The sequence below is a fragment of the Aeromonas sp. 96A genome (assembly GCF_051919165.1).
GTDB classification, from domain to species: domain Bacteria; phylum Pseudomonadota; class Gammaproteobacteria; order Enterobacterales; family Aeromonadaceae; genus Aeromonas; species Aeromonas veronii.
This window is the reverse complement of record NZ_JBQBFE010000001.1, coordinates 2935001-3050343: the sequence shown is the minus strand read 5'-3', so window position 1 is coordinate 3050343 and position 115343 is coordinate 2935001. Positions and strand designations below refer to the sequence as shown.

At 59.1% G+C, this 115343-nt stretch carries 96 protein-coding genes, 1 tRNA gene, 2 rRNA genes and 3 pseudogenes (2 of these 102 running past the window's edge); 47 read left to right on the top strand and 55 right to left on the bottom strand.

Annotated elements, in window-relative coordinates:
* Both recG and ACTG2W_RS13990 read left to right on the top strand, forming a co-directional pair.
* Positions 1-236, top strand: the 3' end of a protein-coding gene (recG, locus tag ACTG2W_RS13995; RefSeq protein ID WP_257124146.1) for an ATP-dependent DNA helicase RecG. The gene continues 1834 nt to the left of window position 1, outside the view; only the last 236 of its 2070 coding nucleotides appear in the window; the start codon falls outside the window, past its left edge; it ends in the stop codon at positions 234-236.
* Positions 237-267: 31 nt separating this feature from the next.
* Complete coding sequence (locus ACTG2W_RS13990) at positions 268-2385, top strand: AsmA family protein (RefSeq protein WP_106844214.1); 2118 nt, start codon at positions 268-270, stop codon at positions 2383-2385.
* 54 nt (positions 2386-2439) lie between these two features.
* On the opposite strand, the gene ACTG2W_RS13985 is transcribed toward ACTG2W_RS13990, so the two are convergent.
* Complete coding sequence (locus tag ACTG2W_RS13985) at positions 2440-3348, bottom strand: bifunctional GNAT family N-acetyltransferase/hotdog fold thioesterase (RefSeq protein WP_440016293.1); 909 nt, start codon at positions 3346-3348, stop codon at positions 2440-2442.
* Positions 3349-3399: 51 nt separating this feature from the next.
* Between ACTG2W_RS13985 and ACTG2W_RS13980 the strand changes: the two genes are divergently transcribed.
* On the top strand, positions 3400-4080 hold the full coding sequence (locus ACTG2W_RS13980; RefSeq protein ID WP_201990896.1) for a spermidine synthase: 681 nt from the start codon (positions 3400-3402) through the stop codon (positions 4078-4080).
* Here ACTG2W_RS13980 and dtd read toward each other — a convergent pair.
* From dtd to ACTG2W_RS13955, 5 genes and pseudogenes are all read right to left on the bottom strand, one after another.
* A complete protein-coding gene (dtd, locus tag ACTG2W_RS13975; protein WP_005356887.1) occupies positions 4069-4506 on the bottom strand; it encodes a D-aminoacyl-tRNA deacylase in 438 nt (145 codons plus the stop codon). The genes ACTG2W_RS13980 and dtd overlap by 12 nt on opposite strands.
* Positions 4507-4598: 92 nt before the next feature.
* Positions 4599-5471 (bottom strand): virulence factor BrkB family protein, encoded by an 873-nt coding sequence (locus ACTG2W_RS13970; protein ID WP_041209731.1) that lies wholly within the window; start codon positions 5469-5471, stop codon positions 4599-4601.
* A gap of 176 nt (positions 5472-5647) precedes the next feature.
* Positions 5648-6889, bottom strand: coding sequence for a malic enzyme-like NAD(P)-binding protein (locus ACTG2W_RS13965; protein WP_440016292.1), 1242 nt, complete (start codon positions 6887-6889; stop codon positions 5648-5650).
* 254 nt (positions 6890-7143) lie between these two features.
* Positions 7144-8370 carry an aromatic amino acid transporter gene (locus ACTG2W_RS13960; RefSeq protein ID WP_440016291.1) on the bottom strand — a complete coding sequence of 409 codons (1227 nt, stop codon included), beginning with the start codon at positions 8368-8370 and terminating at the stop codon, positions 7144-7146.
* Positions 8371-8538: 168 nt separating this feature from the next.
* Positions 8539-9976: pseudogene (locus tag ACTG2W_RS13955) on the bottom strand (DUF2867 domain-containing protein).
* A gap of 286 nt (positions 9977-10262) precedes the next feature.
* Between ACTG2W_RS13955 and ACTG2W_RS13950 the strand changes: the two are divergent.
* On the top strand, positions 10263-11354 hold the full coding sequence (locus ACTG2W_RS13950) for a hypothetical protein (RefSeq protein ID WP_440016289.1): 1092 nt from the start codon (positions 10263-10265) through the stop codon (positions 11352-11354).
* Positions 11355-11421: 67 nt separating this feature from the next.
* On the opposite strand, the gene priA is transcribed toward ACTG2W_RS13950, so the two are convergent.
* Positions 11422-13629: a primosomal protein N' gene (gene priA, locus ACTG2W_RS13945; RefSeq protein WP_440016288.1), complete on the bottom strand. Its 2208-nt coding sequence runs from the start codon at positions 13627-13629 to the stop codon at positions 11422-11424.
* A gap of 147 nt (positions 13630-13776) precedes the next feature.
* Between priA and rpmE the strand changes: the two genes are divergently transcribed.
* Entirely contained in the window at positions 13777-13992 is a 216-nt protein-coding gene (gene rpmE / locus ACTG2W_RS13940) for a 50S ribosomal protein L31 (RefSeq protein ID WP_005340673.1), read from the top strand.
* A 100-nt stretch (positions 13993-14092) separates the two neighbouring features.
* Here rpmE and ACTG2W_RS13935 read toward each other — a convergent pair whose 3' ends face one another.
* Positions 14093-14743, bottom strand: coding sequence for a chromophore lyase CpcT/CpeT (locus ACTG2W_RS13935; protein ID WP_440016286.1), 651 nt, complete (start codon positions 14741-14743; stop codon positions 14093-14095).
* A 122-nt stretch (positions 14744-14865) separates the two neighbouring features.
* Positions 14866-16719 (bottom strand): methyl-accepting chemotaxis protein, encoded by a 1854-nt coding sequence (locus tag ACTG2W_RS13930; RefSeq protein WP_440016284.1) that lies wholly within the window; start codon positions 16717-16719, stop codon positions 14866-14868.
* A 146-nt stretch (positions 16720-16865) separates the two neighbouring features.
* Here ACTG2W_RS13930 and rraA point away from each other — a divergent pair, with 146 nt between their 5' ends.
* Positions 16866-17351 carry a ribonuclease E activity regulator RraA gene (gene rraA / locus ACTG2W_RS13925; protein WP_005340678.1) on the top strand — a complete coding sequence of 162 codons (486 nt, stop codon included), beginning with the start codon at positions 16866-16868 and terminating at the stop codon, positions 17349-17351.
* Positions 17352-17621: 270 nt separating this feature from the next.
* Here the strand turns inward: rraA and ACTG2W_RS13920 are convergent, their stop codons facing one another.
* The 3 genes from ACTG2W_RS13920 to ACTG2W_RS13910 form a co-directional block, all read right to left on the bottom strand.
* The gene (locus ACTG2W_RS13920; RefSeq protein ID WP_005340680.1) at positions 17622-18296 is read right to left on the bottom strand and encodes a 7-cyano-7-deazaguanine/7-aminomethyl-7-deazaguanine transporter; all 675 of its coding nucleotides are present in this window, start codon (positions 18294-18296) and stop codon (positions 17622-17624) included.
* Between the two features lie 159 nt (positions 18297-18455).
* Entirely contained in the window at positions 18456-18743 is a 288-nt protein-coding gene (locus ACTG2W_RS13915) for a DUF3630 family protein (protein ID WP_106844220.1), read from the bottom strand.
* A 10-nt stretch (positions 18744-18753) separates the two neighbouring features.
* Positions 18754-20181 carry a protein adenylyltransferase SelO gene (locus ACTG2W_RS13910; RefSeq protein WP_106844221.1) on the bottom strand — a complete coding sequence of 476 codons (1428 nt, stop codon included), beginning with the start codon at positions 20179-20181 and terminating at the stop codon, positions 18754-18756.
* Between the two features lie 105 nt (positions 20182-20286).
* Between ACTG2W_RS13910 and ACTG2W_RS13905 the strand changes: the two genes are divergently transcribed.
* The gene (locus tag ACTG2W_RS13905) at positions 20287-20589 is read left to right on the top strand and encodes a c-type cytochrome (protein ID WP_005340687.1); all 303 of its coding nucleotides are present in this window, start codon (positions 20287-20289) and stop codon (positions 20587-20589) included.
* A gap of 67 nt (positions 20590-20656) precedes the next feature.
* Here ACTG2W_RS13905 and recQ read toward each other — a convergent pair whose 3' ends face one another.
* A complete protein-coding gene (gene recQ, locus ACTG2W_RS13900) occupies positions 20657-22492 on the bottom strand; it encodes an ATP-dependent DNA helicase RecQ (protein ID WP_042081697.1) in 1836 nt (611 codons plus the stop codon).
* 133 nt (positions 22493-22625) lie between these two features.
* Between recQ and ACTG2W_RS13895 the strand changes: the two genes are divergently transcribed.
* Positions 22626-23090 carry a thioesterase family protein gene (locus ACTG2W_RS13895; protein WP_042054246.1) on the top strand — a complete coding sequence of 155 codons (465 nt, stop codon included), beginning with the start codon at positions 22626-22628 and terminating at the stop codon, positions 23088-23090.
* A 124-nt stretch (positions 23091-23214) separates the two neighbouring features.
* The gene (locus tag ACTG2W_RS13890) at positions 23215-23742 is read left to right on the top strand and encodes an AbiTii domain-containing protein (RefSeq protein WP_005356927.1); all 528 of its coding nucleotides are present in this window, start codon (positions 23215-23217) and stop codon (positions 23740-23742) included.
* A 260-nt stretch (positions 23743-24002) separates the two neighbouring features.
* Here the strand turns inward: ACTG2W_RS13890 and ACTG2W_RS13885 are convergent.
* The 9 genes from ACTG2W_RS13885 to ACTG2W_RS13845 all read right to left on the bottom strand — a co-directional run bounded on the left by ACTG2W_RS13885 (position 24003) and on the right by ACTG2W_RS13845 (position 33299).
* Positions 24003-24079, bottom strand: a tRNA-Pro gene (locus ACTG2W_RS13885).
* Between the two features lie 155 nt (positions 24080-24234).
* Complete coding sequence (locus ACTG2W_RS13880; protein WP_106844222.1) at positions 24235-24939, bottom strand: MOSC domain-containing protein; 705 nt, start codon at positions 24937-24939, stop codon at positions 24235-24237.
* A gap of 45 nt (positions 24940-24984) precedes the next feature.
* Positions 24985-25830, bottom strand: coding sequence for an ABC transporter permease subunit (locus ACTG2W_RS13875; protein ID WP_409013105.1), 846 nt, complete (start codon positions 25828-25830; stop codon positions 24985-24987).
* Positions 25827-26732 carry an ABC transporter permease subunit gene (locus ACTG2W_RS13870; protein WP_005340703.1) on the bottom strand — a complete coding sequence of 302 codons (906 nt, stop codon included), beginning with the start codon at positions 26730-26732 and terminating at the stop codon, positions 25827-25829. The genes ACTG2W_RS13875 and ACTG2W_RS13870 overlap by 4 nt, the downstream gene beginning before the upstream one ends.
* Complete coding sequence (potA, locus tag ACTG2W_RS13865) at positions 26729-27883, bottom strand: polyamine ABC transporter ATP-binding protein (RefSeq protein WP_005340704.1); 1155 nt, start codon at positions 27881-27883, stop codon at positions 26729-26731. Before potA ends, ACTG2W_RS13870 begins: the two co-directional genes overlap by 4 nt.
* 78 nt (positions 27884-27961) lie before the next feature.
* Positions 27962-29047, bottom strand: coding sequence for a polyamine ABC transporter substrate-binding protein (locus tag ACTG2W_RS13860; RefSeq protein WP_005355476.1), 1086 nt, complete (start codon positions 29045-29047; stop codon positions 27962-27964).
* A gap of 119 nt (positions 29048-29166) precedes the next feature.
* Positions 29167-30264: an extracellular solute-binding protein gene (locus ACTG2W_RS13855; protein WP_080771396.1), complete on the bottom strand. Its 1098-nt coding sequence runs from the start codon at positions 30262-30264 to the stop codon at positions 29167-29169.
* A gap of 53 nt (positions 30265-30317) precedes the next feature.
* Positions 30318-31679: an aspartate aminotransferase family protein gene (locus ACTG2W_RS13850; protein WP_144715679.1), complete on the bottom strand. Its 1362-nt coding sequence runs from the start codon at positions 31677-31679 to the stop codon at positions 30318-30320.
* Positions 31680-31967: 288 nt separating this feature from the next.
* Positions 31968-33299 carry a glutamine synthetase family protein gene (locus tag ACTG2W_RS13845; RefSeq protein ID WP_013723370.1) on the bottom strand — a complete coding sequence of 444 codons (1332 nt, stop codon included), beginning with the start codon at positions 33297-33299 and terminating at the stop codon, positions 31968-31970.
* Between the two features lie 480 nt (positions 33300-33779).
* On the opposite strand from ACTG2W_RS13845, the gene ACTG2W_RS13840 reads away from it, so the two are divergent.
* The 9 genes from ACTG2W_RS13840 to malZ all read left to right on the top strand — a co-directional run bounded on the left by ACTG2W_RS13840 (position 33780) and on the right by malZ (position 42056).
* The gene (locus tag ACTG2W_RS13840; RefSeq protein WP_005356952.1) at positions 33780-34166 is read left to right on the top strand and encodes a TraR/DksA family transcriptional regulator; all 387 of its coding nucleotides are present in this window, start codon (positions 33780-33782) and stop codon (positions 34164-34166) included.
* Positions 34167-34313: 147 nt separating this feature from the next.
* Positions 34314-35171, top strand: coding sequence for a hypothetical protein (locus ACTG2W_RS13835; RefSeq protein WP_106844224.1), 858 nt, complete (start codon positions 34314-34316; stop codon positions 35169-35171).
* Positions 35172-35233: 62 nt separating this feature from the next.
* Positions 35234-35680 carry an Mpo1 family 2-hydroxy fatty acid dioxygenase gene (locus tag ACTG2W_RS13830; protein WP_106844225.1) on the top strand — a complete coding sequence of 149 codons (447 nt, stop codon included), beginning with the start codon at positions 35234-35236 and terminating at the stop codon, positions 35678-35680.
* A gap of 27 nt (positions 35681-35707) precedes the next feature.
* Positions 35708-36202, top strand: a complete 495-nt coding sequence (locus tag ACTG2W_RS13825; protein ID WP_005355485.1) for a CreA family protein — start codon at positions 35708-35710, stop codon at positions 36200-36202.
* Positions 36203-36276: 74 nt separating this feature from the next.
* Positions 36277-37266 carry a 2-hydroxyacid dehydrogenase gene (locus ACTG2W_RS13820; RefSeq protein ID WP_005340720.1) on the top strand — a complete coding sequence of 330 codons (990 nt, stop codon included), beginning with the start codon at positions 36277-36279 and terminating at the stop codon, positions 37264-37266.
* Between the two features lie 92 nt (positions 37267-37358).
* Positions 37359-38720: a molecular chaperone gene (gene yegD / locus ACTG2W_RS13815; RefSeq protein ID WP_064339148.1), complete on the top strand. Its 1362-nt coding sequence runs from the start codon at positions 37359-37361 to the stop codon at positions 38718-38720.
* 165 nt (positions 38721-38885) lie between these two features.
* Positions 38886-39302, top strand: coding sequence for an META domain-containing protein (locus ACTG2W_RS13810; protein WP_064339147.1), 417 nt, complete (start codon positions 38886-38888; stop codon positions 39300-39302).
* Between the two features lie 88 nt (positions 39303-39390).
* Entirely contained in the window at positions 39391-40221 is an 831-nt protein-coding gene (locus tag ACTG2W_RS13805; protein ID WP_005355498.1) for an HDOD domain-containing protein, read from the top strand.
* Positions 40222-40226: 5 nt separating this feature from the next.
* Positions 40227-42056: a maltodextrin glucosidase gene (gene malZ, locus ACTG2W_RS13800; protein WP_106844226.1), complete on the top strand. Its 1830-nt coding sequence runs from the start codon at positions 40227-40229 to the stop codon at positions 42054-42056.
* Positions 42057-42155: 99 nt separating this feature from the next.
* Here the strand turns inward: malZ and ACTG2W_RS13795 are convergent, their stop codons facing one another.
* Complete coding sequence (locus tag ACTG2W_RS13795) at positions 42156-42677, bottom strand: ATP:cob(I)alamin adenosyltransferase (protein ID WP_106844227.1); 522 nt, start codon at positions 42675-42677, stop codon at positions 42156-42158.
* An 89-nt stretch (positions 42678-42766) separates the two neighbouring features.
* Entirely contained in the window at positions 42767-43909 is a 1143-nt protein-coding gene (locus tag ACTG2W_RS13790) for a DUF5610 domain-containing protein (RefSeq protein WP_106844228.1), read from the bottom strand.
* Positions 43910-44079: 170 nt separating this feature from the next.
* Between ACTG2W_RS13790 and trmA the strand changes: the two genes are divergently transcribed.
* Entirely contained in the window at positions 44080-45213 is a 1134-nt protein-coding gene (trmA, locus tag ACTG2W_RS13785) for a tRNA (uridine(54)-C5)-methyltransferase TrmA (RefSeq protein WP_106844229.1), read from the top strand.
* A gap of 67 nt (positions 45214-45280) precedes the next feature.
* On the opposite strand, the gene ACTG2W_RS13780 is transcribed toward trmA, so the two are convergent.
* The 6 genes and pseudogenes from ACTG2W_RS13780 to ACTG2W_RS13755 form a co-directional block, all read right to left on the bottom strand.
* The gene (locus ACTG2W_RS13780) at positions 45281-47014 is read right to left on the bottom strand and encodes a methyl-accepting chemotaxis protein (protein WP_106844230.1); all 1734 of its coding nucleotides are present in this window, start codon (positions 47012-47014) and stop codon (positions 45281-45283) included.
* A gap of 51 nt (positions 47015-47065) precedes the next feature.
* Positions 47066-48076 (bottom strand): galactose/methyl galactoside ABC transporter permease MglC, encoded by a 1011-nt coding sequence (gene mglC / locus ACTG2W_RS13775; RefSeq protein ID WP_005342585.1) that lies wholly within the window; start codon positions 48074-48076, stop codon positions 47066-47068.
* 16 nt (positions 48077-48092) lie between these two features.
* Positions 48093-49613, bottom strand: a complete 1521-nt coding sequence (gene mglA, locus ACTG2W_RS13770; RefSeq protein WP_033136359.1) for a galactose/methyl galactoside ABC transporter ATP-binding protein MglA — start codon at positions 49611-49613, stop codon at positions 48093-48095.
* Positions 49614-49666: 53 nt separating this feature from the next.
* The gene (mglB, locus tag ACTG2W_RS13765) at positions 49667-50653 is read right to left on the bottom strand and encodes a galactose/glucose ABC transporter substrate-binding protein MglB (RefSeq protein ID WP_005340747.1); all 987 of its coding nucleotides are present in this window, start codon (positions 50651-50653) and stop codon (positions 49667-49669) included.
* A 276-nt stretch (positions 50654-50929) separates the two neighbouring features.
* A complete protein-coding gene (locus ACTG2W_RS13760) occupies positions 50930-53989 on the bottom strand; it encodes a beta-galactosidase (protein ID WP_421309163.1) in 3060 nt (1019 codons plus the stop codon).
* A gap of 189 nt (positions 53990-54178) precedes the next feature.
* A pseudogene (locus ACTG2W_RS13755) lies at positions 54179-55122 on the bottom strand (substrate-binding domain-containing protein).
* 264 nt (positions 55123-55386) lie between these two features.
* Here ACTG2W_RS13755 and galE point away from each other — a divergent pair.
* From galE to bacA, 5 genes are all read left to right on the top strand, one after another.
* Complete coding sequence (gene galE, locus ACTG2W_RS13750) at positions 55387-56400, top strand: UDP-glucose 4-epimerase GalE (protein ID WP_128834489.1); 1014 nt, start codon at positions 55387-55389, stop codon at positions 56398-56400.
* 60 nt (positions 56401-56460) lie between these two features.
* A complete protein-coding gene (locus tag ACTG2W_RS13745; RefSeq protein ID WP_128836544.1) occupies positions 56461-57519 on the top strand; it encodes a UDP-glucose--hexose-1-phosphate uridylyltransferase in 1059 nt (352 codons plus the stop codon).
* The gene (gene galK, locus ACTG2W_RS13740; RefSeq protein ID WP_421309160.1) at positions 57516-58664 is read left to right on the top strand and encodes a galactokinase; all 1149 of its coding nucleotides are present in this window, start codon (positions 57516-57518) and stop codon (positions 58662-58664) included. Before ACTG2W_RS13745 ends, galK begins: the two co-directional genes overlap by 4 nt.
* Positions 58661-59650, top strand: a complete 990-nt coding sequence (galM, locus tag ACTG2W_RS13735; RefSeq protein ID WP_440016281.1) for a galactose-1-epimerase — start codon at positions 58661-58663, stop codon at positions 59648-59650. The genes galK and galM overlap by 4 nt, the downstream gene beginning before the upstream one ends.
* A 115-nt stretch (positions 59651-59765) precedes the next feature.
* Positions 59766-60581: an undecaprenyl-diphosphate phosphatase gene (bacA, locus tag ACTG2W_RS13730; protein ID WP_021230740.1), complete on the top strand. Its 816-nt coding sequence runs from the start codon at positions 59766-59768 to the stop codon at positions 60579-60581.
* Between the two features lie 62 nt (positions 60582-60643).
* Here bacA and ACTG2W_RS13725 read toward each other — a convergent pair whose 3' ends face one another.
* From ACTG2W_RS13725 to ACTG2W_RS13715, 3 genes are all read right to left on the bottom strand, one after another.
* Positions 60644-61345 (bottom strand): ChrR family anti-sigma-E factor, encoded by a 702-nt coding sequence (locus ACTG2W_RS13725; protein WP_274160895.1) that lies wholly within the window; start codon positions 61343-61345, stop codon positions 60644-60646.
* A complete protein-coding gene (locus ACTG2W_RS13720; RefSeq protein WP_274160930.1) occupies positions 61338-61907 on the bottom strand; it encodes a sigma-70 family RNA polymerase sigma factor in 570 nt (189 codons plus the stop codon). The genes ACTG2W_RS13725 and ACTG2W_RS13720 overlap by 8 nt, the downstream gene beginning before the upstream one ends.
* Positions 61908-62047: 140 nt before the next feature.
* Positions 62048-62614: an LON peptidase substrate-binding domain-containing protein gene (locus ACTG2W_RS13715; RefSeq protein WP_274160894.1), complete on the bottom strand. Its 567-nt coding sequence runs from the start codon at positions 62612-62614 to the stop codon at positions 62048-62050.
* Positions 62615-62924: 310 nt separating this feature from the next.
* Here ACTG2W_RS13715 and argS point away from each other — a divergent pair, with 310 nt between their 5' ends.
* The 9 genes from argS (at position 62925) to mgtE (ending at position 74616) form a co-directional block, all read left to right on the top strand.
* The gene (argS, locus tag ACTG2W_RS13710) at positions 62925-64670 is read left to right on the top strand and encodes an arginine--tRNA ligase (RefSeq protein ID WP_005355547.1); all 1746 of its coding nucleotides are present in this window, start codon (positions 62925-62927) and stop codon (positions 64668-64670) included.
* 3 nt (positions 64671-64673) lie between these two features.
* Positions 64674-65519, top strand: coding sequence for an SPOR domain-containing protein (locus ACTG2W_RS13705; protein WP_005340771.1), 846 nt, complete (start codon positions 64674-64676; stop codon positions 65517-65519).
* Between the two features lie 187 nt (positions 65520-65706).
* Positions 65707-66240: an ATP-dependent protease subunit HslV gene (gene hslV / locus ACTG2W_RS13700; protein WP_042018387.1), complete on the top strand. Its 534-nt coding sequence runs from the start codon at positions 65707-65709 to the stop codon at positions 66238-66240.
* A 66-nt stretch (positions 66241-66306) separates the two neighbouring features.
* Positions 66307-67635 (top strand): HslU--HslV peptidase ATPase subunit, encoded by a 1329-nt coding sequence (gene hslU, locus ACTG2W_RS13695; protein WP_005340773.1) that lies wholly within the window; start codon positions 66307-66309, stop codon positions 67633-67635.
* A 264-nt stretch (positions 67636-67899) separates the two neighbouring features.
* Complete coding sequence (gene nirB, locus ACTG2W_RS13690; RefSeq protein ID WP_440016280.1) at positions 67900-70446, top strand: nitrite reductase large subunit NirB; 2547 nt, start codon at positions 67900-67902, stop codon at positions 70444-70446.
* Complete coding sequence (gene nirD, locus ACTG2W_RS13685; protein ID WP_101530417.1) at positions 70446-70763, top strand: nitrite reductase small subunit NirD; 318 nt, start codon at positions 70446-70448, stop codon at positions 70761-70763. The genes nirB and nirD overlap by 1 nt, the downstream gene beginning before the upstream one ends.
* Positions 70764-70819: 56 nt before the next feature.
* Complete coding sequence (gene nirC, locus ACTG2W_RS13680; protein WP_101530416.1) at positions 70820-71632, top strand: nitrite transporter NirC; 813 nt, start codon at positions 70820-70822, stop codon at positions 71630-71632.
* Between the two features lie 12 nt (positions 71633-71644).
* Positions 71645-73045 (top strand): siroheme synthase CysG, encoded by a 1401-nt coding sequence (cysG, locus tag ACTG2W_RS13675; protein ID WP_101530415.1) that lies wholly within the window; start codon positions 71645-71647, stop codon positions 73043-73045.
* Positions 73046-73191: 146 nt separating this feature from the next.
* Positions 73192-74616 carry a magnesium transporter gene (mgtE, locus tag ACTG2W_RS13670; protein ID WP_101530414.1) on the top strand — a complete coding sequence of 475 codons (1425 nt, stop codon included), beginning with the start codon at positions 73192-73194 and terminating at the stop codon, positions 74614-74616.
* A gap of 84 nt (positions 74617-74700) precedes the next feature.
* Here the strand turns inward: mgtE and ACTG2W_RS13665 are convergent, their stop codons facing one another.
* The 4 genes from ACTG2W_RS13665 to ACTG2W_RS13650 all read right to left on the bottom strand — a co-directional run bounded on the left by ACTG2W_RS13665 (position 74701) and on the right by ACTG2W_RS13650 (position 79436).
* Complete coding sequence (locus ACTG2W_RS13665; protein WP_257687607.1) at positions 74701-75666, bottom strand: ABC transporter permease; 966 nt, start codon at positions 75664-75666, stop codon at positions 74701-74703.
* A 2-nt stretch (positions 75667-75668) separates the two neighbouring features.
* The gene (locus ACTG2W_RS13660) at positions 75669-76787 is read right to left on the bottom strand and encodes an ABC transporter permease (RefSeq protein ID WP_005340798.1); all 1119 of its coding nucleotides are present in this window, start codon (positions 76785-76787) and stop codon (positions 75669-75671) included.
* Positions 76787-78352 carry an ABC transporter ATP-binding protein gene (locus ACTG2W_RS13655; RefSeq protein ID WP_005342527.1) on the bottom strand — a complete coding sequence of 522 codons (1566 nt, stop codon included), beginning with the start codon at positions 78350-78352 and terminating at the stop codon, positions 76787-76789. The genes ACTG2W_RS13660 and ACTG2W_RS13655 overlap by 1 nt, the downstream gene beginning before the upstream one ends.
* Before the next feature lie 85 nt (positions 78353-78437).
* A complete protein-coding gene (locus ACTG2W_RS13650; protein ID WP_005340803.1) occupies positions 78438-79436 on the bottom strand; it encodes a BMP family lipoprotein in 999 nt (332 codons plus the stop codon).
* Positions 79437-79931: 495 nt separating this feature from the next.
* On the opposite strand from ACTG2W_RS13650, the gene ACTG2W_RS13645 reads away from it, so the two are divergent.
* The 5 genes from ACTG2W_RS13645 (at position 79932) to ACTG2W_RS13625 (ending at position 87612) form a co-directional block, all read left to right on the top strand.
* The gene (locus tag ACTG2W_RS13645; RefSeq protein ID WP_439997852.1) at positions 79932-81962 is read left to right on the top strand and encodes a hypothetical protein; all 2031 of its coding nucleotides are present in this window, start codon (positions 79932-79934) and stop codon (positions 81960-81962) included.
* Between the two features lie 64 nt (positions 81963-82026).
* On the top strand, positions 82027-82428 hold the full coding sequence (locus tag ACTG2W_RS13640; protein WP_439997853.1) for a hypothetical protein: 402 nt from the start codon (positions 82027-82029) through the stop codon (positions 82426-82428).
* Positions 82429-82496: 68 nt separating this feature from the next.
* Positions 82497-84668 carry a DNA helicase II gene (gene uvrD, locus ACTG2W_RS13635; RefSeq protein ID WP_440016278.1) on the top strand — a complete coding sequence of 724 codons (2172 nt, stop codon included), beginning with the start codon at positions 82497-82499 and terminating at the stop codon, positions 84666-84668.
* A 291-nt stretch (positions 84669-84959) separates the two neighbouring features.
* Complete coding sequence (locus tag ACTG2W_RS13630) at positions 84960-86720, top strand: hypothetical protein (RefSeq protein ID WP_421309148.1); 1761 nt, start codon at positions 84960-84962, stop codon at positions 86718-86720.
* A 379-nt stretch (positions 86721-87099) separates the two neighbouring features.
* The gene (locus ACTG2W_RS13625; protein WP_421309147.1) at positions 87100-87612 is read left to right on the top strand and encodes a hypothetical protein; all 513 of its coding nucleotides are present in this window, start codon (positions 87100-87102) and stop codon (positions 87610-87612) included.
* Positions 87613-87789: 177 nt separating this feature from the next.
* Here the strand turns inward: ACTG2W_RS13625 and ydfZ are convergent, their stop codons facing one another.
* Positions 87790-87987, bottom strand: a complete 198-nt coding sequence (gene ydfZ, locus ACTG2W_RS13620) for a putative selenium delivery protein YdfZ (protein ID WP_005342516.1) — start codon at positions 87985-87987, stop codon at positions 87790-87792.
* Between the two features lie 311 nt (positions 87988-88298).
* Here ydfZ and ACTG2W_RS13615 point away from each other — a divergent pair, with 311 nt between their 5' ends.
* Positions 88299-88799: a DUF1993 domain-containing protein gene (locus ACTG2W_RS13615; RefSeq protein WP_421309145.1), complete on the top strand. Its 501-nt coding sequence runs from the start codon at positions 88299-88301 to the stop codon at positions 88797-88799.
* A gap of 101 nt (positions 88800-88900) precedes the next feature.
* Here ACTG2W_RS13615 and ACTG2W_RS13610 read toward each other — a convergent pair whose 3' ends face one another.
* The 7 genes and pseudogenes from ACTG2W_RS13610 to ACTG2W_RS13580 all read right to left on the bottom strand — a co-directional run bounded on the left by ACTG2W_RS13610 (position 88901) and on the right by ACTG2W_RS13580 (position 94509).
* Positions 88901-89413 carry a cupin domain-containing protein gene (locus ACTG2W_RS13610; RefSeq protein WP_201992797.1) on the bottom strand — a complete coding sequence of 171 codons (513 nt, stop codon included), beginning with the start codon at positions 89411-89413 and terminating at the stop codon, positions 88901-88903.
* 125 nt (positions 89414-89538) lie between these two features.
* Complete coding sequence (locus ACTG2W_RS13605; RefSeq protein ID WP_026034886.1) at positions 89539-89901, bottom strand: cystatin domain-containing protein; 363 nt, start codon at positions 89899-89901, stop codon at positions 89539-89541.
* Between the two features lie 100 nt (positions 89902-90001).
* Positions 90002-90658, bottom strand: coding sequence for a DUF3313 domain-containing protein (locus ACTG2W_RS13600; RefSeq protein ID WP_421309143.1), 657 nt, complete (start codon positions 90656-90658; stop codon positions 90002-90004).
* Between the two features lie 389 nt (positions 90659-91047).
* Positions 91048-92177, bottom strand: a pseudogene (locus tag ACTG2W_RS13595) (ABC transporter substrate-binding protein).
* A 57-nt stretch (positions 92178-92234) separates the two neighbouring features.
* Positions 92235-92870 carry a LysE family translocator gene (locus ACTG2W_RS13590; protein WP_058059345.1) on the bottom strand — a complete coding sequence of 212 codons (636 nt, stop codon included), beginning with the start codon at positions 92868-92870 and terminating at the stop codon, positions 92235-92237.
* A 40-nt stretch (positions 92871-92910) separates the two neighbouring features.
* On the bottom strand, positions 92911-93732 hold the full coding sequence (locus ACTG2W_RS13585; protein WP_106844248.1) for a helix-turn-helix transcriptional regulator: 822 nt from the start codon (positions 93730-93732) through the stop codon (positions 92911-92913).
* 60 nt (positions 93733-93792) lie between these two features.
* Positions 93793-94509, bottom strand: a complete 717-nt coding sequence (locus ACTG2W_RS13580; RefSeq protein WP_106844249.1) for a substrate-binding periplasmic protein — start codon at positions 94507-94509, stop codon at positions 93793-93795.
* A gap of 298 nt (positions 94510-94807) precedes the next feature.
* Between ACTG2W_RS13580 and ACTG2W_RS13575 the strand changes: the two genes are divergently transcribed.
* A complete protein-coding gene (locus ACTG2W_RS13575; protein WP_106844250.1) occupies positions 94808-95347 on the top strand; it encodes a hypothetical protein in 540 nt (179 codons plus the stop codon).
* Positions 95348-95388: 41 nt separating this feature from the next.
* Here ACTG2W_RS13575 and ACTG2W_RS13570 read toward each other — a convergent pair whose 3' ends face one another.
* From ACTG2W_RS13570 to rfaD, 6 genes are all read right to left on the bottom strand, one after another.
* Entirely contained in the window at positions 95389-96609 is a 1221-nt protein-coding gene (locus ACTG2W_RS13570; protein ID WP_235657036.1) for a 3-deoxy-D-manno-octulosonic acid transferase, read from the bottom strand.
* An 85-nt stretch (positions 96610-96694) separates the two neighbouring features.
* A complete protein-coding gene (locus tag ACTG2W_RS13565) occupies positions 96695-97789 on the bottom strand; it encodes a glycosyltransferase family 4 protein (protein ID WP_106844251.1) in 1095 nt (364 codons plus the stop codon).
* An 18-nt stretch (positions 97790-97807) separates the two neighbouring features.
* Positions 97808-98554: a glycosyltransferase family 25 protein gene (locus ACTG2W_RS13560; RefSeq protein WP_106844252.1), complete on the bottom strand. Its 747-nt coding sequence runs from the start codon at positions 98552-98554 to the stop codon at positions 97808-97810.
* A gap of 2 nt (positions 98555-98556) precedes the next feature.
* A complete protein-coding gene (locus ACTG2W_RS13555) occupies positions 98557-99828 on the bottom strand; it encodes an O-antigen ligase family protein (RefSeq protein WP_235657037.1) in 1272 nt (423 codons plus the stop codon).
* Entirely contained in the window at positions 99812-101572 is a 1761-nt protein-coding gene (locus tag ACTG2W_RS13550; RefSeq protein ID WP_106844253.1) for a polysaccharide deacetylase family protein, read from the bottom strand. The genes ACTG2W_RS13555 and ACTG2W_RS13550 overlap by 17 nt, the downstream gene beginning before the upstream one ends.
* A 118-nt stretch (positions 101573-101690) precedes the next feature.
* Positions 101691-102647: an ADP-glyceromanno-heptose 6-epimerase gene (gene rfaD / locus ACTG2W_RS13545; RefSeq protein WP_005340846.1), complete on the bottom strand. Its 957-nt coding sequence runs from the start codon at positions 102645-102647 to the stop codon at positions 101691-101693.
* Positions 102648-102805: 158 nt separating this feature from the next.
* On the opposite strand from rfaD, the gene ACTG2W_RS13540 reads away from it, so the two are divergent.
* From ACTG2W_RS13540 to ACTG2W_RS13520, 5 genes are all read left to right on the top strand, one after another.
* The gene (locus tag ACTG2W_RS13540) at positions 102806-103450 is read left to right on the top strand and encodes a TetR/AcrR family transcriptional regulator (protein WP_005340848.1); all 645 of its coding nucleotides are present in this window, start codon (positions 102806-102808) and stop codon (positions 103448-103450) included.
* A 115-nt stretch (positions 103451-103565) separates the two neighbouring features.
* The gene (locus ACTG2W_RS13535) at positions 103566-104756 is read left to right on the top strand and encodes a glycine C-acetyltransferase (protein ID WP_106844254.1); all 1191 of its coding nucleotides are present in this window, start codon (positions 103566-103568) and stop codon (positions 104754-104756) included.
* Between the two features lie 55 nt (positions 104757-104811).
* Entirely contained in the window at positions 104812-105840 is a 1029-nt protein-coding gene (gene tdh / locus ACTG2W_RS13530) for an L-threonine 3-dehydrogenase (protein WP_005340852.1), read from the top strand.
* 197 nt (positions 105841-106037) lie between these two features.
* The gene (locus ACTG2W_RS13525; protein ID WP_041234042.1) at positions 106038-106493 is read left to right on the top strand and encodes a c-type cytochrome; all 456 of its coding nucleotides are present in this window, start codon (positions 106038-106040) and stop codon (positions 106491-106493) included.
* Between the two features lie 84 nt (positions 106494-106577).
* The gene (locus ACTG2W_RS13520) at positions 106578-108854 is read left to right on the top strand and encodes a putative bifunctional diguanylate cyclase/phosphodiesterase (RefSeq protein ID WP_440016276.1); all 2277 of its coding nucleotides are present in this window, start codon (positions 106578-106580) and stop codon (positions 108852-108854) included.
* A 129-nt stretch (positions 108855-108983) separates the two neighbouring features.
* On the opposite strand, the gene rep is transcribed toward ACTG2W_RS13520, so the two are convergent.
* Complete coding sequence (gene rep / locus ACTG2W_RS13515; protein ID WP_440016274.1) at positions 108984-111002, bottom strand: DNA helicase Rep; 2019 nt, start codon at positions 111000-111002, stop codon at positions 108984-108986.
* Positions 111003-111183: 181 nt separating this feature from the next.
* On the opposite strand from rep, the gene ACTG2W_RS13510 reads away from it, so the two are divergent.
* Positions 111184-112404, top strand: a complete 1221-nt coding sequence (locus tag ACTG2W_RS13510; protein WP_440016273.1) for an aminotransferase class V-fold PLP-dependent enzyme — start codon at positions 111184-111186, stop codon at positions 112402-112404.
* Positions 112405-112417: 13 nt separating this feature from the next.
* A complete protein-coding gene (locus ACTG2W_RS13505) occupies positions 112418-112852 on the top strand; it encodes a SufE family protein (protein WP_440016272.1) in 435 nt (144 codons plus the stop codon).
* A gap of 21 nt (positions 112853-112873) precedes the next feature.
* Here ACTG2W_RS13505 and tcdA read toward each other — a convergent pair whose 3' ends face one another.
* The 3 genes from tcdA to ACTG2W_RS13490 all read right to left on the bottom strand — a co-directional run.
* Positions 112874-113710: a tRNA cyclic N6-threonylcarbamoyladenosine(37) synthase TcdA gene (gene tcdA, locus ACTG2W_RS13500; protein ID WP_440016271.1), complete on the bottom strand. Its 837-nt coding sequence runs from the start codon at positions 113708-113710 to the stop codon at positions 112874-112876.
* Between the two features lie 194 nt (positions 113711-113904).
* A 5S ribosomal RNA gene (gene rrf / locus ACTG2W_RS13495) occupies positions 113905-114019 on the bottom strand.
* Between the two features lie 119 nt (positions 114020-114138).
* Positions 114139-115343 (bottom strand): 23S ribosomal RNA (locus ACTG2W_RS13490); it runs 1685 nt beyond the window's last position.

Genomic DNA, 115343 nt, shown 5'->3' with positions numbered 1-115343 from the left:
CCAACGACGGCTTCCTCATCGCCCAGCGCGATCTGGAACTGCGCGGCCCGGGGGAACTGCTCGGCACCCGCCAGACCGGTCTGGCCGATCTCAAGATCGCCGATCTGGTGCGGGATCAGCCGCTTATTCCACAGGTGCAAAAGATGGCACGCTTCCTTATGGATAGGCATCCGAGTCATGTCGAACCCTTGATACGGCGCTGGCTCGGTCTGCGAGACCACTACTCAAACGCCTGACAACACATCCCAAAACAGGAGGAAAGCAACCATGAATTCCTGGCTACGCGGCCTGCTCTACACCTTCGCCTTCCTGCTGCTGTTTGTCTGGGTTGCCCTCGGCCTGTTCGACGCCGAGCGCGCCAAAGGCCCCATCGCCAGCTGGATCAGCCAGCAGACTGGCGTACCGGTCACCATAGGGCGACTGGTGTTCAACCCGCTCCACCCCTACACCCTGCTGGCAGAGCAGGTACGCTACGGCGATGCGGTCTCCCTCGACAAGATCTATCTGGAGATCGAGAGCATCGACTGGCTGAGCCGCGACGTGCGCATCGCCCATCTCGATCTCATTCGCCCCGCCATCAAGCTGCCGCTGCCCAACCAGCTACCGAACCTGCCGGTGCACTCCCTCACCATCAGCGACAGCACTATCGATCGCCTCAGTCTGGAGAGCCCCGAGCTGACCCTGCGCGGTCTCAACGCCACCCTGAGTGACTGGGAGCTGATCGACCCGCAACGGCAGCCACAGGCCAACCTGAGCCTCAATATCGGCCAGCTGGAGACTCCGCAGTTCACCTTCGCCCGTCTCAACCTGCAAGGACGGCTGGAAGGAGAAGTGCTGCGCACCGACAAGCTGGTGACCAACCTGTTCGACGGTCTGCTGGAGACCGGCATGGTACTGGACTGGCCCGCCCGAACCCTGCAACTGCACGATCTCAAGGCACGCGGCATGCGGATAGAGCTGGGTGATCTGACACAGCAAGGCTTCCCGCAGCGCTTCCCGTTGCAAAGCGTGTCGCTGGATCGCGGTCAGCTGGACGGCATCAGCCTCAACGACATCAATCAGGAGCTCTCCTTCAACAACTTCAGCGGCCAGCTCACCGCCTTCAACTGGCAGGCGGGCAACCAGCCCACCGGCTATCTGAGCGGCACCCTGGGCGACATGGGTCGTGGTCTGTTCCAGCTGGAGGAGATCAAGGGCAAGCTCGCCTTCTCGCCCCAGCAGATCGACGGCGAACTGCAGGGCAAGGCCTATGAAGGGGAGTTCAATGTCGAGCTCTCCCTCGATAGCCAGCAGCAGAAGCTGACCCTGAAAGACGTGGCGCTGAGCGGCATGGATATCAGCCTGCCGCAAGGGTGGTGGCAGGATTGGCAGAGCTGGCGCCCGCAGCAGGTGGATATCCGCAAGCTGGCGTTCGACAAGCTCAAGGTGCTCTCCTTCGACGATACCCTGCCCCTGTCGCTGACCGGCTGGCAGCTCTATCTGAGCGATCTCGCCCTGCGCGATAACCAGCCCGGCCCGCTGCTCGGCCGTGCCCGCATCGAGAGCAAGTGGTTCGAGCTGGTGTGGGATGGCCTCAGCGCCCGTAACGGCGAGCTGGATGGGGAGCTGACCCCCAGCTCCTGGCAACTGGGCAAACTCACCAGCTCGCTGCCGGATGAGGGCACCTTCAGCCTGAGTGGCCAGTGGGGCCGCGAGCCGGGCCAGAGCAGCCGCCTGCAGTTGCAGGCAACCAAGCTGGATCTGCAGCAATGGGGCAAGATATTCCACTCCCCTGTCTCCTTCGCTGGCAAAGCGGACGTGAGCGCCGACCTGCAAGCCGAACAGGGCAAAACGGCGGGCGAGTGGCGCCAGACCCTGCAAGGCAGCTTTGCCCTCGATGCCGACGAGCCGTTCTGGGACAAGGTGAAGATAGATCCACTGCTGGATGAGTGGTTCAAGGGCGCGACCCCGCCCACCCTGACGCCGGATCAGCTGTGGCAGGCGATGCAGGAGGGCGACACCCCCTTCTACCGCATCAAGCTGCAGGGCAAGATCGACAAGGGGCAACTACAAGTCGAGCAGGCTGGCGCCTCCACCATCACTCATCTGCTGGCGCTGCAAGGGGGGATCGATCTGGTCAACGAACAGTGGCAGCTCGATCTGGGGATCCTCAATGGCAACCGCTGCGCCGAGCTGCTCGGCCAGTGGCGCGGGCCGCTGACGGAACCCACACTGGCCTGGAGCTTCCCGCAGAAGCAGGACGCCTGCGGCTGGGAAGTGGGAGTACGCTATCCGCCTCAAGGCAACAGCGCCCCGCTCTGGCGACCGGCTCCCGCACCGAAAGCCCAAAACCAGGCCCAAGTGCAGACCCAAGCCGGGCAGACAAGCGACAGCCAGCAAGGGTAAAAACAGACAAGGCCTCATGATGAGGCCTTGTTGTTTGATGGGGAAACGACGCGGTTACTGGCCCGGGCGGCGGGGCGGCTGCACCACGTAGTGACCGAGGAACTCCGCCGCCAGCTTGCTGCCGCTGAACAGCTGGATCTTGAGGCTGAAGGTGGCAGGCTCGCCCCGTTTGAGTGGCTGCAGCACGGCGGGCATCCCCTCGCGGGCCACTCGCGCCTCGGGCTCCTCATCGACCGGGCCATGATATTTGATGGAGCTCTCGGCCAGCACCGGCTCGCCCACCAGCCCCTCCTCTTTAAGCTGCAACCAGATCAGCCCCCAGCCCGCCAGCACGCACTGGCTGTAGACACTGCCGGCGAACATGCTGCCATGCACGTTGAAGTTGGCTGCCAGATTGGCCTTGAGATGGAAGGTCTGGCCGTCGTAGTGGCTGATGTGCATCCCCATCTTCTCGCTGATGGGCACCCCGCGTGACCAGCGGGTGGTGAGATCCTGACACCACTCCGGCCGGTACTGGATAGTCTGCAACGGGCTCAGGGATTTGATCATCTGGCGATGGGGAATCCGACCAAAGGAGACGGGGCCGCCCCCCACTTCGAGAAAGCCGCACTTGCGATAGAACTCCACCGCCTCCTGACGGGCGTTCATCACCAGCCGTTTCACCTTCTCGCTGCGGGCCAGCTCCTCGAGATCCTCCACCATTTTGGCGCCCAGCCCCTGGCCGCGATATTCGGGACGCAGCGCCATAAAGCGGATCTGCGCCTCATCACCGCCGATAAAGAGGCGGCCCACCGCGATGGGGGTGCCATCGGGTGCCAGCATCAGCCGGTGAATGGCGACGGTGTCGTACTCGTCCCGCTCGGAACCGACGGGCAGATTGAAGGGTTTACGCAGAAGTTCCCAGCGCAACTGGTAATAGGCATCCAGCTCGGCGGCTGTCTGAGGGGTGACTACCCGATACATAGTTTCATCCTTGAGTTACACTGGTCGGAAACCATCTTGCCGTGCAAATTCATGGACTTCAATCTGCAAGCGTACCAAGCCGATCACTTGTTGCACCTCAGCGTCAAACCCCAGCGCCGCCTCACCGTGCAGGAAAATGACCAGCACCGCTGGCTGGAGATAGATGGCGTGGTGCAATCCGCCATGTCGCTCGCCAACCCCGCCGCCCTCTGTCTACCCCATCAGCGGGTCATCGCCTGCCTGCTGCCAGAACAGGCCGGGCAGATCCTCGAACTCGGGCTGGGTGGCGGCGATCTCACCCGCCATCTGAGTCAGCGCTGGCCCGATGCTCGCCACGAGTGCGTTGACCTCGACGAAGAGGTACTGACCGTTTATCAGCAGTTTTTCCAGTATCAGGAGAGCGATGAACACGCCGCTCCCGCACTCCATCAGGCCGATGCCCTCGCCTTTCTCGAGCAGAGCGAGCAGCAGTACGACCTCATCCTGCTCGATCTCTTCAGTCAGGATGGCAACCCGCTGCTGCTGTTTCAGGAGCGGCTCTACCGGGCGCTGGCTCCCCGCCTCTGCGGCACCCTGGTGATCAACCTGCTGCCGCGCACCGCACTGGAGCTAACCCACGCCCTGACACTGATAGAACAGTGGATTGGCCCCGCCACCCCCTATCCGGTTGCGGGGCTCATCAACGTAATCGTCCACGTCACACCGCGGGACGAAACATCTTCAGACCTGTAGCCAGAACGTCGTTGGCCCCTCGTTGACCAGCGCCACCTTCATGTCGGCGGCAAAACGGCCGGTTTCGGTCGGGATGCCGCTGGCGGCGGCCTTGGCCACGAAGTAGTCATAGAGCCGCTCGGCCTCGCTCGGGTGAGCACCGCAGGAGAAGCTGGGACGCATCCCTCGCTTGGTATCCGCCGCCAGCGTGAATTGGGAAACCACCAGCAGACTGCCGCCGATCTGGCTGACATTCAGGTTCATCTTGCCCTCCTGATCCGGAAAGATGCGATAACCACTGACCCGATGCAGCAACTTGTCGGCCTTGGCCTCGTCATCCCCCTGCTCTACCCCGAGCAGTACCAGCAATCCCTGACCGATGGCGCCGGTCACCTCCCCCTCGACGGTCACGCTGGCCTCGGAGACCCGCTGAATCAGTGCAATCACATCCCTCTCCTCTCAAAACAGAACGACCGCCCCGGCTCGATTGCAGGGGCGGTCGTCGATGCTACCAATAAACCGGTGGCCAAGGCGATGGCTTAGCCAAGCTCCTCGCTCGCCGGCTTCTCGTACTCGCCGAGGCAGGCGGTAGTCTCCGCACCAAGCAGCACCACCAGCCAACTCAAATAGACCCAGACAAACAGGATCGGGATGGTGGCCAGCGCGCCGTAGATGGCCTGATAGGAGGGGAAGCTGGTGATGTAGATGGCAAAGCCGCGCTTGGCCAGCTCGAACAGGGTCGCCGCCACCAGCGCGCCGATAAAGGCGTGGGCCAGCCGCACCTTGCAGTTCGGTACCACGGTATAGACCAGCAGGAAGGTGAGCACCGAGAAGAGGAACGGCAAGCCGCGCAGCAGCAGATAGCCGATGCCGAACAGGCTCTCGGCGCCAAACAGCCGCAGCGAGAAGATGTAGGAAGAGATGGCGATGCTGGCCCCGATAAGCACGGGCCCCAGGGTCAGGATCATCCAGTACATGGCAAACGCCTGCGCCAGTGGGCGGCCCTGAGTCGAACGCCAGATGTAGTTGAGGTTCTTGTCGATGGCGGAGATCAGCATCAGCGCCACCACCACCAGCGCCCCGATCCCCACCGCCGTGGTGTTGGTGGCATTGGCTACGAAGCCATCGATGTACTCCTTGAGCACCTCCCCCGCCGTCGGCACGAAGTTGTGGTAGACGAACTGCTCCATCGCCTGCTTGAGGCTCTGGAACACCGGGAAGGCGGACATCATGCCAAAGACCACGGCGATCATCGGCACCAGCGAAAGCAGGGTGACATAGGCCAGATAGCCGGCAGTGACCGTCAATCTGTCCTGCTGGAAACGGCCCCAGACAAACTGGGCAAAGTGGCGACCATCATGGCGCAAGAAGGAGAGGGCGTGGGCCAAACGGCCGCTGACAGGCTGCTGCATCTTGATTCTCGTTAGCGTCATAGTGGCAATATTGTGTCAGAGGAGAGCGCTGTTTGACCACCTTTGAACCCGATTTGCCCCCATCTCCCCCAACCTGTCACCCGGCTGGCGTCTCTGGCTGTCGCCAGAAGCAGAGATAAAAACGGCCCCGCTATGGGGCCGTTTGCAACGCCGGATTACAGCATGTAGTCCGCAGGCAGCTCGATGCGGGCGACGCCGGAGGCCACCGCCGCCAGCGCCACGGCGCGGGCAACCCGCGGCAGCAGACGGGCATCCATCGGCTTGGGAATGACGTAATCCTTGCCGAAGGCGAGCTCGCTCACCCCGGCGGCGGTCAGCACTTCGGCCGGCACCGGCTCCTTGGCCAGCGCGCGGATCGCCTCAACCGCAGCAATCTTCATGGCATCGTTGATGCGGCTGGCACGGGCATCGAGGGCACCGCGGAATATGAAGGGGAAGCAGAGCACGTTGTTGATCTGGTTCGGGTAGTCGGAGCGACCGGTGCCCATGATGAGGTCGCTGCGCACCCCGTGGGCCAGCGCCGGCTTGATCTCCGGATCCGGGTTGGAGCAGGCGAAGATCACCGGATTGGGCGCCATCAGGGCGACCGCTTCGGCGGGCAGCACATCGGGGCCGGAAACACCGACAAACACATCCGCCCCTTCGATGACATCCATCAGGGTGCGCAGCGGGGTCTCGTTGGCGAAGCGCTGCTTGTACTTGTTGAGATCGCTGCGGCCGGTGTGGATAACACCCTGACGATCCAGCATGAAGATGTTGTGCGCCCTGGCACCACACTTGATCAGCAGGTCCATGCAGGCGGTGGCGGCAGCCCCAGCCCCCATGCAGACAATGCGGCTGTCGCTGATGAGCTTGCCCTGGATCTCCAGCGCGTTGAGCAGACCGGCGGCGGTGACGATGGCGGTACCGTGCTGGTCATCGTGGAACACCGGAATGTCGCAGCGCGCGATCAGCGCCTCTTCAATCTCGAAACACTCCGGCGCCTTGATATCTTCCAGATTGATGCCACCGAAGGTATCGGCGATAGCCGCCACCGTGTCGATGAACTGCTGGCTGGTCTCGTGCTTCACCTCGATGTCGATGGCGTCGATGCCGGCGAAGCGCTTGAACAGCAGGGCCTTGCCCTCCATCACCGGCTTGGAGGCTAGCGGCCCCAGATTGCCCAGACCCAGAATGGCGGTGCCGTTGGAGATGACGGCCACCAGATTGCCCTTGCCGGTATAGCGATAGGCATCGGCCGGGTTGGCGGCGATCTCGCGCACCGGCTCGGCAACACCCGGGCTGTAGGCCAACGCCAGATCGCGGGCGGTTTCGGCAGGCTTGGTCAGGGCGATGGCAATTTTGCCCGGTACGGGCAGGGCGTGGTAATCGAGTGCTTCTTGACGCAGATCGGACATGGGGGACCCCGATGTGGTTGGTGCAAATGAGGTGCCGACAGGGGGCACGCAGAAGGGCGGGGATCATAAAAGAAAGCGGCGGGCATGCCCAGCAGATCATGCTGCCACCAGCCAGATCAGACCAGTTATTTCAGCACCTTCCCCCGCCCACACCTACCACTTTAGTTATAGATCCTGCTATGTGGGGTAAAAATGGAGCAAAAAGGGCGGCAAGTTGGCCTTGCCGCCCTTTCTGTCAGAGCTGTAGACCTGACTCAGTTGCCCAGATAGACCGGCAACAGATTTGCCATCGACAGGAAGTGGAACAGCGCGGTCGCCAATCCGAAAAGGATCAGCAGCCAGGCCATCTGCTTGCCGCCGGGGGTGACGAAATGGGGGGTCACTTCGCCCCGCTCGGCCCGCGCCCGGGTGCGCAGCACCAGCAGTGCCGGGATGATGCAGGTCCAGATGGTGGCGGCGGCACCGGCATAGCCGATGGCCAGCAGGAAGCCAAACGGGAAGAGCAGGGAGAGCAGCAGCGGCGGCAAGAAGGTGACCGCCCAGGTCTTGCTGCGACCGGCGCGGCTGTTGTCGAACTTGAACAGATCAGCCAGATAGTCGAACACCCCGAGCCCCACCCCGATAAAGGAGGAGAGGATCGCCGCCATGGAGAAGCCGTTGATGGCGCTGGCCACCTTCTCCGATTCGATCACCCCTGAGAGCGCGGAGAGCAGCACACTCACGTCACCCCCCTTGGCAATCACGGGAGCAAAATCCTGACGGGGCAGGTTGCCAAAGATCCCCAGCAGCCAGAGCACGTAGAGCGCCAGCGCGATCAGGGTTCCCCCCAGAATGGCCCATCTGGCCTGCTGCTCGTTCTGGTAGTAGGCACGCAGGGAAGCAACAGAGTGGTGATAACCAAACGAGGTGAGCGCCACCGGCAGCATCGCCATGGCATAGGGAGCGTAGCGGCTCTCGCTGCCCGCCAGATCGAGCAGGGTCGGCAACTTGATACTGCCGAGCAGCCCGGCCACACCGAGGGCGAAACTGAGGATCATAAAGGCGATCAGCACCACAGAGATGCGGTCAACGGCGCGAGTCGAGTGCCACACCACCGCAGAGAAGAGCGCCACAAACAGCACGGATGCAAGCTTGCTGTCGATCCCCAGTATCCCCTGCAGGATGGCACCGGAGGAGGTGATATAGGCGTAGAGCAGAATGCCGCCAACAAAGTAGACCGAGAGGTTGTTGAGGAGATTGAGCTTCTCCCCCAGCAGCTCGCGAGTCACAGTATTGAAGGAGACCCGCATATCGTGGTGCTGGAAGGATTCCAGCAGCATCCAGCCGGAGAGGGTCATCATCACCATGGTGACGGTCAGCGCCAGCACCGACCAGAGGGTCCAGGCCCCTGCCCCCGAACTCGGCAGACCGAGCATGCCGGCTCCCACGCAGACGCTGGCAATGATGCAGGCGCCCCCCAAAATTGACGGTTTTTTCTTCATAATCCCTTCTTTTTCTGACTGATTATCTATCCGCGGTAAACAAGACCGCGGCATGATGCCAGCCTTTGCCATGAGACGCCTACCACTATCTGCCATAACCGGGCATGGCTGCCGCATAAAAAGTGCCCCGAACGGGGCACTCTATCAGCGGGAATGATGTGAAGAGGGTTAATCCATCACCGGGATACCTGCCCTCGCCTCGGCCTGACGGGCGATGGCCTCGGTCATCCCCTGAAAGATAAAGAGGTGGAACGGCAGCATGGCGAGCCAGTAGGCCAGCCCCCAGGCGCCCTGCGGGTGCCAGTGAGCGGTGACCCGGATGCGGGTCAGGCCCGACTCCTCCGGCAGGATGTTGAACTCCAACCGCCCGACGCCCGGGGCCTTCATGTTGAACAAGAGATCGAGCCTGCGCCCCTCATCCACCCCGAGGATCTGCCAGGAGTCGAGCATATCACCCTTCACGAAGCGATCGGGATTGGTGCGGCCACGGGTGCGGGCCGGGCCGCCGATCAGATGATCCATCCATCCATTCGCGCACCACCCACAGCTCGTTCATGTAGAAGTAGCGCTGCTCACCCCCCAGCTGCTGCAACACCTGCCACACCACCTCGGGAGAGGCGAGGCAGATGGCCTCGCCGCTGGCGGTGCGATCGTAGAAACCATATTCGGGATGGCGCCAGCGCAGGCCGAGCGGCGTCTCCTGCCCCTGCTGTTCGGCACCCAGCTTCTGCTCCAGCGCCAGACTCTCCGCCAGCGCCTCGTCGAAGCTGAGCAGGGTCTGCGGCAGCAAGGCGCGCAGCGGGCCGTCATCGGCTGGAATATCGTGCTTGAGACCGCCCACCAGCGCCTTGGCCACCGGCTGCGGCACCGAGGTGACAAACTGCAGCCACCAGGCAGAGAGGCGCGGACTCAGAAACGGGATGGGAATGATGGGGCAGCGCTTGCCGATATGGGCGGCGAACTTCTGCAACTGCTGCTGATAGCTGAGCAGCTCGGGGCCGACCGCATTGAAAATGCAGCCATCCACCTCGTCGGCTTCCACCAGCCCACCCAGATAGTGAAGCAGGTTGGACAGCGCAATCGGCGGCGTACGCGAGCGCACCCATTTGGGCGTCACCATCATCGGCAGGTTGAACACCAGATCCCGCATCACCTCGAACGCCGCCGACCCGGGCCCGATGATGATGCCGGCGCGCAGCTCCACCGTTGGCACGCCGGAGTCACGAAACAGCTCGCCACAGTGGCGGCGGGAGTTGAGATGACGGCTGTTGCACTGCTCCGGCTGGATCGCCCCGAGATAGATGATGCGGCGCACCCCGGCAGCACGAGCGGCGGCAGCGAAGTTCTTTACCCCCTGCTGCTCCAGCCGGTGAAAATCGGCCCCCGCCCCCATGGCATGCACCAGATAGAAGACGGTATCTATGCCCGCCAGCGCAGGCAGCAGGGTGATGGGTTTGAGGCTGTCGGCGAGGCGAAACTCGACCCCCTCAGGCAAGCGGCAGGGACGGCGCGCCCCGGCAATCACCTTGTAGCCGAGGGTTTGCAGGTGAGGCACCAGATAGGAACCGATATATCCTGCCGCTCCCATCACCAGACAGTTACGCATGAGTGCAGCCCTCAGCATCATTGATGCAAGGGGCGCCAGACAGGAATCCACCATAGCCCGCCACGTCCATCACCAGACCATTTCTCATGTAATTCTCCCTATCCTCACCGATGCCGCTTGTCAGCCAGAGTGCGCAGCGTTACCTGAAAATGTTCAACTACAGCGCCACCATCCAGTCTCTTGCCATCCTGCCACGCCACCACCTTGCAACCTAGTACTAACCACCTCTCTGATTAGTCCGATTTGGTGTTAAGCCCTGCTCATTGGCTGGTCGATAACTGACCAGATGTATAGCGCCGAGGGCGAATGTATGCGCATCGATCACTACGACCTCCAGGGGGAGGTGCAATACCGGCAACAACAGGCCCAGAGCCGCAAGGTGCGCAACCTCGGGCCAGTGCCACCCGCCGTCAATCCACCGGAGGGCAACAACACGGCCGCGGCCGGCGAACGCAGCAGCACCCTGACCCTCACCAGCGCCCTGACGCTGCAAACCGCGAGGCAATCGGCCGCCAGCCAGCAAGCGACAACACCTCCCGCCCCGCCCGCAGCGGACGTCGGCAAAGAGCAGGATGGCATTCCCGACGATGGACTGGATAACCGCCAGCGGCTGATCAAGCTGATGATCGAGGCGATGCTGGGCCACGAGATCGAGCTGCCCAAACCGATCAAGTCCACCGAAGAGGGGGGCGAAGGGGTGACCCAAGGAGAAGCCGCAGCTCAGGCCACCGAGCCGGATCAACTGGTGGAGGTGACAGACACCCTGCTGCAACAGGAGCAGCTCAACGTGGTGGCGTCAGCCAGCGTAGCGACTCGGGATGGTCAGACTATTCAGCTCGATCTCGGCTTTGTGCTCGACTGGCGTCAGCTGGAGGTGAGCCAGCGGCGCACCACCCTCAATGCCCTCAAAGATCCGCTGGTGCTCAGTCTGGATGGTAAGATTGCCGATCTGACCGAGGCACGGGTCACTTTCGATATTGATCAGGATGGCAAAGAGGATAGCCTGCCGGGCTTGAGTGAAGGGAGCGGCTTTGTGGCGCTGGATCGCAATGGCAACGGCACCATAGACGATGGGGGCGAGCTGTTTGGTGCTCGCTCCGGCAATGGCTTCGGCGAGTTGGCCACCCTGGATGAGGATGGCAACGGGGTGCTGGATGAGGGGGATAGCCAGTTTTCAGCCCTGCAGTTCTGGCAGCCGGAACAGTCCCCCATCGCCCTGGTGGAGCTGGGGATCGGCGCCATCCTGCTGCATCCTCTCGACACCCCCTTCAACCATCTGGGGGAAAGCGGCAATCAGGGGGTACTGCGTCAGTCCGGTCTCTATGTGACCGAGCAGGGCAAGGGCGGCTGGGTGCAGCAGGTCGACCTGCGGGTCTGAGCCTTTAAACGGAATCAGCAGCCCGGTCGCTGACGAGATCTGCCAGCGACCGGCTCCGGTGCCACCATCAACTCAGCTCGGTGGGGTCGATATCCAGACTCCAGCGCACCCGCTTGGTCTCGGGCCAGCCTTCCAGCTCCTTCACCGCCCAATCCAGCAGCTGGGCCAACGGTGCCCGATTCGGCCCCTGCACCAGCAACTGCATGCGAAACTTGCCCGCCTTGCGCTCCATAAAGCCGCTGATGGGCCCCAGCACCTGAACGTGGGGATAGCGGGCGCTGCGCAGGGTATCGGCGAGGCGGGCGAGGAACAGCTGCACCTCGTCACGGCCATTGGCCTCGGCGCGGAACAGCCCCTGATAGCTGAAGGGCGGCAGCCCCAGCAGGCGGCGCTCTTTCAACGCCGTATCGGCGAAGTGGCCGTAACCGTTCTGGGTCAGATCCTGCAGCAGGGCATGTTCCGGATGGTGGCTCTGCAGCACTACCAACCCGGGTTTGCTGGCGCGCCCGGCACGACCCGCCACTTGGGTGTAGAGCTGGGCCAGCTTCTCGGCGGCGCGAAAATCGGCGCTGAACAGGGCGCCATCCACATCCAGCAGACCCACTAGCGTCACGTCCGGAAAGTGGTGGCCCTTGGCCAGCATCTGGGTGCCGATCAGGATCTTGTACTTGCCCGCCTTGATGTCGCCGAGATGGGTCTCCAGCTCCCCCTTGCGGCGGGTGTTGTCCCGATCGATGCGTACTACCGGATATTGCGGGAAAACCGTGGTGAGCAGCTGCTCCAGCTGCTCGGTGCCCACTCCCGATCCAATCAGCTCGTTGCTGCCACACTCGGGGCAGTGGTGGGGCAGCGGGCGCACGCTGTCACAGTGGTGGCAGTGCAGCCGTCGTCCGGCCTGATGCCAGGTGTACCAGGCATCGCAACGCTCACAAGCGGCGCTCCAGCCACATTGGTGACAGATCAGAGCCGGGGCATAGCCACGGCGGTTGAGAAACAGCATCACCTGATTGCCCGCCGCCAGATGCTCTGCCATCAGCTGCTCCAGCTGGGGAGAGAGCCCGGCCTGCAGCCGCACGCTCTTGATATCCAGGATCACCTGACGGGCGGTCTGGGCGTTACCGGCACGCCGAGTCAGGGTAAGGTGGTGATACTTGCCGCTGCGGGCGTTGTGCAATGTCTCCAGCGACGGAGTAGCCGAGCCAAGCAAAATGGGAATACCGGCACGATGGGCCCGCATCACCGCCAGATCCCGCGCGTGGTAGCGAAAACCGTCCTGCTGCTTGAAGGAGCCGTCGTGCTCCTCGTCGATGATGATGATGCCGAGATTGTGAAACGGGGTGAACACCGCGGAGCGGGTACCGATCAGGATGGCGGCGCCGCCGTCGCGGCAGGCGAGCCAGGCGTCGAGCCGCTCCCTGTCGTTCATGGCGGAGTTCATCGCCACCACCGGCACGTTGAAGCGGCGGCGGAAGCGGTTGATGGTCTGCGGGGTGAGGCCGATCTCCGGCACCATCACCAGCGCCTGCTTGCCCGCCTTGAGCAAGGGTTCGAGGATGCTCAGGTAGACCTCGGTCTTGCCGGAGCCGGTAATGCCGTCCAGCAGAAAGGCGCCGAACTTGTCGCTCTGGCTGGTAACGGCAGAAACAGCCAGCGCCTGCTCGCCATTGAGGCGTAGCCCCTCCCCCGGCTCAAAGCGGGCAGCCCAATCGCCATCGTGGCTCGGCTCCAGCGAACGCTTCTCCAGCAAGCCTTTCTTCTCCAGCGCGGTGAGAGCGGCACTCTGGATCTCCTCCTGCTTGAGGGCAGAAGGTGTCTGCGGCCCCTTGCGCAGCAAGGCGAGCGCTTGCTGCTGCTTGGCCGCCCGCTTGAGCTCGTTGAGATCGATGGCCATGCCAGCCTCAGTAGCAAACCAGAACTCCAGCTCGCGATAGGCGGCTGGCTCCCCCTTGCGCACCAGCACTGGCAGGGCGTGAGGCAACACCTCACCCAGCGGATGCTGGTAGTAGCTGGCGCTCCAGTTCATCAGCGCCAAAATATCCGGCCCCAGCACCGGAGCCGTGTCCAATACCCGTTTGATGGGCTTGAGCTTGTTGCGGGGCACCTGGCTGTCAGCCGGATGATCCAACACCAGCCCGACCAGGGTCTGGGGACCGAAAGGGATCTCGACCCGGCAACCGGGGGCAGGTAACGGTAGGGGAGAGAGATAGTCGAAGTGACGGCGTAACGGTACCGGGACAGCGACACGAACCAGATCCAGCGTTTGGGAAGAATTCACCAGGGGTTGCCTATTTTTTCTGCGAAGCCACTTGCCTGATCTCAGGCATTTCCTATATTATTCGCAGCCTTTGAAACTGTGTTCAACAATCGTGTGGTGTCCGACAAGAGATCGGATGGCGACACGGCCTATTAATTGAGGTTGTCCATGAAAGCTGGTATCCATCCTGACTACGTAGCCATCACCGCCAAGTGCTCTTGCGGTAACGTCATCAACACTTTCTCTACCATCGGTAAAGATCTGAACCTGGACGTGTGCTCCGAGTGCCACCCGTTCTACACCGGCAAGCAGAAAGAAGTTTCTAGCGGCGGCCGCGTAGACAAGTTCAACAAGCGTTTCGGTGCGATGACCACCAAGAAGTAATTTTACTTCTGAAGAATTCTGAAAAAGGCGCCCAATGGGCGCCTTTTTTACGATCCCTGTTTTTCATCCTTCATGTTCCCGCAGCCAGACGCACTCTCCCCTACTGGCCAAACCCCTTGGAACGACGCAAATAGACATACCCCTCACCAGGGCTGCCCCAGCGCGGGCTCCCTGCGTTGTCATAGGCGCGATCCAGCAATCTGACGCTATCGGGGCCAATCCAGATATGCTGCACCAGCGTCGTGGCACCACCAAAATCGGTGGAGCAATGGCCCACCCGGGTATGACCGGCATATTCGCCGGAGGGGGTGCGGGTCAGCCAGATCTCGCAACCGTGACGCAAGGAGAGCTGCTGCGGGGTCAGGCTGTCGAGCAGGGCGGGATCATGCCAGGCACCGGCAAAATCGGTGGCACGGGGCATGGTCAGTTCGGCCATCAGGATCCGCCCGTCAGGGGCGGGTGAGAAGCGATAGATGCGCTGGCGGAAAGGACGGACGGAGCGCATGCTCAGATACTGCTCGGCATAGACCCAGCGATAGCCCTGATGGCCGGGCCAGATCTCCATCAAGCGCAGCTCGGCACTGGTAAAGCGGCTGTCGTAACTGGCCTGCTCCCGGCTCGTAAAGGCCCCGTTGAACCAGCTGAGTAGCGGCTCCATACTGGGCTTGAGTGGGGTAGCCTGAGGCGCCGATCCTGCCAACACCAGACAGGAACAGAGCAGCCCGAATACGGCCACCAGCAACTTTGCCATCGAATCCTTCCGAATCATCATAGTGGCGGCGATTATATGAGCGAATTTCCCCAATAACAGCCATTACGATCAAATCATTGCCACTCTGGTGCAAAAACCTCACAAGGATGCCAGTCCGCTCACTAAACCCGATATTTTGCCACCGCCTTGTTGAGCAGCTGGGCCTGCTCGTTGAGACCCTCGCTGGACCTCGCATTTTCCTCTGCCATGATGCTCGACTCCTGGGCGATGTCGCGGATGTTGTTGACGTTGCGGTTCACCTCGTTGGCCACCAGACTCTGCTGTTCGATGGCGGCGGCAATCTGGGTGCTCATGTCCATGATATGGGTAACATCCTGAGTGATCTGCCCCAACAACTCCCCTGCAGTACTGGCCTGATCCGAGCTGCGGTTGCCCTGCTCGCGGCAGGTTGCCATCACCTCGACGATGCTGCCGGTCTGTTTCTGCAGCGAGCTGATGATGCCGGCGATCTCCTGGGTCGATTTCTGGGTACGGATGGCCAGATTGCGCACCTCATCGGCCACCACCGCAAAACCGCGCCCCTGATCCCCTGCCCGGGCTGCTTCGATGGCCGCGTTGAGGGCCAGCAGGTTGGTCTGCTCGGCAATACCACGGATCACGTCAAGCACGGAGCCGATGGTCTCGCTCTCTTTTTGCAGCTGGCTCACCTCGCGGGATGAACTCTCCAGATTGCCCGCCAGCGAGCGGATCTGCTCGACAGTATTCTCGACCGCAGTCCTCCCCTCCATCGCCTTGTTGTTGGTCGCCTGCGCATTGTTGGCCGCCTGCTCGGTGTTGCGGGCGATCTCTTCGATGGTGGAGCCCATCTCGGTGGACGCGGTCGCCACCATGTCGGTCTCTTGCAGCTGGCGCGCTGCCCCTTCACTGGTGCGTTTGACGTTGGCCGAGAGGTGATCCGCTGCTTCGGTCAGGGTGTGCACGCTCTGCTTCACATCGCCAATCAGGTTGCGAAACCCGCCCAGCATCACGTCGAGATTGCCTGCCAGCTGGGCCATTTCATCGGCACCGCGCAGCTCTATCTTCAGGCGCAGGTCATTATCCTGACGAATGCGGTTGACGGTGTCATTCACCTGAGTAATGGGACGGTCGATGCTGCGCCCCAGCAACACGCTCATGATGCCGATCAGCACAACAATCACCCCGCCACAGACCAGCATCAGGCTGTTGAGGCGAGCGCTCTGCCGCTCCAGCTCAGCGACAATGTGCTGATCGACGGCGGCAAACCCCTGTTCGGTCTGATGCACCAGATCCCGCATCTGGTTGCGCAGCCCCTCATCCTCTTTCAGCCCCAGTACCTGCATCCCCTGCACCAGCGCCACAAAGTCCTGCCGGTACTGCTTGCTGGCCTGTTCCAGCTTGCCGCGATCCGCCTCCGGCAAAGTGGCAAGGCTATCCTGAAAACTCTTGTGCAAGGTCTCGAAACGCTCCAGATACTGGATATCGGAGCGAAGCATGAAGTCTTTCTCCGCCCGCCTCAGCTGCAGCATGGTGATGAGCAACCCCTGCTGATCCAGCTGCTTGAGCCCATTCTCCACCTCATGCACCGCCGCCCGCAGCTTGCCATAGAGCCCCTCCTCCGGCCCCAGACCAATCTTCTGCTGCTGGGCCACCAGATCGTTGAAGGCTTTGCCATAGCCGCTGATCTGCTGATCCAGTCTGGTCAGCTCCCCCTCGACGGCCGCCAGATTGTCATCGGTCACCAGCTCCCGGTTGTGCTGGTGAAAGTCAGACAGCCCCTGATTGAAGCGCTCGACGAAGGTCATATCCTTACGGATCAGAAAATCCTTCTCGGCCCGCCGCAAGTTGAGCATGGCGATCTCCAGCTGGTCGATATTACGCTGGGCTTCGGTCAGATGACGGTGCACCTGGCTGGAGTAGATAAACAGGCCGCTCAGTACCAGCATGGCAACGGCAACCAGCACGGTATTCAGGATCAACTTATGACGGATAAGCACGATAGACCTCTCGCAAACTGGCAGTGAACTGCATTGAGCTTATGCAGAAATGCGGCAACAGGTGATCTGTGCAAGGAATATTCATTGAAATGCCACACCCACTCCTTATACTGGTTGCACCTGTTTCCAGCCGTGGATTTGACACTATGGAATACAATACTTCTGAACTGTGCGACATCTATCAGGACATGGTGGATGTGCTTGAACCCATGCTCTGCTCCTTCGGCGGCCGCGCCTCTTTCGGCGGCGTCATCACCACCGTCAAATGCTTCGAATCGAATGGTCTTATCCGTGAACTCGTCAAAGAGAACGGACTGGGACGCGTCTTGCTGATCGATGGCGGTGGCTCCATGCGCCGTGCCCTGATCGACAGCGACATCGCCACAACAGCAGCAGAGAACGATTGGGAAGGGATTGTCTGCTACGGCTGCGTCCGCGAAGTCGATATTCTGGAAGATCTGGATATCGGCATTCAGGCACTGGCAGCCATTCCGGTCGGTGCCGACAGCAAGGATGTAGGGGAGACCGATCTGCCGGTCAACTTCGGTGGGGTGACCTTCCTGCCTGACGACCACCTCTACGCGGATACCACAGGGGTGATCCTCTCCCCCGAGGCACTCGATATCGAGTAAGCCACAAACAGCGTGACGACGGGAGCCTTGGCTCCCGTTTTTTATGTCTGCAACTTGCTGAAAAATGACCAAAAAAGAGGGCCAGATAAACTGGCCCTTAACTGGAAGCAATGTGAGCAATGTCGTGCCTTCACAAGAAGTCCATCACGTTGGAACGAATGAAGTCTTTCCCGGAAAACAAGTTAACAATAATCATTCTCATTTAACTAGGCAAGTGCTATTTGCAGAAAGTGCAAAAAAATTGACCACCGCGAAGGGTGGTCAATCTGGTCAGGCTTGCCGGGTGGCCGTTTGCAGGCTGGATAATCCGGCCTCGCCCACCAGCTTGCGGCTGAGGTAGCGCAACAAGACACCGTAGAGCGGCACGAACAAACCAAGGCTTATCAGCAACTTGAATACGTAATCGACGGTTGCGATCTCGACCCAGTGCTCTGCCATGAAAGGATCTGTGGTGCGCCAGAAGGCCACACTGAAGAAAGCGATGGTATCAACCAGATTACCAAACAGGGTGGAGGCCGCAGGTGCAATCCACCACTGCTTGAGCAGACGCAGGCGGTTGAACACCACCACATCCATGAACTGCCCTACCAGATAGGCCATAAAGCTGGCCAGTGCGATACGCGCCACGAACAGGTTGAATTCAGCCAGATGACCAACGCCCTGGAAGCTCCCTTCGAAGAAGAGCACGGAGAGCGCATAGGAGACCGCCAGCGCAGGCAGCATCACGGTCTGGATAATCTTGCGTGCCAGACCGGCACCAAAGATCCGCACCGTCAGGTCGGTCGCCAGGAAGATAAACGGGAAGCTGAACGCCCCCCAGGTGGTATGGAAGCCAAACACGGTGATCGGCAGCTGCACCAGATAGTTGCTGCTGGCAATGATCAGAATGTGGAACAACGACAGGCGAACGAGCGCCGTTTGGTACTGCGCAGGGGTCAGATTCATCTTGTGACCTTTTTGGTTAATGGGGTTAGGGAACCCATATCGCCACCATTGGCGATAATCGAGGGGCGAGATTATACGCCCCCAAACCGATAGTTCAATCTTTATGCGATTACGCTTGTCCAGGTTGGCCAGCGGCAGAACAGGCCTTGTGGGCGATAGTCACGCCTTGTGCTGTCTGGCGAGCCAGAGCAGCGCCTCCCGATCTACCGGGCGCACCGCCTCCAGCCAGCAGCCGCTGTAGTGTTCATATTCCAGCCGAAACTGGCTCCCTTCAAACTCCAGCAACCAGCTATGGCGGTCAGCCCCCGCATCCTGATCGAGCGGCTGCAGCTCCCACTCTCGCAGCAAGGCCTGCGCCAACAGCGGAAACGTGTCCCAGTCGAGCGCCGGACAATCCAGCGTCACCACGCCAGCTTCGTTATCTACCTGTTTGATTTGCCAACTCATGCCCTGTCTCTCAGCTGCTGCAGGAGAGCTCACCACCGCAATACCATGCCGGAGTCGGGGTGGCGAGATCCTCATATTCGGGTTGTTCATCATAGGGGCGCTGCAAGGCGGCGAACAGCCGCTCGAAAGGCCGCATATCCCCTGTGTCGGCGGCGTCGATCACCTGCTGGGCCAGCGCATTGCGCAGCACATATTTGGGGTTGATGGCATCCATCTGCGCCTTGCGCACGGCATCCTCGCTGCCTTCGCGCATTAGCCGCGCCCGATAGCGTTCCAGCCACGCCTGCCAAACACCAGGTTCAGACAACAGGGCCAGCAGAGACGCAGGCCACGCCCCCTCTTGCGTTACCTCACCGAGACGACGAAGGAACAGGTGGTAATCCACCTTGTGGGCCGCCAGCAACCGGAACAGCTCGCGGAACAGCGCCGGGTCATCCTCCTCCCACACTGCCAGTCCGAGCTTGGCCCGCATCAGCTCGGAGTAGTGCAGCATCAGCTGCTGCTCGTACTGGGCCAACGCAGCAGCCAGCGCATCACCGTCTACATGGCCAGCCAGCGCCTGCGCCAGCTTTTGCAGATTCCAGTAACCGACCGCGGGCTGCTGATCCAGCGCGTAACGGCCCGCCGGATCCGAGTGGTTGCAGACAAAGTCCGGCACATAGGCATCGATAAAGCCGTAGGGGCCGTAATCCAGCGTCAGGCCGAGCAGCGACATGTTGTCGGTGTTCATCACCCCGTGACAGAAGCCCGCCGCCTGCCATTTGGCAATCAACCGCGCGGTGCGGCGCACTACCTCGGCAAACAGTTCGGCACCACTCTCCAGTTCTGGGAAGTGGTGGCGCAGCAGATAGTCGATGAGCGGCGGGATCTTCTCCCCCTGCCCGCTCCAGGCGAAATACTCGATATGGCCGAAGCGCAGATGGCTGGGGGCGGTGCGCAGCACGGTCGCCCCGGTCTCAGCCTGTTCCCGATAAACAGGCTCCTGACTCCCCACCAATACCAGCGCCCGCGTGGTCGGGATGCCGAGGGCATGGAGCGCCTCGGAGGCGAGATACTCGCGGATGCTGGAGCGCAGCACTGCGCGGCCGTCACCAAAACGGGAGAACGGGGTTTTACCTGCTCCCTTCAGGTGGAGATCCCAACGCTGACCATCCGGCGCCAGCTGCTCACCCAGCAGCAGCGCGCGACCATCCCCAAGCCGGGGGCTATAACCCCCGAACTGATGGCCGGCATAGACCTGAGCTACCGGTTGCATACCGGGCAGCACTTTTCCCTCGCCACAACAGGCGATCCAGTCAGCCTCGCTGATGCCTCCCAGCCCCAACTCATCCAGCAAAGCCCGGTTGAGATGAAGCAACCGGGGTTGCTGCAGCGGCTGGGGGACCACGGGTTCACAGGCCCAGGGCAACTCGGTCGCAAAAGTGTTGATCAACTTCATGGTTGTGCCATTCGTCCCTGCGTATGCTCGTGTCACTCTTTATACTGCCGTCAGCCATGCTTGCGCTAACTGGCGACCATCATTTTTCAATTCAAGGAGAAGAAGATGCAAAAATGGGTATATGCCCTGCCCCTGCTGGCACTGGCGTGGGGTCATCAGGCCAAGGCTGCCGATATTGAAGCCGGCAAAGCCAAAGCGGCGGTTTGTGCCGCCTGTCACGGCGTGGAAGGCAAGGCGATGATCCCCAACTATCCCCATCTGGCGGGTCAGAATGCCGCCTATCTGGTGAAACAGTTGAAAGCGTTCAAGGATGGCACCCGCAAAGAGCCCTTGATGGACCCCTTCATGGCGCCGCTGACCGATGCGGATATCGACAATCTGGCGGCCTTCTACGCCAGCCTGAAATAACCTCGCGTCTAACCCTTGGTTCTTCCGAGCCGCGCTTACCGTGGTCGATTAGGCTGCCTAATCGACCCTACCGCCGGCAGTAGTCGATGATCAGATCCATAAAGGCTTCGCCAAAGCGTTCCAGCTTGCGGTGCCCGACACCGTTGATGGCCAGCATCTCGTCTTCTGTCATCGGCATCAGCTGAGCCATCTCCACCAGGGTCGCATCGTTGAATACCACGTAGGGCGGCACCTCTTCATCCTCGGCAATCTGCTTGCGCAGGCCGCGCAGCTCCTTGAACAGCCGTTTGTCGTAGTTGGCGTTGTCGAGCAGACCGTTGCGCTTCTCCTTGCGGCTGGAGATGGGCTGCAAGCGGGGTACCGCCAGCTCCAGCTTCACCTCGCCACGCAGCACGGGGCGGGCCGCTTCGGTCAGCTGCAGCACCAGATTGCGGGTGATGTTCTGGGTCAGCAGCCCCTTGTGGATCAGCTGGCGGATCACGCTCATCCAGTATTCGTGGCTCTGATCCTTGCCGATGCCGTAGGTCGACAGCTTGTCGTGGCCGTGATCCTTGATGCGCTGGTTCAGCGACCCGCGCAGCACCTCCACTACATAACCCACCCCGAAATTCTGCCCCACCCGCCAGACGCAGGAGAGCGCCTTCTGGGCATCTTCAGTGCCGTCATAGCTCTTGGGCGGATCGAGACAGATATCGCAGTTACCGCACGGCTTGTCGTTGTACTCGCCAAAGTAGTTGAGCAGCACTTGGCGGCGACAGGTCTGCGCCTCGGCAAAGGCGGCCATCACGTTGAGCTTGTACTGCTCCACCTGCAGCTGCTGCGGGTTCTCGATGTTGTCGAGCAGGCGGCGCACCCGACCGATATCAGCGGGATCGTAGAGCAGCAGCGCCTCGGCTGGAGTGCCATCACGCCCGGCGCGACCGGTCTCCTGATAATAGGATTCGATGTTCTTCGGGATGTCGTAGTGCACCACGAAGCGTACGTTGGGCTTGTCGATACCCATACCGAACGCCACCGTCGCCACCACTATCTCGATGTCATCCTTGAGGAAGGCATCCTGGGTCTGCTGGCGCTGCTCGAGCGGTAGCCCCGCATGATAGGGCGCCGCCTTGCAGCCGTGGCGGGATAGCCGCTCGGCCACCTCCTCCACCCGGTTGCGGCTGGAGCAGTAGACGATGCCGCAGTTGCCCTTCTGGCTCTGCACGTAGCGCAGCAGCTGTTCGGCTGCCTTGAATTTCTCCACCAGGCTGTAACGGATATTGGGGCGGTCGAAGCTTGCAGTGTGGATGAAGGGATCGTTCAGCTCTAGGCGGTGCAGCATGTCGCTGCGGGTCGCCTCGTCGGCGGTGGCGGTCAACGCCACCACCGGCACCTGCGGGAACCACTGTTTTAGCCGCCCCAGTGCCGCATACTCAGGCCGGAAATCGTGGCCCCACTGGGAGACACAGTGCGCCTCGTCGATGGCGAACAGCCCGAGCGGCAGCTCGGCCAGCCGATCCATAAACTCGTGCTGCAACAGTCGCTCGGGGGAGACATAGACCAGCTTGATCTCGCCGCGGCGCATGGCGGCGAAGTTCTGGATCATCTCCTCCCGACTGAGGGCCGAGTTGATGTAGACCGCCGCTACACCGTTGGCGCGCAGGCTGTCGACCTGATCCTTCATCAGCGAAATAAGGGGAGAGACAACCACACCGAGCCCAGGCCGCAGCAGTGCCGGGATCTGGTAGCAGAGCGACTTGCCGCCACCGGTGGGCTTGAGGACTAGCGCATCGCGCCCCGCGACGATCTGCTCGATGATCTCGAGCTGACCCGGCCGAAACTGCTGATAGCCGAAGACCGCCTGCAGCAGGGCAAGCGGACTCTCTGGCTGAGGATCTGGCAGGGTTTCGGCAATCGCGGTCATGGGCTCTCCTTTGGGGTCGCCATTCTAAAGCAGCCGCCGCCCACAATAAACCTGCCATTGCGAATGTTAATAAACTGTTGCAGACTGGCTGGAGTTTTTACTCGGCTTTGATGACAAGGATTGGGATCAGAGAATGAAACAGATGCTCAAGAAGATGGCGCTCAGTGGCATTGCCAACCTGTTTGCCGAGAAGATGCCCTTCAACAAGCTGATCGGCATGCAGGTGACCCACTACGACTTCGACAAGGTGGAACTGCGCATCAAGATGGACGACAAGCTGATCGGCAACCCTTTCCACAACATCCTGCACGGCGGCGTCACCGCCACACTGCTCGATGTGGCGGGCGGCATGATCGTCGCCGCCTCCTGCATCGACGAGCTGGAGGAGTTCTCCCCCAGCTATCTCAAGGAGCGCTTCGCCCGCCTAGGCACTATCGATCTGCGGGTGGATTACCTGCGCCCGGGACGCGGCAACGAGTTTATCGCCACCGCCCACATCATCCGGGCCGGCAGCAAGGTCGCCGTCGCCCGGATGGAGCTGCACAACGAAGAGGGCACCCACATCGCCTTCGGCACCGGCACCTATCTGGTGGGTTGAACCAAATTAGTGCATAAAAACCACGCGGCTAATCCACTTTTAATCATTAGATTCCTTACCCTCTCTGGCCAAACAAGGTCCATACTGATAGTCGGGATTGTGTGCAGAGGGAGGATTGCAGGCGATGAGTGCGAAACTGGCCATCAAACCATCCAGAGCCTTGTTGACACAGCTCGAGTCCATGCTCGACGAGGTGCAGACACCCGAGTGTCGCCACTGGTTGGAACAGGAGCTTGAGGGGTATTCTCTCTCCTCACCCCTGCCTTGGTATCGCATCGTTCCCTGTCGGCAACGCGGTCACTTTCTGGATCTGAAAACGGGAAAATATTTGACCTGTCATATCAACAGTCAAACGCTATGCCAACGCGATCTGGCCCAAATTCAGTTCATTTATGCCCGTGAACCCGCCGCCCACTATTTGCTGCAACGCAATTCCGGTATTGAACCCTGGCCAGAACAGCTGCTGGAAGATTATCAGGAGCAGTTGATCCCCGGCCATCTATGCCTGCAAGCCTGGCATGAGCCCGTTATTTCATTACGTGCACAACTGATGGAGGGAATAGAACATTTCATTAGTGAGTACCCCAAGCACGCGGCCTTGCTGCCTCAACACAGTTTCAAGGCTTTGCGGCATCAGCACTGGCATATCTGAGTAAGCGCCTAGCGCGCAAGGAGGGCACCATAGACAAGACCCATAGCGAGATTGCCACAATCTAGAGTGCCGGAGTCAGGATCAGACTCCACCGATGGGCCACCGAGCGGTGGCCCTTTTAATGTTTGTGGTCTTGCTTCGCCCCTGCATACTGCAAGTCAGATCACTTGGCCAGGTAACAGGTCAGCAGCTAAAGAAAATCGGGAAAACAGGAAGGATAAATGCAAAAAGGCCGCTCTATTGAGCGGCCTTTTCAAATTTGGTCGGTGTGAGAGGATTCGAACCTCCGACCCCTTCGTCCCGAACGAAGTGCGCTACCAAGCTGCGCTACACACCGATGTCTGCGGGACGGGAATTTACCGAAAGCCCAGACCCGACACAAGCCTTTTTTGCATTTGGCAGGAAAAAAAGTGCCGTTCGCTCAACTATTCAGCACTCTTTTCATCCGTTTACCGGGCTGCAGCCAGCTGGTGACATTCCGGTAACCGGCTGTCAGGCCAGGCGCAGGGATGCCGGTCCCAGCAGACGGCGCTGCCAGTCAGCCACAGTGCCATGCTCCAGCCAGTCGGCTGCATGCTGGCGCCAGTTGGGGGAAAGGGCCGGATTCTCCAGCAACATCAGCAGATCCGCTTCATTGCGCACCTGATTGAACAGGATATCCGCCGTGCGCTTCACCGTCAGTTCGGGATAGGGTCTGTCTACCAGCTCCATGGCCGACTCCGGCGACACCATCCCCTCCTCCAGCACCCGCAGCAGCCAGCCACAACGGCCATTCAGTTGTATTACCTGCGACATCTGGCCATAGCCAAAGCGCTGGTTGAGCTTGAAACAGGGGGATCTCGGCTGGCTGATCTGGATCAGCGCCTCGCCGAGTCGATAGACATCGCCAATGCAGGCTTGCACCTCGGTCAGCCCGATACCGGAGAGGTTCTCGCCAAAGGCGGCAGGTTGCCAAGGTGTACGTGGCGCAGGCAAGCCCAGTGCGATTTGCCAGGTCTGCCACCAGAGATAGTGATCGGCAGGATAGTAGTGGAGCGCCCGATCCGGGCCACCGTGGTGGCGCAGGTCACACTGTTCATCCCCTTCCAGACCGGCAAAGGTACAGCGAACTGGTGCAGAGATCGGTTGCTTGTGAATGGCGCTGGTGAGACCGGGCACCAGCTCGGTGCCACGACCGCTAAAAAGGGAGATCCGCATTCTCATCCTCCGGGTTGACGAGAGAGTACGGATCTTAACACGAGGTCAGGCAACCGCCTGCATCTGGGTGGTCATGGCGATCTCGGCACGGCGGCGCTTCTCCGCCCTGGCCATCAGATACCAGCTGCCGAAGGTAAAGAGCGATACCGACAACAGGATCAGGCTGGCCACCGCGTTGATCTCGGGTTTCACCCCGAGCCGTACCGCCGAGAAGACCTCCATCGGCAAGGTAGTGGAGCCCGGGCCGGAGACGAAGCTAGCCAGCACCAGATCATCCAGCGACAGGGCGAACGACATCATGCCGCCTGCCGCCAGCGAGGGGGCGATCATCGGGATAGTGATCAGGAAGAACACCTTCCACGGCTTGGCGCCGAGATCCATTGCCGCCTCCTCGATGGAGAGATCCAGCTCCCGCAACCGCGCCGACACCACGATCGCCACGTAGGCGGTACAGAAGGTGGTGTGGGCGATCCAGATGGTCAGCATGCCCCGCTCGGCGGGCCAGCCCACCAGCTGGGCCATCGCCACGAATAGCAGCAGCAGCGACAGACCGGTGATCACCTCGGGCATCACCAGCGGCGCCGTCACCATGCCACCGAACAGGGTGCGACCACGGAAGTGGGGAATACGGGTCAGCACGAAGGCAGCCACCGTCCCCAGCGCCACCGCGGCGATCGCGGTGTAGAAGGCGATCTCCAGCGAGCGGAACACAGACCCGATCAGCTGCTTGTTGTCGAGCAGGCCGAAGTACCACTTGAGCGACCAGCCACCCCACACCGTCACCAGCTTGGAGGCGTTGAAGGAGTAGATCACCATGATGATCATGGGCAGGTAGATAAACAGCAGCCCCAGCCAGAGCATCAGTTTGGCAAAACCGAAACGTCTCATCATGCCTTGCCCTCCAGCTCTTTGGCCTGGTTACGGTTGAAGAGGATGATCGGAATGATCAGCACCGCCAGCATCACCACCGCCAGTGCAGAAGCTACCGGCCAGTCGCGGTTGTTGAAGAACTCCTGCCACAACACCTTGCCGATCATCAGGGTCTCCGGGCCACCCAGCATTTCCGGAATAACGAACTCCCCCACCACCGGAATGAACACCAGCATGCAGCCGGCGATGATGCCGTTCTTGGAGAGCGGCACAGTGATCTGCCAGAACCGGGTCAGGTTGCGGGCCCCCAGGTCAGAAGCAGCCTCCAGCAGGCTCTGGTCATGCTTGACCAGATTGGCGTAGAGCGGCAGCACCATGAAGGGCAGATAGGAGTAAACGATGCCGATATAGACCGCCAGGTTGGTGTTGAGGATCTGCAGCGGCTCGTCGATCACCCCGATCCCCAGCAAGACGCTGTTGAGCAGGCCGTTGTTACTGAGGATCCCCATCCACGCATAGACCCGGATCAGGATGGCGGTCCAGGTCGGCATCATGATCAGCAGCAGCAGAACGGTCTGGGTCTCCTTGTTGGCCCGGGCGATGGAGTAGGCCATCGGATAGCCAATCAGCAGGCAGAGCAAAGTGCTGACGAAGGCCATCTTGAGTGAGCCCAGATAGGCAGCGATATAGAGCTCATCCTCCTGCAGCAGCAGGTAGTTACCCATGTTGAGCAGGATGGTGAGCTGATTGTCGGCCCAGCTCACCACATCGGTGTAGGGCGGGATCGCTACATCCGCTTCCGCAAAACTGATCTTCACCACGATGACGAAGGGCAGCAGGAAGAAGAGGAACAGCCAGAAGAAGGGGATGCCGATCACCAGTCGGCGCCCCCCGACCCGCTTCAGTCGTTGCAAGAACTTCATGATTGCAGCACCACGCCGCTGTCATCTTCCCAATAGAGGAACACCTGGTCATCCCAGGTTGGCCGCTTGCCGTGGCGTTCGGCATTGGCGATGAAAGCCTGAACGATTTTGCCCGAGGGCAGCTGGATGTGATAAACCGAGTGACCGCCCAGATAGGCGATGTCATAGACCTCACCCTTGGTCCAGTTGAAGTCCGGGTGCTCGATCTCCTCCGGCTTTTGCAGACTCATCAGCAGTTTTTCCGGCCGCAGGGCGTAGGTCACCTTCTTGTTTTCGGCGCGGGAGCTGATGCCGTGGCCCACATAGATGGGCTGTTCCAAGTCGGCGCAGGCGATGGTGGCGTGGTCCTGCTCATCCTCCACCAGCAGGCCGTCAAACAGGTTGACGTTGCCGATGAACTCGCACACCAGCCGACTGGCCGGAGTCTCGTAGATATCCATCGGGCTGCCGATCTGCTCGATGCAGCCGAGGTGCATGATGGCGATCCGCTCCGCCATGGTCATGGCCTCTTCCTGATCGTGGGTCACCATGACGCAGGTAACCCCGACCCGCTCGATGATCTCAACCAGCTCCAGCTGCATCTTGGAACGCAGCTTCTTGTCGAGCGCCCCCATGGGTTCATCCAGCAGCAACAGTTTGGGACGCTTGGCCAGGGAACGAGCCAACGCCACCCGCTGGCGCTGGCCACCGGAGAGCTGATGCGGTTTGCGGCGAGCATACTGGGTCATCTGCACCAGCTTGAGCATCTCCTCCACCCGGGCATCGATCTCGGCCTTGGGCAGGCCATCCTGCTTGAGGCCAAAGGCAATGTTCTGGGCCACCGTCATATGGGGGAACAGGGCGTAGGACTGGAACATCATGTTGATGGGGCGTTCATAGGGAGGCATGTCGGTGATGTCGACCCCGTCGAGGAACAGCCGCCCCTCGGTCGGGCGCTCGAAACCGGCCAGCATCCGCAGCAGGGTCGATTTGCCGGAACCGGAGCCGCCGAGCAGGGCGAAAATCTCCCCCTTGTGAATATTGAGAGATACGTTATCGACCGCCAGCGTTTCGTCGAACTGCTTGCTTACCCGATCAATTTTCACCAGCACTTCTTTGCGCTGCTGACTGCCCTCGAGGGCTTTCTTGTAGGCACTGGAGGCTATCGCCATTACCAAACTCCCCAACGTGATACCAGCCTTGCGGCCGATCCATAAAAGCGATTTGGCGCCCCCGAACGGGCACCAAGGTTAGGTACCGGACTTGATCTTGGTCCAACTCCGGGTGATTAGACGCTGTACCGAGCGGGGATGTGCTTCCTGCACATAGAGTCGCTCCAGCACGGCCTGAGGGGGATAAACCTCCTCATTGTTGCGCACCGCCTCATCCATAAACTCGCCCGCCCTTGAGTTGGGATTCGCGTAGCCCACATAGTCGCTGACCTTGGCGATCACTTCGGGCTGCAGGACGTAGTTGATGAGAGCGTGCGCCTCTTTGACATTGGTGGCATCGGACGGGATCGCCATCATGTCGAACCAGAGATTGCCCCCCTCTTTCGGAATGCTGTAGGCAATTTTCACCCCCTTGCCAGCTTCATCGGCGCGGGCAGCGGCTTGCAGGATGTCGCCGGAAAAACCGGCCGCCACGCAGATGTCGCCATTGGCGAGATCGCCGATGTATTTGGAGGAGTGGAAGTAGGCCACATAGGGCCGCACCTTGAGCAGCAGCGCCTCGGCCTGCTTGATATCCCCTGTCGCATGACTGTTGGGATCGAGCCCGAGGTAGTTGAGGGCAGCAGGGATCATCTCGTCGGCAGAGTCGAGGAAGGCGACGCCGCAGCGAGAGAGTTTCGCCATGTTTTCCGGTTCGAAGATGGTGGCCCAGGAGTCAATCTTGTCGACCCCCAGCACCGCCTTGATTTTGTCGACGTTGTAGCCGATGCCGTTGGTCCCCCACAGATAGGGCACCGCGTACTGATGACCCGGATCCACCTTGTCGAGCTGCTTGAGCAGCACGGGATCCAGGTTGGCCAGATTGGGCAGCAGGGATTTATCCAGTTTCTGGAAGGCTCCCGCCTTGATCTGCTTGGCCAGGAAATTATTGGAGGGCACCACCAAATCGTAACCGGTCCGCCCCGTCAGCAACTTGCCTTCCAGGGTCTCGTTGGAGTCAAACACGTCATAGACGGTCTTGATCCCGGTCGCCTGCTGGAAATCGCTGAGGGTGGTCTCGCCGATATAGTCAGACCAGTTGTAGAAGTGCAGCACAGGGGCAGCCTGGGCCACATTCGCCAATCCCATGGTCAGCGCTATGGTTAGCAATCTGGTTGTATTCACGGTGTCAGTTCTCCTGTTTCAGTGGTTGACCGTCTGCGCATCCATTCGCGCGGCCCATCCGGATGGATGGCATCACTACCCTCCCGGCCGAACTGCGGACCGGGAGGGGCATTCGTTACTTACTTGCCGGACTTGATCTTGGTCCAGCTGCGGGTCATCAGACGCTGCACCTTGGCCGGCAGATCCGGGAAGGTGTAGATCTTCTGCAGGGTCGCCGCATCAGGGTAGATACCCGGATCGGTACGGATCGCCTCATCCACCAGCGGGGTCGCCGCCTTGTTGCCGTTCGGGAACTGCACCACGTTGGTGATATTGGCGATCACCTCCGGCTTCATCAGGTAGTTGATGAAGGTGTGGGCCGCCTCGACGTTCTTGGCATCCGCCGGAATGGCGATCATGTCAAAGAAGCTGCCTGCCCCCTCTTTCGGAATGGTGTAGGTGAGCGCGATGCCATTCTTGGCCTCGGCTGCCCGCGCCTTGGACTGCTGCAAGTCACCGGAGTAACCGACCGCTACGCAGAGGTTGCCGTTGGCCAGATCCGAGATGTACTTGGAGGAGTGGAAATAGGCGGTATAGGGACGGATGGAGAGGAACAGCTCCTCAGCCTTCTTCAGCTCGGCCGGTTTCTGGCTATCCGGTTTGAAGCCCAGATATTGCAGGGCAGCCGGCAGCATTTCGGTCGGGGAATCGAGGAAGGAGACGCCACACTCTTTCAACTTGGCCATGTTCTCCGGCTTGAACACCAGATCCCAGGAGTTGACCGGGGCATCGGCCCCCAGCACGGCTTTCACCTTCTCGGCGTTGTAGGCATATCCGATGGTGCCCCACAGATAGGGGATGGAGTACTGGTTGCCCGGATCGCTCGGCTCGAGCGCCTTGAGCAGGTCGACATCCATGTTTTGCCAGTTGGAGAGCTTGGACTTGTCCAGTTTCTGGAACACGCCCGCCTTGATCTGTTTGGCCAGGAAGGGGTTGGATGGCACCACGATGTCGTAGCCCGAACTACCCGCCAGCAACTTGGCTTCCAGTACCTCGTTACTGTCGAACACGTCATAGACCACCTTGATCCCCGTCTCCTTCTGGAAGTTATCCAGGGTATCCGGCGCTATGTAGTCGCTCCAGTTGTAGACGTGCAGCACCTTCTCTTCAGCCATTGCTCCGGCACTTGCCATGACCAGAGCCACAGAGGCAGCGATCACTCCTGTTTTGAAAGACATCATCCTTGTCTCCTAAGCAAATTGTATGCGCATGCCAACCTGCCCGACCCACCTCAACCTTTCAGCTTTGCGGCTGTCAGATCCAGACTGCGCCTGGCCAGATCGACCAATTCATCAACCTGTTCCTCGGTGATGACCAAGGGGGGCGATATGATCATGGTATCGCCTACCGCCCTCATCACCAAGCCATTGTTAAAGCAGAACTCCCGGCAAGTCATCCCCGCATTTGCCTGAGCCGGGAAACGCCGGTTGGTCTGCTTGTCCTCAACGATTTCCAGCGCGGCGACCAATCCTTTGCCTCGGGTTTCTCCCACCAGCGGATGATCGGCCAGCTCCGCCCAGCGGCGCTGCAAATAGGGGCCGATAGTATCATGCACTCGCTTAACTATGCTCTCTTTCTGCATAAGCTGGATATTGGCCACCGCCACGGCGCAAGAGACCGGATGACCCGAGTAGGTGAAGCCGTGGTTGAACTCGCCCCCCTCCTCCACCAACCCCTTGGCAACCCGGTCACTGACCATCACTGCGCCGAGCGGCAGATAACCGGAGGTGATCCCCTTGGCCAGACACATCAGGTCCGGCTTGATGCCAAACCCTTCGCTGGCAAACCAGTGGCCGGTGCGGCCAAAGCCGCAGATCACCTCGTCGGCGATCAGCAGGATGCCGTAGTGATCGCAGATGCGCTGGATCTCCGGCCAGTAGCTGTCAGGCGGAATGATGACGCCGCCCGCCCCCTGGATCGGCTCGCCGATAAAGGCAGCCACCTTGTCCACCCCCAGCTCCAGAATCTTCTGCTCCAGCTGACGGGCCCGCTCCAGCCCGAACTCGTGGGCACTCATCCCCTGCCCCTCACCGAAGTGGTAGGGCTGATCGATGTGCACTATGCCGGGAATGGGCAGCCCGCCCTGGGCATGCATCCCCTTCATGCCACCCAGACTCGCCCCCGCCACGGTGGAGCCGTGATAGGCGTTATGGCGACTGATGATCACCTGTTTGTCAGGCTGACCCTTGCTGGCCCAGTAGTGGCGCACCATCCGCAGCACGGTATCGTTGCACTCGGAGCCGGAGCCGGTGAAGAAGACGTGGTTGAGATGGGCTGGCGTCACCTCGGCCAGCAGGGTCGCCAGCTCGATCACCGGCGGGTGAGCAGTCTGGAAGAAGAGGTTGTAGTAGGGCAACTGCTGCATCTGGCGGGTAGCGGCATCCACCAGCTCCTGGCGGCCATAGCCCATATTGACGCACCACAGGCCCGCCATGCCGTCGAGAATGCGTTTTCCCTCGGAGTCTTCCAGATAGACACCGCTGGCGTTGGTAATGATGCGCGAACCCTTCTTGTTCAGGGCCTGAAAATCGGTAAAGGGGTGCAGGTGGTGGCTGGCATCCAGTTGTTGCCACTCACGGGTTGTCTGCTGCATTTGTTGCTCCTCGGTTCCTTCGATTTAGCAAGATTCAGTCGTCAAATAGTCAGGTGAGTCGGCACGTTCGCAGCCACAGTCACTCACGGCGTGTCTGCTGCATTCGTTACTCCCCTGCGCCTTCGATTTGGCAAGATTCAGTCGTCAAACAGTCAGGTGGGTAGTCAGGTGGGCTTGCATGCTCGCAGCCACAACCACTCACAGGTGGCTGCCGCCACCTGACTCGCGTTCAGGTCTCTTCGATACAGGGACCGGGGAGGCCGACTCCGGCCTCCCCGTTACAGGGGCTCAAACGTTCAGCAGCAGGAACTCCCGCTCCCAGCGACTGATCACCCCGAAGTAGGTCTCGTATTCTTTGCGTTTGACCGCGACGAAAGCGCGGGTGAAGCGCTCACCCAGCATCTCCTTGATGGGCTCGCACTGTTCGAGATGGCTGAGTGCCTCCTCCAGCGAGCGGGGCAGGCTGTAGGGCAGGTCATAGGCGCTCGACTTCATCTCCGGCAGCGGCTCCAGCTTCTCCATCATGCCGAGATAGCCACAGGCAAGAGTGGCGGCCAGCGCCAGATAGGGGTTGGCATCGGCACCGGCGAAGCGGTTCTCCACCCGTCGTGCGCTCGGGTCGGAGAAGGGCACCCGCAGGCCGCAGGTGCGGTTCTCCACACCCCACTGGACGTTGCGCGGCGCGCTCTCGCCGAAAGTAAGGCGGCGGTAAGAGTTGACGTTGGGGGCCAGCAGGGCGGTCACCGCCGGGGTGTATTTCTGCAGACCGGCGATGAAGTGCATGAACTGTTCGCTGTTGCCGCCGTTCGGGGTGCCGAACAGGTTGTGGCCGTTCACATCTTCCAGACTCTGGTGGATGTGCATGGCCGACCCCGGTTCGTCGCTCATCGGCTTGGCCATGAAGGTGGCATAGATGCCGTGGCGGTGAGCGGCCTCACGCATGGTGCGCTTGAACAGGAACACCTGATCCGCCAGATCGATGGCATCACCATGCAGGAAGTTGATCTCCATCTGGGCGGCGCCCGACTCGTGGATCAGGGTATCCACCTCCAGCTCCTGCGCCTCACAGTAGTCATACATGTCTTCAAAGATGGGGTCGAACTCGTTGACCGCATCGATACTGAACGACTGGCGGGCGGTCTCAGGGCGGCCGTTGCGACCCACCGGCGGCACCAGCGGATAGTCGGGGTCTTCGTTGCGGGTGACCAGATAGAATTCCAGCTCGGGCGCCACCACAGGCTTCCAGCCCTGCTTCTCGTAAAATGACAGAACCCGACGCAGCACGGAGCGCGGCGCGATGTCGATCAGCTTGCCGTTGACGTCGAAACAGTCGTGGATCACCTGTGCAGTGGGCTCCAGCGCCCAAGGGACAAAACGGATGGTGTTGGGGTCAGGATAGAGCTGCATGTCCCGCTCCAGCGGGTCGATCATGCTGTCGTCATCCGGATATTCGCCGGTCACCGTCTGGGTGAAAATCACCTCGGGCAGACGCATGCCCCCTTCACGCAAAAACTTGTTGGCTGGGATGATCTTGCCCCGGGCGTTGCCGGTGAAATCCGGGAACAGGCACTCCACTTCCGTGATGCGATTGCTCTCCATCCAGCCTTTGATACTGTCCATGTTAAACCCCGACTTTACGGTTGCCATTGGCAAGGGTGTCTAATATATGGAACACCCTTGTTATAAAATTGTAATCAACATCACCATAAAAGCCCGCCATCAAGGGCAATGTCAAGCGGGCGTGTTTAAAAAACTATAAATAACGGCGCATATAATGACCAAGGCGGCACCAAATACTAAACACTTAAATCCGTACGAAACCCACCCTTCTCATCGTTGCAAAGGCGATGCCAACAGAGGGTGAAGCAGGCGCCAGATCCCGACCAATCCCCCGCAGGAACGGACCATTTTTTTGCAAGGGCGCACAATCCTTATCCTATTTGCTTTGCTTGGCTGCATTTTTTTGGTACAAGGCCCGCCCTGATTTGCACTCTCTTGCATGAAACAGGTGCAAATCGGGATACAAGGGCTTGGTCTGTAGGCAGACAGCCCCCATAAACAGGGATAATTGGGTTAGTAAACTGACTGGTAGTTAATCGTATGTGTGATTTCATGACTGAAGACCAACTGGCCTTTTACAAGGGGCAGATCGAGCGACAGATCGTCGAGCTCGAAGAGCGCCTGAACTCCCAGGCCAGCCAGGCCATCGCCACCGACACCAACGAGATGGCTGATGAAATTGACCGTGCCAGTATCGAGGAAGCCCGCCGTCTGGAGCTGAACCGCATCGAGCACGACAAGCTGCACCTGCGCAAGCTGCGGGGCGCATTGAAGCGCATCAGCGAAGGGGATTTTGGTTACTGCGAATCTTGCGGTGACGAGATCTCCCTCAAGCGGCTGCATGCCCGTCCGGAATCCCGTTTCTGCGTCGAATGCCAGAGCACCAAGGAATTTAACGATACCCACGTGTTCCGTCGCGTCGCCTGATTCTTCGAAGAACCGTCACCATTCTGGTGTAACAGACGCCAGCAAGGCAGGGCCCTGCGCTCAAACCTTGCACAACGCCTCGCAGCAAGATGGTGACAAGTTCTGTTAGACTCCGGACACCTTCCGGAATCTACAGGAGAACAGAGAGTGAAATGGCTCATCAAGCTGTGTTTGTGCCTGCCACTGCTGGCACAAGCACAGGTTCTGACGGTCAAGGTCCCCAGCCGTCCCGTCAACAATCTTGACCAGGAGTACCAGTACAAGCTGCTGGAACTGGCCCTGACCCGCTCCGGGCAACCCTTTCGCATCCAGCCTGTCGAACTCGACCTCAACCAGTTCACCCTCCAGCAGCAGCTGAGCAAGGGCAAGACCATCAACGTCTTCTGGATGGGTACCTCCAGCGCACTCGAATCCTCCCTGATTGCCGTCCCTATTCCGCTGTTTCGCGGGCTGGAAGGATTGCGGCTGTCGTTCATCCACGCGGATGCCCAAGAGAAGTTCAACCAGATCAATACTCTGGCCGACCTCAAACAGCTGAAGGTGGCGCAAGGGGTCGGTTGGGCCGATAACAAAATTCTGGAAAATGCGGGCATCCCGACCTTCTCCGGCCGCTACAGCAGCTTGTTTCGCCTTATCAACGACGGCGACAAGATCGACTTCTTCCCGCGCGCCCTGGTAGAGATCTTCGCCGAGCGCAGCGAGCTGGTGGCGCAGTATCCCAACCTCGCCATCGAGCAGCATCTGCTGATCCGCTACCCCTTCGCCCAGTTCTTCTTCGTCAGCCCCGAATACCCCAAGCTGGCCAAGGCGATTCAGACCGGGCTGGAGCGGGCCTATGCCGATGGCAGCTTTATGAAGTTCTTCCATGACAACCCCAAGATCCGCGAAGCGCTCGCCAGCGCCAACCTCGATCAGCGGGTCACCATCGCCCTGCCCAATCCGGATATGACCCCGTTGCTAAAATCCATTCCGGCCCAATATTGGGAGTATCCACCGCAGGGATAAGTATCCCGAGCCCCTGACCACGAAAGTCAGGCAGCGAGAACACAGTGCGCCAGGGAGGTGCCATGAAGGGAATCCAGGAGTGGTTTGCGCAGTACGGCCAGAGCCATCGCCATCCGGTCAACGTCGCCATCCACAAACTGGCGGTACCGGGCATCTATCTCTGCTCGCTGGCGCTGCTCTGGTGTCTGCCACACGGACCCTTGCCAGAACCCCTCAACTGGGCGGCAGTGGCGGCCATTCCGGTGCTGCTGTTCTATCTGCAGCTGTCGTTTGCCCTGTTCGTCGGGATGGCGGGGCTGACCGCGCTCGGGCTGGCCTGCTGCCACCAGTGGCAGGGGCCGCTGCTGTGGCCCGCGCTGTTTATCTTCGTGCTGCTCTGGATAGCCCAGTTTGTCGGCCACAGGATCGAGGGCAAGCGCCCCTCCTTCCTCGCCGACCTGCAATTTCTGCTGATAGGCCCCGCCTGGGTGCTTGCCAGCCTCTATCGTCGCCTGGACATTCCCTATTGAAGGGGGGTCGGGCCAACAGGAGAGACCATGACACATAACCACACGCGACATAATGCCCTGCGCCGCGCCCTGCCCCTGCTGCTGGGGGCCCTGTTTGCCGGCCCGGCACTGGCCGACAAGGCCGACCCGGTCGGTGAAGTGAGCACCGCCTTCAAGCTGTTTGGCCCCAACCACAAGATCCTGGTGGAGGCGTTCGACGATCCGCGCATCGACGGCGTCGCCTGCTATCTGGCGCGCCCCAAGACAGGTGGTGTAAAAGGCGGGCTGGGACTGGCGGAAGATCCCTCCCACGCCTCCCTGTCGTGCCACCAGATCGGCCCCATCACCCTGCCCGAAAAGCTGAAGGCGGGAGAAGAGGTGTTCGATGTCAGCACTTCACTGGTGTTCAAGGAGCAGAAAGTGGTGCGTTTTTACGACAAGAAACGCAATGCACTGGTTTACCTGACCTACAGCACCAAACTGGTGGATGGTTCGTACAAGAGTGCAGTCAGCGCCGTTCCCATTATGCCGTGGGGACAATAACCAGCCGGTTTGTCCGGTGATAGCTGACCCATTTTGTTGTAATTTGACGACACACACGCTGCGGAGCACATACCATGAAAGTCGCCGTATTCAGTACCAAGAGCTATGACAAAGAGCATTTCAACCAGGCCAACAGCCAGTACGGCTTCGACCTGGAGTTTTTCGATGTGCGGCTGGAGGCCAAAACGGCCCGACTGGCTCACGGCTTCCCGGTGGTGTGTCTGTTCGTCAATGACGATGCCGACCGCGAGGTATTGACCGAACTGGCTGCCAACGGCACCCAGGTGATTGCCCTGCGCTGCGCCGGTTACAACAACGTGGATCTGGCCGCTGCCAAAGAGCTGGGGCTGAAAGTAGTGCGAGTGCCCGCCTACTCCCCCGAGGCGACCGCAGAACACGCCGTCGGCATGATGATGTGCCTCAACCGCCGCATCCATAAGGCTTATCAGCGCACCCGCGACGCCAACTTCTCGCTGGAAGGGCTGGTCGGCTTCAACATGCATGGCAAGACCGTTGGCGTCATCGGTACCGGCAAGATCGGTCTGGCCGCCCTGCGCATCCTCAAGGGCTTCGGGGTTCGCCTGCTGGTGAACGATCCTTACCAGAATCCGGCAGCCATCGAGCTGGGGGCCGAGTACGTGGATCTCGATACCCTGTTCCGCCAATCCGATATCATCAGCCTGCACTGCCCGCTGTTCAAAGAGAACTACCACCTGTTGAACAAGGAGGCATTTGCCAAGATGAAGGACGGGGTGATGATCATCAACACCAGCCGTGGCGGCCTGCTCGACTCCAACGCCGCCATCGAGGCACTCAAGACCTCCCGTATCGGCGCTCTGGGGCTTGATGTCTACGAAGAGGAAGAGGATCTCTTCTTCTCCGACAAGTCCAACGAGGTGATCACCGATGACGTGTTCCGCCGTCTGTCCGCCTGCCACAACGTGCTGTTCACCGGCCATCAGGCGTTCCTGACCCGCGAGGCACTGCACGCCATCGCCGATACCACCCTCGGCAATATCCGCGCCATCGAGAGCCAGGGCCGCTGCGACAACGAAGTGGAATAAGGGCTCGCCCTCTCTTCGTCACGCGCCGGGTTGTGAGACCCGGCGCCTTCGGGTAGGCTAGCCCCCCTTTTTTATTCAGGAGTCTGGCGCCCATGTTTATCGGATTTGATTACGGCACCTCCAACTGTGCCGTGGCCGTGATGGAACAAGGTAGCCCCAGGCTGCTGAATCTTGGTGCATCCCGCTATCTCCCCTCCACCCTGCATGCCCCCCACCGGGATGCTATCGCCGGTCTGCTGGCCGAAGGGCTGGCCCCCGCCCAGCAGGCGGAGTACCTCAAGCTGCGTGGCCCCGTGGTCACCCGCGCCCAGATGGTTCGCCGCCAAATGCGCGAAGAGGGGCTGATCGACGAGCTGAGCTTTGGCGGTGCCGCGCTGGAGCGCTATCTGGAAGAGCCGGACGACGGCTACTACATCAAATCGCCGAAATCCTTCCTCGGGGCTTATGGTCTCAAGGCCCCCCAGATCGCCCTGTTTGAAGACATCGTCTGCGCCATGATGCTCCACGTCCGCCAGCAGGCGGAACAGCAGCTCGGAGCCCCGATCCGCCAAGCGGTGATCGGTCGCCCGGTCAACTTCCAGGGCTTGGCGGGGGAAGAGAGCAACCAGCAAGCTATCGCCATCCTGACCGAGGCGGCTCGTCTGGCCGGTTTCGAGCAGGTGGAGTTCCTCTATGAGCCGGTGGCCGCCGGGTTTGAATTCGAGGCGCGCCTCACCGAAGACGCCGTGGTGCTGGTGGTGGATATCGGTGGCGGTACCACAGACTGCTCCATGCTGCGGATGGGCCCGAGCTACCGCGATCAGCTGGATCGCAGCGGCGATCTGCTCGGCCACAGCGGCCAGCGGATCGGCGGCAACGACTTCGACATCCGCCTGACGGTGGAGGGGATGATGCCGCTGCTCGGCATGCACGAGACCCTCAAGACCGGCAAGCCGCTGCCCCACCCACTGTTCTGGGATGCGGCCGCCATCAACGACGTCAGCGCCCAGAGCCGCTTCTACAGCCTCGACACCGCCCGCCAGCTGCAGGATCTGCAGCTCGACAGCCAGCCCGGCAGCAAGCTGGGGCGTCTGGCCAGCCTGCGGGCCCACAAGCTGAGCCACCAGCTGGTGTGGCGTGCCGAGCAGGGCAAGATCGCCCTCTCGGAGCAGGAACTCAATCGCCAGTCGCTGGCCGAGCTGGAAAAAGGGCTGGAAGCGGAACTGACCCGCGAACAGCTGGCCAACGCTTCGGCCCTGCTGCTAGAGAAGATTGGCGAGCTGATGGACGAAGCGATTGCCGCCGCCGGTGTGCAGCCGGATCGCATCTTCGTCACCGGTGGTAGCGCCCGCTCACCGCTGATCGCCAGCTTTATCCGCCAGAAGCTCCCCTCCATCCCGCTTGAGGGTGGCGATGACTTCGGCTCGGTGGCCGCGGGTCTTGCCCGTTATGCCGAGCGGCTGTTCGCCAACTGAGCCCTGAGATAGCGTAAATCGATGGCGACATCACCCGTGTGTTGCCATTAAGCGACAGTCGTGCGAGACAAGGGGCGACAGAAGCGGTCGGTCGTCCCCTCTCCCGCCCTGCTCCCGACTGCCCAAAAAGGGTATTCTTGACGCTCCCCCAACCGGAGCCCCCTCATGCCCAGATTGCCCTTTTTGCTGATCCCCCTGTTACTGCTCGCTGGCTGCAGCTCGACCGCCTTTGTTCAGCAAGATCTGCAACACCACCACTGGGTACTGAGCAAACTGGATGGCCAACCGATCGAGGCCCCCCGCGACAATCCCCCCGATTTCGAGATCGGCGAGCACTTCACCGTCAACGGCATCGCCGGTTGCAACCGCTACTTCGGTCAGGGCCATCTGGAAGATGACAAGCTGTGGGTCACCAGTCTGGGCAGCACCGAAATGGCCTGCATGCCGCCGCTCGACACTATCGAACAGGCTGTACTGACCACCCTGACCGAGGGTGCCACCCTGAGCGGCACCAGTCAGAACCTGATCCTGCAGGGCAAACAGCACCGTTTGGAATACACCTTGCGCGACTGGGTGTTCTAGCGCTCACAAAGCCGCATCACAAACAGGAACATGTTGTCCGGCTGTGGCACAATATGAGGCAGAGTTCGCAACGGAGGCTGCCTCAGCCATGTCGATGGATCGCCTGTTTGACAAGATCAAACAACTCCCCACTATTCCCAAGCTGCTGCACGAGTTGATGCAGAGCTTCAACGACGAGAATGCCCGCATCGACGAGATTGCGGCCAAGATCGCCATGGATCAGGTGATCAGCGTCAAGGTGCTGCGGATGGCCAACTCGGCCGCCCTGCGCCGGGGCAACGAAGTGACCTCCATCGAACAGGCAGTGATCCGGCTCGGCTTCAACCGACTTCGCTCCGTGGTGGTCGCCTCCGGCATCATCGGCACCTTCAAGGCCCCGCCCAGCTTCGACAAGAACAAGTTCTGGACCGAGACCTTCCAGGTCGCCACCATAGCCAAAACCCTGGCCCAAGAGGCCAAGGTGATGGATCCCGAGACCGCCTTCACCTGCGCCCTGATCCACAACATCGGCGAACTGCTTATCCAGAGCACCTTGCCGGAAGAGGCCGAGCTCATCAACATGGCGATCCAGAACGGCAGCAGCCGGGTCGAGGCCCAGCGGGAGATGCTGGGCTACGACTATGCCCAGCTTGGTGCCGAGCTGGCGCGGCGCTGGAACCTCTCCGAGGCCTTCGTCGATGCCATCTCCCAGCAGCTTGACCCGCTCTCCCACGATCCGGTCAGCAAGGAGGCGGTGCTGATCCGCCTCGCCGTGTTTATCTCCTTCGCCTGGAACGCGGGCGTGCCTGCCCAGGCCATCATCGCCCGCTTCCCCAAACCGCTCGCCGATCAGCTGGGACTGGATCCCAAGTCGCTGGCAGGTCAGCTCGAAACACTGCATGAACAGGGTAATGCCCTCGCCGATCTTCTGACTCAATAAGCATCATGACCCATCCGTTTCTGTTTCATCCCCAGGTGGCGCCCTGGTTCAAAGAGAGCGCCGACGCACTGCAATTGACCCTCTTTAGCGAGCTGGATGCGCCGTTCCGCGAGGTGTGGCTACGCCACGAGCCGGATAACGAGGAATACCTGATCCCGATGACGGCGGTCTCCACCCGCGATCGGCTGCAGGTGTGGCAGGCGACCCTGCCGCTCATCAAGGGACAGGATATCCACCTCTACAGCTTCAAGTGCCTCACCGACGAGGAGCAGTGGTGGCTGCACGGGGCGGGCGTCAGCGCGTCCATGCCGCCACGGGAACAGCATTTTCGCTTCAACAGCCTGCACCAGCCACCGGCCTGGGTGCAGGATCAGGTGTTCTACCAGATCTTCCCCGACCGCTTCTGCAACGGCGATCCGTCGCTGAGCGTCAAGCATCACGAGTACGAGTACCGTGGCAAAGCGGTGATCAGCAAGGCGTGGGGCGAGCCGGTCAGCCGTCATGAAGAGGGCCACGGCGCCTGCGAATTTTACGGCGGCGATCTGGCGGGCATCGATGCCAAGCTGCACTATCTGCAATCTCTCGGAGTGACGGCGCTCTACCTCAACCCCATCTTCGATTCACCGAGCAACCACAAGTACGACACCCAGGACTACTTCAAGGTGGATGCCCACCTCGGCAGCAACGAGCAGTTCGCCGAGCTGACCCGCAACCTGCACCAGCGCGGCATGAAGATCATCCTCGATGCGGTGGTAAACCACACCTCTACCGAGCACCCCTGGTTCTGCCCGCCACTGGGAGCCCAGAGCAACCCGGACTCCCCGTGGCGCAGCTTCTACACCTTTGACCAAGAAGGGGATTACGTCAGCTGGAAGGGCATTCGCAGCCTGCCCAAGCTCGACTTCTCCTGCGAGAAGGTGCAGGACGCCGTCTATCGCGCCGATGACGCCATCCTGCGCTACTGGATGCGTGCCCCCTACCAGATCGACGGCTGGCGCTTCGACGTCATCCACATGCTGGGCGAGCGCGGCACCGCCGAGGGCAATCGCAGTCACGTGCGCGCCATTCGCGGGGCAGTGAAGCAGGAGAACCCGGACGCCTATGTGCTCGGCGAACACTTCTTCGAGGCGAGCCAGTGGCTGCAAGGGGATCAGGAGGACGGCGCCATGAACTACTACGGCTTCGCCCACCCGATCCGCGCCTTCCTGGCGAGGCAGGATATCGCCTACCACCCCATCAAGATCAGCGCCAAAGAGCTGGATCGCTGGCTCAAGCTGGCGCGGGCCCACATCCCGTTCAAGAACCAGCTGGCCCAGTTCAACCTGCTGGACAGCCACGACACCGCCCGTTTCCTCCATCTTCTGGGTGAAGACAAACAGCGGATGCAGCTGGCCGCCACCCTGCTGCTCACCTATATCGGCGTGCCCTCCATCTACTACGGCGATGAAGTGGGGCTCTCCGGCGGCAACGATCCGGACTGCCGCCGCTGCTTCCCGTGGGATACCACTGACTGGGATCACGTGCTGCACGACCACTATCGCCGGCTGATCCAGATCCGCCGCCAGCGCCCCTCCCTGCGCCGTGGCGATATCCAGACCCTCTACGCCGGGCCCCACAGCTATGTGTTCGCCCGTACCCTGCAAAGCGATCAGGTGGTAGTAGCCTGCAACCGCCACCCGAGCGAGCCGCGCACCATCAGCCTGCCCCTGTGGCAGACCGCGAGCCCCGCCAGCCGCTTCACCGACGCCTTCAACGGTGAGAAGTTTGAAGTGGTGCAGGGCGAGGTGCAGCTCACCATCCCCGCCAACTCGGCCCGGGTGCTGATCTCCAGCTGAGCGGGCAACTTACGCGCTGAAAAGCAAAACCGGAGCCCAAGGCTCCGGTTTTTTATTCCATTCAATCCACCATGACGTCTGGCCCCTAACCAGCCGCCATCAGTAGTTGATGCTGACGTAGGGCACTTCCGGCACCTGCCAGCGCTGCTTGAGGTAGACGGTGAGCACGAAGAAGAAGTTGGCCAGCAGGTTGGCGAAGCGATAGAGAATGGGATCGAAGGCCACCCCGCTCTCTTCCAACCGGACCAGCAGCCGCACCACCTTCTTGCTGCCGCAGCGGCACAGATGGAGGGTGGGGATAGGCTGCGGCCCCTGTGGCAGCACGAAACCGGTGACGCTGCCGCGACTCGCCTCGTTGTAGTGGTCGTAACGGGCCTTGAGCCACTCAAGATCTGCGTCGAAGATCCCCAGCTTGCCGCGCACCGAGCCGTTGAGGTTGTAGATAAGCCGCTGCAACGCCGCGAGATCCGCCAGCATGGGCTCCGGCGCAAGGTGTGACAGCACGGCCCCGACCTGACAGCAGAGCTCGTCGGTGGCGATTTCAAAATCACATTTGAGCGAGGTTTCGAAGATAAAGGGGTAGCAGAGCTCGCGCTTGTCTCTTGGCTTCTTGGGGTTCATGGGGCAACCGGATTGGAGAAAAGGCCAGTTTGCCAGCCCCGGGAAGGGCTGGCAAACGGCAGGTCATTACTTGCGTTACGCGCTGTGGCTCAGGCGTTCTTACTGGCGGGCTCGGTGGAGGGCTGGAACTGGTTGATCATCCGCAGCGCCTCCAGCATCCGCTGGTTGAAGCTGGTGAAGCGATCGACCTGCGCCGGTTCCTCTTCTCCTCTCGCCGCCAGCACGGCCGGGGTCAGCGCCTGTTGCTGGGATGGTGGCAGCAGGCTATCCGCCTGTTTCTGCACCTGATCCAGCTTCGGCAAGTAGTCGGCAAATGGCTTGATCAGATCCTGCAGGGAGTGCGCCCCCTGATAGGTCTGGCTCAGTTTGACGCTCTGCTTGAGCTTGAGGGAGTAGGAGGCCAGCTGGCTGTCATCCAGTTTCAGCTCGCCCGCCTTGTCCAGCAGATCCTCGAAGTTGCCGGAGAAGAAGCTCCCCGCCAGCTCGTCGATCCCTTTGACCAACTTGCCGATGGACTCCATCTCGTCGCTGCTGAGATCCCCCTCCAGCGAGAAGCTGAAGCTCTGGCTCGATTTGAGGCTGAACTGGCTGCCGCTCTCGCTGCTCTGGGACTTGGTCTGCCAGCTATCGTTGAAGCGCAGCACCACCTTGTCGCCATCCTTGGTCTGGATCTCCAGATACCCCTGCTGGCGGCTGGCCATCTCGGCCTGCCCCATGTCGGTCGGAGAGACCTTACCGAAGAACTCCTTCTCGAACTCCTCGAGCCCTTTCTGGATCAGCTTGTAGCTCTGATCGATACCGGTTTTGATATCGTCGTTGTCAGTCGCCCACTTGCCGAGCTGCTTCTTCGCCTCGTCAAAGCCCTTGTCGACCCCCTTGCGGGCCTGCTCCATCATCCCGGTCAGGTCGTCGTCGGATTTGCCATCGGCCCGTGCGGCGCCAAGCCGCCCGGTCACAAACTGCAGCACGTTGTCAGCCACCGACTGGAAGTCGAACAGGGTCTCCGGCGTGATCTCCTCGGGCTCTTTCACCTTCGGCGCCTGATAGCCTTGGCCGTTGATCTCCAGCGAGAACTGCAATGCCTGCTGGATCAAAACCTGCGCCCACTTGGGCGGCTTGTGCAAGGAGACAGCCTCCTCGCTCTTGACCTGTTTCTGCTCCGCCTGTTGGGGCGATTTGGGAGAAACACCCACTCCCTTGGGTTGGGCTGCGCCCACGCCTTCGATCTGCATAATGTGTCCTCCCACCATGCCTGTAGATCAGCTATCGGCCTGACTGAACACTTCTTGACCACAAAATGCTGGACAATCTGCGGCTGGCTTTTAAAATCGGGCCCCTTTGGGTGGCCTGTTGCCTTCCCCCGATTTCGACCCGGCCCGGCCGGTGTGCATGTGAGGTATTTATGACCCAATCCCAACAGCCTTCCGCGAACGCTCCGGCGCCTAGAACCGCGGCCGACTATCAGGCCCAACTCGACGAAAAGCGCGCTCGCCTCACCGAGCTGTTTGCCGGCTTCACCCTCCCGGCACTGGAAGTGCACAGCTCACCGGCGGAGTACTACCGGATGCGCGCCGAATTTCGCATCTGGCACGAAGGGGATGACCTCTTCCACTGCATGTATGCCCCGGCGACCAAAGAGATCATCAAGATAGACCACTTCCCTACCGCCAGCCGCCTCATCAACCAGTTGATGCCGCTGCTGCTGGAGGGGCTGCGCCCACACCCGGTGCTGCGCCGCAAGCTGTTCCAGATTGACTACCTCTCCACCCAGTCCGGCCAGATCATTGTCAGCCTGCTCTATCACCGCAAGCTGGAAGCAGAGTGGCAACAGGCCGCCGAAGCGCTGCAGGCCGACCTGCGCGCCAAAGGGTTCGAGCTGCAGCTGATTGGCCGCGCCCACAAGCAGAAGATCTGTCTGGGGGATGACTTCGTCATCGAACAGCTCAACGTGGCGGGTCGCCAGCTCACCTACAAACAGGTGGAGAACAGCTTCACCCAGCCCAACGCCGCCATCAACGAGCAGATGCTGGCCTGGGCGCTGGATGTGACCAAAGGGAGCGAAGGGGACCTGCTGGAGCTCTATTGCGGCAACGGAAACTTCTCCATCGCGCTGGCGCAGAACTTCCGCAAGGTGCTGGCCACCGAGATCGCCAAGCCGAGCGTCGACTCCGCCCAGTTCAACATCGCCGCCAACGGCGTCGACAACCTGATCATCCTGCGCATGTCAGCCGAGGAGTTCACCATGGCGATGCGTGGCGAGCGGGAGTTCAACCGTCTCAAGGGGGTCGACCTCAAGAGCTACCAGTGCAACACCATCTTCGTCGACCCGCCCCGCGCCGGTCTCGACGATGCGACCGTCAAGCTGGTACAGGAGTACGACAACATCCTCTACATCTCCTGCAACCCCGAAACCCTGCAGGCCAACATGACCGTGCTGGGGGAAACCCACGAGATCGCCCGTTTCGCCCTGTTCGACCAGTTCCCCTGGACCCATCACATGGAAGCCGGGGTCTATCTGCGTCGCAAGGCCGATTGATTAAGGCAGACAGGAAAACAACAACAGGGCCGGATGGCCCTGTTTTGTTATTGGCTCAACATCGGCCTTACTCCAGTCGGAAGTGGCCCACGATCTCCCGCAGCCGGTCGTAGGTTTGCTGCATCGCGGCGGAACTGGCAACCGTCGCTTCGCCATTATGGGTCAGCTGGCGGATCACTTCGGCAATGGCACTCATGTTGCGATTGATCTCTTCAGCAACCGCACTCTGCTGCTCCGCTGCCGTGGCGATATGGCTGATGAGATCGTTGATCTCCACCACTTCCCCCGCCATCAGATCCAGCGACTCGTTGACTTTAGTGGTGTTCTCGGCAGCCCCCTGACAGCTCTGCTTGGTGTTGCCCATGGCCTCCACCACGGTCCGGGTGCCCCGCTGCAGGCTGGCCAGCATGGTCTGGATCTCTGCAGTGCTCTTCTGAGTACGGGCCGCAAGCGAGCGTACCTCATCCGCCACCACCGCAAAGCCACGACCCTGTTCCCCGGCGCGAGCCGCCTCGATGGCGGCGTTGAGGGCCAGCAGGTTGGTCTGTTCGGCAATGCTGCCGATCACCCCCAGCACAGAGCCAATCTGCTGCACATCCTGCTGCATCGCCTCGATGGAGCGGGCAGTGGCTTCCACTTCGTCCACCAGCGCCATCACGCTGGCCATGGCCTGATCCACCACCTGACGGGACTGGCTCGCCAGCTGCTGGCTCTGGCCGGTGAGCTGGGCGGTGCTGGCCGCATTCTCGGAGACGGAGACCGCGGTGCGGCTCATCTCGTTGATGGCGGTCACCACCTGCTCGGTCTCGCGTACATGATCCGCCAGCAGGGACTGGGCGGCGCCGGTCTGGCTGGCCAACCCCTCGATGCCGCTGTTGAGCTGGCCGCTCGCCTGCCGCACCTCCCCCATCATCTCCTGCAACCGCTCGATAAAGCGGTTGATACCGGCCGAGATCTGGCCCAGATCATCCTTGCTGGTTACCGCCAGTCGGCGGGTGAGATCGCCGCTGCCGCGGGAGAGCTCCAGCACCAGATCCCGCAGCGAGAGGATGGGGCGATAGGCCACGTTGAGCGCCAGCATCGCCAGCACCATCACTACGATCGCCACGCCGCACAGTGCCATGATGATCTGGCCGTTGAGGGCCCGGGTCATGGCCCGGATGTAGTCAAGATCGATGTAGCCGGTCAGCGTCCAGCTGCTGCCGCGAATATCCAGCTGGTTGGGGCGCGCTTCGCTCTCCCCCTGCGGCTTGCTGTCATAGAGGCTGTTGCCCTGACTGTCGGCCAGCGAGAAGTAGCGGCCATCGCCACTCATCTTCTCCAGCAGGCTTTTGAACTCGCTCATGTCGAGGTAGTAGAGATAGGCGGAATCGGCACCGCGTGGCACCAGAATGGTGATGACCGGCTTGCCATCCACCTGTTGCAGCGGGCTGACGGTGATCTGGTTGTTGGCGGCGGGGATCAACTTGCGCAGGGCATCGACTTTGGCACTGTCGTTGATGACCCCGTTCACGTCGAAGGCCATGTCGCCGATCACTTTGACGATATTGTGAAAGCCGGTCTCTTGCAGGGTCTTCTTGACGTTGGTCACCCCGAAGTTGAGGTTGGCGGCCAACAGGATTTTCTGATTGATGTCGCTGGCCAGCTTCTCTTTGACCAGAGTGATCTGCTCGGTGATGTTGTGGGTGGCCTGAGTGCGAATGTAGCCACTGATGAAGTGATTCACACTGAGCCCGGCGGTGCCGATGGTGACCAGAATGGCCAGGAGCAGCAAGAGGTAGATCTTGACCTTGAATGGCATGGGTTCCCTCCAGAAGAGAGGGCTGGCAACGCCAACCCTCCCTGCCAATCGTTATTTCTTCTTGGCGTACTTCATGGAGTCCAGGGCCACCGCCAGAATGATGATGCCGCCCTTGATGATGAACTGCCAGTAAGGGCTGACGCCGATATAGGTCAAGCCATAGTTGATCAGGGTGAAGATAAGTACGCCGGTAATCACACCCGCGACCGTTCCCACCCCGCCGGCAAACGACACGCCGCCCACCACGCACGCCGCGATGGCATCGAGCTCGTACATGAAGCCGAGGTTGTTGGTGGCGCTACCGATACGGCCCGCTTCCAGCATGCCGCCGAAGGCGTAGAAGACCCCTGCCAGCGCATAGATCATCACCAGATTGACCGCCACGTTGACGCCGGAGACCTTGGCAGCCTCAGGGTTACCGCCGATGGCGAAGATGTTTTTGCCAAAGCGGGTCTTGTTCCAAAGCACCCAGACAAAGACGCTGGCGATGGCCGCATAGAAGGTGAGATAGGAGAGCTTGAATCCTCCTATCCGGATAAACCCTTGGGCGAAGCTGGAGAAGCGAGGGTCAAACCCGGCCACCGGCGAAGCACCCACCGAGTCAAAGTAGAGGGAGTTGATACCGTAGACGATGATCATGGTGCCCAGGGTGGTAATGAACGGGGTAACGTTCAGGTAGGCCACAATGAGACCGTTGACCAGACCAATCAGCGCCCCCACCACACACACCAGCAGGATCACCGCAGGAATGGGCACCTCCCCCAGCGTCGGGAACACCTTGTTGACGTTGGTCAGCGCCTGCAACATGGTTGCTGCTATGAGTGCCGCCAGACCGACCTGACGACCGGCCGAGAGATCCGTCCCCTGAGTGATGATGATGCCCGCCACCCCCAGCGCGATGATGACCCGCACCGAGGACTGGGTCAGGATGTTGCTGAAGTTGGTGAGGCTCAGGAAGGAGGGCTCCTGGATCACGATGACCATGAGCAGCACCAGCAGCACCAGATAGATGGCGTTTTCCTTGAGCGCCTGCATCAGATTGAAATTTTTAGCCGACTCCATAAATGTCTTCCTGTCTCTAGAGGTACAGAGATGCCAGGCGCAGTATCTCGCTCTGGTCAGTTTCTTTGGTATTGACGATCCCGGCGACCCGGCCATTGCTCATCACCATGATGCGGTCGGTGATCCCCAGCAATTCCGGCATCTCTGACGAGATGATGATGATCCCCTTGTCCTTCTTCGCCAGCTCCAGGATGAGCTGGTAGATCTCGAACTTGGCCCCGACGTCGATGCCGCGGGTAGGCTCGTCGAGCATCAGGATCTCCGGCTGGGTCAGCAGCCAGCGACCGATGATCACCTTCTGCTGGTTACCCCCGGAGAGGGAACCGATCTGGGTCTGCTGGGTCGGCGTCTTGACCCGCATGGAGTCGATCACCCACTGGGTATCGCTCTTCATCTTGTTGTCGCTGAGCAGCCCCATGGAGCCCTTGTAGCTGTCCATGTTGGCGATCAGGGAGTTGAAGGCGATATCGAGCCGGGAGTAGATACCGGTGGAGCGGCGCTCTTCCGTCACCAGCGCAAAGCCGTTGCGGATCGCTTCGTGGGCGTTGTGGTTGGCCACCTCTTTGCCGTGCAGCTTGATGCTGCCCTGACTGCGATCACGAATGCCGAACAGGGTCTCGACGATGTCGGTGCGCTTGGCCCCCACCAGTCCGGCGATGCCGAGGATCTCCCCCTTGTGCAGGTTGAAGGTCACATCCTGAATGGAGGGCTGGTTCTTCGCCGTCAGGTGTTCGATCTCGAGGATCACCTCTTTCGGCTGGTTGGTCTTTTCCGGGAAGCGCTGGGTCAGTTCACGGCCGACCATCATCCCGATGATCTGATCCATGGTCATGCCCTTGAGCGGCTGGGTTGCCACCCACTGGCCATCCCGCAATATGGTGATCTCGTCACAGAGCTGGAAGATCTCCTCCATCTTGTGGGAGATGTAGACGATGCCGCACCCCTTATCCTTCAACTTGTTGATGATCTTGAAGAGGTGGTTCACCTCTTTCTCGGTCAGGGAGGAGGTGGGTTCATCCATGATGACGATCTTGGCATCGTAGGAGAACGCCTTGGCGATCTCGATCATCTGCATCTGGGAGACCGACAGGGTCGCGACCTTCACCTTGGGGTCGATGTCGATATCCAGCTCGTCGAAGATGCGCTTGGTGTCGTCATACATCTTGCCGTGGTCGATAAACCACCCCTTAGTGGGGTAGCGGCCGAGCCACATGTTGTCCATCACGGTACGCTGCAGCACCAGGTTGAGCTCCTGATGCACCATGGAGACGCCATTTTCCAGCGCCTCTTTGGAGGAGGTGAAGTTGATCTCCTGCCCCTTGAAGAAGATCTTGCCCTGATCCTTCTCGTAAATGCCGAACAGGCACTTGAGCAGTGTGGATTTTCCCGCTCCGTTTTCGCCCATCAACGCATGCACAGAATGAGGACGGACCCGTAAATTGACATTATCGAGTGCCTTGACGCCGGGAAAGCTCTTACTGACGTCAATCATCTCCAACAGCCATTCTGATTGTTGCTGTGTTGTCATATCAGCCATCACATCTGGTTGAAAAAAGGGCAAGGGGATCTCCCTTGCCCTGGAGGAGGGAATTACTCGAATTGGGACAGGTTGTCTTTATCCACACCGACGTAGGCAACACGTACTACCTTGTCGACGATATTCCACTTGGTGCCTTCACCGGCCGGTTTGCCTTCAGCCAGATTCTTGGTCAGCTCGAAGGTGGCTTTGGCCTGGTTGGCCGCATCGTTCAGCACGGTACCCGCCATGGCACCGCTCTTGACCATGGCCAACGCTTCCGGCAGCGCATCGACGCCGAATACCGGAATGGCAGTCTTACCCTGGGCTTTCAGTGACTCGACTGCACCCATTGCCATGCCGTCGTTGTTGGCGATGACCACTTCGATCTTGTTGGCGTTGGGGCCGGAGATCCAGGCATCCATCTTGTCTTTCGCCATGGCGGTATCCCACATACCGGTATCCATGTGCAGTTGTTCAGTCTTGACGCCACCATCGTTCAGGGTCTTGACCACGTAGGAGGTGCGCGCTTCGGCATCCGGGTGACCCGGCTCCCCTTTCAGCAGCACGAACTGGATCACGCCATCCTTGTTCAGATCCCACTCCGGATGGGCTTTCCAGTGTTTGGCAATCAGCTGACCCTGGATGATCCCTGACTCCTTGGAGTCGGTGCCCACGTAGTAGGCCTTGTCGTAGCTGGCCAGATCGGTAGCGCTCGGCTCCTTGTTGTAGAAGACCACCGGGATATCTTCGCCACGGGCTTTCTCAATCACCACCGGTGCCGCAGCCGGGTCTACCAGGTTGATGGCCAGCGCCTTCACCCCTTTGGCCAGCAGCACGTCGATCTGGTCGTTCTGCTTGGACTGGTCGTTCTGGGAGTCGTTCATCAGCAGCTCCACCCCCGGAGTGGCTGCCGCCTCCTTCTCGATGGCTTTGCGCACGACCGCCATGAAGTTATCGTCGTATTTGTAGACGGTTACCCCGATACGGGTGTCAGCCTGGGCATTGGCTCCAGCCATCATGCCCATCAGCAGGGCGGCAACTGTGGTCAGTTTTTTCATTATGTGTGCTCCGATGTGTCTATCTGTGTTGTAGGGTGGCGAGCAATTGAGCAAGCGCCAATCAATGTAATCAGTTTGTTGTCATTTCTTCTGTGATCATGACGACAAAATGAAAACGTTTACACTCTGTTACATTGAAACTTTATATTTATTTTTCAAATACATATAAATAAAAATCAGATTTGAGACTCAATCTTTCCCACAGCATTGAGGCTAGTCGTTACTGGTCTGTTGTCAAAATGGCGCACAGGCTCGACAGTCGTCTCAATAGCTGGCTTAACGGAGAGTGCAGCCCCAACGGTAACGACGCTCAAGCAGTTGATACTCGGGACGCACGCTCTGGCTCCAGGAGTCATCACCGCCCACCCCCATATGGGCGCCATCGAGGCAGACCCACAGCCCCTCTTCGGCCACCAGATCGCTCTGGTGACGGGCGGCGCCCAGCTGCTGCTGACTGAAGCGGCTGGCACTGAAATGGAAGCTGCCGTTCACCGTCGTGCTGCCCAGCTGCAACTGGCGGGTATCGCAGCGCAAGCCGTTGTCACTCGGGAAGATATAAGGTGTATGCATCGCCTCCAGCGGCAGACTCCAGCGCCCCAGATCGGCGCCCAGCAGGCGATCCGGATAGTTCTCGTGAGGGCCACGCCCCAGCCATTCGGCTCGCGCCGGTACCTCGGCCAGATGAAGCAGCAGACCGATCCGCGGCAGCGACGGCAGCACCTGTGCCAGCTCGGTTTCTATCTCCAGGCTCATGGCGCCATCGTCGGTAAAGCGGTGATGCCAGTGACTCACCAGCAGCAGCTCATCGTGGTGGAAGTAGCCATGACTGACCCGGATATCCCCTCCGGCGACCGCAATCCCCAGACAGCGGTGCTGCCACTGGCCGAGACCACAGCCCTGCCAGCGGGCAATCCAGGAATTGGGGTCTGCGTGATCCGCTTCGCTGGTGCCGATGTCGTTGTCGAGCGGCCCGCGGTAGAAGTGATCCATGATCGGCGCCAGCAGCTGCTCCTGCCCCGATTTTTGCCAACTGGTGATGCGACCGCTCAGCTTGTCGAGCCACCACTGGCTGTTGGCGGCAGTGATCCGCCAGCCATCCGGCTGTTCGGTCAGGGTGGCGGCAGCGACAGGAGCAGGCAGGGCAAGGGGGGTCGGCAGGGTGAACTGCTGACGGGCGACCTTGTGATCCGCCTGCGACCAGGGGGTGGCCTGTGGCTGAACGATCGCCAGATCGAGCCAGGCCAGTGAACCTGCCGCAAAGGGGGGCAGCGTCCCGCTCAGGGTCAACTCGACCACCCCTTGCGGCGCCAGCTCAAGGGAGATCTCCCCCTGCAGCTGCACATGGCCGTTCTCGCACAACTGCCAGCAAAGCCGCTCGTTGTCGGTTTCCCGGAACAGGTATTCGCTCTCGATCCGCACCCGCAGCGGGGTGTGCTCGAGCAGGGTGAAGCGGAACGGCTGCTGGGCACGCTTTGCCTCGCACAGGGCAGGATGGGGGGTGCGATCCGGGAACAGCAGACCGTTGCAGCAGAACTGGCGATCGTTTTGCACATCACCGAAGTCGCCGCCGTAGCCCCAGTAGTGGCGACCATCGGCGGTGTATTTGTCGAGCCCCTGATCGACCCAATCCCAGACAAACCCGCCTTGCAGGCGTGGATGATCGCGAAACGCCTGCCAGTAGTGGGCGTAGCCCCCCAGGCTGTTGCCCATGGCGTGAGCATATTCGCAGAGGATCAGCGGCCGGCTCTCGCCGGGCAGGCCAATCCACTTGGCCAGCGCCCACTTTGGCACCGCCGGGAAGGGTTGATCCTGATGGGTTCTGGCATACATGGGGCAGATGATGTCGGTCGCCGGGGTATCGGCCCCGCCCCCCTCATACTGCACCGGACGGCTCGGGTCGCTGCGCTTGATCCAGCCATACATGGCATCGTGGGCCGGGCCATAACCCGACTCGTTGCCCAGCGACCAGATGATGATGGAGGGGTGGTTGAAATCCCGTGCCACCATGCGGGTCGCCCGCTCCAGAAAAGCGTTGCTCCAGGCGGGATCCCGCGCCAGCCGCCCCATGGGGGTCATGCCGTGGGTCTCCAGATTCGCCTCATCCACCACATAGAGACCGAGCCGATCGCAGAGGCGATAGAAGTCGGGGTGGTTGGGATAGTGGGAACAGCGCACCGCATTGAAGTTGTGCCGCTTCATCAGCAGCAGATCCCGCTCCATGGTGGCGCGATCGATGGCATAACCCTTGGCGGGATGGTGTTCATGACGGTTGGCACCGCGAACAAGCAGCGGCTGCCCGTTGACCCGCAGCAGGCCGCCACAGATCTCCACCACCCGAAAGCCCACATCACATGCCTCACTCTCGATGGCGTGGCCCTGCTCGTCCAGCAGGGTCAGAGTCAGGCGATAGAGCTGGGGCGTCTCGGCGCTCCACTTGCGCGGCGCAGCCACGTCGAGCCACAGCTCGGCGTGATCGTCGTATGCTCCTTTTTCATCAATGACTTGGGTGCCGATTGGCTGGCGCAGGGTCGCAACCCGCTCGCTACCGTCATAGAGATTGGCCTCAACCGACAGACCGGCCGCATTGGCCACCTGCAGGGCAATCTTGAGACGGCCATCCCGATAGCAGGCATCCAGCTCGGGGGTCACCCGCATATCCATCAGATGGCGGATCGGTTTGTGCAGCAGGCTGACGGAGCGGAAAATCCCCGACAGCCACCACATATCCTGATCTTCCAGATAGGAGCCATCAGACCAGCGCAGCACCAGCACAGCCAGCCTGTTGCGACCGCTCTGCAGATAAGGAGTCAGATCGAATTCGGCGGGCAGGCGGCTGTCCTGGGAGTAACCTACCCAGCGGCCGTTGCAGAAGAGGTGGAAGGCGCTGCTCACCCCGTCGAAGATGATCCGGCTCTGTCCACTTGCCAGCCAGTCGGCGGGCAGTTCGAACTCGCGGGAGTAGCAGCCGGTAGGATTCTCTGCCGGCACCCGGGGCGGATCGCAGGGAAAGGGGTACTTGATATTGGTGTAGATGGGGCCATCGGTGAGCGGCCGCGCCGCTGGATAGGCGGCATCCAGCTGCCAGTTACCCGGCACGGTAATGGGGCAAGTATCCGCCAGATCCTGCACCAGCCAGCTCTCTGGCACCAATTCGGGAGCGGCAAAGAAGGAGAAGCGCCACTCGCCATCGAGCAAGAGACGGGAGGAAGAGGCCAGATCACCCCAGGCATCCGCTTCGCTGCGCCAGCTGAACATGGGGGTATGGGCAGCCAGCCGGTTTACCGACGTAATGGCCTGAGTCTGCCAATCCTGACGCGCCACTATCTCCCTGAGCATTCACACTCTCCCTGCTGATTAGAAAACGTATTCAGTCTAGAGAAGTATGACGCAGGGAACGGCGATCTCGCTCACACAGATGTAAACGATTACACTAATTTTGTTAAGTAAAGCGGAGTAAAAATGATTAAAAATAGGTAAAACAATAACTGTGCAAGAAACGGCCCCGAACAGGGCCGCAAAAGGGGGCTATCCGGCCCGAACCGGTGCCACCGAGTGGCGATTGATCAGGGTGGGGGTATAGATCCGGCTCTGGGTCGCGTCACTCTCCCCCGCCGCCAGCTGAATGGCCAACTTGGCCGCCTGGGCCGCCATCAGCTCGATGGGATAGCGCATGGTGGAGAGCTTGGGGCGCAAATATCTGGCATAGATGATGTCATCGAAGCCCACCACCGAGACCTCCTCCGGCACTCGCAGGCCGTTGTCCGCCAACACGGAGATGGCGCCCGCCGCCATGGCATCGTTATAGGCCACCACGGCGGTCACCTTGAGCCCCTTGGCCAGCAGGTTGAGCATGGCGCGCTCCCCCCCTCCTCGTTCGGCGTGCCGCTCTCGATAAGCTCGGGATCGGCTGCCAGACCGGCTTCCATCAATCCATCCTGATAGCCCTGCAGACGCAAGGTGGCATCCTCGATGGCGTGATCCGAGCTGATAAAGGCGATATGGCGGTGACCCAGTTCGATCAGGTGGCGAGTCGCCGTAGCCGCACCCAGCCGATTGTTGAGGGCGATGCAGCGTCCCTTGAGGGCCGGAATATCGCGGTTGATCAGCACCATGCCGGGCACTCGCATGGCGTAATCGTAAAGTTCCTCGTCGCTCAGCGCCTTGCTGTGCACCACCAGCGCCTCGCAACGCTTGCCGATCAGCAGCTCGATCGCTTCACGCTCCTGACGCGCCTTGTGAAAACCGTTACCCATCAGCAGGTGAAGGTTCTGCTCGACGGCCACGCCGGAGACCCCCTTCACCAGTGCACCGAAGAAGGGATCGGCTACATCACCGACCACCACCCCCATGGTGTCGCAAGTCTGGCTAACCAGTGCCCGCGCGTTGGCGTTGGGGGTGTAGCCCAGTTCGGCCATGGCCTTCTGCACCACTTCGCGAGACGCAGCGCTGGCCTTGGGGGAGTTGTTCATCACCCGTGAAACCGTTGCCACCGACACATTGGCCAAACGGGCGACATCCTTGATGGTGCTCATGCTGTTTTCACTTCTTTCACTGTGCAATAGAGCGCCATTATACCCAGCAAACCCATTGAAAACAGGGGTGAAACGTATATCTGCCGTCAGGATGACCATAAAAACAGTGTAATCGTTTACACTGTTTTGCAAGCAAGCTCACAGTTTGGTCGCCACACCCTCGGCTAGACTGCTTCCAGACACTTTTCAGTGGAGAGCAAGATGAACGTTCTGGTCACCGGCGGTTGCGGATATATCGGCAGCCACACCTGTCTGGCCCTGCAAGCGGCAGGTATGAATCCCGTGGTGGTCGACAACCTCGGCAACAGCAAGCGCAGTGTGCTGGCCAGAGTCGCCGCCATCAGCGGCCAGCAACCCATGTTCTATCAAGGGGATATTCGCGATGCAGCCCTACTGGATCGGATCTTCGCCGAACAGCAGATCGATGCGGTGATCCACTTTGCCGCCCTCAAAGCGGTCAGTGAATCGACCCGCATTCCACTGGATTACTACGAGAACAACCTCGGCGGCACCCTCACCCTGCAGCAGGCGATGAAGCGGGCCAATGTGCACAATCTGGTGTTCAGCTCCTCTGCCACCGTCTATGGCGATCCCGCCAGCCTGCCGATCCGCGAGGATTTCCCTCGCAGCGCCACCAACCCTTACGGGCGATCCAAGCTGATCATCGAGGAGATCCTCGAGGATCTGCAGCTGGCCGAGCCCCACTGGAGCATGACCCTGCTGCGCTACTTCAATCCGGTCGGCGCCCACGAATCGGGCACCATGGGTGAAGACCCGCAAGGGATCCCCAACAACCTGATGCCCTATATCACCCAGGTGGCCATTGGCCGTCGCGACTGCCTGTCTGTCTTTGGAAACGATTACCCAACTGTGGATGGCACCGGCGTACGTGACTACATCCACGTGATGGATCTCGCCGAGGGGCACGTCAAGGCACTGCAACACTGCGCCGGCAAGGGTGGCGTGCACACCTACAACCTGGGCACCGGCCAGGGCCAGAGCGTGTTGCAGCTGGTCGCCGCTTTCTCCAATGCCTGCGGCAAGCCGCTGCCGTTTCGCATCGAACCGCGCCGTCCCGGCGATATCGCCGCCTGCTGGGCTGATCCGGCCAAGGCCGAGCGCGAGCTGGGCTGGCGGGCGACCCGCAACATCGACGCCATGTGCGCCGATAGCTGGCACTGGCAATCCGCCAATCCGAACGGTTACGAGGAGTAGGCCTGCCTGCTCCCTGTTAATAGATGACCATATTTTTCAATACCTTATTCAGGAGAGATGATGTTCAACCCCATCGATCATCCCCATCGCCGCTTCAACCCGCTGACCGGCCAGTATGTGCTGGTCTCCCCCCATCGGGCCAAACGCCCCTGGCAGGGACAGGTGGAGAAGGTGAGTCAGGCCCCCAAACAGGCCCACGATCCCGACTGTTTCCTCTGCGCGGGCAACACCCGGGTCACCGGCGACATCAACCCCGATTACAAGGGCACCTTCGTCTTTACCAACGACTTCGCCGCCCTGATGCAGGATACCCCAGCCGCCGATAGCGCCAGCGATCCCCTGCTGAAACTTGAGGTCGCCCGCGGCACCAGCCGGGTCATCTGCTTCTCGCCGGACCACGGCAAGACCCTGCCCGAGCTGCCGCTGCCCGCCATCGAGGGGGTGATCACCACCTGGATGGATCAGGTCGCCGAGCTGTCGGCCCAGTGGCAGTGGGTGCAGGTCTTTGAAAACAAAGGGGCAGTCATGGGCTGCTCCAACCCGCACCCCCACGGCCAGATCTGGGGCAGCAACTTCCTGCCCAACGAGATCGCCCGCGAAGAGCAGCACCAGCGCGACTGGCTGGCGGAGCATGGCCGCCCCATGCTGCTGGAGTATGTGGAGCGGGAGCTGGCGGATCGCTCTCGCATCGTGGTAGAGACCGAGCACTGGCTCGCCGTAGTTCCCTTCTGGGCCGCCTGGCCGTTCGAAACCCTGCTGCTGCCCAAGGCGCACGTCCCCTCCATGCTCAACCTAACCAAGGCCCAGCAACAGGATCTGGCGGTGGCGCTCAAGGAGCTCACCAGCCGCTACGACAACCTGTTCGAGTGCAGCTTCCCCTACTCCATGGGCTGGCACTTTGCGCCGCCCAAATCGGATTGCCCCGAGGCGTGGCAACTGCATGCCCACTTCTATCCGCCGCTGCTGCGTTCCGCCACCGTGCGCAAATTCATGGTTGGCTTCGAGATGCTGGCCGAAACCCAGCGCGACCTGACTCCCGAGCAGGCTGCCGAGCGGCTGCGTGCCCTGAGCCCCGTTCACTACACCCAGACCAGCCACACCAATGAGGAGGCCTTATGACCCCCAGCCAACGCGTCAGCACCGTTTTTGCCGAGCAATTTGCCAAAGCGCCCGATCTGCTGGTGCGCGCCCCCGGCCGCGTCAACCTCATCGGTGAACATACCGACTACAACGACGGCTTCGTGCTGCCCTGCGCCATCGACTACGAGACCTGCGTTGCCATCGGCCTGCGCGATGACCGGCAAGTGCAGGTGATCGCCGCCGACTACGACAACCAGCGCGACCAGTTCGACCTCGACCAGCCCATCGAGCACCACCCCAGCCAACGCTGGAGCGACTACATCCGCGGCGTGGTGAAGTATCTGCAGGAGCGTGGCTATGCCCTGCGCGGCCTCGATCTGGTGGTCTCCGGCAACGTGCCGCAGGGGGCGGGGCTCTCCTCCTCTGCCTCGCTGGAAGTGGCCATCGGTCAGGCCTTCAAGGAGGCGCTGGGGCTCGACATCAGCCAGGCCGAGATCGCCCTCAACGGTCAGCAGGCGGAGAACAAGTTCGTCGGCTGCAACTGCGGCATCATGGATCAGATGATCTCCGCCAGCGGCAAAACGGATCATGCTCTGCTGCTCGACTGCCGCTCGCTGGAGACTCGCCTCATCCCCATGCCGGCGGATCTGGCGGTGCTGATCGTCAACTCCAATGTGCGTCGCGGTCTGGTGGACAGCGAATACAACACCCGCCGCCAGCAGTGCGAAGCGGCCGCCCGTCACTACGGAGTCAAGGCGCTGCGCGACCTCGATCTGGCTGGACTGGAAGCGGGCAAGGCCGGGCTGGATGATGCTTGCTATCGTCGTGCCCGCCACATCGTCGGGGAAAATGCCCGCACCCTGGCGGCGGCCGATGCACTGGCAAGCCACGATCTGACCCGACTCGGCGAGCTGATGGCCGAGTCGCACGCCGCCATGCGCGATGACTTCGAGATCACAGTGCCCGCCATCGACGGTCTGGTGGAGATCATCAAGGCCAGGATTGGCACAGATGGCGGCGTGCGGATGACAGGTGGCGGCTTCGGCGGCTGCGTGATCGCCCTGCTGCGCCCCGACAAGGTGGCCGAAGTGATCGCCGCCGTTGAGGCGGAGTATCCGGCCATCTCGGGCCTCAAGGCCGACTGCTACGTCTGCTCTGCCAGCGCCGGATCAGGCAAGCTATGAGCAGCGCCATGACCCCGTTCGAGCTGGAAAATGAAGAGGGGCTGCGCCTGCGCGGCCTCGACTTCGGCGCCACCCTCACCTCCCTCACCCTGCCGATGGCGGGCAAACGGCGCGAAGTGCTGCTGGGCTGTGCCGACGACGCCTATCCCACCCAGCAGGTGTGGCTGGGTGCGGTGGCCGGGCGTTTTGCCAACCGCATCGGCGGTGCCGAGCTGGTGCGTGATGGACAGCGCTGGCCGCTGAATGCCAATCAGGCACCCAACTGTCTGCACGGCGGGCAGGCAGGCTTTCATCGCCAGCGCTGGCAAATCAAGGAGCTGGAGGCGGATCGGGTCAAGCTGGCGTTGCTCTCCCGGGCGGGAGATCAGGGCTTTCCCGGCAATCTGCGGGTCACCCTGGAGTACCGGCTGGAGCAGAGCGATCTGGTGGTGGATTTCATCGCCAGCACGGATGCAGCTACGCCGGTCAGTCTCACCAGCCACGCCTACTTCAATCTCGATGGGCAAACCGATGGCGAAGATGTCCGTGACCACCTCATCAGCATCAATGCCGACCACTTCCTGCCGACCGACCCGAGCGGTTTACCGATCGCCATCACTCCGGTGGAGGGGCCGTTCGATCTGCGCCGCGAGCGCCTTGTCGGACAGGATTGGCTGAACCATCCCCAGCAGCAACAGGCCAAGGGGTACGATCATGCGTTTGTGCTCAACGGCCCGGCATCAGAATGGGCCGCTCGGATAGTCTCTGGCGACAAGCAGCTGGCGATGGAGGTCTATACCAACCAGCCCTCGCTGCAGTTCTACACCGGCAACTGGCTGGCCAATACCCCGAACCGCAGCGGTCTGGCGCACCGGGATCACGACGGCTTCTGTCTTGAGGCGCAACAGCTACCGGACAGCCCCAATCGCCCCGAGCTGGGCAACCCCTGGCTGCTGCCTGGCGAGCGTTATCACCACCAGACCCGCTACCGCTTTATCCGCGACTAACTTAAAGAATTCATGATTTTTACATAGCCTCAGCAGTCACAATCGAGCAAGATATGCCGCCCCGAGACCCTTTCGGGGCGTTTTTACATCAACGAAGTTAAGGATTGTTTGTTCGATGACTGACACTTATAGCCTGCTGGTCGCCTTTATTCTGGGCGTCGTCGAGGGGCTGACCGAGTTCCTCCCCGTCTCCTCCACCGGCCACATGATTATCGTCGGCCATCTGCTGGGCTTTGAAGGGCCCAAGGCTGCCACTTTCGAAGTGGTGATCCAGCTTGGCTCCATCCTCGCCGTGGTCGCCGTCTTCTGGCGTCGCCTGTTTGGCCTGATTGGCATCCACTTTGGCCAGAAGCCGTCCCGGGATCACGCCACCCTGTCGCTGATCCACGTCATCCTCGGCATGATGCCCGCCATCGTGGTCGGTCTGGCCATCCACAGCTGGATCAAGGCCAACCTGTTTGGTCCGCAAACCGTCATGTACGCGCTGGTCGCGGGGGGCATCCTGCTGATCATCGCCGAGAAGTTCCGCCCTGCAGTCACAGCCGAAACCCTGGATGACATCAGCTACAAGCAGGCGTTCGGCATCGGTCTGTTCCAGTGTCTGGCCCTGTGGCCCGGCTTCTCCCGCTCCGGCGCCACCATCAGTGGTGGCATGCTGATGGGGATCAGCCGTCACGCCGCCGCCGAGTTCTCCTTCATCATGGCAGTGCCCATGATGGTGGCGGCCAGCGGGCTTGATCTCTACAAGAGCCGCGATTTCCTCTCCATGGCCGACTTCCCGATGTTTGCTGTGGGCTTTATCACCGCCTTCGTGGTAGCGATGTTTGCGATCAAGACCTTCCTGACATTGATCCGCCGCATCGACTTTATCCCGTTCGCCATCTACCGCTTTATCGTGGCATTCGCCGTCTATCTGGTGTTTGTCGCCTGACCGATAGCCATGAAATGACAAAAGGGACCAATTTGGTCCCTTTTTCTATGACGTCATGGTGCTCAGTAGAGGTGCTGGCTGATGCCGTTCAGCAGCCGCGACAACCCCTTGGTGAACTGCACCGGCGCATCCTGCACCGTGTAGCAGAGGCAACCGTCCGGCGTATGTGGGCTGTGGGAGTGGCTGGCATCGCGCCAGATGAAATCCCCCGCCTTGTAAAGGGTATCGCCATCCTGAATATTGCCAGCCAGCAGCAAGGTCAGCTCATAGCCCTGATGGGTGTGCTCGGGGATGCGACCGCCCGCTTCGATATGGAGCAGGCTGGCGCGCGCGCCCATCTCGTCCAGCGGCAGACTCTGCTGACGAATAGCCCCGATATGGCGCCACTTGGGCGAACGATAGCGGGCCAGCACCCGTGGCAAACGGTAGGCGTGACCGGCCACCTCCAGCTCGCCGGGCTGGGCTCGGGGCTGGTCATGTGTTGGCTCGGAGAGGGGCTCAGCCAGCGGCTGGGCCAGAATATCCGCCAGCATGGCGTCGAATCCGGCATCCAGCGCCACTTCATCTTCATCGCGGGAGTCCAGCTCGGGCTCTGCTGGCGAAGCAAGATATTGCTGCGCCAGCTCCTCTTCGAATGTCTTCAGTCGGGCAGCGCAATCGGGGCAGAGTTCACAGTGGGCGGAGAGCCCTACCGCCAGCGGCAGAGGGAGCTCATCGGCGGCGAAGGCACGCAGCATAGGGTCGGTCGGATGGGCTTTAATCATGGCCTTGCTCCACTTGCTCTTTCAGTTTCTGTAACGCCAACCGGAGGCGGGACTTGATGGTACCGAGCGGCACGCCGAGTCGCTCCGCCAACTCCTGCTGGGAGAACTCCTGCAGATAGATGCCGCGCACCACCTGCTGTTGCGGCTCCGGCAGGGTGCCCAGATAGTGGGCCATCTGACGGGTCAGCACCGCATCCTCACCGCCGCTCAGGTGCTCCTCTTCGGCCTGAAACTCCAGCACCGGCCACAGCTCCTCGGCACAGAGATCCTCCTTGCTGGCGCGACGACGGCGCAGCATGTCGAAGCACTGGTTGCGCATCACGGTGTAGATCCAGGTGGTCGGCGCCCCCTTCTCGGGGTGGTAGAGGCGCGCCTTCTGCCACACCAGCAGCATGGTCTCCTGCACCAGCTCCATGGCGTTGGCTTCGCTGCCGAGGTGGCGCAGGCCGTAGCTGCGAATACGCGGCGCAAAGTGTTGGAACAGGCGGGTAAAAGCAGCCTTGTCGGCCTGCTCTGCCACCCTGATCAGCAGAGATTTGAGGTCGCCATCCGGGTTATCCATCACGGGCGAAGTCCTGCGTATGGTCGAGTGTGGTTGGCCAGTATATGCCATTGCGCCATCCCTTTGGTGTGCTGTCGAACATGCTGTGGTGATAACTTGTACGGCCCCGCGGCGCTGGCAGATCAGCGGGTCAGAAAAAATCAGTGACTGGCCACCAGCACCCCCTTGAGCAGGGCGATGGCGGGCTGATTGTCGGCAGCGGCCAGCAGCAGCTGTTTCTGTTCAGGGGGGATCGGCAGCACCTCCAGCCAGCGCTGGGCCACCCAGTTGCCATCGTCCCAGCGGGGGGCGGGATAGAGGGCGGCGTAGTCGGGATAGTCGGCAAACACCTCCCGCAGCGCATCAACCAGCGGTTGCTGATCGGGATGGAGCCGGTGGGGCGGCCAGGCCGTCAGCGGCGTCACCTCGCCGATACGCAGGCCATCGGGCTCCTGCCACAGATCCTCTATCTGCACCCGCTCCATCCCCTGCACCGTGATCCCCAGCATGCCGTCCGGCAGCCGGTCGAAATCGATGATGGTGACCCGGGTGGCGATGGGCAGCATGTTGCGCAGGGCGTCGGGCTGGCGAGGGTCCACCATGCAGAGGGCAAAGCCGGACTCCCCCGCCTCGGCGATCATCCGCTGGTATCTGGGTTCGAAGATCCGCAGCGGCATGATGCCGCCGGGCAGCAGGTGGGCAGATAGGGGAAACAGCGCCAATCGCATCGCAAACTCCTCGGTTGGGAACCTCTGTTGATACGCCGGGCCAGAGGGAGGAGATCATTCCCGTCAGCGGAAAGGAAAAACCCTTAACAATCAGGGGAAAATAGCCTGGACAAGCCGCTTCGATATGCAGTAGAAATGGATAAGCACCGTAATTTCCGCCCAATATTCTGGAATATGGCGCCAAACGCAGTGAAATATCCGCCCGACAGCGAGCGGCGGGTCATCCCTATAGTTTTCTCGAGCCGATGCGGGTAAAATTCACGCCCTTATATATCAGTCATTTTTCGACGCGCAACCTTGGTGGTCAGTTATGAAAGAGCATATTCATCATCTACTTGAACAAACGGTAGCCAATCTCAAGTCAGCAGGCGTCCTGCCGGCGGACCTGGAAGCCCGCGTGCAAGTAGACCGATGCAAGGAAAAAGCTCACGGCGACCTGGCTACCAACCTGGCCATGCTGCTGGCCAAACCGGCCCGCAAGAATCCCCGTGAGCTGGCGGCTGCCATCATCGAGCATCTGCCCGCCTCCGACCTGATCGCCAAGGTCGAGATCGCCGGTCCCGGCTTCATCAACTTCTTCTTCGACCAGCGCTGGCTGGCCGGTCAGGTTGAGGCCATGGTGACCTCTGCCAACGCCAACGTACGGTTGCCCGCGCCACAAACCGTGGTGGTGGACTACTCCGCCCCCAACGTGGCCAAAGAGATGGCGGTGCACCACATCCGCTCCACCGTACTCGGTGACGTGGCTGCGCGCGCGCTGGAGTTCCTCGGCCACAAAGTGATCCGTGCCAACCACATCGGCGACTGGGGCACCCAGTTCGGCATGCTGATCGCCTATCTGGAGAAGATGTCCAACGAGCACGCCAGCGACATGGCACTCAAGGATCTGGAAGCCTTCTACACCCAGGCCAAGCGTTGCTACGACGAAGACGAAGCCTTCGCCGAGCGTGCCCGTAACTACGTGGTCAAGCTGCAGGGCGGCGACGAGTACTGCCGTACCATGTGGAAGAAGCTGGTCGACATGACCATGGAACAGAACCAGATCAACTACGACCGCCTGAATGTCTCCCTGACCAACAAGGACATCATGGGCGAGTCCATGTACAACGACATGCTGCCGGAGATCGTTGCAGACCTGAAAGCCAAGGGACTGGCGGTCGAGAGCGAAGGCGCCACCGTTGTCTTCCTGGACGAGTTCAAGAATAAGGATGGCGAGGCCATGGGCGTCATCATCCAGAAGAGCGATGGCGGTTTCCTCTACACCACCACCGACATCGCCTGTGCCAAATACCGTTACGAGACCCTGGGCGCCGACCGTGTCATGTACTTCATCGACTCCCGTCAGCACCAGCACCTGATGCAGGCCTGGACCATCACCCGCAAGGCGGGCTATGTGCCGGAATCCGTGCCGCTCGAGCACCACGCCTTCGGCATGATGCTGGGCAAGGATGGTCGTCCCTACAAGACCCGCTCCGGTGGTACCGTCAAGCTGGTTGACCTGCTGAACGAGGCCGAAGAGCGCGCCGCCGCCCTGCTGGAGAGCCGCAACAGCGACCTCTCTGCCGAAGAGAAGGCCAACGTGGTCAACGCCATCGCCATGGGCGCGGTCAAGTATGCGGATCTCTCCAAGAACCGTACTACCGACTACATCTTCGACTGGGATCTGATGCTCTCCTTTGAAGGCAACACTGCCCCTTACCTGCAGTACGCCTACACCCGTATCCAGTCCATCTTCCGCAAGGCCAACATCGATGCCGAAACGCTGACCGGCAACGTGACCCTGAACGAAGAGGCCGAAGAGGTGCTGGCCCAGAAGCTGATCCAGTTCTCCGACGCGGTCAACGGCGTGGCCGACAAAGGCATGCCGCACCTGCTCTGTACCTACCTGTACGAGTTGTCCGGCAACTTCATGACCTTCTATGAAGCCTGCCCGATCAACAAGGATGGCGTGGACGAGGCAACCCGTCAGAGCCGTCTGCTGCTGTGCGCCGCCACCGCCAAGGTACTGAAACTGGGCCTCGGCGTACTGGGCATCCATACCCTGGAGCGCATGTAATAGATGGCAACCCGGGATTATGTCGGCAGCCGCCCGCGACGTCGGGCGGGTGGCCGCAATACCAAGAAAGCGGCCCCTCGCCGCTTTCCTGTTATTCCAGTACTGCTGGTCGTGGCACTGCTGGCAGGCTTTGGTGGCTTCCTCTACATGATCAATGGCAAGGGCAACGATGCCCCCACTATTGAGGAGCAGGTAAAGGCCAACAAGCCAAAAGCGCAGAATAACGGGCTGCCTCAGGAGAAGTGGAGCTACATCGAACGGCTTGAGAACAAGCAGGTCGATATCATAGAGCCGCCGACCCAGCCGGGTGTGCTGCCGCCACCACCGGCAGATACCATGACCCTGCAACCGGAAAAACTGCCACAGCCGGTGCCGACCGACATTCCCCAACCGGGAACGCCCATCGGCCAGCCCAAGCCCTATCAGCCCAATCCGGCGACCACCCCTTCCACCTCCGGAGCACCGGTTGCCAGCGCGCAAGAGCAGGTAATCGACCGCAAGGCCGAACGGGAACGGATGGAGCGGGAGATCCGCGCCGAGCTGGAACGGGAGCGGGCCGAAGCGGCCAAGGCCAAAGCGGCCACTCCGCCAGCCCAGACCGCAGCCGCCGACAGCGGTCGCTACATGATGCAGTGCGCCGCCCTGCGCTCGCAGGATTCCGCAGAGTCGCTCAAGGCGCGTATCGCCTTTACCGCAGGTCTCTCTTCCAGCCTGCAGGTGATCAATGGCGCCAACGGCACCGTCTACAAGGTGATGGTGGGCCCCTTCAACGGCAAGGCGGCCGCCGACGCGGCCAACAGCAAGCTGCAGAGCTCCGGCATCAGCGGCTGCATTCCCAAGAAAGGGTAATCCGCTTACCGATGACGCAGGGCCGGGTGGCAACACCCGGCCCTGTTCTTTTGGTGTCACTCGCACCCACGCTCTTTACTACCCCGTTTATCCCGACCAAAGGCAGGGTTGAAAAGCCCGTTTGCCATCCCCATCTTTCTTGCCATGCACAGTCAGGCCGTCATTCGGCTCAAGCGAGGTAAGTAAAGTGACTACCATAGTTTCAGTTCGCCGCAACGGTCAGGTCGTCATCGGTGGCGATGGCCAGGTCTCTCTTGGCAACACCGTCATGAAGGGCAACGCCCGCAAGGTTCATCGTCTCTACAACGGCAAGGTGCTGGCCGGTTTCGCTGGCGGTACCGCCGACGCCTTCACCCTGCTCGAACGTTTCGAAGCAAAACTGCAGGCCCATCAGGGTAATCTGGAGCGCGCCGCCGTGGCGCTGGCCAAAGATTGGCGCACCGATCGCGCCCTGCGCCGCCTTGAAGCGCTGCTGGCCGTGGCCGACGAACACAAATCCTTCATCATCACCGGCAACGGTGACGTGGTCCAGCCGGAGCACGATCTCATCGCCATCGGCAGCGGCGGCAACTTCGCCCAGTCCGCCGCCATCGCCCTGCTGGAAAACACCGAGCTGGATGCCAGGAGCATTGTCGAGAAGTCCCTCAAGATTGCGGGCGACATCTGCGTCTTCACCAACGGCAACCACACCATCGAAGTGCTGGACTACGCCGCCAAATAAGGCCACCAGCCAAACCCAATTTCCCAAGGGGTGGGCACTACCCGCCCCGGATACAGGAACACCATCATGTCCGAGATGACCCCGAGAGAAATCGTCCACGAGCTGGATCGTCACATCATTGGTCAGGCCGATGCCAAGCGCGCCGTTGCCGTTGCCCTGCGCAACCGCTGGCGCCGGATGCAGCTCAACGAAGAGATGCGCCATGAAGTGACCCCGAAAAACATCCTGATGATCGGCCCGACCGGTGTCGGCAAGACCGAGATCGCCCGTCGTCTGGCCAAGCTGGCCAACGCCCCCTTCATCAAGGTGGAAGCGACCAAGTTCACCGAAGTGGGCTATGTCGGTAAGGAAGTGGACAGCATCATCCGCGATCTGACCGATGCCGCCATCAAGCTGGTGCGCGAAACCGAGATGGAGAAGATGAAATACCGCGCCGAGGAAGCCGCCGAAGAGCGCATTCTCGACGCCCTGCTGCCCAACCCGCGCAACACCTGGGGTGAGGAAGAGAAAGCCGACAACTCCAACACCCGCCAGATCTTCCGCAAGAAACTGCGGGAAGGTCAGCTGGATGACAAGGAGATCGAGCTGGAGCTCTCCGCCTCCCCGATGGGCGTCGAAATCATGACCCCGCCGGGCATGGAAGAGATGGCCAACCAGCTGCAGGGGCTGTTCCAGAATCTGGGCCAGAACCAGAAGAAGAAGCGCAAGATCAAGGTCAAAGAGGCCATGAAGGCGCTGATCGAAGAGGAAGCAGCCCGTCTGGTCAATCCGGAAGAGCTGAAGCAGAAAGCGATCGCAGCGGTCGAGAACAACGGCATCGTCTTCCTCGACGAGATCGACAAGATCTGCAAGCGCGGCGAAAGCTCGGGCCCGGATGTCTCCCGTGAAGGGGTTCAGCGCGACCTGCTGCCGCTGGTTGAAGGTTGCACCGTCAACACCAAGCACGGCATGGTCAAGACCGACCACATCCTGTTTGTCGCCTCCGGCGCCTTCCAGATCGCCAAGCCGTCCGACCTCATCCCCGAGCTGCAGGGTCGTCTGCCGATCCGGGTCGAGCTGACCGCCCTGACCACAGATGACTTCGAGCGCATCCTGACCGAACCGAACGCCTCCCTGACCGATCAGTACAAGGCGCTGATGGCCACCGAAGGGGTCAATATCGAGTTCACCAAGGATGGCATCCGCCGTCTGGCCGAAGCGGCCTGGCAAGTCAACGAGCGTACCGAGAACATCGGTGCCCGTCGTCTGCACACAGTGATGGAGCGCCTGATGGAAGATATCTCCTACGACGCCTCCGAGAAGTCCGGCGAGACCTTTGTCATCGACACCGACTACGTCAACGCCCACCTAGGTGCGCTTGTCGAGGATGAAGATCTGAGCCGCTTTATTCTGTAAGCGCAGTTCTGTTTGTAAAAAAACGCCTCCAGAAATGGGGGCGTTTTGCATTTTAAGCCCCAGCCCCCTTCTCTCTATGCCCCACTCGCACCCAGCACCAAAACTCTCAACTGGTATACCTATTTTTGTATATCTTTGAATTTTATCGAATTACCCCTGACGAGATATATAAATAGACACTTGATTTGCATCAATTGCCCGCCCCGACTGACTGGGTAGCCTAACCCTAGAATGATGTTTTATTACTCCAAGCTAGAGGCAATCATGAGCAAAGTCAGACTGGTCGTTGTGGGCAACGGCATGGTGGGGCACCGCTTCATCGAAGAGTTGATCGAGCGGGCCGAGCCGGGCCGCTACGAGATCACCGTCTTCGGTGCAGAACCCCGTCCCGCCTACGATCGCGTCCATCTCTCCTCCTACTTCTCCCATCACACCAGCGAAGATCTCTCCCTCGTCAAACCCGGCTTCTACGACAAGCACGGCATCCGCCTGCTGCTCGGCGAAGCGGTGAAAAAAATCGACAGGGCCAACCGCGAAGTGCACTCCAACAAGGGCACTGTGGTCGCGTACGACAAGCTGGTGCTGGCCACCGGCTCCTACCCCTGGGTGCCGCCCATCCAGGGCAGCCAGCACCACGAGTGCTTCGTCTACCGCACCATCGAGGATCTGAAAGCCATCCGCAGCGCCGCCAAGAGCGGCAAGAGCGGGGTGGTGATCGGGGGCGGTCTGCTTGGCCTTGAAGCGGCAGGTGCCCTCAAGGCACTGGGTCTCGAAACCCATGTGGTGGAATTTGCCCCTGTGCTGATGGCCGAGCAGCTCGACGGTCAGGGCGGCCAGCTGCTGCGCCGCAAGATTGAATCCATGGGGGTGCAGGTACACACCAGCAAGAGCACCAGCGAGATCCTGATGCATGGCGGCGAGCAGGCGAAACACCGCCTCGCCTTCGCCGACGGCAGCCAGCTGGAAGTGGACGTGGTGGTCTTCTCCACCGGCATTCGTCCGCAAGATACCCTCGGCCGCTACGGTGATCTGGCCATCGCCGAGCGCGGCGGCATCGTCATCGACGATCACTGCCTCACCTCCGATCCCAACATCTACGCCATCGGCGAGTGCGCCGCCTGGCAGGGCCGCTTCTTCGGGTTGGTAGCGCCGGGCTACAAGATGGCCCAGATCACCGTCGACCATCTGCTCGGCGGCGACAGCCGCTTCGAAGGGGCGGACATGAGCGCCAAGCTCAAGCTGCTCGGCGTCTCCGTCGGCTCCATCGGTGATGCCCATGGCCGCACCCCGGGCAGCCACAGCTATGTGTTCCAGGACGATCAGGCTGGCGTCTACAAGAAGATCGTGGTGAGCGAAGACAACAGCCGCCTACTCGGCGCCGTGCTGGTGGGCGACGTGGACGATTACGGCAACCTGCTGCAGATGATGCTCAACGCCCTGCCGCTGCCGAGCCACCCGGACACCCTGATCCTGCCCGCCTACGCCGGTGCCAAGCCGACGCTGGGGGTAGATGCCCTGCCGGAGAGCGCCCAGATCTGCTCCTGCTTCGACGTCTCCAAGGGCGACATCGCCCAGGCCGTCGCCGAGGGCCACACCACCCTGGCCGCCATCAAGCAGCACACCAAGGCCGGTACCGGCTGCGGCGGCTGCGTGCCGCTCATCAGTCAGGTGCTCAACGCCGAACTGGTGAAGCAGGGCATCGAGGTCAACAACCACCTCTGCGCCCACTTCACCCACTCCCGTCAGGAGCTGTTCCATCTGGTCAAGGTGGAGGGGATCAAGAGCTTCGACGAACTGCTGGCCAAGCACGGTCAGGGCTATGGCTGCGAGGTGTGCAAACCGACCGTCGGCTCCATCCTCGCCTCCTGCTGGAACGAGCATGTGCTGAGCCCGCGCAACATCCCGCTGCAGGACACCAACGACATCTTCCTCGGCAACATGCAAAAGGACGGCAGCTACTCCGTCATCCCGCGCATGGCCGGTGGCGAAGTGACCCCGGAAGGGCTGCTGGCGGTGGCTGAAGTGGCCCGCGACTACAAGCTCTACACCAAGATCACCGGCGCCCAGCGCATCGGTCTGTTCGGGGCCCAGAAGGATGATCTGCCCGCCATCTGGCGCAAGCTGCTGGCAGCCGGATTCGAGACCGGTCAGGCCTACGCCAAGGCGCTGCGCATGGCCAAAACCTGCGTCGGCAGCACCTGGTGCCGCTTCGGCGTGCAGGACAGCGTTGGCCTCGGGGTCTTCCTCGAGAACCGCTACAAGGGTATTCGCACCCCGCACAAGATGAAGTTCGGCGTCTCCGGCTGTACCCGCGAATGTGCGGAAGCCCAAGGTAAGGATGTCGGCATCATCGCCACCGACGCGGGCTGGAACCTCTATGTGGGCGGCAACGGCGGCATGAAGCCGCGCCACGCCGACCTGCTGGCTTCTGACCTCGACCGCGAGACCCTCATCAAGCTGATCGACCGCTTTATGATGTTCTACGTCACCAGCGCCGACAAACTGCAGCGCACCTCGGTCTGGCTCGGCAATCTGGAAGGGGGCGTCGACTACCTGCGCGAGGTGATCGTCGACGACAAGCTGGGGCTGGCCGACACCCTGGAGCGCGATATCCAGACCCTTATCGACAGCTACGAGTGCGAATGGTCGCGCACCCTCAATGAAGAGGAGGCGCTCAAGCGCTTCAGCCACTTCATCAACAGCGACAAGCGCGATCCGGACGTCCAGTTTGTCGCCGAGCGTGACCAGCACAGACCCGCCACTCCGGCCGAGCGCATCCCCGTCTACCAGATCGAGGTGGAGACCAAATGATGAAACTTGCCTGCCAACTCAACGACATCCTGCCGGGAACCGGTGTCTGCGCACTCATTGAAGGCCACCAAATTGCCCTGTTCCGCCCGAGCGCGGCGGCCGAGGTGTTCGCCATCGACAACCGGGATCCCTTCTTCGCCGCCAACGTGCTGTCGCGGGGCCTGATCTGCGAACACGACGGCGAGCTCTGGGTCGCCAGCCCGCTCAAGAAACAGCGCTTTCGCCTGAGCGATGGCCACTGTTTCGACAACCCCGCAATGTCGGTTCAAAGCTACCCCGTTGAAGTGCGCGACCAGCAGGTCTGGGTCGCCGTCTAAGCCGATTTCACTCTCTTTCGGGCTGCCTGTGGGCAGCCCTTTCAAGGACTCACAAGATGTACACGGAAACCATTAACAAGTGCGCCGCCAACGCGGCCCGCATCAACCGCTTCGAGCGCAGCGACAAGCTCGGCTTCTGGCTCAGCTCCGCCATGGCGGGGGCCTATGTGGGCCTCGGCATCATCCTCATCTTCACCCTCGGCAATCTGGTGGATCCCGCCATCCGGCCGCTGGTGATGGGGGCCACCTTCGGTATCGCCCTGACACTGGTGATCATCGCCGGCTCCGAGCTGTTTACCGGCCACACCATGTTCCTCACCTTCGGGGTGAAGACGGGCAAGATCACCATGGCCGACCTGCTGCGCATCCTGCCGCAGACCTGGGTCGGCAACCTGATTGGCTCCATCGTGGTGGCGCTGATCTACTCCTACGGCGGCAGCCTGCTGCCGGACGCAGGCAGTCTGGCCCACAAGGTGGCGCTGGCCAAGACCCAGGCCCCGGCGCTGACCCTGTTTATGAAGGGGATCCTCTGCAACTGGTTGGTCTGCCTCGCCATCTGGATGGCGTTGCGCACCGAAGGGGCCGCCCGCTTCATCGCCATCTGGTGGTGCCTGCTGGCCTTTATCGCTTCCGGCTACGAGCACTCCATCGCCAACATGACCCTGTTCGCCCTCTCCTGGTTTGGCGCCCACTCCGATGCCTACACCCTGGGCGGCATCGGCCACAACCTGCTGTGGGTGACCCTGGGCAACACCGTCTCCGGCGTCCTCTTTATGGGCCTCGGCTACTGGTATGCCACCCCGAAAGCAGAGCGCCCGGTCGCAGCACACGAGACCACCAGCACCGCCAACCAGACCCGAACCGCCTGATCCGGAGGCCCCATGGACTACTTGCCCATCTTTTGCCGACTCGACAACAAACCCGTGCTGCTGGTCGGCGGCGGCGAGGTAGCGGAGCGCAAGGCGCGCCTGCTGCTGGATGCCGGTGCCCACCTCACAGTCGTAGCGCCCGAGCTCGACCCCGAGCTGGCGGAACTGGCTGCCAACGGCAGCATCGAGTGGCTGGCCGGTGAATTTGTGCCGGAACAACTGGCGGGCAAGTGGCTGGTGGTGGCCGCAACCGATCGGCGCGAGGTGAATGCACTGGTTTACCAGAGCGCCAATCAGGCGCGGATCTTTGCCAACGTGGTGGACGACCCGAAACGCTCCAGCTTCATCATGCCGTCGATCATCGATCGCTCGCCGCTGATGGTGGCCATCTCCTCCGGCGGCAAGGCGCCTGTGCTGGCCCGTTTGCTGCGGGAAAAACTGGAAGCCCTGCTGCCGCAGCATCTGGGGGCCGTGGCGGCCTTCGCCGGCAGCCTGCGGGAGCGGGTCAAGGCCCGCTTCGCCACCATGGGGGAGCGGCGCCACTTCTGGGAGCGCCTGCTCGGGGCGGATCGGCTCGGTCAGGCGCTGGCGCGGGGCGATAGCGCCTCTGCCCACCAGCTGGCCGACAGCCTGTTTGCCGACGAAAGCCAGAGCGCTGGCGAGGTGGTACTGGTGGGAGCCGGCCCCGGCGATCCGGGTCTGCTCACCCTGCACGCCCTGCGCCAGATGCAGCAGGCGGACGTGGTGGTTTACGACCGACTGGTCTCTGACGAAGTGATGGCGCTGGTGCGCCGGGATGCCAAGCGCATCTTCGTCGGCAAGCAGGCGGGCAACCACTGCGTGCCGCAGGAGGGGATCAACCAGCTCTTGCTGGAGGAGGCGAAAAAGGGCCAGCGGGTGGTGCGGCTGAAGGGGGGTGACCCCTTTATCTTCGGCCGTGGCGGCGAGGAGCTGGAGACGCTCGTTGGTACTGGGATTGGCTTTCAGGTGGTGCCGGGGATCACTGCGGCCAGCGGCTGCGCCGCCTACGCCGGTATTCCGCTCACCCACCGCGATCACGCCCAGAGCGTACGCTTCGTCACCGCCCACGGCAAGGGGGGCGCCCGGGATCTCGACTGGCCGCTGCTCGCCAAGGACAAGCAGACCCTGGTGTTCTACATGGGGCTCTCATCCTGCGCCACCATCCGCGAGCAGCTGCTGGCCCACGGCAAAGCGAGCAACACCCCGGTGGCGCTGATCGAGCGCGGCACCCAGCCCTGCCAGCGGGTCATTCGCGGCACTCTCGATGAGCTACCCGCGCTGGCGGTGGGGGTCGAAAGCCCGGCCCTGATCATGGTGGGTTCTGTGGTAACCCTGGCCGACCGGCTCGCCTGGTTTGGCGAGGCACCACAGGCTCAGCGAGCCCTCGCCTGAGGGATCCTCGGCAACTCACCATGAGGCCACCAGCAGGTGGCCTCACCTTTACCTCCCTCTTCTCCCATCACGGTCATAACCTGTTGTTTTAAGTCTGGTATCCTATGGGCATTGAGCCCTTGGCTACCATCTCAGGAATTCATCCCATGTCTCTTCCCATCAAGAACAGCGCCCGGCAGCGCGCGGATGACAGATCCCGCATTCTCACCCTGCTGCTGCGCGATGATGCCCTCACCGACAGCCTGCTCGATCCGCAGGTGGTGCAGGATGCCGAGCAGCGCGATCAGACCAGCGAACTCACAACGCTGGTCAACGGGTTGCCCGCCGCCGACGTCGCCGATGCGCTGGAATCGCTGCCGCCCGATGAGCGTCATGCCCTGTGGGCACTGGTGGAGGAGGAGAAGCGCGGCCAGATCCTGGTCGAAGCGTCGGAGACGGTGTGGGACAGCCTCATCAGCGGGATGAGCGACAAGGAGCTGCTGCACGCCCTGCGCACCCTGGATATCGACGACCAGATCTATCTGGGCCAGTACCTGCCCCGCAACCTGATGGGGCGGCTGCTCACCTATATGGCCCCCGAAGAGCGGGATCGGGTGCGGGAGGTGATCCGCTACGGCAAGCACACCGTCGGCGCAATGATGGATTTCGAGATCATCACCATCCGCCCCGAGGTGACGCTCGCCACCGTCCAGCGCTATCTGCGCCTGCGCGGCAAGATCCCCGCCAACACCGACAAGCTGTTCGTCATCGATCGGCGCAACCACCTGCTGGGGGAGCTGGCCCTCACCACGGTGCTGCTGCACAAGCCCGCCACCCTGGTGAGCGATGTGATGGAGCGAGATCCGGTCACCTTCGATCCGGAGGATAACGACGAAGCGGCGGCCCGCACCTTCGAGCGGGATGACCTGCTCTCCGCCGCCGTGGTGGATGGCAAGGGCAAGCTGATGGGCCGCCTCACCGTCGAAGAGGTGGTGGATCTGGTCTATGAGGAGAGTGACACCGACCTGCGCCGGATGGGGGGTATCAGCGAGGATGAAGATGTGTTCGCCCCGGTCTCCAAGGCGGTCAAGACCCGCTGGGCCTGGCTTGCCATCAACCTCTGCACCGCCTTTGTCGCCTCGCGGGTGATCGGCCTGTTCGAGCACACCATCTCCCAACTGGTGGCGCTGGCGGCCCTGATGCCCATCGTCGCCGGGATCGGCGGCAACACCGGCAACCAGACCATCACCATGATAGTGCGGGCGCTGGCGCTGCAGCACATTCAGGCAGGCAACCTCTCCTTCCTGCTGCTGCGGGAACTTGGCGTCGCCTTTATCAACGGGCTGGTGTGGGGCGGCACCATGGGCATCGCCACCTATCTGCTCTATCAGGATGCGGCGCTCGGCGCCGTAATGACCCTGGCCATGATGCTCAACCTGCTGGTGGCCGCCCTGATGGGGGTCATCATCCCCATGACCATGACCCGCCTCGGCCGCGACCCGGCAGTCGGTGCCAGCGTGATGATCACCGCCATCACCGACACCGGCGGCTTCTTTATCTTCCTCGGGCTGGCGACCCTGTTCCTGCTGTAACCAGCCATTCAAACCATAAAAAACAGGCCCACCGAAGTGGGCCTGCTGTTATCTGTGTGATCGGGAATATTGCGATAAAAGGCGCTACTCCCGCTCCTTCACATAAGGTGTACCAAGCGCCTTCGGCGCCACCGCGCGGCCGATAAAACCGGCCAGCAGGAACACGGTCAGGATGTAGGGCAGCGCCTCGATGGCCTGCACCGGAATGGCGAAGCCACCGATGCTGACCCCTTGCAGCCGGATGGCGACCGCATCGAGGAAGCCGAACAGCAGGCAGGCTGCCATGGCATTCCAGGGGCGCCACTTGCCGAACACCAGCGCCGCCAGCGCCATAAAGCCCTTGCCCGCACTCATGTTGGGGATGAACTGGGCCGTCTGGGCCACCGCCAGATAGGTGCCACCGATACCGGCCAGCAGGCCGCCGATGAGGAGCGCGGTGTAGCGCATCCGCACCACAGAGATACCGGCGGTATCGACCGCTGCGGGCGCCTCGCCCACCGCCCGCAGACGCAGACCGAAGCGGGTACGGAACATCACCCACCAGGCCAGCGGCACACAGGCAAATGCCACGTACTCCAGCAGGGAGTGGCCGCTCAGCAGCTCGCTGTAGAGCTGGCCGATCACCGACACATCCCACAGCTCCTTGGCATAGGGCAGATCGATGGGGGCGAAACGGGCATCCCCGGAGAGCGCCGGGGTCTGGCCACCCTGATCGAACCAGTAACGGCCCAGGGTGACGGTCAGACCGGCCGCCAGAATGTTGATGGCCATGCCGCTCACCACCTGATCACCGCGATGGGTGATGGTGGCAAAACCGTGCATCAGGGCAAACAGGATGGAGACACCCACCCCGGCACCCAGACCTATCCAGGCAGAACCGGAGACCGCCGCCGCCGCACCACTGGCGAACGCCGCCGCCAGCAGTTTGCCTTCCAGCGCGATATTGACCACCCCGGAGCGCTCGCAGAACATGCCCGCCATGGCGGCAAGAATCAACGGTGGTGCGGTCCGAATGGTCGCATCCAGCATCAGGATCAGAATTTCAAACATGATCAGACTCCTTTAGCTTGCGCGGCTGAGCGGTTGGCAAACGCCAGATAGAGCTGCTCGATGCGCGGACGCATCATGTGCTCAAGGGCGCCACAGAACAGGATCACCAGACCCTGCAACACCACCACGATGTTGCGGTCGACACCGAACTCGAAGCTGAGCTCTGCGCCCCCCTGATAGAGGAAACCGAACAGCAGGCTGGCGATGATGACGCCGACCGGATGATTGCGCCCCATCAGCGCCACCGCGATACCGGTGAAGCCGAACCCTTCCACGAAGTTGAGCTTGATCTGGTGCAGCTCACCCTGCAGCACGTTGAGGGCAAAGAAGCCCGACAGCATGCCGGAGATGACCATGGCCAGGATTACCACCTTGGGATAGGAGATACCGGCGTAGGCGGAGGCGCTTTGGCTGGCGCCGACCGAACGGATCTCGTAACCCCAGCGGGTGTGCCAGATAAAGACCCACACCAGCGCCGCACAGATCAGCGCCCAGAAGAAGCTGATATTGAGCGGGCTGTTGGGGATCTCCATCCCGAACAGGCTAGCCAGCCCGCTCATCTTGGGCAGCCAGCTTGCTTCGGCAAACACCTTGCTCTCGGTCGCCATCGAGCCGGGCGGCTTGAACACCTCCACCAGCAGATAGGCCATCAGCGAGGCGGCGATGAAGTTGAACATGATGGTGGTGATCACGATATGGCTGCCGCGCTTGGCTTGCAGCCAGGCCGGAATAAAGGCCCAGGCCGCACCGAACAGACCACCGGCAATGATGGAGAGCGGCAACAGCAGGGCAAACGGCAGCACATCGCCGAGCATCAGACAGACCAGACCGACACCGAGCCCACCGATATAGGCCTGACCTTCACCACCGATGTTGAACAGACCGGCGTGGAAGGCGACCGCCACCGACAGACCGGTAAAGATAAAGCCGGTTGCGTAGTAGAGGGTGAAGCCGACCCCTTCACCGGTGCCGAACGCGCCGTACCACATGATCTTGGCGGCATCGACCGGGTTGATGTCGAGGTAGTAGAACAGAATGGCCGACACCAGGAAGGCCAGCAGGATGTTGACCGCAGACAAGACGCCTACGGAGACCCAGGCAGGAATACGTACTTGGCTCATCAGTGGGCCTCCTTGGCAACTTCGTCCGGCACTATGTTTGCCATCATCAGACCAATGGTGCGCTCATCCGCCTTGGCACCATCCAGCTCGCCGACGATGCGACCGTCGGCAATGACCAGAATCCGGTCTGCGAGGCTCATGATCTCGTCCAGCTCCACCGAGACCAGCAAGACGGCCTTGCCCTTATCGCGCATGGCGATGATCTGCTGGTGGATATACTCGATGGCGCCGATATCGACCCCGCGAGTCGGTTGGCCGATCAACAGCACATCCGGGTCCTGCTCCACTTCACGGGCAATCACCAGCTTCTGCTGGTTGCCACCGGAGAAGTTGGCGGTCTTGTGATCGGGATGAGGCGGGCGCACGTCCCACTTCTCCATCTTGGCCTGACAATCCTGCTGGATCGCCTCCTTGTTCTGCAGCCACCCCTTGTTGTATTGCGGGCGACGGTGATAACCGAGAATAAAGGCCTCTTTCGCCTCGAAGCGGTTGATCAGCCCCATCTTGTGGCGATCTTCCGGCACATGACCGAGGCCGTAGTTGCGCACCAGCTCGGGATCGGCCGGGTGCTCCGCGCTCACCTTGTGCACGCCGCTGCGGCTGCTGATGGTGAAGCCGCCCTTGCTCGGCTTGAGAATGCCGCCAAGCAGGCTGAGCAGTTCGGACTGACCGTTGCCGGAGACCCCTGCGATGCCGACCACTTCACCGGCCCGCACCTCGAAGCTGACCGATTTGACCCGCTCCACCTTGCTGGCGTCGAAATAGCTGAGCCCTTCGATCTTCAGCTTGGCTTCACCGGGTTGGGTTGGCCCCTTGTCGACCTTGAGGCGTACCTTGCGGCCCACCATCAGCTCGGCCAGCTGCTCCTTGTCGGTATCCTTGGTGGCGACGTGTGCCACCATCTCGCCACGGCGCATGATGGAGACCTGATCGGTAATGGCCAGGATCTCCCGCAGCTTGTGGGTGATGAGGATGATGGTCGCCCCCTGATCCCGCAGCTTTTTCAGCACCTCGAACAGGTGATCCGCCTCTTGCGGGGTCAGTACCCCGGTCGGCTCGTCGAGGATCAGGATGCGGGCGCCGCGATAGAGCGCCTTGAGAATTTCGACCCGCTGTTGCAAACCCACCGGCAGATCTTCGACCTTCTCGTGCAGCGGCACGTCGAGGCCATAATCCCGCGCCAGTTCGCCCAGCAGCTTTTCGGCTGACGCCACGCTCTGCTGAAGGTGCCAGCCGTTCTCAGCGCCGAGGATGACGTTTTCCAATACAGTGAAGTTATTGACCAGCATGAAGTGCTGGTGAACCATGCCCACCCCTGCGGCAATCGCATCTTGTGAGCCATGGGGTTTGAAAGGATTCCCGTCGATCAGCATCTCGCCTTTGTCGGCATGGTAGAAACCATAAATGATGCTCATCAGGGTGGACTTACCGGCGCCATTTTCGCCGACAATGCCGTGGATACTGCCTTTGCGAACCTTAAGGTCGATCAGCTTGTTGGCGTACACTTCGCCGAACCGCTTATCGATACCTCTTAATTCGATGGCATAGCGATCTGTCTGGTCCATGATGCAGCCCTGCGTTTCATGAAATAAGACTAAAAACCGGCCCGTGCGGGCCGGTGGTGCGTTGAGAGTCGTAGCAGCTATCTAATTAGTATTTGCAGGTGTTATCGCTCATGTAGTCATGAACCTTGACCTTGCCAGCGATGATTTCAGCCTTGATGGCATCCACCTTGGCTTTCATTTCCGGGGTGATCAGCTTCTCGTTGTCCTTGTCGAGCGCCCAATCCACACCGCCTTCCGCCAGACCCAGGTTCTTGATACCCGGCTTCCACTCGCCTTTGGCAGCATCATCCCAGGTCTGGTAAGCGGCCAGACCCACAGACTTGACCATGGAGGTCAGCATGGTGCCCGGTTGCAGGTGGTTCTGGTTTGAGTCCACACCGATGGCGAACTTGCCGCTGTCCTTGGCTGCCTGATAGACACCGATACCGGTACCGCCAGCTGCGGCGTAAACCACGTCAGCGCCCTTGGCGAACTGGGACTTGGCCAGCTCGGCACCTTTAGCCGGGTCAGCAAACGCGGCCGGGGTAGAGCCCGCCATGTTCTGGAACACTTCGATCTTCGGATTGACGAACTTGGCACCCTGCTCGTAACCGCACTGGAATTTGCGGATCAGCGGGATATCCATGCCGCCCACGAAGCCGACTTTGCCGCTCTTGGAAGCGATGGCAGCCAGCGCGCCCACCAGGAAGGAACCTTCATGCTCCTTGAAGATGACGGACTGGACGTTCGGCTTGTCGACCACCATGTCGATGATGGTGAACTGGGTTTTCGGGAATTCGGTCGCAACCTTCTCTACCGCAGAACCCATGTTGAAACCGACCGCCACGATCGGGCCGTTGCCACGGCTGGCCAGACGGCGCAGACCCTGCTCGCGCTGGGCTTCGTTCTGGGGTTCAAACTCTTTGACCTTGACGCCCTTGTCCTTGTTATAGAGCTCGACGCCGTTACGGAACACGGCTTCGTTGAATGATTTGTCATACTTGCCCGCGGTGTCATAAATGACGGCTGGCTCGGAAGCAGCCTGAGCAGAGAGAGCAGCGAGAGTGAGGGAGGCCACAGTGGCCAGCTTGAGCACTTTAGTCACGATCGTATCCTTGATTGTTATTAAGTGAGGGAACTTGCTTGCCTGTCAGAGCAGGCTATCTAGCACGCAGGCTTACTCTAAGTCAGCCCCGATGCGGGTCAAGCAAATGATAAGGGAAAAACGTTTGCGTTAACGGTTTGAATTCTAAGCAAATAACCTTATAAGCAGTTGTTTTTAAGCTACTTTTCAGTTTTTTATGCTAACAACCAAAAGACCCAAACGACATTTCTCTTATTGTTCAGCAAGTTACTGTAAACCGTTTTCCCCTGTTATTCATCCAGCCCCCCGGCAAGCCCGTGATCCGGCTCGCAAAATTACGCTGACCTGTTTTGCGGTTAAAGGCCCCTCCTCATTCTGGTCGTCATAACAAAACGTCATACATCTGAAACTTCGGCTATCTCACAATTCATCAATAGGCGGGATCCAGATCAATATGAAAACCATATGAGCCCCTGTATAATGCTTACCGCACGGGCTCAAATGCAACTAACAATAATGTCAATTGAGTACTGTATATCAATCCATGCCACTCTCTCCTATCTGGCCTCCTCAGCTTGGTACAGGTGGCATACGTATCGTTGTTTCAGGGAAATAAAAATGAAAAAGAATGTTCTGGCTTTATCGGTTGTGGCAGCGTTATCCAGCCTGGCGCTGGCAGGTTGTGGCGGTGGTGGCGACGGCGCCAGCAGTGACAATGGCAATAACGGCGGCAATGGTGGAAACGCCACCAAGCCGACTTTGACCGCCACCTTTATTGATAGTGCAGTAGTCGGTTTGAACTACACCTGTGGCAGCTACACCGCGCTCACCGATGAGCAAGGCCAGTTCCTCTTTAATGACGGCGATACCTGCGCCTTCAAACTGGGCTCAATCCCGCTTGGAGAAACTCAGGTTAAAAAGGGCCAGACCATGGTGACCCCCTACACCATCGCCGAGAAGGGTGACAAGGATCGCGCCATTCGTATCGCCGCCCTGCTGCAAACCATGGATGCTGACAACGATCCTGCGAACGGCATCACCCTGAAGCCTGATGTCATCGCCAAGTTGGGTAATACCCTGCGCTTTGACAGCGATGACGCTTTTAATACCAGCCTGAATGAAGCCCTGAAACAGGCGCAGATCGACAAAAAAGTGGTTGATACAACAGCTGCCGCAGCACATATGAATGCCTCGCTGGCAGTGATTAATGGCCGCTCTGTCGCGGTCGACAAGGTGCTCTCGGATTTACAAGCGCTGACCGACCTGAAGACCCTTAACGTTGAAAAGAAACTCAAGGAGTACAAAGACACTCTGCTGGCGGAAACCACAGATAATGGCAAGGTTGACCGCCAGATCGTGCTGGCCGCACTGGCCATGCTCGAAGTGACCAACGACCCTGTTGTGGCAGAACGTCTGGGCTTTACCTCCTCTGAAATGGGTGTGAATTACAGCACCAACCTGGCCAAAGTGATCGATGTCATCATCCACACCCCCTATTCCGCCTCCGTTATCCTCAAAGGTGACAAAGGGTATACCCGCGACGTAGCCAAGCTGATGGGGACCTATGCCGATAGCATGGACAAAGTTGCCGCCAGCCTGGCCGATATCCAGGACCCGGAGTACAACGCGCGCTATGGTGAGAACGACGCCATCACCCTCAACTTCGATGGAGCAAAGGCCCTGCGCGCCTCAGCCATGGCGATGGCATCGGCACTCAATATTGCCGCGTCATACCAATATGGCCCGGACAAAGCCTATTCTGTTCAGGAAGAAGAGGTGACCTTGCCTCGCATGCTCATCACTTACTCTTCGGATGGGCAACAGCAAAACACCATCTATGGTGAGAATGCCAGCACCTTCAAGACCCAGTTCAGCCCGGTGGATATCGAGCCGGATAGCCTGATGAGCCACCCCGATTTCTTCCGCCTGACCGACAATGCCAAGATGCACTTGGGCAAGGCCAAAGCTCAGCTGAAGCAAGCGGTAGACATTGCGCTGACCATTGATCAGAGCAAGCTGGACGACTCTTTGACTGAAGAGGATATCGCCGCCAACACCAAATTACTGACCCAGCTGGCGAACCATTTCTTGGGCAAGGAGCCCACTGTCGAGTGGACAAATCGCAAGATCAAGTACGTCAATACCGGCATGGGCTGGGAGCCCAAAGAGGTTGGCGTCAAATTCAACATCAACGTTATCCCGTTCTTTGACGAGATGCTGGATCGCAGCGATATGACCATCAAGGTATCTGGCAACTGTGCTGTGGGTATGCGGGATGCAGAACTGTCCAAAGCAATGGGAGAACCCATGTGCCTGATCTCGAGCGATGAATTCAAGGCGCTTCATGCCCAAAACAATTACGGTGCACTCAAGTACATCGGCTGGATGCAGGAAGATCAATACAGTCGCACCACCATCTATGCCAAGGGGGTGGGTTATGACTGGTCAACCCAAATGACACCGGTGGCTGGGTCGACCTTTGACAAAGTCTTTGTATCTTGTACCGATCTGGATGGAAACAAGGTCAGCTGTGCCGATCAGCTGTAAACAATGCAGAGCGCTCCTGCTGGGGGCGCTCTTTTTGCTGATACCGACGGCGCAAGCTGCCGGTATGTTGGCACGCTACAAAGATTATCGGGAGAGTGTTTTCGATCGTCAGGGTCAATTGCAATATCAATTAACCACCCGTGAATATATGCAGCGGATGCCCAACGGGCGTCCCTCATTGTCCACTCTCTTTGCGTTGCGAGAGATGCAACGAGAGTCACTGCAGCTCAGGCAGGGCACCTTGATGGCGAATGAAGTCATCGTGCACTTCCAGCATGGGCATTATCAAGATGGCCAGCTCATAATGGGAGACACGGAAGTGACCTTACCTGAAGGCCGTTTGCACGCTGCCTCCCTTCGTTTTGATCCCGTCCATCAAGTGCTGGATTCCCCACGCGCCATGTTATTGAGCTTTTCTGGCGATGTGTTGGGCCAATATCGAGATTATCACCGCCCCCTTCGTTGATCCTGCTGGTTGGTCTCTGGCCGCTCAGGCCGTATAATCCCCGCCTGTATAAATAAACAGGAGTGGTGATGGACGTTTCAACCCTGCTCGACGGGCTCAACGACAAGCAAAGAGATGCCGTTGCGGCGCCCCGCAGCAACCTGCTGGTGCTGGCCGGTGCCGGTTCGGGCAAGACCCGGGTGCTGGTGCACCGTATCGCCTGGCTGATGCAGGTGGAACGCTGTTCACCCTTCTCCATCATCGCGGTCACCTTTACCAACAAGGCGGCGGCCGAGATGCGCGGCCGGGTCGAGAAGGTGATCGGCGACGGCGTGCGCGGCATGTGGATCGGCACCTTCCACGGTATCGCCCACCGATTGCTGCGGGCCCACCATCTGGATGCGGGCTTGCCGCAGGATTTCCAGATCCTCGACTCCGACGACCAGTACCGACTGATCCGCCGGGTGCTCAAGGCGCTCAACCTCGACGAGAAGCACTGGGCCCCGCGCGCCGTGATGGGCTACATCAACGGCAAGAAGGATGAGGGCTTGCGCCCCGGCGACATCGACCTCTACGGCGATCCCGTCACCCGCACCTATCAGCAGATCTACAAGACCTATCAGGAGACCTGCGATCGCTCCGGTCTGGTGGACTTTGCCGAGCTGCTGCTGCGCGCCCACGAGCTGTGGCTCAACAAGCCGCACATCCTCGAGCACTACCGCGACCGCTTCCAGAACATCCTGGTGGACGAGTTTCAGGATACCAACGGCATCCAGTACGCCTGGCTGCGGATGCTGGCGGGCAACAGCGGCAAGGTGATGATCGTCGGCGACGATGACCAGTCCATCTACGGCTGGCGCGGCGCCAAGATCGAGAACATCCAGCGCTTCCTGACCGACTATCAGGGGGCCGAGACCATCCGCCTCGAGCAGAACTACCGCTCCACCGCCAATATCCTCAAGGCTGCCAACAGCGTTATCGCCAACAACGCCGAGCGCCTTGGCAAGGAGCTGTGGACCGAAGGGGCCGAGGGCGAGCCGATTTCCCTCTACGCCGCCTTCAACGAGGTGGACGAAGCGCGCTTCGTGGTCGGCCGTCTCAAGGATTGGAAGGAAAAGGGCGGCCTCCTGGCCGACTGCGCCATCCTCTATCGCTCCAACGCCCAGTCACGGGTGCTGGAAGAGGCGCTGATGCAGGACGCCATGCCGTATCGCATCTACGGCGGCCTGCGCTTCTTCGAGCGGCAAGAGATCAAGGACGCCATGGCCTACCTGCGGCTTATCAACAACCGCGGCGACGACGCCAGCTTCGAGCGGGTGGTCAACACCCCGACCCGCGGCATCGGCGATCGCACCCTCGAGATCCTGCGCGGCAACGCCCGCGATCAGGGGCTCAACCTGTGGCAATCGGCCAAGGCGCTGCTCAACGACAAGGTGCTGACCGGTCGCGCCGGCAACGCGGTGCGCGGCTTTGTCGAGCTGATCGACGCGCTGGAGGAGCAGGTCTCCCTGCTGCCGCTGCACCAGCAGGCGGATATCGCCATCCAGAACTCCGGCCTCAAGGCGATGTATCTGGCGGAAAAAGGCGAGAAATCCCAGGCGCGGGTAGAGAACCTGGACGAACTGGTCACCGCCTGCCGCCAGTACCAGCGCCCGGACGAGCTGGAGGATATGAGCGATCTCTCCGCCTTCCTCGCCCACGCAGCGCTGGAAGCCGGTGAAGGACAAGCCGATGAAGAGGCCGACGCGGTGCAGCTGATGACATTGCACAGCGCCAAGGGCTTGGAGTTCCCGCTGGTGCTGCTGGTCGGCGTCGAAGAGGGCATGTTCCCCAGCCAGCAATCCACCGAGGAGTCGGGGCGGCTGGAAGAGGAGCGCCGCCTCTGTTACGTCGGCATGACCCGCGCCATGGAGAAGCTCTACATCTGTTATGCCGAGAGCCGCCGCATCTACGGCCGCGAGATGTTCCACAAGCCGAGCCGCTTTATCCGCGAGATGCCCGCCGAGTGTCTGGAAGAGATCCGGCTGCGCACCCAGGTCAGCCGCCCCACCCAGTACGGCCGCTTTAGCCAGAACGAGGTGCAGCAGAGCTTTGACGCCAGCGGCATCAAGCTCGGCCAGCGGGTGCTCCATCCGAAATTCGGGGAAGGGGTGGTACTCAACTTCGAAGGGGTCGGCCAGCAGAGCCGGGTGCAAATCCAGTTCGACGACGTCGGCGCCAAGTGGCTGGTGACGGCCTATGCCAGATTGGAAGCGCTCTGATTTTTCCCGCCTTTTGATACAACCAACCCGGCTTAGGCCGGGTTGGTTTTTATCTAGCGTTCATAGCGATAGTTTTAATGACGCGATCGTCCGAATACTCTTCGCTATTCGGACCTACGGACCTATCTCAATATTAAACTCATGGTAAGGGTTATGATTTTTTATCGTTGATTACCATTATATATGGGAGTTAACTTTACCATTATTAATTTTAAAGTTGTTGAGATATTTACTTGTTTTATTTGTTGTGTATAGTAGATGAATTAGAATTCCAGTTCTTGGAGGTTTATAATGGCATTAGATATCAGGGGTGGTCTGAAAAACACCTATATGAGCACTAATAAATATGTCGTTATTGATGAACTATTTTCAAATGCCATCGATTCTTATCTGATTAGAAGGGCTGTAGAAAAGAGTGTACCTAACCTGAATATCGAGCTTGAATTTGACATTATAAGTAACTCATTGCTTTTAGATGAACATGACTTGATTGTTCGTTGTATTGATAATGGTTTTGGATTCGGCGAAGAGCAGGTAAGGGCTTTCGTTACAAAAGACTCAACGTTTAAAGACCACCTTGATATTAAAGGTATTGGCAAGTGTAAGGGCGCAGGGAGAATACAATTCTTCCATTTCTTTAGAAAGCTCAACATTGACAGTATATGTTCTGATGGAACATTTAATCGAAAAAAGTTATTAATTAATGAAAATACTCGTGAAATATCAGAGTCAGACTTCAAATGTGACATAGATACAGATAGCGAGATAAAAACAATTGTTACCCTAAGTGGCCTTAGTGATCATGCAAGGAAAAAATTTTTCCCAGAGGGGGGGCTACATTATGACTTCTCTGCCAAAGCTATAAGGGATTATCTTTTTATAGCCTTCTTACAACGGTTGCTGATTATAAAAAATATAATTGGTGACTTTAATGTAAAGGTAACATCAAAGCTAAATGATAGTATTGAGAGCGAATGTATTTGTTCTACTGACCTGCCAGAGCCTTCATCTATAACGTCAATTTTGCTTAATTGCACACATGGACATAATTACGATGGAGACAAGTTATTAAACGTTAGTCGATATTCATTTCCTAAAACATCTATTATTAGTTTGGAGCATGATGTTGCTCTTTGTGCTAACTCCGCAGTAGTAAAGTCATTGATAAAACACTATTTAAAAAATACGCATGAAAGAAAAACACCAATTGATGATAAGTTCGAGTTGATTCTAGTTGAAAGTAGTTACTTAGAGGGAAAGGTAAATGAACAGCGTGATGGATTTTTAATTCCTGATGACTGCGTACATGGAGGATATTTTAATGCAGAGTATTCTCTTGCTGACATTATTTCCTCTCTTGAGGACTATATATATGAGGTGCTTACACCGAGTGATTTTGACAGGGATGAACTTATCAATATAACAGGTGATAGATTTGGTATATCTAAGGAAATGATTTTCTCCACTAACATAAAAATAAGGTATACCGATACACCAAGTAGTATAGCTAAACGAGTTCTGAAAAAATATCAAGATGAGATTGTTGATGAAACATCTGATATATTTGATTTGAAAAAAGAACTTGTTGGCCTTGATCCACGTGATGCCTCATTTAGAAGCAAGGTGAGTGAATTATCGTGGAAATATACGTCGACGATTAAAAAAATGGACATGGCCAATTTATCTCAATTGGTTGTTAGAAGAGCATCAATGATTGAGGTTCTTGGATACGCACTTGGTGCTATGCTTGATTGTCAAAGAACACAAGAGCATAGAATTGAGCATGAAAAAATAATTCATAATATATTTTTTCCAACAGGTAAGGATAACCGGGAAACTATAGACCATGACATTTGGATTTTAAATGAAGAATATCATTATTTTGAGCATATAGCTTCAGATAAACCGCTATCTTCCATTCCCTGGAATGATCGCGGGGAATTTGTTTTTGAGAATGACATTGATATTAGTCTAGAGTCTCTCTTTACTCATAATAATAAAGAGCATAGATTGAAACGCCCCGACATTGCTATTTTTAAGCAGCCATTATAATAGAATTTAAAGCCCCAGGTGTTTATATACAAGAGCATGTCAATGATCTTGTTCAGTACGCTAGGCTTTTGGCTGCAAAATCTAATGGTAAGATCAATAAGTTTTATGGCTATTTAATTGGTGACTCACTGGATGAAAGTCGAATCCCTCCAAATTACAAGCCATTCGCTGGAGGTAAGGGGTATTTTTCTACGGATATGATATTTGAGCCAACATCTCGAGTCGTATATGGGGAACTTCATTCTGAGATGTTGTTATATAATGATTTCTTGATTCGAGCTAAGAATAGGCTCGAAATATATAAGAAAAAATTAAATCTAGATATTTGACGGTGTCTTCAACCGCGGCATACTGCCCCGTCATCAGATGGAAGTCATTAATGTCTAAGTGGATACCGACACTGCACCGGATTGGGTTGTGGTTGTTACGAAAAACGGCGCTGGCGCTGCTGACCAGCCTGCTGTTTATGATCTCGTTTACCCTGTTTCAATACGTATCGTGGTGGCCTGCACTGACCGAGGATACTTCCCTCGAATGGAGTGGCCTCTCTACAGAAAGGACCTTTGCTGAACTGGCACCAACCATGCTGGAGTTCAGCGCCTTACTCGCGTGTGTTTACTTACCCCTGTTTTTGCTGATACCCCGCCCGCTGTTGTTGCCGCTCTTTGCCGGACTCTGGTTGTGGCAAACCTATGACCTCGCCTTTATGACGGCAACCGCTTCGACCTGGCTGCCACACGAGATCATCTGGAGCTTTATCCTGCCCCACACCCACTGGCTGCTGCTCACGCTGCTGTCGCCTCTGCTGCTGATCCGCCATGCAGACAGGCGGCTATTTGCGGCGGCTCCAGCCAGCCAATCAGAAATGAGCCTCCATGCTGGCAGGCCGTAAGCAACGGGATCTTTCGATGACGCCTCGCTAATCGAACCTACACGATGACTCAAAGCGGCTTGCAGCGGTGCGTTAGAAGAGTGGGGCAAAACAGGTAGGGGGAGATCAGAACCCCGGCCGCCAGATGGGGCGCGGTGGCCGGGTGAATTGTAAAGAGTAGGGTGACAGGGAAAGGGATCAGCCTAGTCTAATCAACTCGATGGGGGCGTAGCGCTCACCGGAGTTTGCCAGCAGCACGCACTTCTCATGCTCCGCCTGATAGGGGGTCATGTTGTCGGTGTGGGCCTCTTTCAGAAAATCGACTGCGCCAGTGGCGGCAATCATCACACGCTGACCCAGGTTCAGCACATTGCGGTTACGGTCATAGATCTTCATCTCATTCTCCTTTTCTTGTGTCCTGGCGGATGCGCGGGCGCCTGTCCAGGACAACGGCATTCAGCCTACGCCCCTGAAAAAAGGTGATTTATGTCACAGATCAAAAAAGGGGCGATAAGGGACTCGCAGGTTCAAAAAGCGAGCAGGGCTGCTTGGCCAGCGGTTGTCGCGCGAAGTAGCGCTGCCCTACCCTTTTCGTCGTGGCGGGCTCGAACCCGGCAGCGGTTGGGGTATATTGGTGGCCGATTAGCCAGTCTCATTCACTGTGGCCTCACACGCGGGCCGCTGTTTCAACAAGATGGAGAGTGCTCATGAATCGCGACATTACCGCCCAGTTCATCAAGATGCTGACCAATCTGGATCACTGTCTGGCCAAGGCCGAGGCCCACGCCGCGGCGAAGCAGTTCAACGTGGACAACTTCTTCGGCGATCGGCTGATCGTCGATATGCTGCCCTTCAGCAAGCAGGTGCTGATCTGCTGCGATTCGGCCCGTACCGTGGTCGCCACCGCCAGCCACAGCGAGCTGCCGGCCATGGGCGATGAGCCCAAGACCATCGCCGATCTGCGCGCGCATATCGGCAAGACCATCAGCTATGTGCAAGGCAAGCTGGACGCGGACTACAGCCAGTACGCCAGCGGCCGTTACGTGCCCCACTGGGCGGGCGGCAAGGGGATGGATGGCCATACCTGCGTCCATGAGTACGGCATTCCCAACTTCTACTTCCACCTCACCATGGCCTACGCCCTGCTGCGCCGCGCCGGGGTCGATCTCGGCAAGCGCGACTATCTGGGCGGGCTCAACCTGCAATAAACGCTGCACGCCACAGGCGGCAAACAGATAGCAAAAGCCTGCCACGCGGCAGGCTTTTTTATATCGGGTGGTGCATAGCTGGTGCGCAGAAGAGCTGCGCCCTAGAAGGGGCCGTTGTTCTCGCGCAGCTTGTCGGGCAGGCCATCGTGATCACCCAGCTCGCGCTCGGGCACGTCATCCCAGTGCAGCTTGCCAAGGGTGATATTGCGCTCGGGATGCACGGCGTAGTGGATGCGGTTGTCCTCCCGATCGGTATCGCCAATGCAGAGCAGGCGGACGATCTCCTCGGTGTTGTTGATAAAGGCGTGGGCCAGCCCGTCACCGGCCTTAAAGCCGACCGAATCCCCCGGTTGCAGCCGATAGAGGACACCATCGAGCCAGACATCCGGCGTCCCTTCCAGCACGTGAACAAACTCGTCTTCAGTCTTTTCGGCATGGGGCCAGCTGGTGCGATGACCGGGCTCGACAATCTCGTGGTGAATGCCGATGCGGCTAAAGCCGAAGTGTTTGCCGAGGGCACAGCCGCGGGAAAGGGGCTCCTGACTGCCGGAGTAGTAGCGCGGCGTCTGCTCTTGCAGCTCGCTCCAGTGTTTGATGCAGGGGTGGCGATTCATAGCGGTTCCTTTTCTATGAGGATGCGGTCACGGGAGGGGTCATCCTGACTGTCAGAATGCGGGGAGAAAAGCAGAAATTTTCTGGTCAGATGAGCCCCTCTGACGAGGGGCTCAACAAGCAGGAATTACTTGGCCTTGACGCAAGGCAAGGGAGGAAGCTCGCCCTGTGCAGCCGTGCGGGTCATCTGGTAGTTGCCGGCAAGATCCCGATAGACACGGGTGTTCCACACCTCTCCGTTGTCGAGCTGGAACTCGATGTCGTAGTTGACCCCGGAGACCACCTGGCTGCGCACCTCGCGGATGCTCTGCAGTTTGGCGGCCGTGTTCATGCGAGCCAGCACGCTGGCCAGCGCAGCCTCTCCTTCAGCATTGGGCAACGGCTGACTCTGCCAGCCACCCGCCATCGGTGCACATTCCGGCGTGGGTGACGAGGTGCTGCAGGCACTCAACAGGCCAGCAACAAGGATGGGTAACAACACGCGTTTCATATCATTTTCTCCTGCCTGCAAAATGACCACCTTATCAACATCTTGCCATTATTGCAGCCCAAAAGGCTCCCGCTGCGCCCCGCTTGGACGCACCAATCGATCAGCGCCCCAGATTGTCCGCCAGCTGTTTGGCGCGGCTGGCCGCCCACTGGTCGATCATCTTCTCCATCTCCCCGGCGGTGATGGGCTCATCCTTGTGGGTAGTATCCGTACTCTCGCGGGCATCCATCACCCGCACCAGCAGCTTACCGCTCTGGGAGTCGAGCAGCTGGGCCATGCTGCCCACCTTGAGCAGGTAGGGCTCCTTGCCGATCACTTCGCGGGTGACATTGATGGCGATCTTGGCCGGCAGCAGGTCACGCAGCTTGGGGTCGGGGCGGGTCAGGTCGAAGTTGGTGACGGCGGCCTGGATCCGCATCACTTTCGGGCCGGGGGCGGAGGCGATCTTGACGCCCTGCTTGATCAGCTCGCTTTGGAACTTGTCGTGGTAGTAGCGGCCAATCTGGTTCTGTTCGTTGGCGGTCAGCAGATACCACTGACCGTTCTCCTGCCGGATAAACTGCAGCGGATCGAGCAGCACCTCATTGTATTGGCGCAGGTCAACGCCCGGCTCCTTGTAGACGCGCTGATTGGGGTTGCTCTCGCTCTGCTGGAAGGCAGTCAGCGGGATCGCCTGCAAGCTGTGGGATACCTGATTCTTGACGGCGCAGCCACCCAGAAGGGCCGCAGCCACGGCAACCATCACGACCTTTTTCATATTTGCTCCTGCATTGACCGATTGTTTTTGCTGTGGATTTAGCACCACATGACTGGAGAACCCGTGCCGGATGCCGCCAATGTCACAGAGAAATAACCTATTCATCACCTTCCCACAAGGGACAGATCAGGATTGTTCAGCTCACATCCAAGTTGTCACAATTGAGGCACTTTTGTACAGGGTCAGCCAGGGTACGAACGGCAATCTGGCGAGGGCTCGGTTGTTTAATCCGGCTAAATGGGGCTGCGGAAAGCGCTCAGTTTTTTCAAACGATAGAGGCCAGCGAGCAGCGTGAGTTGAACGGGGGAATGCCCTGGAACGCGCGATGACCGATCATCAGCCATCTTGCGCAAACTTGCCTGCCGCCGGAGAAGCGGCAGGCTCATTCATCAGTTATCGAGATCCCAGGGGCACTGCTTGACCAGCCCCTCTTTGCCGCTGGCGACGATCGCCTGCTGCACCATCCGTTTGTAACGATTCTTGATATGGGCGGGCAGCGCAGGCACCAGCAGCCGCTCGTCAAACTCCGGTAGCGGGCGATCCGGCAGCACCGCCTGCTCCTGCGGGCTGAGGGGCGGCCGGGAGGCAATATTGCTGGCCGAGATGGTGGGCGTTCCCACCAGCATCTGGCGTTGCAGCGGCGCGCTCAGCAGAAAATCCACCAGCAGGTAGGCCGCCTTGAGCCGTGCAGACTCATCCCCGACATGGCGGGCGATGGAGATCGCATCGAGGGCATAGATGGCCCCCTCCGCACCATGGCGATCCGCCACTGCTGATCGTTCTGCTTGTTGCACTCCACCAGCTCCAGCCCCCAGGTGGTGGCAAAGGTCTGCTGGCGCAGATCCTCGCAGCGGTTGGCCTGATTGAACCAGAAACCGCGACTGGCTCGCAGCCGCTGCGAGAGCTGCTGCTCCACCTCTTGCTGCAAGGTCTTGTCGGCCAGCATCTCGCCGCTGGCAAACAGGGCGGGCGACTTGCCAAGGGAGAGCAGCACCGAAAAGAGCAGCGGCTCAAACTGGTCGCAGAACTCGGCAAACTGACCCGGCGGCGAGCTGTTGGCAAGCACCTGCCAACTGGTGGGCGCTTGCGGCACCTGCTTGCTGTCATAAGCGAGGCTGAACATGGCGTAGGAGAAGGGCACCGAGTAGTTGCGCTCCCCCTGCTTGTCATACTCGGTGTTCTTGAGGGCGGGCTTCACCTCGGCGTAGTGCTGCAGGCGACTGAAATCGATGGGGAGCAGCAGCTTGAACAGCGGCTGGTGATGGGCCTTGTAGAAGTAGCTGGTCGGCAGCACCACATCGGCGCTGCGGGTGCGCAGGGCGCGGTAGACGCTGTCGAAATCGGTCAGCAGCGGCTCGATCCGGCTGACCGTCGCTTCCACCCCATGGGCTTTGGCGTAGTCGGCAAACTGTTGTTCATAACCCGCTGGCAGATAGCCCCACTCCAGCAATTTGAGCTGAACCGGGGCCGCCAGCGCCGGGGTCATCCCCAGCAACCAGCAAAGAGGCAGTAGACGCATGGCCGGGCACTCCTGACAGGCAAACCTTGTTGGAGTATAGGCCCATGCGCCGACTCGTCAGGCCACCAGCTCGGCGCCCATGCTCGCCAGAATGGAGAGGCTGACCACCGCAAACAGCACGCCGGTCACCAGATTGAGCGGCCGCTGCACCCGCAGCAGCAGGCGCTGGGCACGATCGGTGGAGAGGCTCCACGCCAGCAGCCCGAACCAGCAGAGGGAGATGATGAAGAGCTCGCCCACCAGCAGGCTGCGGGTCATCCCATCCACCTCTGGCGTCACCATGGCGGCCAACAGACCGATAAAGAACACCAGCGCCTTGGGGTTGAGCAGATTGGTGGCAAGGCCAGTGCGCACGCCCCTGCCCCAGCCGCGCAGCTCGTTGGCGGCGCTGGCCATCACTGTACTGCTCTGCTGGCGAGCCGCCATCAGGGCGCCCCACCCCAACCAGCCCAGATAGAGGGCGCCGCAGCACTTGATCACCATAAACAGCAGCGGGTGACTGGCGATCAGCATGCTGATCCCGGTCAGGCTCAGGGTGGCATGTACCATGATCGCCAGCGAGATGCCCAGCGCCGCGCCAAGAGCGGTCGGCCGGTGCAGGCTGGTACGCAGGATCAGGGCGAAATCGGGGCCGGGGCTGGCCAGTGCAATCAGATGCATCAGGCCGAGGGTAACGAACAGACTGGTCAGCATAATAACTCTCGCTTTAACGACGGAGAGCCAGCATGGCGGATCAGCGGGGGGCGCGGCTTGTAAAAGATTGCATCTGGGCACGAAATTCGGCGGGTGTCAGACCGAATGCCTGGCGAAAACCGTGGTGGAAGTGACTCTGATCGAAGAAGCCGACCGCCAGCGCCACCTCGCTCACCGCCATGCCGCTCGCCAGCAGCCGCTTGCCCTGCTCCAGCCGCAGCCGTTTCAGCCAGGCATAGGGGGTCATGCCGCTGCGCTTCTTGAACTGGCGCAGGAAGGCGAAGCGGTCGAGCCCAAGCAGCCCCGCCAGCTCTTCCAGCGAGTGGGGCTCGTCGAGGGCAGCCATCAGGTAGTCGCGCAGGAATCGCAGTTGGGGATCCGCCAACTGGTGTACCTCGGGGGCCAGATGCAGCAGCTCCCCCAGCAGGGCAAGCAGCTGACTCTCGATCAGCAGGCCATCGGCCTTGGGGTTGTCGAGATAGCCGTGCAGCTGGGCAAAGCCCTGGTAGAGGTCGGGGCGGCTCTGCAATCCCTTGTCGAAGAAGGGTTCCGGCTGCTCCGGCAGCCAGAGCGCCAGCTGCTGGGGATCGATGGCGAAGACCCGTACCTCATACCCTTCCGGCAGCAGGCTAAGGCCGTCGTGCACCTCGTCCGGGTTAACGGTAGAGAGCACCCCGCGCACCAGATGGTGGCTGTTCCCCTTGTGGATAAACTTCTGGCCACCCCGCTGCACCAGCCCGATATGGTAGTCGAGATGGACATGGCGACCGTAGCTGAACGCCCTGTGGTGGGAGTGTGACAGCTCGACCCCCGGCAGTTGCGGGGATTGCCAGTAGCGGATGAGGGAATCGGTGGTATTCATGGGTTATAGATACACCAGAAGCGGGCCTTGGACTTGTAGATTATTGCACGCAACCCCCTCTCAACGCCCCCACAGCCGCGGGGTTGGCTCCACCAGTGAGGCGAGCGGCACCCGCTCCACCATCTGACGCATACGCTGCACCAGTTCGGGATTGCCATCCCCCAGCGACTTATTCAGCACGATATGCACCTGCAGCGGGGTGACCGGCAGGTAGATGAGGCGGGTCGCCGCAGGGAGCTTGGCACGAAAATGGTTGGCGGAAATATCGTTGGAGAAGAGCGCGGCATCGATGCGCCCACGCAGCAACTTCTGCATGTTGCCATGCTCCCAGCTGAGCTGGGAGAGGGTGTCGATATGGATCTGCGGATGCTGCAACAGCGGCGGCACGATCGCCTGACTCGACCAGCCGATGGTGGTGCCGAAGAGATCTTCCTGCCGTTCGACTGAGTGAAGCCGCGATGGCACCAGTACCACCAGCACCGGCCGCAGCAGCAACATGTGGGGGTCTATATAGCGGAAGTGACGAGCACGCTCGGGACTGTAACTCAGCAGCGGGGTCAGATCGCACTCGCCACTCTCGAGGTTACTGAGCAGCCGCGCCACATTGAGCCCCTGCCACTCGATGGTACGCCCGATCGCGGGTTCGATATGACGGCGAAAGTAGTCGATCACCGGCCCGGAGACCTCGCCCTGCTGATCAATGGTGACCAGCGGCGCCAACTGAAAGACGCATCCCCGCAGTGGCGCGTTGATCGCCACCGCCTGGCTGATGGTCATAAGAGGGAGAAGAAGTGCCGATAGCAGTAATACCAAACTCATACCCGAACGAGAGATGCCCATAGGTGCCGACCCGATGCCCTGATAGCCATCAGCATGGCACAAGGCAAAAGGGCGGGCTATCCGCTCCTGCCGCGCTTTGACCTCTTGTGCCCCCTACTCCCATGACCAATGGGCCCCGTTCTATTGCGGTGAAAATCAATAATTCCGCGGCTTTGATGGATTTTGGTCTCTTGATATATAGTGCGGCCCCATTCATCACACGGGCGGGTGAGCACCCCGCCGGACAGGTAAATTCATGAGACTGTTTTTGCTGTTGTTGTCGTTGTTTGCCACGACCGTAAATTCTGATGAAAAGCCGCGCCTGCCCTATTACGACTGGGGTCGCTGCCCGTTTGAAGGTTGCACCTATCAGACATGGACCACCAAGCAAGAGGTGATCGTCAGAGCCGAGCCATCCCTGACGGCCAAAGCACTGTTCCGGCTACCTCGCGGCCAGCAGGTGGAAGGGCTGACCGGGGTTGTCATTACCGAACAACCGGGGCTCGTCGAAATACTCAGATCGGTCAAGCTGGGCTACAGCAAAGAGGGCAAAGGGCCGCTGTTGAATATGAAGGCAGGGGAAACGCTTTATATCCTCGGCGGACTGGGCGAAGGCAATAGCCTGTTCTGGTACAAGGGCAAAACCTACATTCTCGATTATGACTATGCGCGCAAAGAGATCAGATACGGCCGGTCACCGCAGAACCAGTGGTGGGTAAAAATCCGGGACAAGCAGGGACGTGAGGGTTGGGTTGCCGAAGCCAAAAACTTCGCCCATATGGACCGTTTCGAATAGTGACAGCCAGCCCCCCGAGATCGGGGCTGGCCGTGAATGACTCACTGCTTGGGTTGCAGCTTCATCTCTTGCAGATACTCCAGCACCTGGGTTTTGTAGTCCGCCTGATAGGAGAACTTGGTGCTGTCGCACGCCGCGATCAGGTTCACCGCGGTGCAGAACAGGGTGGCCGCCAGCAGCCCCTTGCCAACCCACTGCGGATAACGACGGCTCCAGCGCACCAGCAGTAGCAGGATCGGGAACAAGGCGTAGGGGAAGATCAGCATCAGGTGCCAGTAGTTGAAGATGATGGGCGAGAGCGCCGCACTCACCAGCACCGCCAGCACCGCCGCCAGCGCATAGAGACCGAGCCAGCTCTCACCATCCACTGGCGCGCGGTCGCTACGCAACAGACGCGGCTTGAGTTCACACCACAGCTGCCAGTTGGCCTTGGCCGCCAGCAGCACAGTCGCCGAGCCTACCCCGTAAATCACCACCCGCCAAAGCCAGACTGTTGCCATCTGCAAGTATTCGTGCCCAGCCAGCCAGATGAACTGGGTGTCGTTGACCAGCTTGCTGGCAAACAGCCAGGAGCCGTAGCGCAGCCAGTAGAGCACTGATTTCAGCACCGGATAGACGTGCACCAGCCCCCAGCCGATATAGCGCTGACGCGCCTCGGGATCGCCATTCTGGGTGATATGGCTGTTGCTCATCACTTCCATCGCGTAAGGGATCAGGGAGGCTCCGATCAGCAGGGTAGCCACCACCACCCCGCTCCAGCTCACCTTGAGGATTCGGCGCCAGAACAAATAGGCAGACATCACCGCCAGCAGCGGCCAGGAGTAGTGCAGCTGCATCGCCATGCCGATGGCCAGCAGGTGAACGATCATGTGCCAGAAGGAGGCCCGCTCGCGCATATGCCAGGCAGACCAGCAGTGCATGGCCGAGAAAAGGAACAGATAGGAGGGGTTGTAGAGCAGACTCTCGTACTGGAACCAGGGGTTGAGCCAGCAGAGCACCAGAAACAGCAGACGCACCCTGTCATCAAACACCTGACGGATCACCACATCAAACAACAGGAATCCGACCAACCGCATCGCCAGCAGCAACACCATGGGGGCATAGGGAGAATCCCACAGCAGCAGCGGCCCGCCGATCAGCCAGGCTGACAAGCTGCCCGGCACATTGCCCACCGCACTCGCCGCATTGCCATAGCTGAGCCAGACCCCCTCATAAGCCCCAAGGTAACCCTTGTAGAGCATCTGGGTCTGATCACCAGACATTATTTGATTAGTGAAGTACAACAATGAAATAAGAAGTCCACTAAGCAACATTATAAATGATGCACTTGATTTAAATTTAAACTCCTCACCCATTGCCTACTCCGCTGACTTCAACACCGGCAAGATGGAGCAACTCCATACAATGCTCTTTTACATCATTATATGAGTGGAATGCCTCTGAACAAGATGGTACCAGCTTGTCACGTTCTGATAAAAATCGGTTAATTTCATCTGCGAGACTTTCGGCATTAAGGTCAAAGAGATATGCGAACTCTTTTTTTACAACCTCTGTTGCGCCAACGACCTTAGACATAATCACTGGAGTACCACACAGAATCGATTCAGTAACTACTAATCCAAATGGCTCATATGATGATGCTAATATCGTGGCGTCGACCATTGAATATAAAGAAGGCATATCATCAACAAAACCAATATTAATCACTCGAGGATGCTCGACCTTTTTATTTCCGGCAATAACCAATTTAACTGAGTCTGGAATAGATTTTTCCTGTAATGTTTGTAAAATAAGGTCAATACCTTTTCTTTTGTGATTACTAGAAGGAAACAATAATAAAATATCACTTTCAGAAATACCATACTTTTCACGCTGCTTAATTCTTATTTCAAAACGAGAATTATTATTATGATGCGAGAACAGGTTTTTATTCGTCGGTGGATAAACAACCTTTACCTTCCCACTAGGAACACCTATTAATCTTATTATTTCTTCCTTGACGATTTCAGAGTGCGCAACAACAACCTTAGCCAAATTGTAAGCCTTGGATTCTTCGTAAATTGTAAGTATATCTTCTGGTTTATATATTTTTTTACCCAGAGCTATCTTATTTCCTTGATGCGTCCCTGCTGAAATGGCGATATCCGCATCACGAATAACACTTCTGCTACAGTTGAATATCACACCACTTCGGTCAATGACTTTATCAACGAAGTGATTAAATATTTTTTCATTTATAATATTGAATGGCGTGAACACAGGAAACTCAACAACACTTACTCCATCAGGAACTAAATTTATATCTACACGTCCTTTTATAGAAACAAGCTCAACGTTTAAGTTTAGTTCTTTTAGTTCTTTTAGTTCTTTCAACACGTTTACAATATAGGTTTCCATGCCACCTGACTTTTTCAGGTATGGATATATTATACTAACTTTCATATAACTATCACCTTATAATTATAAACGTTTTAGATAAAAAATGATATTAAATATGAACTGCAGAATATAAAGTCTGTATCTGAAATACTCTTTTCTAATTCTAGATACAAGTGTTCTATTTCCTTTTTGTTGCCTGCTGGCATAACCTATTTCAGATTGAATATCAGTATATTTGATAACAGGTTCTTCAATACCTATATTGGATACACCATGAATATATTCACAATCCATATAATCATCAACAGGCATCCAAAAACAGCTGGATGAGTTAACAAATTTCCGTGCTGCGTCAGGGTGTATTATATACCCATATGCACCGCTTGGACCTCTGCTGTACTTCACTAGTTTAGTGTTATCATTCAATAAAGCCAGAGTTACTACCCTAGGTAAAATTAAAGTGCTCTTTATTGGAGCTCTCCCCAATCTAATATATTTATAACTAGAGAGATGGATGGATGCATGTTTTAGCACATCATAAAAATTCTCTTTTAAATCAACATCATCCTCCATGACAACGATTGGTGCATTTAACTCTATACACTTAAGCCACAATGCTCTGTGGCTTAAAAAACAGGCTTGCTCTCCCAGAGTGAGAGGATGACCTTTTTCCTTAATTCTCCTTGACCAGTCATAACCGATGATTGTTGCAATACGACCATCAATAGCAGGGAAAAACTCGTATTCAACGCCAGTTGTAGTTAACAACTCTGACATTCTCATTTTACGCTCTATCGAACGTTCAAGATTAATAACATAAACCTTCATATTCACTCAGCATCCTTGAATGTTGATGAAAATGCCAACATCATAGAAAATACAAAAAATGTTATGCCTGAGTTATGTGCAAAATATGCCTGACTAAGATGATAATCTGCAGTTGTCAGACAAGTAACAATAACAAGCACACATCCACAATATGTATCCGACGCAGGATTCATAATAGGTATTTTCTTCTTCACTACAAGAATTGGAATACATAGCATAGCAATAAGCACCAACAACCCTACGACTCCGCGTTTTGCCATCTCTTCAAGGTATTGATTGTGTGCATGATAATTAAAATTATATATGAAATCTGTAATTTTATTTTCTTGTAATTGCTTCTTCTGTGACTCACGCAAACCATTTTGACCCCATCCAAAAAATGGCTTATCCTTAAATGAATCCCATGCACTGCCCCACAATTGGAAACGAATGCCGAGCGATGTATCCAAGTTAGTACCATCTACGTATTGTTCTATATCTGTTTTCGCTGCATCAAATCTCTTTAATATTCCGGTTTGAGGTGTAAACACCATTGCTATTACAAGAGCCAGCAAAAACAGCAACCCTTTCTTTTCATTACTCGTGATAACGCGTCTATAAAGCATTAATATCGAAAAAATTACGACAGGAAGTAATACCCAACCACCTCTGGTACCAGATAAGAAGCTACCAGTCAGACCAGATATTGTACCAAGCATATAAAAGTAAGAAAAATATCTATTATTATTAGCACGACACCAAAAATAGCCGCATAAACAAAAAAGGCCAAGTGACATGCTAATATTTCCAGATTGTATTGGTATTGAATAAAACTCGAAAGCTCGTTCATACCCAAGATAAAACTTATCGTAAATTGCAACACAAGCAGCTATAAATGCTCCCGTTGCAAATCCACTTAATAAAATATCTAACCTAACTTTATGTTTGGCAAGTATAGGAATTACTAATACAGCCATTAATGCCCGACTAGGCCTATCTAATTGACTAAACGAGCTCCCGTCGACAATCACAGATATAAAGAACAGGAAAAAATATGACAAAAATATACATGCTATTATTTTATGCTCTTTCTCCATGGAGGAGATATACTCTTTACGCCAAAAGACAAAAAGACTCACTACTGCCAGCAACGCAGGCCCATAAGAGTACCCACTTGGAACGGTAAGAGCCAACGCGCCAAACAAAAAAGCCGAGATTTGTACCACAAGAGGTACAAACCTCTCTTTATTCACTAAGACCATCATTCTTTTTATTTTCTCACTTTCTAAAAACATAATTCCCGCAGATCTTGCGCCACAGCCCGAATACATCGGTACGGGGAAAGATGGCGATCCGGCGGATCTGGAAAGGGTCCTGGTGCATTGCTTTGGGGCCACTATTGGTAGCAACGGCAAAACGATACCCGGCAGCGATAGCCCGCTCCTTGGCACTCTCGTTCATATCTCCGTAAGGGTAGGCAAACGAGAGCAGCGGATGGCCAAGCAGGGCCTCCAGTTGGCGTTTATTCTCCTGAATTTCATGGGCTTGTTGTTCGGGTGTGAGCTTGCTCAAGCGGGGGTGAGTCAGGGTATGACCACCAATTTCCACATGACCGCTGGCGGCCAGCGCCTTGACCTGCTCACCACTCATCAATGAGACCCTGGTGTCCGGATTGGTCGGATGCTCCACATCCCAACGGTTATAACCTTCGCCGGTGACTACGTACACCACGGCTTTGTAACCATATTTTTCCAGCAGTGGCAGCATGCGGGTCAGGTTGTCCTGATAGCCGTCATCGGCGGTGATCATCAGATACTTCTTGCCGTATTGCAGACGGTGGATAAAGCCTTTGTCCGCCAAATCGCGGAAAGTCAGGGTTTCGTAGCCTAGCCACTTCATCAGTCGCAGATGCTTCTCGAACATGGTGATCGGCATCCAGGTGCCATGCACTCCTTTCTCGCTATCCTGCTCGATAAAACGGTGGTACATGATGACGGGCATCTCGCGGCGCAGGGTTTCGACTACGGCATCCTGATAGATGGTTTCGAGGCCGGATACTACCCCCTGCAAGCCATACTCATCCTGAATGCGCTGCCGAATGACTTCCGGCACCACCTTGCTTGCGAGGGCGGATTCGATTTCTCCCTTCAGGGCAGCAAAATCGATAGCCAGATCCTTGGGACCGATATCGCCAAAATTGCTGGCCAGCGCCTCGTCCAGATTTCGTTCCGTCACCAGACCAATGGCCCTGGCTTCACCAATGGCAAAGGCGGGCCGACCACAGAGCAGTGCTTCCATCGCTACCCGACCGGCACCAATCACCAGATCGCAACTCGCCAGCAGAGCGGGCACATCATCGACATAACCGACAAACTCGGCACGGCCTTCGAAACGGGCAAAGCGCTCCGGTACCTTGGTACCGCTGACAATCCGCACCCGACAGGTATCCTGGTCGAGCACTTCATCGAGCAGACGGTAACAGAGCTCCCCTTTGGGGCCGCTCAAACGGCCAATGATGGCGATCACCGGCTTGGGATTGTCCGGCGCTGGCACAGGCTGGAATTTGTCGGTTTCGATACCGTTGCGCAGCACCTGCACTATCGCGGGATCCACCCCCAGATTGTCGACTATCTGATGGGCAATATCTTCACAAACGGCAACCGCACGATAGCCGAGTGCATGGAAGGCCTTGCGCGAAGCGTGCACCGGCTGGCGACCATGCACCGTGGTGATCATCGGGGTGCCAGTCAACTTGCAGGCCACATAACTGCTCCAGCCGGAGGCGCGGGAGTGAGCATGCACCAACTGGATATGGTACTTCTTGATGAGATAGATGAGGTAAAAGACGTGCCAGAAGCGGCGCAATATGCTGCGCTTGTTGAATCTCAGTTTGAAGACGGGGCCAAGCGTCGGCTTGGTCAGGGTATCTGACACATAAAAGACGTTGTGACCACGCCGGGTCAGTTCGTTACCGACCGTAGTGGCATAGACCTCAGCTCCCGTTACCTCGAGCTGGGAGAGTGCCATCAATATATTCATCGCGCGGTTACCCGGTAGAGAAGAGAGGAACGGCAAGCAGCCACAGAGACCAGAAACCGGAAGCAGGCGAGTGCCCACTTCCGGTTTTGCGCTCAAACTGCCGCGTTGTGCTCACCTGTTAGCGGTTGAGCCAAGCCATGTAATCCGCTACCCCTTCGGCAACGGTTTTGAACTCGGCGTCATAACCCACGCTGCGCAGCTTGGTCATGTCAGCCTGGGTGAAGCTCTGGTAGCGACCCTTGAGGTGATCCGGGAAGGGAATGTACTCAATGGCTCCCTTCTGATGATGCTTGATCACCGCTTCGGCCACGTTCTGGAACGGCTCGGCACGACCGGTACCGCAGTTGAAGATGCCGGAGTGCTGCGGGTTCTGCCAGAACCAGAGGTTTACCTTGCAGACGTCGTCGATATAGATGAAGTCACGCATCTGACCACCGTTCGGGAAGCCATCGCAACCTTCGAACAGCTTGGGATTCTCGCCCTTCTTCACCTGGGTATTGAGGTGGAAGGCGACGGAAGCCATGGAGCCTTTGTGCTGCTCGCGCGGGCCGTAGACGTTGAAGTACTTCAGACCGACAACCTGAGAGTTGATCTCCGGCATCCAGCGGCGCACGTACTGGTCAAACAGCTGCTTGGAGTAGCCGTAGACGTTGAGCGGCTGTTCGAACTTGGGATCTTCGATGAAGTTGTCGTTGCGGCCACCGTAGGTCGCGGCAGAAGAGGCGTAAATGAACGGGATTTCACGCTCGATGCAGTAGTGGAACAGATCCTTGGAGTACTCGTAGTTGACCTCCATGATGAACTTGCCGTTCCACTCGGTGGTGGCAGAGCAGGCGCCTTCGTGGAAGATCACCTCGATGCCGTTGTCCCACTCTTCAAACTCGTCACCGGAGACGATCCGAGCCTGAAACTCGTCTTTGTCCATGTAGTCAGCGATGGTCAGATCGACCAGGTTGACGAACTTGGTGCCGTCGGTCAGGTCATCAATGACCACGATATCGGTCCGTCCTTGAGCGTTCAGCTGCTTGACCAGATTGCTGCCGATAAAGCCAGCACCGCCAGTTACTACGATCATGGAGTTTGCCTCTCGTACGTTGATGGCTACATGTGACTGCTTGTTAAAGCTGTGTATAGTGAGCCAATTTGAAATTGCCGAAAAGTTTATCACGGGCCGTCCGGGGATTCGACCTTGTTCAAAACTGCCCCGAGCGGAACCTGTTGGAGGAATGAGTGATGAAAACCAGAGACAGGATCATTCACAGCGCGACCGAGCTGTTCAACGATCAGGGTGAACGCAACATCACCACCAACCACATTGCGGCGCACATGGGTATCAGCCCGGGCAACCTCTACTACCACTTCCGCAATAAAGAAGACATCATCCACTCCATCTTCGACCAGTATGCCCGTCACCTTAGCGAGAGCTTCGTGCCGACCCGCAACCGTGAAATCACCCTGCAGGATCTGATGGGCTATCTCGATGCCATCTTCTATCTGATGTGGCAGTTCCGCTTCTTCTACGCCAACCTGCCGGACATCCTGAGCCGTGACGAACCGCTGCAACAGAAGTACCTCAAGGCCCAGGAGCAGATGCGCTCCTCCGTGGTCGCGCTGCTCCGGAGCCTGCGCGAAGGGGGCATCATAGATGTCAGCGATGAAGACCTGCCGGATCTGGGCCAGACCATCAAGATGGTGGTGACCTGCTGGATCCCGTTCCAGATCGCTCAGGCTCCCAACACCCGCATCACCAAACCGCTGCTCTATCAGGGCGTATTAAAGGTGCTGTTCCTGCTGCGCCCCTATGTGCAACCCCAGGTGGCCGGACAGATCCAGCAACTGGAACAGCACTACCGTCAGCTGGCCCAACCAGCTGGGTGAGATCTGTTTCACATTTGTTGAATATCAGCACAATCATTTGAATTTACCGCAACAGATTGCAGTAAAATGTCGCCCTCTGTTGATACGCAGCTGAAATAGCCACTAAGGATCGAGGATGTCTAACGGATTCTATCGTCACCTGACCGAGCAACTGAACCAGGTGCAAGCTGAAGGGTTGTACAAGCAGGAGCGCATCATCACCTCCGCCCAACAGGCCAGCATCGCCGTCGGCGGTGAGCAGGTACTGAACTTCTGTGCCAACAACTATCTGGGATTGGCCAACCACCCGGATCTGATCGCCGCCGCCCATCAGGGACTCGACAGCCACGGCTTCGGCATGGCCTCGGTACGCTTCATCTGCGGCACCCAGGATCAGCACAAAGCGCTGGAGCAGAAGATGTCTGCCTTCCTCGGCACTGAAGATACCATCCTCTACTCCTCCTGCTTCGACGCCAATGGCGGCCTGTTCGAGACCCTTTTCGGTGCCGAAGATGCCATCATCTCCGATGCCCTCAACCACGCCTCCATCATCGACGGCGTGCGGCTGTGCAAGGCCAAGCGCTATCGCTACGCCAACAACGACATGGCCGAGCTGGAAGCCCAGCTCAAGCAGGCTGACACCGATGGCGCCCGCTTCAAGCTGATCGCCACCGACGGTGTCTTCTCCATGGATGGCGTCATCGCCGACCTCAAATCCATCTGCGATCTGGCAGACAAATACGATGCGCTGGTGATGGTGGATGACTCCCACGCCGTCGGCTTTATCGGCGAGAATGGTCGTGGCACCCACGAATATTGCGGCGTGATGGATCGGGTCGACATCATCACCGGCACCCTGGGCAAGGCGCTCGGCGGCGCATCCGGCGGCTATACCTCCGGCAAGAAAGAGGTGATCGACTGGCTGCGTCAGCGCTCCCGCCCCTACCTCTTCTCCAACTCGCTGGCCCCCTCCATCGTTGCCGCCACTATCAAGGTGATCGACATGCTGGCGGAAGGTCACGACCTGCGCGCCCGCCTGAAAGAGAACAGCCGTTACTTCCGCGAGCGGATGAGCGCCGCTGGCTTCACTCTGGCTGGCGCCGACCACGCCATCATTCCGGTGATGCTGGGGGATGCCAAACTGGCCTCCGAAATGGCGAGCCGCATGCTGGCAGCCGGCATCTATGTGGTGGGCTTCTCCTTCCCGGTCGTGCCCAAGGGTCAGGCCCGCATTCGCACCCAGATGTCTGCAGCTCACACCCGCGAGCAGCTGGACAAGGCGATCGACGCCTTTATCCGCATCGGCCGTGAACTCGGCGTTATCTGATTTGAATCAAGGGGCTGCAGCCCCTTTTTTCTGCATTCATATTGAAGGAACAGCCATGAAAGCACTCTCCAAACTGCACAAAGAGGTCGGCATCTGGATGACGGATGTGCCGGCCCCCGAGCTCGGCCACAACGACCTGCTGATCAAGATCCGCAAAACCGCCATCTGCGGCACCGATATCCACATCTACAACTGGGACGAGTGGTCCCAGAAGACCATTCCGGTACCCATGGTGGTCGGCCATGAATATGTTGGGGAGGTGGTCGCCATCGGTCAGGAGGTGCGCGGCTTCGCCATCGGCGATCGGGTCTCCGGTGAAGGGCACATCACCTGCGGTCACTGCCGCAACTGCCGCGCCGGGCGCACTCATCTGTGCCGCAACACCATTGGTGTTGGCGTCAATCGCCCGGGTGCCTTTGCCGAGTATCTGGTGATCCCCGCATTCAACGCCTTCAAGCTGCCGGACAACATCCCGGACGAGCTGGCTGCCATCTTCGACCCGTTCGGCAATGCGGTGCACACCGCCCTCTCCTTCGATCTGGTGGGTGAAGATGTGCTCATCACCGGGGCAGGCCCCATCGGCATCATGGCCGCCGCCGTCTGCCGCCATGTGGGTGCGCGCCACGTGGTGATCACCGACGTCAACGAATACCGGCTGGAGCTGGCCCGCAAGATGGGCGCCACCCGCGCGGTCAACGTGGCCAAGGAGAAGCTGGCTGACGTGATGAGCGAGCTGGGCATGACCGAAGGCTTCGACGTGGGGCTGGAGATGTCCGGCGTCCCGAGCGCCTTCCAGGAGATGCTCGACAAGATGAACCACGGCGGCAAGATCGCCATGCTTGGCATCCCGCCCTCCACCATGGCCATCGACTGGAACAAGGTGATCTTCAAGGGGCTGTTTATCAAAGGGATCTATGGCCGCGAGATGTTCGAGACCTGGTACAAAATGGCCAGCCTGATCCAGTCAGGGCTGGATCTCTCCCCCATCATCACCCACAGATTCCACATCGACGAATTCCAGCAGGGGTTCGATGCGATGCGCTCCGGCCACTCCGGCAAGGTGATCCTGAGCTGGGATAAATAGGCCGTTTCACCCCTTGGTTACTCGAAACCCGGCGAATGCCGGGTTTCTTTTTATCTCCACCACCAGAATTGCCGTGATATCGGCCAAAACTTTGTACGCAGAGTGTTTAACACTTCACACACAAGCGTTTAAATGGCTGTAACTATTCGGTTATAATCCCGTCGTTTACATGGATAATAAAAGACTGCTGGGAGTATATGAGCGTGTTGAAAAAACTGAGCTATTTGCTGGCTGTCGGGATGACGGCCGCCAGCTTGTCTGGGGCAGTGCTTGCTGCCGATGAAATGTCACCGGAAGCCATTGCCGAGCGGATCAAACCAATCGGTCAGGTCTATACCGCCAAGGATCTGGAAGGTATTGCCGGCGCGAGTGCAGCACCGACGGCGGCCGCCTCTTCCGGTCCCCGCGATGGCGAAACGGTATACAAGGGCGCCTGCTTTGCCTGTCACGACACCGGCGCCGCCGGTGCCCCCAAACGGGGTGACAAGGCAGCCTGGGATCCTCGCATCGCCCAGGGCATTGATACTCTAAAGAAACATGCCATTGAAGGCTTTACCGGCAAGTCCGGCATGATGCCTCCGCGCGGCACCTGTGCGAACTGTAGTGATGAAGAGATTGAAAACGCCATCCACTACATGATCGACAAGCTGTAAGTATTTGAAAGGGCCGCAATTGCGGCCCTTTCAATCTATCGGCTTCCGACTACTCTTGTAAGGTAGACATATCGGGAGTTGCACATGTCGTCCCAATCCATCGAACCCCATTACTCAACTCCTCTGTTGGCGTTGGTCTCTGCCATTATGGACTTCCCGGCGCCACAAACCGCCACGTCTGACGATTACGATGCCCTGATCCAGCAGATTGACCAACTCTGCCCGCTGCAACATTTCGGCATGCTGGGCCTCTCCGATACCGGTCTGAACTGGCTTTACGCCTACAAGGTCAGCGACATCTTCAAGCAACAGCTGGGCCGTGAGCAGTCCCGCATCACCGATCAACTCACCCAGCTGGATGAGGCCGAAGGGTGGTGCGTCTTCCCCATCGAGCATGGCCAGATACAGTGGTTGCTGGCGCGTGGCACACCAGCCGACCTGCCGACCCTGCGTCTGCTGCTGGAGTGTCTGGCCAAACGGCTGACCGAAACCCAGGCGGGATCCCATCTCACCGAACTCCCTTCACCGCTGATCCGCAAAGACCCGAACTGGAAAAAGAAAATCGAGAGCATCAGCCGCATCATGCGGCTCGCCAATACCCTGCCGGCCCAGGCGCTCTTCTCCCAACTGGAAGCGGTACTGCGCCAGATGCTCACCATCGAGGACATGCTGCTGGTCAGGCTAACCAGTCAGAAGCTGGAAAAGATCTACCCTGCCCATCCCCATCAGGGAGACGAGTTCATCAGCGGCTTGTGCCACAGCACCAGCAATATCGAGGTGAGCAGGGAGTCACGCTACTGGCACAGCATGCCGCTGCGGCTGCAACAACAGTACTTCGCCCACTTCATCATCAGCACGGATCAACCGCTGGAGACCGACGACAAGCTGTTTCTCGACTTCCTGCGTGGCCAGCTCACCCTGCTGCTGGAGCTGAGACGGATCCGCCAGCAGCTCAACGACATCAATACCGAGGACTCCATCAACCAGCGGCTGCAACAGCTGCGTCAGACCAACCTCAGGCTGCAAAAGCAGCTCAAGCAGCATCAGGAGCTGGAACGGCGGCTGCAATTCGATGCGCTTCACGACCCGCTGACCCAGCTGCCCAACCGCGCGCTGTTGATGAACCACCTCAACCACGCCATGACCCACTACAACCGCTACAAGTCACCGGGATTCGCGGTGATTTTTATCGATGTGGATCACTTCAAGCAGATCAATGACACTCTGGGCCACAGCGCTGGCGATCAGCTGCTCAAGGAGGTCAGCCGCCGCCTGCAGACCTGCATCCGGCAAAACGATCTGGTGGCCAGACTGGGGGGCGACGAGTTTGTCATCTATCTGGACAGCAGCAAGAGCGACGATGACATCAGCCCGGTGCTCAACCGCATTATCAGCCGTCTCTCCTACCCGTTCCGGCTACTCGGCAACGAGTTGAGCATTACCGTCAGCCTGGGGGTATCGAGCGTCTCCGAGCAAACCTCAGATATCAGCCAGCTGCTCCATCAGGCCGATCTGGCCATGTATCAGGCCAAACGCAATGGTCGCAGTCGCATCGTCAGCTACTCGGATGATTGCATCAACCAGAACTGGAATTCGCCGGAAGAGATGCTGGCCAGAGCCCTGCGGGAGGGGCGTATCGTCCCCTATTTCCAGCCGGTGATCCGGCTGCAGGATAGCCGCCTGACCGGACTGGAGGTGATGGCGCGCTGGCTGACCGAGGAGGGGATTCTGAAGGATGCGTTCGACTTTATTCCGCTGGCAGAGCAGTGCGGTCTGATACTGGAGCTGGATTACCAGATCCTGCGCCACACCTGTCAGCAACTGAAGAACTGGCTGCCAATCTCCGGGCAGAGCAAGTTCAAGATCGCCATCAATCTGTCGGGCAAGCATCTGGTCAACCATGACCACATCATGCGGCTGATGGGAATTATCGAAGAGGAAGGGGTCGCCCCCGGCTATCTGATTTTTGAATTCAACGAGCGGGAGCTGTCGCGGCAAGATTCCGATGCGCTGGCATCCCTGCATGACCTGAGGGCCAAGGGTATCCAGATCAGCCTCGATGATTTCGGCACCGGCTTCTCCTCCCTCAACGCCTTGTTCCACTTCCCGGTGGATTACATCAAGGTGGATGACAGCTTTACCCAGCGGATGCTGCAATCGCCCAAAGATTTGGCGCTGATCCGCGCCATGCGGGATATCTGTCAGGATCTCGATTACACCCTGGTCGTCGAGGGGATCGAGAACCAGCAGCAGTTGCAGAAGCTGATTGATATCGGCTGCCGGATGGGGCAAGGGCGCTATATCTCACCGCCCATGCCGGGAGCAGACATAGTGCCGCTACTGACCCCGGCCAATCCTTAGGGTTAATCCTTCTTGAACAACGCCCGCAGGTTGGCAACACCGACCTGCCCCTTCTGCTGGCGCTCCTCGGCAGTCACCTTCTTCTGGTTTTCCCCTTGGGGATAACTCAAGAAGTAGAGAAGAATCGCCCTACCCCTTTTTCAAATTATGTTGTGCTCTTATCTGAGCAAGAGCATCCAAACCTCTTTGCTGACGCTCTTCAGGGCTGACTACTTTTTTATTCTCCCAATCCAGATCATCCTGCGGCAGCTCCAGCAGGAAGCGGCTCGGCTCTGGCCGTACCGACTCGCCAAACTGACGCCGCTCCTTGCAGAGGGTGAAGGTCAGTTCGGTCTGAGCCCGGGTGATCCCCACGTAGGCGAGACGCCGCTCCTCCTCCACATTGTCCTCGTCGATGCTGGTCTGGTGGGGGAGCAAGCCCTCCTCCATCCCCACCATGTAGACATAGGGGAACTCCAACCCCTTGGAGGCATGCAGCGTCATCAACTGCACCTGATCGGCATCATCCTCCCCTTCGTTGCGCTCCATCATGTCGCGCAAGGTGAAGCTGGCGACCACTTCAGGCAAAGTCATTGGGTCATCCAGCTCATTCCCTTCTAGCTTCTCAACAAGCCAGCCATAAAGAGTAGCCACGTTCTTCATTCGCATCTCGGCCGCTTTCGGGCTCGGGGATGTATCTCGAAGCCACTCTTCGTAACGGCTTTCCTTGATCATGTCACGCACCGCCTCCACCGGATTGCCGCGCAGCACCCGATCACCCAAACGCACCAGCCAGTTGGTGAAGTCCTGCAAGGCTGAGAGGCCACGGCCGGAGAGGTGCTGCTCCAGCCCCAGCTCGAAGCTGGCGGCAAACAGGCTCTTTCCGCGTTGATTGGCATACTGCCCCAGTTTTTCGAGGGTAGTGGGACCAATCTCGCGGCGCGGCAGGTTGACCACCCGCAGGAAGGCGGTGTCCTCATCCGGATTCACCAGCAGCTTGAGGTAGGCCATGATGTCCTTGATCTCGGTGCGGGAGAAAAACGAGGTGCCGCCGGAGATACGGTAAGGAATCCGGTTAGTCATCAGCGCCTTCTCGAAGATGCGCGACTGATGGTTGCCCCGATAGAGGATGGCGTAATCCTTGAACCGGGTGCGGTTCATAAATTTGTGGCCCATCATCTCGGCGGCGATCCGCTCCGCTTCGTGCTCTTCGTTCTTGGCGAACAGCACCTTGAGCTTCACCCCCTCATCCAATTCGGAGAAGAGCGCCTTGTCATAGACGTGCGGGTTGTTGGCGATCAGGATGTTGGCGCACTTGAGGATGCGCCGCTTGGAGCGGTAGTTCTGCTCCAGCTTGATCAGCTTGAGGCTGGAGAAATCTTCGCTCAGCAGCACCAGATTCTGCGGCTTGGCACCGCGCCAGGAGTAGATGGACTGGTCATCATCCCCTACCACGGTAAAACGAGCCCGCTCGCCGACGATCTGCTTCACCAGCTCGTATTGGCTGGTGTTGGTGTCTTGGTACTCATCGACCAGCAGATAGCGGATCTTGTTCTGCCAGCGCTCGCGCACCTCCTGATTGCTCTTAAGCAGCAGGGTCGGCATCACGATGAGGTCGTCAAAATCCAGCGCGTTATAGGCCACCATCTGGCGGTGATAACGCTCGTAGAGCTGGGCCATCAACACCTCTTCCGGCCCGCGAGCGATGCGCATGGCGCGGGCTGGCAGGATAAGGTCGTTTTTCCAGTTGGAGATTTGGCTGATAAGGGCCGAGAGCTTGTCCTTGTCGTTGTCGAGCTCGTCTTCAGTCAACTCTTTCAGCAGCGCCAGCTGGTCGGTGTCATCGAACAGGGAGAAGTTCGCCTTGAGATTCAGGCTCTTGTGCTCCCGACGAATGATCTCGAGCCCCAGAGTATGGAAGGTGGAGACCATCAGCCCCCGCGCCTCCTTGCGACCCAGGGTCTGGCCGACCCGCTCCTTCATCTCCCGCGCCGCCTTGTTGGTAAAGGTGACCGCAGCGATGTTGCGCGCACTGTAGCCGCACTGCTGCACCAGATAGGCAATCTTGTTGGTGATGACGCGGGTCTTGCCCGATCCGGCACCCGCCAGCACCAGGCAAGGGCCGGAGACATACTTGACCGCTTCGTTCTGATTGGGGTTGAGCTTCATGGGCCGGATCTCTTGGCTTATGATGAGGGGCGGCATTGTACCAGAAATCACCCGACGAGCCGTACCTGCTGCACGGCAGGCAACCGCCAATCGGGCTTATCGCGCCTTGTGTTCGGGCGCTATTTTCAGGATCATGACCGACCTTTCGAGATGATGACTTTTTCCAGATGATGAGGGGAGCATGAATCAGCAACAGCACAACCAACTGCGCAGCCAGTTTCCGGCCTTGGCGCAGGAGGTAAACGGCCACCCTCTGGTCTATCTGGATAACGCCGCCACCACTCAGAAACCGCAAGCAGTACTGGATGCCATCGCTCACTACTATCGGATCGACAACGCCAACGTGCACCGTGCCGCCCACACCCTGAGTGGCCGCGCGACCCGTGCCTTCGAGGCCGCCCGCGAAACGGTCGCCCGCTTTATCAATGCGCCCCGCAGCCACGAAGTTATCTGGACCCGTGGTACCACAGAAGCGATCAATCTGGTAGCCCAGAGCTGGGGGATGAACGAACTCAAGACAGGGGACGAAATCATCCTCAGCACGCTGGAGCACCACGCCAATATCGTCCCGTGGCAGCTGGTCGCCCAGCGTACCGGCGCGGTCATCCGGGTTATCCCCCTCGATGAGCGGGGCGATCTCGATCTGGCCGCCTATCACGCCATGCTGGGGCCACGGACCCGACTGGTAAGCGTGGCCCACGTCTCCAATGCCCTTGGCACCGTCAATCCAGTCAAAGAGATGGTGGCAGCGGCCAAGGCAGTCGGCGCTCTGACCCTGCTCGATGGCGCTCAGGCGGTGGCTCATCTCGAGGTGGATGTGCAGGCCATAGGTTGCGACTTCTACGCCTTCTCCGGTCACAAGCTCTATGGCCCGACCGGCATCGGTGTGTTGTGGGGCCGCACCGAACTACTGGAGCGGATGCCGCCCTGGCAAGCCGGTGGCGAGATGATCGATCGGGTCAGTTTCAGCGGCACCACCTTCAATACCCTGCCCTTCAAGTTCGAGGCGGGCACCCCCCATATTGCTGGCGCTATCGGCCTCGCCGCAGCCATCGACTTTGTGATGGGGCAAGATCGGCATTGGCTCGCCAGCCATGAGCAGGCGCTAACCGACTATCTGGTCGCAGGCCTGCAACAGGTGCCGGGGCTGCGCCTGATCGGCGAACCCGACCAGCGCGCCGGTGCGGTCTCGTTCCTGCTGGAGGATATCCACCCGCAAGATGCCGCTACCCTGCTCGACATGCAGGGGATCGCCCTGCGAGTCGGCCATCACTGCGCCATGCCGCTGATGGAGTCGCTCGGGATCGGCGGCACCATGCGCGCCTCGCTGGCCTGCTACAACAATCGGGACGATGTCGACGCCCTACTGGCCGCCCTGCACAAACTCAGTGACTTCTTCTAAGGCAGACAACCGAATGAGTGACCTCGCAAGCTATACCCAGATTGGCATTGACCCCAACGCCGACACCATCCGCCAGCAGTTTGCCGCCGCCCACGGCTGGGAGAACCAGTATCGGCTCATCATCCAGCTCGGCAAGCAGCTGCCAGCGCTACCCGCCGAATGGCAGCAGGAGGAGTTCCGCCTCAAGGGGTGTGAAAGCCTGGCTTGGCTGAAGGGAGAACAAAGCGAGGATGGCTGCTGGCACTTTGCCTGTGATTCCGATGCTCGCATCGTGCGTGGCCTCATCGTCATCGTGCTGGCGGCACTCAACCACCAATCGTCTGCGGCGATCCAGGCATTTGATATGGAAGGGTATTTCACCGAACTGGGACTTGAGAAACACTTGAGCCCGTCACGAGGTAACGGGCTCAGAGCGATCGTACTGGCGATCCGGGAACAAGCGGTCTAACCCGCTCTGTTCAGTGGTCGATTAAGCTTCGCCAATCGATCCAGCTTCTTCATTCCCGCTCTCTTTCTCGGCTCGGGCGCCCCGCTCGGCAATCTTTTTCAATACCCGGGACGCGGCAACCAGCCCGAAGGTTGCCGTCACCGGCGTCACGGCGCCAAAACCGGAGGCGCAATCCATCTTCATGGTGCCATCGCTGGCGGCCTTGGCCTGACAGGTGCCACCATTACCATCCGGATAACTCAGCTGCTCGGTTGAGAAGACACACTCCACCCCGAATTTGCGCGCCGGATTCTTGCTGAAATTGTGCAACCGGCGCAGGTCGGAGCGCACCTTTGCCGCCAACGGGTCTTGAATAGTCTTGGCCAGATCGGCCACGGTTATCTGGGTCGGATCCATCTGCCCGCCAGCACCACCGGCCACAATTACCGGTATCTTGTTGCGCTTGCAGAAGGCAATCAGCGCCACCTTGGCCTTGACCGAGTCGATGGCGTCCACCACATAGTCAAACTCCCGCTTGATATGCTCGGCCAGATTGTCGGCGGTGACGAAATCGTCCACCTCGATCACGTCGCAATCTGGATTGATGGCGCGAATGCGCTCGGCCATCACCTCGGTCTTGAGGCGACCGACCGTACCCTGCATAGCGTGGATCTGGCGATTGGTGTTGGTGATGCAGATATCATCCATGTCGATCAGGGTGATCTGGTTGATACCGGCGCGGGCCAGCGCCTCGGCCGCCCAGGAGCCCACGCCACCGATCCCCACCACACAGACCTTGGCCTGGCTAAAGGAACGCAGTGCGCTCTGACCATAAAGACGGGCAATGCCCCCGAATCGCTGTAGATATTCTGCTTTCATACCACCACCTTGCTTGAGGGCGGCCATTATAACGACAACCAACGCCAGCGGCGATGGCAGAACCGGAGAAAATTGGGGAGGAAAAACAGAGAAAACGGCAGGGAAGAGAGAATAAAAGGTCAATTATCAGACGATTTGCTGATTTTCAGGCAATAAAAAACCCCGCTCATTGAGCGGGGTTTCTTGTATTGGGTGCCTGGCAGTGTCCTACTCTCGCATGGCGAATGCCACACTACCATCGGCGCTACCGCGTTTCACTTCTGAGTTCGGCATGGGATCAGGTGGTTCCACGGCGCTATGGCCGCCAGGCAAATTCTTAATCTAGAAAGCTGACGTGAATAACGATGTTGCCTCTTGGCTTCGCTATCACTGAATTAGTAGTTCGCTTGGTATTTGCTACAAGCCTTAGAACACTTCTTGGGTGTTGTATGGTTAAGCCTCACGGGTAATTAGTATGGGTTAGCTCAACACGTCGCCGCGCTTACACACCCCACCTATCAACGTTGTGGTCTCCAACGGCCCTTTAGGACCCTCAAGGGGTCAGGGATGACTCATCTCAGGGCTCGCTTCCCGCTTAGATGCTTTCAGCGGTTATCGATTCCGAACTTAGCTACCGGGCAGTGCCACTGGCGTGACAACCCGAACACCAGAGGTTCGTTCACTCCGGTCCTCTCGTACTAGGAGCAACTCCCTTCAATCATCCAACGCCCACGGCAGATAGGGACCGAACTGTCTCACGACGTTCTGAACCCAGCTCGCGTACCACTTTAAATGGCGAACAGCCATACCCTTGGGACCGACTTCAGCCCCAGGATGTGATGAGCCGACATCGAGGTGCCAAACACCGCCGTCGATATGAACTCTTGGGCGGTATCAGCCTGTTATCCCCGGAGTACCTTTTATCCGTTGAGCGATGGCCCTTCCATTCAGAACCACCGGATCACTATGACCTACTTTCGTACCTGCTCGACCTGTCCGTCTCGCAGTTAAGCTGGCTTATGCCATTGCACTAACCTCCTGATGTCCGACCAGGATTAGCCAACCTTCGTGCTCCTCCGTTACTCTTTGGGAGGAGACCGCCCCAGTCAAACTACCCACCAGGCACTGTCCGCGAGCCCGATTCAGGGCCCTGCGTTAGAACATCAAACATACAAGGGTGGTATTTCAAGGACGGCTCCAGCGCAACTGGCGTCACGCCTTCAAAGCCTCCCACCTATCCTACACATGTAGGTTCAATGTTCAGTGCCAAGCTGTAGTAAAGGTTCACGGGGTCTTTCCGTCTAGCCGCGGGTACACCGCATCTTCACGGCGAATTCGATTTCACTGAGTCTCGGGTGGAGACAGCATGGCCATGGTTACACCATTCGTGCAGGTCGGAACTTACCCGACAAGGAATTTCGCTACCTTAGGACCGTTATAGTTACGGCCGCCGTTTACCGGGGCTTCGATCAAGAGCTTCGCTTGCGCTAACCCCATCAATTAACCTTCCGGCACCGGGCAGGTGTCACACCCTATACGTCCACTTTCGTGTTTGCAGAGTGCTGTGTTTTTGATAAACAGTCCCAGCCATCTGGTCACTGCGACTCCCAACTGCTCCATCCGCAAGGGACTTCACTGTCAAGAGCGAACCTTC

What these genes read in the sequence shown, in the direction of transcription:
- ACTG2W_RS13990 (WP_106844214.1), top strand. Translation starts at nt 268, where the DNA reads ATGAATTCCTGGCTACGCGGCCTGCTCTACACCTTCGCCTTCCTGCTG.
- ACTG2W_RS13985 (WP_440016293.1), bottom strand. Translation starts at nt 3,348, where the DNA reads ATGTATCGGGTAGTCACCCCTCAGACAGCCGCCGAGCTGGATGCCTAT.
- ACTG2W_RS13980 (WP_201990896.1), top strand. Translation starts at nt 3,400, where the DNA reads ATGGACTTCAATCTGCAAGCGTACCAAGCCGATCACTTGTTGCACCTC.
- ACTG2W_RS13970 (WP_041209731.1), bottom strand. Translation starts at nt 5,471, where the DNA reads ATGCAGCAGCCTGTCAGCGGCCGTTTGGCCCACGCCCTCTCCTTCTTG.
- ACTG2W_RS13965 (WP_440016292.1), bottom strand. Translation starts at nt 6,889, where the DNA reads ATGTCCGATCTGCGTCAAGAAGCACTCGATTACCACGCCCTGCCCGTA.
- ACTG2W_RS13960 (WP_440016291.1), bottom strand. Translation starts at nt 8,370, where the DNA reads ATGAAGAAAAAACCGTCAATTTTGGGGGGCGCCTGCATCATTGCCAGC.
- ACTG2W_RS13950 (WP_440016289.1), top strand. Translation starts at nt 10,263, where the DNA reads ATGTATAGCGCCGAGGGCGAATGTATGCGCATCGATCACTACGACCTC.
- rpmE (WP_005340673.1), top strand. Translation starts at nt 13,777, where the DNA reads ATGAAAGCTGGTATCCATCCTGACTACGTAGCCATCACCGCCAAGTGC.
- ACTG2W_RS13935 (WP_440016286.1), bottom strand. Translation starts at nt 14,743, where the DNA reads ATGGCAAAGTTGCTGGTGGCCGTATTCGGGCTGCTCTGTTCCTGTCTG.
- rraA (WP_005340678.1), top strand. Translation starts at nt 16,866, where the DNA reads ATGGAATACAATACTTCTGAACTGTGCGACATCTATCAGGACATGGTG.
- ACTG2W_RS13920 (WP_005340680.1), bottom strand. Translation starts at nt 18,296, where the DNA reads ATGAATCTGACCCCTGCGCAGTACCAAACGGCGCTCGTTCGCCTGTCG.
- ACTG2W_RS13915 (WP_106844220.1), bottom strand. Translation starts at nt 18,743, where the DNA reads ATGAGTTGGCAAATCAAACAGGTAGATAACGAAGCTGGCGTGGTGACG.
- ACTG2W_RS13910 (WP_106844221.1), bottom strand. Translation starts at nt 20,181, where the DNA reads ATGAAGTTGATCAACACTTTTGCGACCGAGTTGCCCTGGGCCTGTGAA.
- ACTG2W_RS13905 (WP_005340687.1), top strand. Translation starts at nt 20,287, where the DNA reads ATGCAAAAATGGGTATATGCCCTGCCCCTGCTGGCACTGGCGTGGGGT.
- recQ (WP_042081697.1), bottom strand. Translation starts at nt 22,492, where the DNA reads ATGACCGCGATTGCCGAAACCCTGCCAGATCCTCAGCCAGAGAGTCCG.
- ACTG2W_RS13895 (WP_042054246.1), top strand. Translation starts at nt 22,626, where the DNA reads ATGAAACAGATGCTCAAGAAGATGGCGCTCAGTGGCATTGCCAACCTG.
- ACTG2W_RS13890 (WP_005356927.1), top strand. Translation starts at nt 23,215, where the DNA reads ATGAGTGCGAAACTGGCCATCAAACCATCCAGAGCCTTGTTGACACAG.
- ACTG2W_RS13880 (WP_106844222.1), bottom strand. Translation starts at nt 24,939, where the DNA reads ATGCGGATCTCCCTTTTTAGCGGTCGTGGCACCGAGCTGGTGCCCGGT.
- ACTG2W_RS13875 (WP_409013105.1), bottom strand. Translation starts at nt 25,830, where the DNA reads ATGATGAGACGTTTCGGTTTTGCCAAACTGATGCTCTGGCTGGGGCTG.
- ACTG2W_RS13870 (WP_005340703.1), bottom strand. Translation starts at nt 26,732, where the DNA reads ATGAAGTTCTTGCAACGACTGAAGCGGGTCGGGGGGCGCCGACTGGTG.
- potA (WP_005340704.1), bottom strand. Translation starts at nt 27,883, where the DNA reads ATGGCGATAGCCTCCAGTGCCTACAAGAAAGCCCTCGAGGGCAGTCAG.
- ACTG2W_RS13855 (WP_080771396.1), bottom strand. Translation starts at nt 30,264, where the DNA reads ATGTCTTTCAAAACAGGAGTGATCGCTGCCTCTGTGGCTCTGGTCATG.
- ACTG2W_RS13850 (WP_144715679.1), bottom strand. Translation starts at nt 31,679, where the DNA reads ATGCAGCAGACAACCCGTGAGTGGCAACAACTGGATGCCAGCCACCAC.
- ACTG2W_RS13845 (WP_013723370.1), bottom strand. Translation starts at nt 33,299, where the DNA reads ATGGACAGTATCAAAGGCTGGATGGAGAGCAATCGCATCACGGAAGTG.
- ACTG2W_RS13840 (WP_005356952.1), top strand. Translation starts at nt 33,780, where the DNA reads ATGTGTGATTTCATGACTGAAGACCAACTGGCCTTTTACAAGGGGCAG.
- ACTG2W_RS13830 (WP_106844225.1), top strand. Translation starts at nt 35,234, where the DNA reads ATGAAGGGAATCCAGGAGTGGTTTGCGCAGTACGGCCAGAGCCATCGC.
- ACTG2W_RS13825 (WP_005355485.1), top strand. Translation starts at nt 35,708, where the DNA reads ATGACACATAACCACACGCGACATAATGCCCTGCGCCGCGCCCTGCCC.
- ACTG2W_RS13820 (WP_005340720.1), top strand. Translation starts at nt 36,277, where the DNA reads ATGAAAGTCGCCGTATTCAGTACCAAGAGCTATGACAAAGAGCATTTC.
- yegD (WP_064339148.1), top strand. Translation starts at nt 37,359, where the DNA reads ATGTTTATCGGATTTGATTACGGCACCTCCAACTGTGCCGTGGCCGTG.
- ACTG2W_RS13810 (WP_064339147.1), top strand. Translation starts at nt 38,886, where the DNA reads ATGCCCAGATTGCCCTTTTTGCTGATCCCCCTGTTACTGCTCGCTGGC.
- ACTG2W_RS13805 (WP_005355498.1), top strand. Translation starts at nt 39,391, where the DNA reads ATGTCGATGGATCGCCTGTTTGACAAGATCAAACAACTCCCCACTATT.
- malZ (WP_106844226.1), top strand. Translation starts at nt 40,227, where the DNA reads ATGACCCATCCGTTTCTGTTTCATCCCCAGGTGGCGCCCTGGTTCAAA.
- ACTG2W_RS13795 (WP_106844227.1), bottom strand. Translation starts at nt 42,677, where the DNA reads ATGAACCCCAAGAAGCCAAGAGACAAGCGCGAGCTCTGCTACCCCTTT.
- ACTG2W_RS13790 (WP_106844228.1), bottom strand. Translation starts at nt 43,909, where the DNA reads ATGCAGATCGAAGGCGTGGGCGCAGCCCAACCCAAGGGAGTGGGTGTT.
- trmA (WP_106844229.1), top strand. Translation starts at nt 44,080, where the DNA reads ATGACCCAATCCCAACAGCCTTCCGCGAACGCTCCGGCGCCTAGAACC.
- ACTG2W_RS13780 (WP_106844230.1), bottom strand. Translation starts at nt 47,014, where the DNA reads ATGCCATTCAAGGTCAAGATCTACCTCTTGCTGCTCCTGGCCATTCTG.
- mglC (WP_005342585.1), bottom strand. Translation starts at nt 48,076, where the DNA reads ATGGAGTCGGCTAAAAATTTCAATCTGATGCAGGCGCTCAAGGAAAAC.
- mglA (WP_033136359.1), bottom strand. Translation starts at nt 49,613, where the DNA reads ATGGCTGATATGACAACACAGCAACAATCAGAATGGCTGTTGGAGATG.
- mglB (WP_005340747.1), bottom strand. Translation starts at nt 50,653, where the DNA reads ATGAAAAAACTGACCACAGTTGCCGCCCTGCTGATGGGCATGATGGCT.
- ACTG2W_RS13760 (WP_421309163.1), bottom strand. Translation starts at nt 53,989, where the DNA reads ATGCTCAGGGAGATAGTGGCGCGTCAGGATTGGCAGACTCAGGCCATT.
- galE (WP_128834489.1), top strand. Translation starts at nt 55,387, where the DNA reads ATGAACGTTCTGGTCACCGGCGGTTGCGGATATATCGGCAGCCACACC.
- ACTG2W_RS13745 (WP_128836544.1), top strand. Translation starts at nt 56,461, where the DNA reads ATGTTCAACCCCATCGATCATCCCCATCGCCGCTTCAACCCGCTGACC.
- galK (WP_421309160.1), top strand. Translation starts at nt 57,516, where the DNA reads ATGACCCCCAGCCAACGCGTCAGCACCGTTTTTGCCGAGCAATTTGCC.
- galM (WP_440016281.1), top strand. Translation starts at nt 58,661, where the DNA reads ATGAGCAGCGCCATGACCCCGTTCGAGCTGGAAAATGAAGAGGGGCTG.
- bacA (WP_021230740.1), top strand. Translation starts at nt 59,766, where the DNA reads ATGACTGACACTTATAGCCTGCTGGTCGCCTTTATTCTGGGCGTCGTC.
- ACTG2W_RS13725 (WP_274160895.1), bottom strand. Translation starts at nt 61,345, where the DNA reads ATGATTAAAGCCCATCCGACCGACCCTATGCTGCGTGCCTTCGCCGCC.
- ACTG2W_RS13720 (WP_274160930.1), bottom strand. Translation starts at nt 61,907, where the DNA reads ATGGATAACCCGGATGGCGACCTCAAATCTCTGCTGATCAGGGTGGCA.
- ACTG2W_RS13715 (WP_274160894.1), bottom strand. Translation starts at nt 62,614, where the DNA reads ATGCGATTGGCGCTGTTTCCCCTATCTGCCCACCTGCTGCCCGGCGGC.
- argS (WP_005355547.1), top strand. Translation starts at nt 62,925, where the DNA reads ATGAAAGAGCATATTCATCATCTACTTGAACAAACGGTAGCCAATCTC.
- ACTG2W_RS13705 (WP_005340771.1), top strand. Translation starts at nt 64,674, where the DNA reads ATGGCAACCCGGGATTATGTCGGCAGCCGCCCGCGACGTCGGGCGGGT.
- hslU (WP_005340773.1), top strand. Translation starts at nt 66,307, where the DNA reads ATGTCCGAGATGACCCCGAGAGAAATCGTCCACGAGCTGGATCGTCAC.
- nirB (WP_440016280.1), top strand. Translation starts at nt 67,900, where the DNA reads ATGAGCAAAGTCAGACTGGTCGTTGTGGGCAACGGCATGGTGGGGCAC.
- nirD (WP_101530417.1), top strand. Translation starts at nt 70,446, where the DNA reads ATGAAACTTGCCTGCCAACTCAACGACATCCTGCCGGGAACCGGTGTC.
- nirC (WP_101530416.1), top strand. Translation starts at nt 70,820, where the DNA reads ATGTACACGGAAACCATTAACAAGTGCGCCGCCAACGCGGCCCGCATC.
- cysG (WP_101530415.1), top strand. Translation starts at nt 71,645, where the DNA reads ATGGACTACTTGCCCATCTTTTGCCGACTCGACAACAAACCCGTGCTG.
- mgtE (WP_101530414.1), top strand. Translation starts at nt 73,192, where the DNA reads ATGTCTCTTCCCATCAAGAACAGCGCCCGGCAGCGCGCGGATGACAGA.
- ACTG2W_RS13665 (WP_257687607.1), bottom strand. Translation starts at nt 75,666, where the DNA reads ATGTTTGAAATTCTGATCCTGATGCTGGATGCGACCATTCGGACCGCA.
- ACTG2W_RS13660 (WP_005340798.1), bottom strand. Translation starts at nt 76,787, where the DNA reads ATGAGCCAAGTACGTATTCCTGCCTGGGTCTCCGTAGGCGTCTTGTCT.
- ACTG2W_RS13655 (WP_005342527.1), bottom strand. Translation starts at nt 78,352, where the DNA reads ATGGACCAGACAGATCGCTATGCCATCGAATTAAGAGGTATCGATAAG.
- ACTG2W_RS13645 (WP_439997852.1), top strand. Translation starts at nt 79,932, where the DNA reads ATGTCAATTGAGTACTGTATATCAATCCATGCCACTCTCTCCTATCTG.
- ACTG2W_RS13640 (WP_439997853.1), top strand. Translation starts at nt 82,027, where the DNA reads ATGTTGGCACGCTACAAAGATTATCGGGAGAGTGTTTTCGATCGTCAG.
- uvrD (WP_440016278.1), top strand. Translation starts at nt 82,497, where the DNA reads ATGGACGTTTCAACCCTGCTCGACGGGCTCAACGACAAGCAAAGAGAT.
- ACTG2W_RS13630 (WP_421309148.1), top strand. Translation starts at nt 84,960, where the DNA reads ATGGCATTAGATATCAGGGGTGGTCTGAAAAACACCTATATGAGCACT.
- ACTG2W_RS13625 (WP_421309147.1), top strand. Translation starts at nt 87,100, where the DNA reads ATGTCTAAGTGGATACCGACACTGCACCGGATTGGGTTGTGGTTGTTA.
- ydfZ (WP_005342516.1), bottom strand. Translation starts at nt 87,987, where the DNA reads ATGAAGATCTATGACCGTAACCGCAATGTGCTGAACCTGGGTCAGCGT.
- ACTG2W_RS13615 (WP_421309145.1), top strand. Translation starts at nt 88,299, where the DNA reads ATGAATCGCGACATTACCGCCCAGTTCATCAAGATGCTGACCAATCTG.
- ACTG2W_RS13610 (WP_201992797.1), bottom strand. Translation starts at nt 89,413, where the DNA reads ATGAATCGCCACCCCTGCATCAAACACTGGAGCGAGCTGCAAGAGCAG.
- ACTG2W_RS13605 (WP_026034886.1), bottom strand. Translation starts at nt 89,901, where the DNA reads ATGAAACGCGTGTTGTTACCCATCCTTGTTGCTGGCCTGTTGAGTGCC.
- ACTG2W_RS13600 (WP_421309143.1), bottom strand. Translation starts at nt 90,658, where the DNA reads ATGAAAAAGGTCGTGATGGTTGCCGTGGCTGCGGCCCTTCTGGGTGGC.
- ACTG2W_RS13590 (WP_058059345.1), bottom strand. Translation starts at nt 92,870, where the DNA reads ATGCTGACCAGTCTGTTCGTTACCCTCGGCCTGATGCATCTGATTGCA.
- ACTG2W_RS13585 (WP_106844248.1), bottom strand. Translation starts at nt 93,732, where the DNA reads ATGAATACCACCGATTCCCTCATCCGCTACTGGCAATCCCCGCAACTG.
- ACTG2W_RS13580 (WP_106844249.1), bottom strand. Translation starts at nt 94,509, where the DNA reads ATGACCATCAGCCAGGCGGTGGCGATCAACGCGCCACTGCGGGGATGC.
- ACTG2W_RS13575 (WP_106844250.1), top strand. Translation starts at nt 94,808, where the DNA reads ATGAGACTGTTTTTGCTGTTGTTGTCGTTGTTTGCCACGACCGTAAAT.
- ACTG2W_RS13570 (WP_235657036.1), bottom strand. Translation starts at nt 96,609, where the DNA reads ATGTCTGGTGATCAGACCCAGATGCTCTACAAGGGTTACCTTGGGGCT.
- ACTG2W_RS13565 (WP_106844251.1), bottom strand. Translation starts at nt 97,789, where the DNA reads ATGAAAGTTAGTATAATATATCCATACCTGAAAAAGTCAGGTGGCATG.
- ACTG2W_RS13560 (WP_106844252.1), bottom strand. Translation starts at nt 98,554, where the DNA reads ATGAAGGTTTATGTTATTAATCTTGAACGTTCGATAGAGCGTAAAATG.
- ACTG2W_RS13555 (WP_235657037.1), bottom strand. Translation starts at nt 99,828, where the DNA reads ATGTTTTTAGAAAGTGAGAAAATAAAAAGAATGATGGTCTTAGTGAAT.
- ACTG2W_RS13550 (WP_106844253.1), bottom strand. Translation starts at nt 101,572, where the DNA reads ATGAATATATTGATGGCACTCTCCCAGCTCGAGGTAACGGGAGCTGAG.
- rfaD (WP_005340846.1), bottom strand. Translation starts at nt 102,647, where the DNA reads ATGATCGTAGTAACTGGCGGTGCTGGCTTTATCGGCAGCAATCTGGTC.
- ACTG2W_RS13540 (WP_005340848.1), top strand. Translation starts at nt 102,806, where the DNA reads ATGAAAACCAGAGACAGGATCATTCACAGCGCGACCGAGCTGTTCAAC.
- ACTG2W_RS13535 (WP_106844254.1), top strand. Translation starts at nt 103,566, where the DNA reads ATGTCTAACGGATTCTATCGTCACCTGACCGAGCAACTGAACCAGGTG.
- tdh (WP_005340852.1), top strand. Translation starts at nt 104,812, where the DNA reads ATGAAAGCACTCTCCAAACTGCACAAAGAGGTCGGCATCTGGATGACG.
- ACTG2W_RS13525 (WP_041234042.1), top strand. Translation starts at nt 106,038, where the DNA reads ATGAGCGTGTTGAAAAAACTGAGCTATTTGCTGGCTGTCGGGATGACG.
- ACTG2W_RS13520 (WP_440016276.1), top strand. Translation starts at nt 106,578, where the DNA reads ATGTCGTCCCAATCCATCGAACCCCATTACTCAACTCCTCTGTTGGCG.
- rep (WP_440016274.1), bottom strand. Translation starts at nt 111,002, where the DNA reads ATGAAGCTCAACCCCAATCAGAACGAAGCGGTCAAGTATGTCTCCGGC.
- ACTG2W_RS13510 (WP_440016273.1), top strand. Translation starts at nt 111,184, where the DNA reads ATGAATCAGCAACAGCACAACCAACTGCGCAGCCAGTTTCCGGCCTTG.
- ACTG2W_RS13505 (WP_440016272.1), top strand. Translation starts at nt 112,418, where the DNA reads ATGAGTGACCTCGCAAGCTATACCCAGATTGGCATTGACCCCAACGCC.
- tcdA (WP_440016271.1), bottom strand. Translation starts at nt 113,710, where the DNA reads ATGAAAGCAGAATATCTACAGCGATTCGGGGGCATTGCCCGTCTTTAT.